General features: G+C 71.7%; 100 protein-coding genes, 2 tRNA genes and 9 pseudogenes. 45 read left to right on the forward strand and 66 right to left on the reverse strand.

All coding sequences use genetic code 11. From position 1 onward, the window contains the following. Window positions 1–151: 151 nt before the first annotated feature. The 4 genes and pseudogenes from ACWEQO_RS18305 to ACWEQO_RS18320 form a co-directional block, all read right to left on the reverse strand. Window positions 152–289, reverse strand: a pseudogene (locus ACWEQO_RS18305) (IS5/IS1182 family transposase); the annotation flags it as partial. A 61-nt stretch (window positions 290–350) separates the two neighbouring features. After that, the gene (locus ACWEQO_RS18310) at window positions 351–1,019 is read right to left on the reverse strand and encodes an HAD family hydrolase (RefSeq protein ID WP_452984224.1); all 669 of its coding nucleotides are present in this window, start codon (window positions 1,017–1,019) and stop codon (window positions 351–353) included. A 7-nt stretch (window positions 1,020–1,026) separates the two neighbouring features. Beyond that, entirely contained in the window at window positions 1,027–1,197 is a 171-nt protein-coding gene (locus ACWEQO_RS18315) for a hypothetical protein (protein ID WP_452984226.1), read from the reverse strand. A 246-nt stretch (window positions 1,198–1,443) separates the two neighbouring features. Then, on the reverse strand, window positions 1,444–2,880 hold the full coding sequence (locus tag ACWEQO_RS18320; protein WP_452984228.1) for an NAD(P)-binding domain-containing protein: 1,437 nt from the start codon (window positions 2,878–2,880) through the stop codon (window positions 1,444–1,446). Window positions 2,881–3,562: 682 nt separating this feature from the next. On the opposite strand from ACWEQO_RS18320, the pseudogene ACWEQO_RS18325 reads away from it, so the two are divergent. Further along, window positions 3,563–3,823, forward strand: a pseudogene (locus ACWEQO_RS18325) (ATP-binding protein); the annotation flags it as partial. Window positions 3,824–3,862: 39 nt separating this feature from the next. Here ACWEQO_RS18325 and ACWEQO_RS18330 read toward each other — a convergent pair. Further along, a complete protein-coding gene (locus tag ACWEQO_RS18330; protein ID WP_452984401.1) occupies window positions 3,863–4,372 on the reverse strand; it encodes a GNAT family N-acetyltransferase in 510 nt (169 codons plus the stop codon). Between the two features lie 663 nt (window positions 4,373–5,035). Next, window positions 5,036–6,469 carry an endo-1,4-beta-xylanase gene (locus ACWEQO_RS18335; protein ID WP_361454142.1) on the reverse strand — a complete coding sequence of 478 codons (1,434 nt, stop codon included), beginning with the start codon at window positions 6,467–6,469 and terminating at the stop codon, window positions 5,036–5,038. Between the two features lie 727 nt (window positions 6,470–7,196). On the opposite strand from ACWEQO_RS18335, the gene ACWEQO_RS18340 reads away from it, so the two are divergent. From ACWEQO_RS18340 to ACWEQO_RS18350, 3 genes are all read left to right on the forward strand, one after another. Then, window positions 7,197–8,663, forward strand: a complete 1,467-nt coding sequence (locus tag ACWEQO_RS18340) for a non-reducing end alpha-L-arabinofuranosidase family hydrolase (protein WP_452984230.1) — start codon at window positions 7,197–7,199, stop codon at window positions 8,661–8,663. Between the two features lie 368 nt (window positions 8,664–9,031). Continuing rightward, on the forward strand, window positions 9,032–9,997 hold the full coding sequence (locus tag ACWEQO_RS18345; protein WP_452984232.1) for a glycoside hydrolase family 6 protein: 966 nt from the start codon (window positions 9,032–9,034) through the stop codon (window positions 9,995–9,997). Between the two features lie 323 nt (window positions 9,998–10,320). Then, window positions 10,321–10,848 carry a hypothetical protein gene (locus ACWEQO_RS18350; protein WP_452984234.1) on the forward strand — a complete coding sequence of 176 codons (528 nt, stop codon included), beginning with the start codon at window positions 10,321–10,323 and terminating at the stop codon, window positions 10,846–10,848. A gap of 46 nt (window positions 10,849–10,894) precedes the next feature. On the opposite strand, the gene ACWEQO_RS18355 is transcribed toward ACWEQO_RS18350, so the two are convergent. Continuing rightward, the gene (locus ACWEQO_RS18355; RefSeq protein WP_452984236.1) at window positions 10,895–11,086 is read right to left on the reverse strand and encodes a DUF397 domain-containing protein; all 192 of its coding nucleotides are present in this window, start codon (window positions 11,084–11,086) and stop codon (window positions 10,895–10,897) included. Then, a complete protein-coding gene (locus tag ACWEQO_RS18360) occupies window positions 11,083–11,970 on the reverse strand; it encodes a helix-turn-helix domain-containing protein (RefSeq protein WP_452984238.1) in 888 nt (295 codons plus the stop codon). Before ACWEQO_RS18360 ends, ACWEQO_RS18355 begins: the two co-directional genes overlap by 4 nt. Window positions 11,971–12,291: 321 nt before the next feature. Here ACWEQO_RS18360 and ACWEQO_RS18365 point away from each other — a divergent pair, with 321 nt between their 5' ends. From ACWEQO_RS18365 to ACWEQO_RS18380, 4 genes and pseudogenes are all read left to right on the forward strand, one after another. Then, window positions 12,292–12,516 carry a DUF397 domain-containing protein gene (locus ACWEQO_RS18365; protein ID WP_452984240.1) on the forward strand — a complete coding sequence of 75 codons (225 nt, stop codon included), beginning with the start codon at window positions 12,292–12,294 and terminating at the stop codon, window positions 12,514–12,516. Window positions 12,517–12,591: 75 nt separating this feature from the next. After that, the gene (locus tag ACWEQO_RS18370; RefSeq protein WP_452984242.1) at window positions 12,592–13,059 is read left to right on the forward strand and encodes a hypothetical protein; all 468 of its coding nucleotides are present in this window, start codon (window positions 12,592–12,594) and stop codon (window positions 13,057–13,059) included. A gap of 101 nt (window positions 13,060–13,160) precedes the next feature. Further along, the gene (locus tag ACWEQO_RS18375; RefSeq protein WP_452984244.1) at window positions 13,161–13,595 is read left to right on the forward strand and encodes an ATP-binding protein; all 435 of its coding nucleotides are present in this window, start codon (window positions 13,161–13,163) and stop codon (window positions 13,593–13,595) included. Between the two features lie 12 nt (window positions 13,596–13,607). After that, window positions 13,608–14,319: pseudogene (locus ACWEQO_RS18380) on the forward strand (alpha-amylase); the annotation flags it as partial. Between the two features lie 307 nt (window positions 14,320–14,626). Here ACWEQO_RS18380 and ACWEQO_RS18385 read toward each other — a convergent pair. Next, window positions 14,627–14,938: pseudogene (locus ACWEQO_RS18385) on the reverse strand (TetR/AcrR family transcriptional regulator); the annotation flags it as partial. A 500-nt stretch (window positions 14,939–15,438) separates the two neighbouring features. On the opposite strand from ACWEQO_RS18385, the gene ACWEQO_RS18390 reads away from it, so the two are divergent. The 7 genes from ACWEQO_RS18390 (at window position 15,439) to ACWEQO_RS18420 (ending at window position 24,138) form a co-directional block, all read left to right on the forward strand. Then, window positions 15,439–16,803, forward strand: a complete 1,365-nt coding sequence (locus ACWEQO_RS18390) for an ABC transporter substrate-binding protein (RefSeq protein ID WP_452984246.1) — start codon at window positions 15,439–15,441, stop codon at window positions 16,801–16,803. Window positions 16,804–16,885: 82 nt separating this feature from the next. Next, window positions 16,886–17,833 carry a carbohydrate ABC transporter permease gene (locus ACWEQO_RS18395; RefSeq protein ID WP_452984248.1) on the forward strand — a complete coding sequence of 316 codons (948 nt, stop codon included), beginning with the start codon at window positions 16,886–16,888 and terminating at the stop codon, window positions 17,831–17,833. Further along, window positions 17,830–18,741: a carbohydrate ABC transporter permease gene (locus ACWEQO_RS18400; RefSeq protein ID WP_452984250.1), complete on the forward strand. Its 912-nt coding sequence runs from the start codon at window positions 17,830–17,832 to the stop codon at window positions 18,739–18,741. Before ACWEQO_RS18395 ends, ACWEQO_RS18400 begins: the two co-directional genes overlap by 4 nt. Then, window positions 18,738–20,777 (forward strand): beta-galactosidase, encoded by a 2,040-nt coding sequence (locus ACWEQO_RS18405; protein WP_452984252.1) that lies wholly within the window; start codon window positions 18,738–18,740, stop codon window positions 20,775–20,777. The genes ACWEQO_RS18400 and ACWEQO_RS18405 overlap by 4 nt, the downstream gene beginning before the upstream one ends. A gap of 31 nt (window positions 20,778–20,808) precedes the next feature. Then, window positions 20,809–21,627: a DeoR/GlpR family DNA-binding transcription regulator gene (locus ACWEQO_RS18410; protein WP_452984254.1), complete on the forward strand. Its 819-nt coding sequence runs from the start codon at window positions 20,809–20,811 to the stop codon at window positions 21,625–21,627. Then, window positions 21,624–23,795 (forward strand): alpha-galactosidase, encoded by a 2,172-nt coding sequence (locus ACWEQO_RS18415; protein WP_452984256.1) that lies wholly within the window; start codon window positions 21,624–21,626, stop codon window positions 23,793–23,795. Before ACWEQO_RS18410 ends, ACWEQO_RS18415 begins: the two co-directional genes overlap by 4 nt. A 112-nt stretch (window positions 23,796–23,907) precedes the next feature. Then, window positions 23,908–24,138, forward strand: coding sequence for a hypothetical protein (locus ACWEQO_RS18420; RefSeq protein ID WP_452984258.1), 231 nt, complete (start codon window positions 23,908–23,910; stop codon window positions 24,136–24,138). 42 nt (window positions 24,139–24,180) lie between these two features. On the opposite strand, the gene ACWEQO_RS18425 is transcribed toward ACWEQO_RS18420, so the two are convergent. From ACWEQO_RS18425 to ACWEQO_RS18440, 4 genes and pseudogenes are all read right to left on the reverse strand, one after another. Continuing rightward, window positions 24,181–24,450: an ATP-binding cassette domain-containing protein gene (locus tag ACWEQO_RS18425; protein ID WP_452984260.1), complete on the reverse strand. Its 270-nt coding sequence runs from the start codon at window positions 24,448–24,450 to the stop codon at window positions 24,181–24,183. Further along, window positions 24,447–25,088: a hypothetical protein gene (locus tag ACWEQO_RS18430; RefSeq protein WP_452984262.1), complete on the reverse strand. Its 642-nt coding sequence runs from the start codon at window positions 25,086–25,088 to the stop codon at window positions 24,447–24,449. The genes ACWEQO_RS18425 and ACWEQO_RS18430 overlap by 4 nt, the downstream gene beginning before the upstream one ends. 84 nt (window positions 25,089–25,172) lie before the next feature. Next, window positions 25,173–25,244: pseudogene (locus ACWEQO_RS18435) on the reverse strand (hypothetical protein); the annotation flags it as partial. Then, window positions 25,237–25,665, reverse strand: a complete 429-nt coding sequence (locus tag ACWEQO_RS18440; protein ID WP_452984264.1) for a helix-turn-helix transcriptional regulator — start codon at window positions 25,663–25,665, stop codon at window positions 25,237–25,239. The gene ACWEQO_RS18440 and the pseudogene ACWEQO_RS18435, both read right to left, overlap by 8 nt. Window positions 25,666–26,191: 526 nt before the next feature. On the opposite strand from ACWEQO_RS18440, the gene ACWEQO_RS18445 reads away from it, so the two are divergent. After that, window positions 26,192–28,018: a glycoside hydrolase family 3 protein gene (locus ACWEQO_RS18445; protein WP_452984266.1), complete on the forward strand. Its 1,827-nt coding sequence runs from the start codon at window positions 26,192–26,194 to the stop codon at window positions 28,016–28,018. A gap of 73 nt (window positions 28,019–28,091) precedes the next feature. Here ACWEQO_RS18445 and ACWEQO_RS18450 read toward each other — a convergent pair whose 3' ends face one another. The 9 genes and pseudogenes from ACWEQO_RS18450 to ACWEQO_RS18490 form a co-directional block, all read right to left on the reverse strand. Beyond that, window positions 28,092–28,961 carry a universal stress protein gene (locus ACWEQO_RS18450; protein WP_452984268.1) on the reverse strand — a complete coding sequence of 290 codons (870 nt, stop codon included), beginning with the start codon at window positions 28,959–28,961 and terminating at the stop codon, window positions 28,092–28,094. A 5-nt stretch (window positions 28,962–28,966) separates the two neighbouring features. Then, entirely contained in the window at window positions 28,967–29,989 is a 1,023-nt protein-coding gene (gene adhP, locus ACWEQO_RS18455; RefSeq protein WP_361454169.1) for an alcohol dehydrogenase AdhP, read from the reverse strand. 210 nt (window positions 29,990–30,199) lie between these two features. Further along, window positions 30,200–30,547: pseudogene (locus ACWEQO_RS18460) on the reverse strand (pyruvate formate-lyase-activating protein); the annotation flags it as partial. 214 nt (window positions 30,548–30,761) lie between these two features. Further along, complete coding sequence (locus ACWEQO_RS18465) at window positions 30,762–31,754, reverse strand: amidohydrolase family protein (protein WP_452984271.1); 993 nt, start codon at window positions 31,752–31,754, stop codon at window positions 30,762–30,764. Then, window positions 31,751–33,817, reverse strand: a complete 2,067-nt coding sequence (locus ACWEQO_RS18470) for an acetoacetate--CoA ligase (protein ID WP_452984273.1) — start codon at window positions 33,815–33,817, stop codon at window positions 31,751–31,753. The genes ACWEQO_RS18465 and ACWEQO_RS18470 overlap by 4 nt, the downstream gene beginning before the upstream one ends. Then, a complete protein-coding gene (locus ACWEQO_RS18475) occupies window positions 33,814–34,752 on the reverse strand; it encodes an FAD-dependent oxidoreductase (protein ID WP_452984275.1) in 939 nt (312 codons plus the stop codon). Before ACWEQO_RS18475 ends, ACWEQO_RS18470 begins: the two co-directional genes overlap by 4 nt. Window positions 34,753–34,769: 17 nt before the next feature. Further along, a complete protein-coding gene (locus ACWEQO_RS18480; protein WP_452984277.1) occupies window positions 34,770–35,570 on the reverse strand; it encodes a crotonase/enoyl-CoA hydratase family protein in 801 nt (266 codons plus the stop codon). A 43-nt stretch (window positions 35,571–35,613) separates the two neighbouring features. Further along, the gene (locus ACWEQO_RS18485; RefSeq protein WP_452984279.1) at window positions 35,614–36,582 is read right to left on the reverse strand and encodes an ABC transporter substrate-binding protein; all 969 of its coding nucleotides are present in this window, start codon (window positions 36,580–36,582) and stop codon (window positions 35,614–35,616) included. Between the two features lie 75 nt (window positions 36,583–36,657). Then, window positions 36,658–38,310 (reverse strand): acyl-CoA synthetase, encoded by a 1,653-nt coding sequence (locus tag ACWEQO_RS18490; RefSeq protein ID WP_452984281.1) that lies wholly within the window; start codon window positions 38,308–38,310, stop codon window positions 36,658–36,660. 180 nt (window positions 38,311–38,490) lie between these two features. Between ACWEQO_RS18490 and ACWEQO_RS18495 the strand changes: the two genes are divergently transcribed. After that, on the forward strand, window positions 38,491–38,949 hold the full coding sequence (locus tag ACWEQO_RS18495) for a MarR family winged helix-turn-helix transcriptional regulator (protein ID WP_452984283.1): 459 nt from the start codon (window positions 38,491–38,493) through the stop codon (window positions 38,947–38,949). Between the two features lie 225 nt (window positions 38,950–39,174). On the opposite strand, the pseudogene ACWEQO_RS18500 reads toward ACWEQO_RS18495, so the two are convergent. The 5 genes and pseudogenes from ACWEQO_RS18500 to ACWEQO_RS18520 form a co-directional block, all read right to left on the reverse strand. After that, window positions 39,175–39,929: pseudogene (locus ACWEQO_RS18500) on the reverse strand (IS256 family transposase); the annotation flags it as partial. A gap of 113 nt (window positions 39,930–40,042) precedes the next feature. After that, window positions 40,043–40,354: pseudogene (locus ACWEQO_RS18505) on the reverse strand (glycine radical domain-containing protein); the annotation flags it as partial. Window positions 40,355–40,513: 159 nt separating this feature from the next. Further along, window positions 40,514–40,981, reverse strand: a complete 468-nt coding sequence (locus ACWEQO_RS18510; RefSeq protein WP_452984285.1) for an SAM-dependent methyltransferase — start codon at window positions 40,979–40,981, stop codon at window positions 40,514–40,516. Window positions 40,982–41,068: 87 nt separating this feature from the next. Beyond that, on the reverse strand, window positions 41,069–42,058 hold the full coding sequence (locus tag ACWEQO_RS18515) for a ferric reductase-like transmembrane domain-containing protein (protein ID WP_452984287.1): 990 nt from the start codon (window positions 42,056–42,058) through the stop codon (window positions 41,069–41,071). A 231-nt stretch (window positions 42,059–42,289) separates the two neighbouring features. After that, the gene (locus ACWEQO_RS18520) at window positions 42,290–42,895 is read right to left on the reverse strand and encodes a class I SAM-dependent methyltransferase (RefSeq protein WP_361454199.1); all 606 of its coding nucleotides are present in this window, start codon (window positions 42,893–42,895) and stop codon (window positions 42,290–42,292) included. Window positions 42,896–43,016: 121 nt separating this feature from the next. Between ACWEQO_RS18520 and ACWEQO_RS18525 the strand changes: the two genes are divergently transcribed. Together ACWEQO_RS18525 and ACWEQO_RS18530 are read left to right on the forward strand one after the other, a co-directional pair. Next, entirely contained in the window at window positions 43,017–43,586 is a 570-nt protein-coding gene (locus ACWEQO_RS18525; RefSeq protein ID WP_361454202.1) for a DUF6328 family protein, read from the forward strand. Between the two features lie 33 nt (window positions 43,587–43,619). Further along, window positions 43,620–44,258 (forward strand): hypothetical protein, encoded by a 639-nt coding sequence (locus ACWEQO_RS18530; protein WP_361454205.1) that lies wholly within the window; start codon window positions 43,620–43,622, stop codon window positions 44,256–44,258. A gap of 54 nt (window positions 44,259–44,312) precedes the next feature. On the opposite strand, the gene ACWEQO_RS18535 is transcribed toward ACWEQO_RS18530, so the two are convergent. Then, complete coding sequence (locus ACWEQO_RS18535) at window positions 44,313–45,263, reverse strand: Rieske 2Fe-2S domain-containing protein (RefSeq protein ID WP_452984290.1); 951 nt, start codon at window positions 45,261–45,263, stop codon at window positions 44,313–44,315. A 199-nt stretch (window positions 45,264–45,462) separates the two neighbouring features. Here ACWEQO_RS18535 and ACWEQO_RS18540 point away from each other — a divergent pair, with 199 nt between their 5' ends. Both ACWEQO_RS18540 and ACWEQO_RS18545 read left to right on the forward strand, forming a co-directional pair. Beyond that, window positions 45,463–46,200 (forward strand): nitroreductase family protein, encoded by a 738-nt coding sequence (locus ACWEQO_RS18540; RefSeq protein WP_452984292.1) that lies wholly within the window; start codon window positions 45,463–45,465, stop codon window positions 46,198–46,200. A 268-nt stretch (window positions 46,201–46,468) separates the two neighbouring features. Then, entirely contained in the window at window positions 46,469–47,239 is a 771-nt protein-coding gene (locus tag ACWEQO_RS18545) for a ribonuclease BN (protein WP_361454447.1), read from the forward strand. 70 nt (window positions 47,240–47,309) lie between these two features. Here ACWEQO_RS18545 and ACWEQO_RS18550 read toward each other — a convergent pair whose 3' ends face one another. Continuing rightward, on the reverse strand, window positions 47,310–48,374 hold the full coding sequence (locus ACWEQO_RS18550; RefSeq protein ID WP_452984404.1) for an MGDG synthase family glycosyltransferase: 1,065 nt from the start codon (window positions 48,372–48,374) through the stop codon (window positions 47,310–47,312). 254 nt (window positions 48,375–48,628) lie between these two features. Between ACWEQO_RS18550 and ACWEQO_RS18555 the strand changes: the two genes are divergently transcribed. The 5 genes from ACWEQO_RS18555 to ACWEQO_RS18575 are packed head-to-tail and all read left to right on the forward strand — an operon-like array spanning window position 48,629 to window position 54,287. Further along, window positions 48,629–49,474 carry an SDR family NAD(P)-dependent oxidoreductase gene (locus tag ACWEQO_RS18555; RefSeq protein ID WP_361454214.1) on the forward strand — a complete coding sequence of 282 codons (846 nt, stop codon included), beginning with the start codon at window positions 48,629–48,631 and terminating at the stop codon, window positions 49,472–49,474. 13 nt (window positions 49,475–49,487) lie between these two features. Beyond that, the gene (locus ACWEQO_RS18560) at window positions 49,488–50,390 is read left to right on the forward strand and encodes a DMT family transporter (protein WP_452984295.1); all 903 of its coding nucleotides are present in this window, start codon (window positions 49,488–49,490) and stop codon (window positions 50,388–50,390) included. A 42-nt stretch (window positions 50,391–50,432) separates the two neighbouring features. Further along, complete coding sequence (locus tag ACWEQO_RS18565) at window positions 50,433–51,278, forward strand: polysaccharide deacetylase family protein (RefSeq protein ID WP_452984297.1); 846 nt, start codon at window positions 50,433–50,435, stop codon at window positions 51,276–51,278. Then, entirely contained in the window at window positions 51,278–52,909 is a 1,632-nt protein-coding gene (locus ACWEQO_RS18570; protein WP_452984406.1) for an SDR family oxidoreductase, read from the forward strand. The genes ACWEQO_RS18565 and ACWEQO_RS18570 overlap by 1 nt, the downstream gene beginning before the upstream one ends. Window positions 52,910–52,913: 4 nt before the next feature. Further along, a complete protein-coding gene (locus ACWEQO_RS18575) occupies window positions 52,914–54,287 on the forward strand; it encodes a cryptochrome/photolyase family protein (protein WP_452984299.1) in 1,374 nt (457 codons plus the stop codon). A 51-nt stretch (window positions 54,288–54,338) separates the two neighbouring features. On the opposite strand, the gene hypE is transcribed toward ACWEQO_RS18575, so the two are convergent. The 15 genes from hypE to ACWEQO_RS18650 all read right to left on the reverse strand — a co-directional run bounded on the left by hypE (window position 54,339) and on the right by ACWEQO_RS18650 (window position 69,266). Then, on the reverse strand, window positions 54,339–55,442 hold the full coding sequence (hypE, locus tag ACWEQO_RS18580) for a hydrogenase expression/formation protein HypE (RefSeq protein WP_452984301.1): 1,104 nt from the start codon (window positions 55,440–55,442) through the stop codon (window positions 54,339–54,341). Then, the gene (gene hypD, locus ACWEQO_RS18585; RefSeq protein WP_361454223.1) at window positions 55,435–56,574 is read right to left on the reverse strand and encodes a hydrogenase formation protein HypD; all 1,140 of its coding nucleotides are present in this window, start codon (window positions 56,572–56,574) and stop codon (window positions 55,435–55,437) included. The genes hypE and hypD overlap by 8 nt, the downstream gene beginning before the upstream one ends. Further along, complete coding sequence (locus tag ACWEQO_RS18590; RefSeq protein WP_361454226.1) at window positions 56,571–56,891, reverse strand: HypC/HybG/HupF family hydrogenase formation chaperone; 321 nt, start codon at window positions 56,889–56,891, stop codon at window positions 56,571–56,573. Before ACWEQO_RS18590 ends, hypD begins: the two co-directional genes overlap by 4 nt. Window positions 56,892–56,931: 40 nt before the next feature. Next, complete coding sequence (gene hypF / locus ACWEQO_RS18595; RefSeq protein WP_452984303.1) at window positions 56,932–59,346, reverse strand: carbamoyltransferase HypF; 2,415 nt, start codon at window positions 59,344–59,346, stop codon at window positions 56,932–56,934. Next, the gene (gene hypB, locus ACWEQO_RS18600) at window positions 59,343–60,038 is read right to left on the reverse strand and encodes a hydrogenase nickel incorporation protein HypB (RefSeq protein ID WP_361454232.1); all 696 of its coding nucleotides are present in this window, start codon (window positions 60,036–60,038) and stop codon (window positions 59,343–59,345) included. The genes hypF and hypB overlap by 4 nt, the downstream gene beginning before the upstream one ends. 41 nt (window positions 60,039–60,079) lie before the next feature. Continuing rightward, a complete protein-coding gene (locus ACWEQO_RS18605; protein ID WP_452984306.1) occupies window positions 60,080–60,493 on the reverse strand; it encodes a hydrogenase maturation nickel metallochaperone HypA/HybF in 414 nt (137 codons plus the stop codon). Between the two features lie 110 nt (window positions 60,494–60,603). Further along, window positions 60,604–60,729 carry a DUF6893 family small protein gene (locus ACWEQO_RS18610; RefSeq protein ID WP_452984308.1) on the reverse strand — a complete coding sequence of 42 codons (126 nt, stop codon included), beginning with the start codon at window positions 60,727–60,729 and terminating at the stop codon, window positions 60,604–60,606. A gap of 32 nt (window positions 60,730–60,761) precedes the next feature. Continuing rightward, complete coding sequence (locus tag ACWEQO_RS18615) at window positions 60,762–61,280, reverse strand: hydrogenase maturation protease (protein ID WP_452984310.1); 519 nt, start codon at window positions 61,278–61,280, stop codon at window positions 60,762–60,764. Next, complete coding sequence (locus ACWEQO_RS18620; protein WP_452984311.1) at window positions 61,277–62,686, reverse strand: hypothetical protein; 1,410 nt, start codon at window positions 62,684–62,686, stop codon at window positions 61,277–61,279. The genes ACWEQO_RS18615 and ACWEQO_RS18620 overlap by 4 nt, the downstream gene beginning before the upstream one ends. Beyond that, a complete protein-coding gene (locus ACWEQO_RS18625; protein ID WP_452984313.1) occupies window positions 62,683–63,339 on the reverse strand; it encodes a DUF6084 family protein in 657 nt (218 codons plus the stop codon). The genes ACWEQO_RS18620 and ACWEQO_RS18625 overlap by 4 nt, the downstream gene beginning before the upstream one ends. Beyond that, on the reverse strand, window positions 63,336–63,986 hold the full coding sequence (locus tag ACWEQO_RS18630) for a DUF5947 family protein (RefSeq protein ID WP_361454250.1): 651 nt from the start codon (window positions 63,984–63,986) through the stop codon (window positions 63,336–63,338). Before ACWEQO_RS18630 ends, ACWEQO_RS18625 begins: the two co-directional genes overlap by 4 nt. Continuing rightward, on the reverse strand, window positions 63,983–64,555 hold the full coding sequence (locus ACWEQO_RS18635) for a hypothetical protein (protein ID WP_452984315.1): 573 nt from the start codon (window positions 64,553–64,555) through the stop codon (window positions 63,983–63,985). The genes ACWEQO_RS18630 and ACWEQO_RS18635 overlap by 4 nt, the downstream gene beginning before the upstream one ends. After that, window positions 64,552–66,330 carry a nickel-dependent hydrogenase large subunit gene (locus tag ACWEQO_RS18640; protein ID WP_361454255.1) on the reverse strand — a complete coding sequence of 593 codons (1,779 nt, stop codon included), beginning with the start codon at window positions 66,328–66,330 and terminating at the stop codon, window positions 64,552–64,554. The genes ACWEQO_RS18635 and ACWEQO_RS18640 overlap by 4 nt, the downstream gene beginning before the upstream one ends. Window positions 66,331–66,406: 76 nt before the next feature. Beyond that, window positions 66,407–67,495 carry an NADH-quinone oxidoreductase subunit B family protein gene (locus ACWEQO_RS18645; RefSeq protein WP_361454259.1) on the reverse strand — a complete coding sequence of 363 codons (1,089 nt, stop codon included), beginning with the start codon at window positions 67,493–67,495 and terminating at the stop codon, window positions 66,407–66,409. A 55-nt stretch (window positions 67,496–67,550) separates the two neighbouring features. Next, complete coding sequence (locus tag ACWEQO_RS18650; RefSeq protein WP_452984318.1) at window positions 67,551–69,266, reverse strand: hydrogenase maturation protein; 1,716 nt, start codon at window positions 69,264–69,266, stop codon at window positions 67,551–67,553. 225 nt (window positions 69,267–69,491) lie between these two features. Here ACWEQO_RS18650 and ACWEQO_RS18655 point away from each other — a divergent pair, with 225 nt between their 5' ends. Further along, a complete protein-coding gene (locus tag ACWEQO_RS18655; RefSeq protein ID WP_361454265.1) occupies window positions 69,492–69,878 on the forward strand; it encodes a hypothetical protein in 387 nt (128 codons plus the stop codon). A 99-nt stretch (window positions 69,879–69,977) separates the two neighbouring features. Here the strand turns inward: ACWEQO_RS18655 and ACWEQO_RS18660 are convergent, their stop codons facing one another. From ACWEQO_RS18660 to ACWEQO_RS18700, 9 genes are all read right to left on the reverse strand, one after another. Further along, complete coding sequence (locus tag ACWEQO_RS18660) at window positions 69,978–70,865, reverse strand: oxygenase MpaB family protein (protein ID WP_452984320.1); 888 nt, start codon at window positions 70,863–70,865, stop codon at window positions 69,978–69,980. 353 nt (window positions 70,866–71,218) lie between these two features. Beyond that, a complete protein-coding gene (locus tag ACWEQO_RS18665; RefSeq protein WP_361454461.1) occupies window positions 71,219–72,781 on the reverse strand; it encodes an MDR family MFS transporter in 1,563 nt (520 codons plus the stop codon). A gap of 159 nt (window positions 72,782–72,940) precedes the next feature. Further along, window positions 72,941–73,633: a TetR family transcriptional regulator gene (locus ACWEQO_RS18670; protein WP_361454464.1), complete on the reverse strand. Its 693-nt coding sequence runs from the start codon at window positions 73,631–73,633 to the stop codon at window positions 72,941–72,943. Window positions 73,634–73,763: 130 nt separating this feature from the next. Further along, the gene (locus tag ACWEQO_RS18675) at window positions 73,764–75,191 is read right to left on the reverse strand and encodes a flotillin family protein (RefSeq protein WP_361454270.1); all 1,428 of its coding nucleotides are present in this window, start codon (window positions 75,189–75,191) and stop codon (window positions 73,764–73,766) included. 146 nt (window positions 75,192–75,337) lie between these two features. Continuing rightward, window positions 75,338–75,847: a hypothetical protein gene (locus tag ACWEQO_RS18680; protein WP_361454273.1), complete on the reverse strand. Its 510-nt coding sequence runs from the start codon at window positions 75,845–75,847 to the stop codon at window positions 75,338–75,340. Between the two features lie 256 nt (window positions 75,848–76,103). Next, window positions 76,104–76,748, reverse strand: a complete 645-nt coding sequence (locus ACWEQO_RS18685; RefSeq protein WP_361454276.1) for an Rv1733c family protein — start codon at window positions 76,746–76,748, stop codon at window positions 76,104–76,106. 70 nt (window positions 76,749–76,818) lie between these two features. Then, complete coding sequence (locus tag ACWEQO_RS18690; protein WP_361454279.1) at window positions 76,819–77,628, reverse strand: rod shape-determining protein; 810 nt, start codon at window positions 77,626–77,628, stop codon at window positions 76,819–76,821. A 22-nt stretch (window positions 77,629–77,650) separates the two neighbouring features. Further along, window positions 77,651–78,022: a TraR/DksA family transcriptional regulator gene (locus ACWEQO_RS18695; protein WP_361454282.1), complete on the reverse strand. Its 372-nt coding sequence runs from the start codon at window positions 78,020–78,022 to the stop codon at window positions 77,651–77,653. A gap of 78 nt (window positions 78,023–78,100) precedes the next feature. Further along, window positions 78,101–78,427: a TraR/DksA family transcriptional regulator gene (locus ACWEQO_RS18700; RefSeq protein WP_361454285.1), complete on the reverse strand. Its 327-nt coding sequence runs from the start codon at window positions 78,425–78,427 to the stop codon at window positions 78,101–78,103. Window positions 78,428–78,781: 354 nt separating this feature from the next. Here ACWEQO_RS18700 and ACWEQO_RS18705 point away from each other — a divergent pair, with 354 nt between their 5' ends. From ACWEQO_RS18705 to secD, 4 genes are all read left to right on the forward strand, one after another. Continuing rightward, a complete protein-coding gene (locus ACWEQO_RS18705; protein WP_452984324.1) occupies window positions 78,782–79,735 on the forward strand; it encodes a HAMP domain-containing sensor histidine kinase in 954 nt (317 codons plus the stop codon). Continuing rightward, window positions 79,732–80,400, forward strand: a complete 669-nt coding sequence (locus tag ACWEQO_RS18710) for a response regulator transcription factor (RefSeq protein WP_361454291.1) — start codon at window positions 79,732–79,734, stop codon at window positions 80,398–80,400. Before ACWEQO_RS18705 ends, ACWEQO_RS18710 begins: the two co-directional genes overlap by 4 nt. After that, the gene (locus ACWEQO_RS18715; RefSeq protein WP_452984326.1) at window positions 80,397–80,882 is read left to right on the forward strand and encodes a hypothetical protein; all 486 of its coding nucleotides are present in this window, start codon (window positions 80,397–80,399) and stop codon (window positions 80,880–80,882) included. The genes ACWEQO_RS18710 and ACWEQO_RS18715 overlap by 4 nt, the downstream gene beginning before the upstream one ends. 64 nt (window positions 80,883–80,946) lie before the next feature. Then, on the forward strand, window positions 80,947–83,280 hold the full coding sequence (secD, locus tag ACWEQO_RS18720; protein ID WP_452984328.1) for a protein translocase subunit SecD: 2,334 nt from the start codon (window positions 80,947–80,949) through the stop codon (window positions 83,278–83,280). Between the two features lie 104 nt (window positions 83,281–83,384). Here secD and ACWEQO_RS18725 read toward each other — a convergent pair whose 3' ends face one another. Beyond that, window positions 83,385–85,304: an ABC transporter ATP-binding protein gene (locus tag ACWEQO_RS18725; protein WP_361454299.1), complete on the reverse strand. Its 1,920-nt coding sequence runs from the start codon at window positions 85,302–85,304 to the stop codon at window positions 83,385–83,387. 311 nt (window positions 85,305–85,615) lie between these two features. Here ACWEQO_RS18725 and ACWEQO_RS18730 point away from each other — a divergent pair, with 311 nt between their 5' ends. From ACWEQO_RS18730 to metX, 4 genes are all read left to right on the forward strand, one after another. Next, entirely contained in the window at window positions 85,616–86,713 is a 1,098-nt protein-coding gene (locus ACWEQO_RS18730; RefSeq protein ID WP_452984330.1) for a mechanosensitive ion channel family protein, read from the forward strand. A gap of 158 nt (window positions 86,714–86,871) precedes the next feature. After that, on the forward strand, window positions 86,872–89,091 hold the full coding sequence (locus ACWEQO_RS18735; RefSeq protein WP_361454305.1) for an NADP-dependent isocitrate dehydrogenase: 2,220 nt from the start codon (window positions 86,872–86,874) through the stop codon (window positions 89,089–89,091). A gap of 355 nt (window positions 89,092–89,446) precedes the next feature. After that, complete coding sequence (locus ACWEQO_RS18740) at window positions 89,447–90,811, forward strand: bifunctional o-acetylhomoserine/o-acetylserine sulfhydrylase (protein ID WP_452984333.1); 1,365 nt, start codon at window positions 89,447–89,449, stop codon at window positions 90,809–90,811. Beyond that, a complete protein-coding gene (metX, locus tag ACWEQO_RS18745; protein ID WP_361454467.1) occupies window positions 90,808–91,959 on the forward strand; it encodes a homoserine O-acetyltransferase MetX in 1,152 nt (383 codons plus the stop codon). The genes ACWEQO_RS18740 and metX overlap by 4 nt, the downstream gene beginning before the upstream one ends. Before the next feature lie 222 nt (window positions 91,960–92,181). Here the strand turns inward: metX and ACWEQO_RS18750 are convergent. Further along, window positions 92,182–92,255 (reverse strand) — tRNA-Pro (locus ACWEQO_RS18750). A gap of 386 nt (window positions 92,256–92,641) precedes the next feature. On the opposite strand from ACWEQO_RS18750, the gene ACWEQO_RS18755 reads away from it, so the two are divergent. Then, complete coding sequence (locus ACWEQO_RS18755) at window positions 92,642–93,805, forward strand: Gfo/Idh/MocA family protein (protein ID WP_452984335.1); 1,164 nt, start codon at window positions 92,642–92,644, stop codon at window positions 93,803–93,805. Window positions 93,806–93,808: 3 nt separating this feature from the next. Here ACWEQO_RS18755 and ACWEQO_RS18760 read toward each other — a convergent pair whose 3' ends face one another. The 3 genes from ACWEQO_RS18760 to ACWEQO_RS18770 all read right to left on the reverse strand — a co-directional run bounded on the left by ACWEQO_RS18760 (window position 93,809) and on the right by ACWEQO_RS18770 (window position 95,537). After that, entirely contained in the window at window positions 93,809–94,183 is a 375-nt protein-coding gene (locus ACWEQO_RS18760; protein ID WP_452984337.1) for a hypothetical protein, read from the reverse strand. Then, window positions 94,168–94,422, reverse strand: a complete 255-nt coding sequence (locus ACWEQO_RS18765; RefSeq protein WP_452984339.1) for a TMEM175 family protein — start codon at window positions 94,420–94,422, stop codon at window positions 94,168–94,170. Before ACWEQO_RS18765 ends, ACWEQO_RS18760 begins: the two co-directional genes overlap by 16 nt. Window positions 94,423–94,505: 83 nt before the next feature. Next, window positions 94,506–95,537: a LacI family DNA-binding transcriptional regulator gene (locus ACWEQO_RS18770; protein WP_452984341.1), complete on the reverse strand. Its 1,032-nt coding sequence runs from the start codon at window positions 95,535–95,537 to the stop codon at window positions 94,506–94,508. 115 nt (window positions 95,538–95,652) lie between these two features. On the opposite strand from ACWEQO_RS18770, the gene ACWEQO_RS18775 reads away from it, so the two are divergent. The 3 genes from ACWEQO_RS18775 to ACWEQO_RS18785 all read left to right on the forward strand — a co-directional run bounded on the left by ACWEQO_RS18775 (window position 95,653) and on the right by ACWEQO_RS18785 (window position 98,767). After that, complete coding sequence (locus ACWEQO_RS18775) at window positions 95,653–96,840, forward strand: phytanoyl-CoA dioxygenase family protein (protein WP_361454320.1); 1,188 nt, start codon at window positions 95,653–95,655, stop codon at window positions 96,838–96,840. Window positions 96,841–96,869: 29 nt separating this feature from the next. Continuing rightward, a complete protein-coding gene (locus ACWEQO_RS18780) occupies window positions 96,870–97,646 on the forward strand; it encodes an SDR family oxidoreductase (protein ID WP_361454323.1) in 777 nt (258 codons plus the stop codon). Window positions 97,647–97,762: 116 nt separating this feature from the next. Further along, window positions 97,763–98,767: a Gfo/Idh/MocA family protein gene (locus ACWEQO_RS18785; RefSeq protein ID WP_452984344.1), complete on the forward strand. Its 1,005-nt coding sequence runs from the start codon at window positions 97,763–97,765 to the stop codon at window positions 98,765–98,767. 52 nt (window positions 98,768–98,819) lie between these two features. On the opposite strand, the gene ACWEQO_RS18790 is transcribed toward ACWEQO_RS18785, so the two are convergent. The 5 genes from ACWEQO_RS18790 to ACWEQO_RS18810 are packed head-to-tail and all read right to left on the reverse strand — an operon-like array spanning window position 98,820 to window position 103,812. Continuing rightward, complete coding sequence (locus ACWEQO_RS18790) at window positions 98,820–99,839, reverse strand: Gfo/Idh/MocA family protein (RefSeq protein ID WP_452984346.1); 1,020 nt, start codon at window positions 99,837–99,839, stop codon at window positions 98,820–98,822. A gap of 56 nt (window positions 99,840–99,895) precedes the next feature. After that, a complete protein-coding gene (locus tag ACWEQO_RS18795; protein WP_361454332.1) occupies window positions 99,896–100,798 on the reverse strand; it encodes a sugar phosphate isomerase/epimerase family protein in 903 nt (300 codons plus the stop codon). A 1-nt stretch (window position 100,799) separates the two neighbouring features. Continuing rightward, the gene (locus tag ACWEQO_RS18800; protein ID WP_452984348.1) at window positions 100,800–101,711 is read right to left on the reverse strand and encodes an ATP-binding cassette domain-containing protein; all 912 of its coding nucleotides are present in this window, start codon (window positions 101,709–101,711) and stop codon (window positions 100,800–100,802) included. 5 nt (window positions 101,712–101,716) lie between these two features. Then, entirely contained in the window at window positions 101,717–102,793 is a 1,077-nt protein-coding gene (locus tag ACWEQO_RS18805; RefSeq protein ID WP_452984350.1) for an ABC transporter permease, read from the reverse strand. Beyond that, entirely contained in the window at window positions 102,793–103,812 is a 1,020-nt protein-coding gene (locus ACWEQO_RS18810) for a sugar ABC transporter substrate-binding protein (RefSeq protein WP_361454341.1), read from the reverse strand. Before ACWEQO_RS18810 ends, ACWEQO_RS18805 begins: the two co-directional genes overlap by 1 nt. 312 nt (window positions 103,813–104,124) lie before the next feature. Between ACWEQO_RS18810 and ACWEQO_RS18815 the strand changes: the two are divergent. The 5 genes and pseudogenes from ACWEQO_RS18815 to ACWEQO_RS18835 form a co-directional block, all read left to right on the forward strand. Next, a pseudogene (locus ACWEQO_RS18815) lies at window positions 104,125–104,283 on the forward strand (5-dehydro-2-deoxygluconokinase); the annotation flags it as partial. A gap of 52 nt (window positions 104,284–104,335) precedes the next feature. Continuing rightward, window positions 104,336–105,211 (forward strand): Cgl0159 family (beta/alpha)8-fold protein, encoded by an 876-nt coding sequence (locus tag ACWEQO_RS18820; protein ID WP_452984352.1) that lies wholly within the window; start codon window positions 104,336–104,338, stop codon window positions 105,209–105,211. A gap of 52 nt (window positions 105,212–105,263) precedes the next feature. Next, complete coding sequence (gene iolB, locus ACWEQO_RS18825) at window positions 105,264–106,157, forward strand: 5-deoxy-glucuronate isomerase (RefSeq protein ID WP_452984354.1); 894 nt, start codon at window positions 105,264–105,266, stop codon at window positions 106,155–106,157. Beyond that, on the forward strand, window positions 106,154–108,025 hold the full coding sequence (iolD, locus tag ACWEQO_RS18830; protein ID WP_361454350.1) for a 3D-(3,5/4)-trihydroxycyclohexane-1,2-dione acylhydrolase (decyclizing): 1,872 nt from the start codon (window positions 106,154–106,156) through the stop codon (window positions 108,023–108,025). Before iolB ends, iolD begins: the two co-directional genes overlap by 4 nt. Before the next feature lie 52 nt (window positions 108,026–108,077). After that, window positions 108,078–108,863, forward strand: a complete 786-nt coding sequence (locus ACWEQO_RS18835) for a GntR family transcriptional regulator (protein ID WP_452984357.1) — start codon at window positions 108,078–108,080, stop codon at window positions 108,861–108,863. Here ACWEQO_RS18835 and ACWEQO_RS18840 read toward each other — a convergent pair. From ACWEQO_RS18840 to ACWEQO_RS18850, 3 genes are all read right to left on the reverse strand, one after another. Further along, entirely contained in the window at window positions 108,853–109,659 is an 807-nt protein-coding gene (locus tag ACWEQO_RS18840) for a DUF427 domain-containing protein (RefSeq protein WP_452984359.1), read from the reverse strand. The genes ACWEQO_RS18835 and ACWEQO_RS18840 overlap by 11 nt on opposite strands. Window positions 109,660–109,813: 154 nt before the next feature. Then, window positions 109,814–110,731: an alpha/beta hydrolase gene (locus tag ACWEQO_RS18845; protein WP_452984361.1), complete on the reverse strand. Its 918-nt coding sequence runs from the start codon at window positions 110,729–110,731 to the stop codon at window positions 109,814–109,816. Between the two features lie 1,035 nt (window positions 110,732–111,766). Then, window positions 111,767–111,840, reverse strand: a tRNA-Pro gene (locus ACWEQO_RS18850). A 99-nt stretch (window positions 111,841–111,939) separates the two neighbouring features. Here ACWEQO_RS18850 and ACWEQO_RS18855 point away from each other — a divergent pair. Further along, window positions 111,940–112,482: a DUF309 domain-containing protein gene (locus ACWEQO_RS18855; RefSeq protein WP_452984363.1), complete on the forward strand. Its 543-nt coding sequence runs from the start codon at window positions 111,940–111,942 to the stop codon at window positions 112,480–112,482. The last annotated feature ends 43 nt before the right edge of the window (window positions 112,483–112,525 follow it).

The raw sequence follows: 112,525 nt of genomic DNA on the forward strand, positions 1-112,525 counted from the left end.
ACGCGCTGGAACAGCTCCCACAACTCATCCGGCACCAGCCGCTCAACGATCCCTGCCATGCCCAGTAGCCTATCGAGCCAAATGAGATGACTTCTAAGCGCTGTCCTGTAAATGATCTGCCGCATGTTGGTTGACCAGCCTTGCTACCCGGTCATCCTGCGAGGGTGAGGTTGTGGAGGCGGGCGATGCCGAGCATGGCGTGATGAAGGCCCTCGCCTTTCAGGCGGCAGTCGCGGAGGATCTTCCGGGTCTTCATGCGGGCGAAGGCGTGCTCGACGCGGGCGCGGATGCCGTGATCACACCAGCCACACGAAGATCATCCCCATGATGCCCGGTGCCGGCGCACGGGCTCAGGCCGCGGCATTCCCGTGAGGGCCGGACGCAAAGGCCAGGATGTTCGGAACCGCCTCGCGCAGACTAGCGAAGTGGCGGTGCACGCCCTCCACCGCGACGGCGGCGTTCACCCCCCACACCGTCATCCCGGCGCCCCGTCCGGACCGCACTCCGGAGGGGGCGTCCTCGACCACCAGGCAGTCTCCCGGCTCGGCGCCGAGCTGCTCAGCGGCCAGCAGATACGGGACGGGAGAGGGCTTGCCCTCCTCGACAGCAGCCGCGTCCACGATCACATCCGGCACCGGCAAGCCCGTCCGCAGGAAACGGCCGCGCACCCGGTGCTCGTAGTTCGAGGTCACCAGCGCCCAGGACCCCGGCGGCAGACCGCACAGCAGCTCCGACGCGCCGTCGAAGGCCGCATAGACGCCGGATCGGACGTCCTCGTCCTCCAGTTCGTGCAGTGCGGCCAGGCACTCGCGCGGATCTCGGTCCGCGGCGACCTGGGCGAACGTCTCCATCGGCCGCGTCCGCAAAGCCACCTGGTAGACCTCGTCCGCATCCAGCCCGTACCGCTCCGCCCAGGTTCTCCAGACCCGGCGCTGGTTGCTCACCGCGTCGATCAACGTGCCGTCGACGTCGAACAGGACGTACTTCATGCGGCCCGACCGCGTGGGTTCACTGGTCACCCGTCGATCATGCCGGGCAGCGAACAGGCGATTGCGGGACAGCTCTCAGGGAGACGAAGACATCGTGGAGTTCGGTACGGCGTTCCCAGCGGACCGCGAGGCGCTTGAACCGGTGGAGCAGGGCGAGGGTCTGTTCCACGACATACCGGGAGCGGTCGTTGCGTTCCGCACGGATCACGGAGGCCAGGGTTCTTGAGCGGGCCGCTCCGACACCGAGGCGATCGCGGAAGGGTCTTCGCAGGGCTGCGGCTCGATCCCCACCCCTCACACACAAGCCATCCGGCGCGGCCCACGGCGCACTCCCCCTGCCCCCGGCAACCGACATCCCCCAGTTGCGCCCGCCCCATGGATACGGTTCAGGGGCCCGCAGTGAGAGCTGCTGGGCCCCTGAACCGTAGTGGGGTCCGTTTCCGACCTCGGTGAGTTACGCCGCTAGGCTGCGCTCGGCGTTCTGCGGGGTCCTGGCGGGGTCTTTGACGAGGTAGCGCTCGATCGAGTCGTCGAGTTCTTCGAGCCACGGTGTGTGGTGCTCGGCAGCCAGGGTGCCCGTCATGACCGAGCGGTAGGCGCGGTCGCGGTAGCCCATGATGTCGGCCTTCTTGTCGCGCTTCCACGCGAGGAAGATCTCGACGACCTGGTCGAGGTCGAACTCGGGGTAGTCCGTCTGCCGCAGCAGATCACGCACGTAGTCGGCCTGGAAGCGGACCTCTTCGGCGTCCGAGGAAAGCTTCTCGAAACGTTCCCGCCACTCGGCGATGGACGCGGCGCGTTCGGTCTCCGACGGCAGCTCGGCGCGGCCCAGGATGAGGTCGCGCACGTACCAGGCCTGCGCGTCGAACATGTTGAAGGTGAACCACTGGTCCTGCGCGCCGAGGTAGGCCAGACGCGGGTTGTCCTGCCACACGACACCGCGGTAAAGGCCGTCCGGGTACACGTTGTTCGGGGAGGTCAGCGCGAGCTCGTCGGGCAGGAACGGGTACTTGTGCAGGTAGCCGGTGCACAGGACGACGGCGTCGATGTGCTTCGAGGTGCCGTCGGCGAAGTGGACCGTGTTGCCCTCGATGCGCTTGATGACGGGGCGCTCCTCGAAGCCCTCGGGCCAGTCGTAGCCCATCGGCGCGGAACGATAGCTCGCCGTCACCGAGCGTGCGCCCATCTTGAACGCCTGGCTGCCGATGTCCTCGGCCGAGTAGCTGGAGCCGACGACGAGGACGTCCTGCCCCTTGAAGGCTTCCGCGCCACGGAAGTCGTGGGCGTGGGCGATGTACCCGGGGAAGGTCTCGATGCCAGGGAAATGCGGCACGTTGGGGAAAGCGAAGTGGCCGCTGGCGACGACCACATGGTCGAACTCCTCGGTCGTCGTTTCTCCGGTGGGGAGATTCTCGACCGTGAGCGTGAAGACCTCACGCTCGGCGTCGTATTCCGTCCAGCGCACGACGGTCTGGAAGCGGATGAAATCGCGCACGTTCGTCTTCTTCAGCCGGGCGGCGATGTAGTCCCACAGAACCGTACGCGGCGGGTATGAGGAGACGGCGCGGCCGAAGTGCTCGTCGAAGGTGTAATCAGCGAATTCCAGCGCTTCCTTCGGCGCATTCGACCACAGATTGCGGTACATGCTCGAGTGCACGGGCTCGCCGTACTCGTCGAGTCCGGTGCGCCAGGTGAAGTTCCACTGGCCACCCCAGTCGGTCTGTTTCTCGAAACAGACGATCTCGGGGATGTCTGCCCCCGCGCGCGCTGCGGTCTCAAAAGCCCGCAACTGAGCCATGCCCGAGGGGCCGGCACCGATAATCGCTACTCTTTTTCTGTTCGTCACGTATGTCCCTTTATTTTCGCCATACGACCCCGCCCCCACCTTCACGGGCAGGGCAGAGCCATCCGGTCGCCAGAGTTTGCACGTATCGACCGGTCCAGAGAGGCGGATTTCTTTCGACCGTAGCAGGATTGGCCCAGTTGCGCTAATTTGCTACCGCAATCAACAGCGTCAGCCCGCCGGAGGTGCGGGCCACGACAGCCGATCCGGCCGTGCGGCTACAGGTCGACGTCAAGCCCCACTCTCGGTGCGTGAACTGCAGCTTTGCCACCTCGCCGGGTGCGACGGGGCCGCCTGTCAGGCTGGCCGAAAAGGTCGTCGCCCTGCCTGCCTTCACCCTTTGAACTTCACGTCGGCAACGCGACGGAAAGGGTGGAGGGCGCCCTGGCGGAAATGTGCCCGACCGTACTTCCTTCCCGGTCTGCGCAATCTCATCCCTCCGAGGCGCAGAAGGAAGCGGATCCGTAATCTGGCTCTCCGCCTCGTCCGAGTGAAGGGGTGTCAGGGGCGCCTCAGGGCTCGGCCTGCCCGCCTCGGACGTCGCCTGCCGGAGGCGTGTGGTGACAAGGTCGATGAGGGTGTGGGTCGCCCGGCTGAGGGTGGTGTGGCGGCGGCGCACGACGGTGAAGTGGCCGTGGACTCTCGGCCGCAGTGTGCGGTGTGCCGTCTGCACGGCACGGGTGAGCTGCTGACGGGTGTGGTCCCGTTCGCCCCACGTGGCCTCGGAGAGGACCGGTATGGCGGCATGGAACTCGACCGGAGGGGCGCTGGGCCGCTGTTCCAGGTGCTGACCGAATGCGAAAAGAAGAACAGCGTCGTCATCGCCTCCAGTGAGTCCTTCAGCGGCTGGACGAAATCCTTCACCGCTCCCCCGCTCTCCGCGGCGATCGGCGACCGTCTCATCTTCGACGGCGCGATCATCCGGACCGGCACCGAGTCCTACCGACTCGCCCGCACCACGGCACAGGCGCAGCACACTGCGGTCGGCTGACCCCGCCGGAAATCGAACAGGGCCTTGAGGACGGTGCCGTCAGGTCAGATCCGTCATCGGGTCTATGGCCCAGTGGCTGGTCCTGAAAACCCGGCCTGCGAAGGTCACGTCGACCTCTGAGAGGAACCGGAAACCGACAGAACGGCAGATGCCGTTCGACGCCGCGTTGTCCGTTGCCGGAAAAGCATGCACGACTCCCCAGCGGTCTTGATCCCGGGCCTGCTCCAGGAGCACGCGGACCGCACGCTTGCCCATCCCCTGCCCCTGGAATTCAGGCAGAACCATCCAGCCGATCTCGGACATCGGTCCCTCACCGATGTCACGGAATCGGATGGTCACCGTCCCTGCCACCACGTCGGGGACAACCGGATCGGGAACGATCATCTTGACCCACGCAAGGTCGGCTGCTGCCTGCTGGGCATCCCGACGGACCGTGTCTGCGATCCCCTCACGCGGCAGAGGCCCACCGAGGCCGGCCATCATGACGGGATCGCACCGCATGCGGACATAGGCGTCGGTATCACCCGGCAGCACGTTGCGTAACTGCACTGGATTCTCCTTCGAGTTCACCGAGGATGCTCCCACGGCTCGCGAAGTCGATCACCAGCGGCTCGGAGCCTGTCTCACGTGGCGGGGTGTGCGAGCTTCTCGTCGGGTCAGGGCCGCCCCGAGCCCGGGGAAGGCCAGGAAATGGCTGCCCTTTCGCTCGTATCGGACGGTCGGGCTGCGGTAGCCGAAGAGCCGGGAGATCGACCGCTCGATCTTCCAGCGGTGCCGTCCGGGACGCTCGCCGGACTCGACGCCGATCCGGGCGATGCGCGGGACGATGCCCCGCTCGCGCAGCCAGGCCGGCCGATCGGCGGGGTGGTACGCCGTGTCGGCGCGGAGCCGGTCGATGCCGGCGCCCTCGGACCTGGTCCAGGAGCGCGGAGCACGCCGGGGCGGCGGTGCCGTGCGGGTGGACGACGTACGCGTTCCGCCCCGCCACGACCGCTGTGGCGGTCACCCGGTCAGCCCTTCTGCGGCTCAAGGGCGTTCTCACTGCGCCTCGCGGCACGCGTCGGACTCGAGAATCGTGGGGGCCGCCTTCCGGCACTTCCGCGGGGCCGGACCGTGGTGACGCCGGCCCACCGGACCGTGCCGAGCGCGGAGGGCGCCGCCACCACGGCGGCGACCCCCGCGCTCATCAGCGATCTCTTCGTGGCAGGCTCGTCAGGCGCGGGTCCAGCGCTGGTTGTTGCCGTTCGAGCAGGAGTAGAGCTGGATCAGGGTGCCGTTGGCGGTGCCGCTCCCGACGGCGTCGAGGCAGAGGCCGGACTGGACGCCGACGATGGATCCGTTGGAGTTGAGGCGCCACTTCTGGTTGTCGCCGCCCCAGCAGCTGTAGATCTGGACCTTGGCGCCGTTGCCGGTGCCGGCGGCGTCCAGGCACTTGTTGCCGTAGACCCTGAGCTCACCGGCGTCGGTGTACGTCCACTGCTGGTTGGTCCCGTTGTGGCAGTCCCACAACTGGACCTGGGTGCCGTCGGTGGTGCTGCTGCTGGGCACGTCCAGGCAGCGGCCGGAAGCGACACCCTTGATCGTTGCGCCGTCCGGGGGCGGCGGAGTGGTGGAGCCGCCGTTGAGCGCGTTGAGGACGGCGGTGTACGCGGGCTTCTTGCTGCCGTCGTTGTTGAACAGCAGCGGTGTGTGCTCCGATCGCCAGGAGTCGCTGTCGCGCACACCCCAGACGGTGATGCCGAGGCAGCGCGAGACGGCCAGGCAGTCGTTGACCACGTTGGTGTAGGTCGAGGCCGAGGCACCCTGGATGTCGAGTTCGGTGACGGCCACGTCGACGCCGAGGGCCGCGAAGTTCTGCAGGGTGGTGCGGAAGTTGCTGTTGTAGGGGCTGCCGCTGTTGAAGTGCGACTGGAAGCCGACGCAGTCGATCGGCACGCCGCGCTGCTTGAAGTCCCGCACCATGGCGTACATGGCCTGGGTCTTGGCCCAGGTCCAGTCCTCGACGTTGTAGTCGTTGTAGCAGAGCTTGGCGGACGGGTCGGCGGCGCGCGCGGTGCGGAAGGCGACCTCGATCCAGTCGTTGCCGGTGCGCTGCAGGTTGGAGTCGCGCCGGGCTCCCGAACTTCCGTCGGCGAAGGCCTCGTTCACGACGTCCCACTGCGTGATCTTGCCCTTGTAGTGGCTCATCACGCCGTTGATGTGGTCGATCATCGCCTGGCGCAGCGCGCCGCCGCTGAGGCTCTGCATCCAGCCGGGCTGCTGGGAGTGCCAGGCCAGGGTGTGGCCGCGCACCTGCTTGCCGTTCTGCACCGACCAGTTGTAGACGCGGTCGGCGGCGGTGAAGTTGAACTGGCCCCGCTGCGGTTGGGTGGCGTCGATCTTCATCTCGTTCTCGGCCGTCACCGAGTTGAACTCCCGGGCCGCGATCGTCGCGTACGTCGAGTCGCTCAGCCTGTTCGCGGCGATGGCGACACCGAAGTAGCGGCCGCTCTGCGCCGCCGCGGCGCCGAGCGTGCTCTCGGCGGCCTGAGCGGGCGGCGGCGCGACCAGCGTGGCGACCATACCGAGGACGCCGGCGGCCAGCGTCGGCAGCAGAACGCGGATCTTCCGCCGGGCGGCGGGTCTGGGAAGGGCATGAAAGCCCATGGCTGTGCCTCCAAGGTAGGAATGACGGGATCACCGGACGCCGTGGTCATGGGCCCCGGAAGGATCTCAACCGGCAGGGACGGGCCCGGCGGGCCGCCGAGTGACGTACGCCGGGCGGCAGCGGTCTTTCGACACAGGCACGGGGGTACTCCATCGCGGCTCAGCCGGGAGGCCGTCACACGGCGTCGCACACCTCTCCCCCTGTGCGGAGGGTCGGGATGCGTCGGTGTGAGCCTCACCGGACGAAAAACGGGGTGGCGCAGGTGCTTTGTGCGTGGATCTGCCGTGCGGCTGTGCGCGGCTCTGCAGTGGTACTGCCTGCCCGGGACCAGCGCGGTTCGAAATCTCGTTCTACGGTCGGTTTACCAGACAGGATGATTGAGCGATTGACGGTGGCTCGTCAACCCTCGCAACAGAAAAACTTTCCGCTTCCAATTCGAAACTTTCGAGACCACGCCAGAACGAGCATGCCCCTGGACCGGTGAGCCGTACCGCACACACCTGGGGATTTACGGTCGATGCAAGCGCTTGCCCCAACCGGATGGGGGAACTGTTTGCAGACAGATCGGCGACAGGCCTTGACCGGAGAGCCCCGCCTTCCTAACTTGTGGCGTCACAGAATCGGGATCACTTCGAAATTTTCGAACCCATTCCTGCCCGCTCCGGCGCGGCTGCCGCTCCGCGGTTCATCGGCGTCACCTCACCCCGCCCCCAAGGAGGCCCTCTGATGCGGTTTCGCCACCCGTCCCCGCTCCGCCCAAGACGCTTACTCGGTGTCCTGGCGCCCTTGCTGCTGGTGGCCGCCTTCCTCGGCGCCCAGCCCGCCCAGGCCGCGACCGTGGACCCCAACGCCTCGTACGTGCTGGTCAACCGCAACAGCGGCAAAGCCCTGGACGTCTACAACATGGCGACCGACGACGGCGCCCGCATCACCCAGTGGACCAGGAACAACCAGAACCAGCAGCAGTGGCAGTTCGTCGATTCCGGGGGCGGCTACTACCGCATCAAGTCCCGCCACTCGGGCAAGGTGCTGGACGTCCACAACTGGTCCACCGCGAACGGCGGCTCGATCGTCCAGTGGTCCGACCTGAACGGCACCAACCAGCAGTGGCGACTGGCCGACAGCTCGGACGGCTACGTGAGGCTCATCTCGCGCCACAGCGGCAAGGCCCTCGAAGTGCAAGGCGCCTCCACCGCCGACAACGCGAACATCGTCCAGTACGACGACTGGGGCGGCACCAACCAGCAGTGGCAGCTCGTCAAGGTCGGCGCCGACACCCCCGGCTCGTGCGATCTTCCGTCGAGCTACCGCTGGACATCGACGGGCGCGCTGGCGCAGCCCAAGCAGGGGTGGGTCTCGCTCAAGGACTTCACCGTCGCCCCCTACAACGGCAGGCAACTCGTCTACGCGACCACGCACGACACGGGGACGCGGTGGGGTTCGATGAACTTCGGCCTGTTCACCAACTGGTCGGAGATGGCCTCGGCCGGCCAGAACACGATGTCCAACTCCACCGTCGCACCCACGCTCTTCTACTTCGCGCCGAAGAACATCTGGGTGCTCGCCTACCAGTGGGGCGGGACCGCCTTCTCCTACCGGACGTCGAGCGACCCCACCAACCCGAACGGCTGGTCGTCCGAGCAGGTGCTCTTCTCCGGAAGCATCTCCGGCTCCGGAACGGGGCCCATCGACCAGGCACTCATCGGTGACGGCACGAACATGTACCTGTTCTTCGCCGGCGACAACGGCAAGATCTACCGGGCCAGCATGCCGATCGGGAACTTCCCGGGCAGCTTCGGCTCGACCTCGACGGTGGTCATGAGCGATACGACGAACAACCTGTTCGAAGCCCCGCAGGTCTACAAGCTGCAGGGCCAGAACCGCTACCTCATGATCGTCGAGGCGATCGGCTCGCAGGGCCGGTACTTCCGCTCCTTCACGGCCACCAGCCTGAACGGCTCGTGGACACCCCAGGCCGCGACCGAGAGCAATCCCTTCGCCGGCAAGGCCAACAGCGGCGCCACCTGGACCAACGACATCAGCCACGGCGAACTGCTCCGCACCAGCTCCGATCAGACCATGACCGTCGATCCCTGCAACCTGCAGTTGCTCTACCAGGGACGCAGCCCCAACTCCGGCGGCGACTACGGCCTCCTGCCCTACCGTCCGGGTCTGCTGACCCTGCAGCGCTGACGGCATGACACGGGTCCGGCCCCGGTAGGGAGCCGGCCTGGCGGGCTCGGCGGAAGGCCGAGCCCGCCACGCCGGCTCCGAGAAGATCTCCTCGTACCGGACCGGGGCGTTCTTCCTGAACTCGCGGTACGACGGCCTCACCACCCGGCCGCCGGTGCGCGCCCGGGCCCTGGTGACCGACATCGGCGAAAACGCCGGCCGTGCCCGTCGGCCAGGAACCTGCCCGGTCCCCGCTGGCGGGTGTGGGTGATGCCCGCTGAAGCGACCGTCGGCACAGGGGGACGTCGTACCACCGCACTTCCTCAGCGCGCCGCACGCTCGGGACGAGAGCGGGCGACGCATCCCCACCAGGAAACCGAGGTACCGTCATGCGCCGCAGAATCCGCGCCCTCACGGCAGCGCTCCTCGCCCTGCCGCTGGCGCTCGCCGTCGCACCGTCCGCCCACGCCGCCGACCCGACCACCATGACCAACGGCTTCTACGCGGACCCCGACTCCAGCGCCAAGCAGTGGGTCGCCGCCAACCCCGGCGACGGCCGGGCACCCGCGATCAACACCTCCATCGCCGGCACCCCGACGGCCCGCTGGTTCGGCTCGTGGAGCGGCACCATCGGCACTGCCACGGGTGCGTACGCGGGGGCGGCGGACCACGCGGACAAACTGCCCGTCCTCGTCGCCTACAACATCTACAACCGCGACTACTGCGGCGGGCACTCCGCGGGCGGAGCCGCTTCGCCCTCCGCCTACGCGAACTGGATCGCGCAGTTCGCCGGCGGGATAGCCAACCGCCCGGCCCTCGTGATCCTCGAACCGGACTCCCTCGGGGACTACGGCTGCATGACACCGGCTCAGATCGCGGAACGCCAGGGCATGCTCACCGGGGCCCTCGCCCAGTTCAACCGCCAGGCCCCCAACACCTGGGTCTACCTCGACGCCGGCAACCCCGCCTGGGCCGGCCCGGCGACCATGGCCCAGCGCCTTCACGAAGCCGGCCTCCGACAGGCCCACGGTTTCTCGCTCAACATCTCCAACTACCTCACCACCGCCGAGAACACCGCCTACGGCAACGCCGTCAACAGCGAACTGAACGCCCGCTACGGCTACACCAAGCCGTTCGTCGTGGACACCAGCCGCAACGGCAACGGCTCCAACGGCCAGTGGTGCAACCCCTCCGGCCGCCGCATCGGCACCCCCACCCGGCTGGGCGGAGGCGCCGAGATGCTCTTGTGGATCAAGGTTCCGGGCGAGTCCGACGGCAACTGCGGCGTCGGAGCCGGCTCCTCCGCCGGACAGTTCCTCCCCGAGGTCGCCTACAAGATGATCTACGGTTACTGATCCGGGGCGCCCGCGGCCCGGACCGTCCCGGCCCACACGCGGGACGCGCGGCGTCTCTCGCCGCAGCCGCAGGAAGCCCTGCGGCTGCGGGCGGTGGCCGTGTTGGTGGCGGGTCGGGACCGTGAGCCGGAGCCGGCGGGACGGCCTCCTCGGCAGCTTCCGGCCCTGCCGGTCCGCGCGGGCCGGATGCCGTCGCCCGAGGCCCCGCGAGGCGTCGCCCCGCCCCCCGGCCAGGACCCCCGCCACGACTGACCTACCCTGGGGTGGCCCCACCTGGTGGCCCCCCAGGGCGTGCCCCGTCGCTCGGCCAAGGAACAACGCACGTGGTACGTCGAAGCCAGAGCAGCAATCCCCGTTCGGTCGTCGTCCTGACCTCGGGTACGGACTGGGGCACCCGTGCCGCCGGGCAGCGGCGGAGCAGCGGGGCCGAGGCCCCGATACCCCGGCGGCAGCCCGCAAAGATCAAGGCCTTGCATCAGGCCCTCCACCTGGCCCTCGCGGCAATCGGCAAGAAAAACTGGCACGCGGCGCGTTATGCGCTCAGCCGGGCCCGCGCCCTCACCAACGCCCTCCCCACCGACGTGGCCGTTCGAGAACGCGAGCAGCTCTCGGAGCTCCGCAAGAAGTACGCGGCACGCAACACGCCGGCCGCGAAGAACGCCAAGCAGGCGAAGGCGACCCCGGCCAAGCGTGCGGGTGACAAGAAGCCCGACCCGAGGAAGTCCACGGCGAAAAGCGCCGCCCAGCAGCCGAAGCCCGCGCCTGTGCGCGACCTCGGTGACCGTTTCATCAACCGCGCGGCCCTCGGCTACGGCCCCACGGGCGAGACCGAGGGCTCCCGAACGCGGTGAGGGCGTGCCGTCCGCCGCTCCGGCGGACGGCACGCCCCCAAGTCGCTCAGCACTCCGACGCGAACCGCACGAACTGCCCCCAGCCTTCACGGCCGACGGCGAAGGCCGGGCGGGTCACGTCCTTGGAGTCCCGTACGTGGGCGGCCTGTTCGGCGATCGCGACCTCCACGCAGTCGTCTCCCTGGGTGCCGCTGTAGCTGGACTTGAACCAGGCGAGTTCCGACGTACCGCTGCTCATAGCTCTCCTCGCAGTCGCTCCAGCAGGTCCCGGGATTCCTTGGGATTGAGGGCCTGCGAGCGCAGTGTGTCATAGCGTCGACAGAGCAGACTCATCTCTTTCGCGTCGGAGATCAGCCGTCCGTTCTGCTGCCCCTCGGAGTACCCGAGCCGCCGCCCCTCCGGGGTTTCCAGGATTCGCATGGGCCCGTCCAAGCACCCGTGGAACTCCAACTCCACCGGCACCACTTGAAGCGTCACGTTGCGCGGCGCGGTCAGCTCAAGCACGTGGTCCAGCATGTTCGCCTGAACCTGCGCCCCACCCAACCCGCGCCGGAAAACCGACTCCTCCACGATGAAGCCGAACGGCACGGTCGGCCGCTCCCGCATCATCGCCTGCCGTTCCATTCGGGCCGCGACCTGTGCCTCCGTCTGCTCGTCGGTCAGCAACGGAATGCTGTTGTCGAACACCGCCCGCGCGTACGCCTCCGACTGCAACAGCCCCGGCACCAACCGGCACTCGTACGTGCACAGGCTCACTGCTTCCCGCTCCAGCCGAGCCCACCGCCGGAACCACGCCGCCAGCCCCGCCTCCCCCCGCGTCAAATGCCGCGCGGCCTTCCGCAGCGCACCCGTGTTGCCGAGGGCCTCCTCCGCCCGCTCCACGAACGCCTCGTCCGGCATCCGGCGCCCCAACTCCACCGACTCGACCGTGTGCTTGGAGTACTGGACCCGGGCGCCGAGGTCGACCCGGCTGAGTCCCGCGTGCTCGCGCAGTGCCTGGACGACGGCGCCGAACGTCCGCAGGCTGTCCGACGGATGCGGCTCCCGCTCCCACTCCCCCGCCGGAACCGCCCGCGCACCGGCGCTTCCGGCCGCCTCCCCCTCGACCCCGACCACGTCCATCCGCCGCCCCTTTCCTCTTCTCCGCACCGCACCGCGACGGCTCCTCACGCCGCCCCGCGTTCACCTCCAGCCTGACGGACAATCAGACGTACCGTCCACTCTTCGTGTCCGCACATTGACTCAGCGTACGGGGTGCCACACTCGTCCCCGCCCCGCCCGACCGCCACTCTGAGGTCACGGAGAGCCAGGAGAAACCGTCCGCGTCCACCGCTCACCTGCGGAAACACCCGGGCGACCACCTCCCCTCCCATGGACTCCCGCCCGCCACGGGCGGCGGCGGCCGGACCCGGCCGCGTTCGGACGAGCTGGAAGGTGCAAGTCATGCAGAACGGAACCGACCTGTACGCGCTCGACATCAGCGGGGCCTCGTTCACGAAGGCGTGCGGCAGCCCCTGCACCGAGGGGTGCGTGACGCTGGCCCAGATCGGCGAAGACGCCTGGGCCCCGGGCGACAGCAAGCGGCCGGACGCGCAACCGCTGCGGTTCACCACGCAGGAGCTGGACGCCGCCGGTATCGACCCGGCGCGCTTCGGCCTCGGCGTCTGATTCCCCCCACCTCCCGCCGGCCGGGCCGGGTCCCTCCCCGCGCCCGGCCGGCCCTTCTCGAAACGGGAACGGCTCGTGCACCACCACGCCTACCTCTGGACCGGCCCGAAGGCGCGCTTCGACGACGAGGCCCTACGGCGGCCCCCGCACCCCGAGCCGCCCCCGGCCGGAAGCAGGCCGGAACTGATCGAACGCTACCGCCAGGCGGCCGCGGAGTTCCGCACGGCGGACCTCCCGCCCCTGGAGACGGCGTACTGGCTCGTCAAGCCCCGCTCACTGGTCCGGGGCACGTGGGACGAGGCGAAGGAGGCGGCGGCCTGGCTCGGCGAGCGGCTGGCCGAGTACGCGCCCCGGTTCGCGGCGGAGGGCGACCGGGACACCGCGCGCCTGGCCCGGCTGGTGGACGCCGCCGCCGAACGCCTGCACTCGGGCGCCGACGTGTCGTACGGCTGCTACCTCGAACGCCCCTCGTACCTCTCCCTGGCCGTGGTGACGTGCTCCCCGAACCGCGCGGCCCCCGAACTGGCCTGCCCGTGCGCGTAGGGGACCCGGCACGCACCGACTCCCCTCCACCCCCGTACGCTCACTGCGCGTACGGGGCGCGGCACTCGCCCCCGCCCGCACCCGGCCGCCACGCTGACGCCATGAACCACGCAACACCTCGTGCGGGCACCCCCGTTCACACCTTCACGCAGCTGCTGTCGTCCACGCGGCGGGGCGCCCGGCTCCTCGCGGTGACCGAGCTGCACTCCCGGGGCGCTTCGCAGGAGCTCACGGAGCGGGCCGAACTCGTCGTCTCGGAGCTGGCCGCCAACGCCGTCCTGCACGGCCGCGTGCCCGGCCGCTGCTTCCGGCTCACGCTCGCCCTCGACCCGTCCGCCCGCCGCCTCCGCGTCGAGGTCAGCGACGCCCGCGGAAACCTCCACCCCCTCCCCGTGGACACCGCACCCGACGCGCTCCGCACCGGCGGACGCGGCCTGACCCTCGTCGCCGCCCTCTCCGACCACTGGGACTGCGTCCCCTACCCGCCCAGCGGCAAGACCGTCCGGGCGGTGCTGACGACACCGGTCGACGTATGACGGTGCCGGCCCGCGAAGAACTCCTTCGTCTTCGGCGAGGTCGCCGCCTTCGTCAACGACAAGTGGAACAGGGGATCGGTCAACCACTCGGCGCAGTTCTCCACCCGGAAGGAACGCAAGGAGTACACGGCCCCGACAAGAGCAACGAACGCTACGCCGGCGGCACCGACGCCTGGGCCGAGAACATGTCCCTGATGTGGACCTTCCGCGGCATCCCACCCCCTCCCACGGATCGGAGATCGAGTTCCGGAAGGGCAAGAGGATCGACTGCGGCCCCACCTGCCCCCTGGTGACGACGGGGCGCGCCTACTACGGCGACCACCTGGCCGGCTCCGTCACGGCCTCCGGCTTCGGCACGGTCGCGTCCGCCGGAGGCGAGGTCGCCACCACCCTGGACCAGCCGCTGGTGAAGCACCTGCAGCGGCTGAACCGGATCCGCCGGGCCGTGCCCGCCCTCCGGACGGGCCAGTACTCCACCGAGGGCATCTCGGGCGGCATGGCCTTCAAGCGCCGGTACACCGACGGCTTCGCGCTCGTCACCGTGTCCGGCTCCGCCACGTACACGGGCATCCCCGACGGCACCTACCGGGACGCCGTCACCGGCGACACCCGCACCGTCTCCGACGGCAGGCTCACCGTCGGGGCGCCCGGAAAGGGAAACCTCCGCGTCCACGTCCTCGACGGCCCCAGGAGGATCGGCGAGGCCGGCCCCTACCTGAAGTAGGGGGCGTCCCCTCCCCTCCCCTCCCCTCCGACGGTTCACCGGGCGGAGCCGCCCCACCCACCCGGCCGGAGGAATGGACGCGTCGCCGCGGAGGTGCCCACCGCGTTCCGGCGGGCACCCCGCCCCGGCTCGTCCCTCGGCACGACGGACGCGGGCACGGCCTTGACCGCGCGTCCCGCCCGACGCGGTCCCCACCGGGCTCACGGCCCGCACCGTGAACCCGGATCGCCCCGCAGCTCGTGCCGTCGGAATTCACCACGGCCGGATCAGCCCAGGTCACCTCACCCACCCGTGCGGTGAAGGACGTTCAGTGACCGTCCTCCGGTGCGTGGACCGTGCTGCCGAGCGGAGCAAGGCAGCGGCGCACCAGGACGAGCGTACGCTCCGTGACCGTGTCGAGCGGGGCACCGCCGTCGACGGCGGCGAGGGCCGTGTGCGGCATCCCGGCGATCAGATCCGCCGTGAGCGCGGGCTCGGGAGCGCCGAGCTGCCGGACGGCCGCGCGGAACGGTTCGACCTGTTCCAGATGGAGTTCCCTCAGCCGTTCCCGGCAGGCGGGAGGCAGACCGGCCCCCATGAGGGCGGCGGCGGGCCGGTGTGCGCCTTCGGCGCCGAGGCGCCCCTGGGGGACGGGCGCACCGCCGGAGCGGCTTTCGGTCTCGGTATGCACGAGCGCATCCGCCGCACCTGACGCGGAGCGACGACTCCCGGTCGGTGCCCCGCGCGTTCAGGGACGTACCGCTCCGCCGCCCCAAAGGCCCCGTTCAGTCGGCTGAGCGGGGCCTTTGGGGCGGGTGGCACGACGAGGGCCGCCCGCCCGCCCCTCCTTGCTCCCGGAGCCCCGGGCGGGGAGTCCGGCGACCGACGCGATTCACGCATGCACATTCACTGAATCGTTCCCTGACAGCGTTCGACAATCCCGTCCGGCGATCGGCAGAGCCAATCCCCACTGGTAGAGACCACTACCCTCCACCCCCCATCACGTCGATAACGTTTTATGTTTGGTTCCGTTACCTCCCGATGGACTGTGTTGACTTTACGAGTCGCTAACGGTCAATGTGTGCGCATCCCGACCGCTCCGAGACACGTAGCAGAGCGGCACGCACCTGAGGAGACGCCATGTCACTGCGGACTCAACGTCCCGTGCTCCGCCGGGCCTTGGTAGCCCTTGCCGCTCTCCCCCTGCTCGCCACGGCGGCGTGCGGCGGCTCCGGCACCGAGGACAGCGCTTCGGGCGGTCGGAGCACGTGCGAGAAGAGCGAGGGCAAGGTCAAGCTGACGTACTGGTCCTGGATCCCCGGCGTCGAGAAGGCGGTGGCCGAGTGGAACCGCCAGAACCCGGACATCCAGGTGTCCGTCAAGTCGACCCCGAACGGCAACGCCGGCACTTACCAGAACATGTCGAACGCGCTGAAGGCGGGCAACGCTCCCGACCTCGGCCAGATCGAGTACGACTCGCTGGCGAGTTTCCGCCTCCAGGAGGGCCTCACCGACATCGCCGCGTGCGCGGGCGTCAAGGAGGCCGAGGACGACTTCGTCAAGTGGACCTGGTCGCAGGTGACCTTCGGCGCCGGCGGCGAGGACGGTGTCTGGGCGGTGCCCCAGGACACGGGACCGATGGCCCTCTTCTACCGCAAGGACCTGTTCGAGAAGCACGACATATCCGTCCCGGAGACCTGGGAGGAGTACTACCGGGCGGCCAAGAAGCTGAAGGAGGCCGACCCGAAGGCGCACATGACGCACTTCTCGCAGACCGACCCGAACTGGTTCAGCGGCCTGCTGTGGCAGAAGGGCGCGAACATGTTCGCCCAGGACGGCGATGCGTGGAAGGTCGACGTCGACAGCCCGGCCGCCGGCGAGGTGGCGGACTACTGGCAGAAGATGATCGACGAGAAGCTGGTCGCGACCGATCTGCAGGGCTTCTCCCCGGCGCTCTACAAGGCGTGGAACGACGGCGAGGTGGCGACCTGGGTCAGCGCCGCCTGGGGTTACAGCACCATCCGCGACAACGCGAAGGCGACCTCCGGGAAGTGGGGCGTCGCGCCGATGCCGCAGTGGTCCGCGGGCGACGACAAGGCCGGCAACTGGGGCGGCTCGACGACGGCGGTCCTCGGCAAGAGCGAGCACCCCTACGAGGCCGCGAAGTTCGCGCTGTGGCTGAACACCGACCCGAAGGCACTGGAGATCCTCAACAGTGAGGGCGGTCTCTACCCCGCGGCCGTCAAGGGGCTCGACCTGGAGGCCCTGCAGCAGCCGGTCGACTTCTACGGCGGCCAGAAGATCTTCGACGTCTTCGCGGACGCCTCCAGGAACGTCAGCACGGACTGGACCTTCGGCCCGACCATGACGGACACCTACCGCTTCCTGGGCGACGGCATCGCGGGAGCGCTGGGCGGCGAGGGGACGCTCGAGGAAGCGCTCGCGCAGACGGACACCAAGACGACGGAGTCCCTGGAGAAGCAGTCCCTCGAGGTCGCCGAGTAAGTGCGACGGGGACCGGCGGCACGTCGGAGCACGCCCGCCGGTCCTCTCCCCCCGTCAAAGAAGCCTGGGAAGAGACCACGACATGACCGCCCACCGGGCAGCCGCGACAGCGGCGCCGCCAGCGAAGCCCACCGCAGTCCCCACTCCGCCGCGCCGCAGACGGAACTGGGCGCCCGCCTTCTTCCTCCTGCCGTTCTTCATACCGTTCATCCTGTTCACCCTGGTTCCGGTCGGCTACGCCTTCTACCAGAGCCTGCTGAAGACCGAACGGACCGGTGGCACCTTCGGCCGCAAGACGACCGTGTTCGCCGGCTTCGAGCAGTACGAGGAAGTACTGGGCGACAGCGAGTTCCTCGCCGGCGTCGGCCGGGTGGTGCTCTTCGGCCTGGTGCAGATCCCGGTGATGCTGCTGCTGGCACTGGTGCTCGCGCTGCTGCTGGATTCCACGGTGGCCCGCCTCAAGCGCTTCTTCCGCATCGCCTACTTCGTGCCGTACGGCATCCCCGGCGTGATCGCCGCGCTCATGTGGGCCTTCCTCTACGACCCGCGGCTTTCGCCCGTCGTGGAACTGCTCGAGAGGGCCGGGTCCGCGCCGGACTTCCTCGGCTCGTCGATGATGCTCTGGTCCATCGGCAACATCGTGACCTGGACCTACACCGGGTACAACATGCTGATCATCTACGCCGCGCTGCAGGCCGTGCCGGGTGACATCTACGAGGCGGCGCGCATGGACGGGGCGAGCGAGGCGGCGATCGCCTGGCGCATCAAGATCCCCATCCTGCGCCCGGCCCTCATCCTGACCGGCGTCTTCTCGATCATCGGGACCCTGCAGCTGTTCACCGAACCGCAGGTACTGCGTTCCATATCCACCAGCGTCACCAGCACCTACACCCCGAACCTCGCGGCCTACTCGCTCGCCTCGTCGGACAACTACAGCGAGGCCGCCGCCATGTCGGTGACGCTGGCCCTGGCCACGTTCGTCCTGTCGTTCGGATTCCTCAAGTTCACGGGTCGAAAGGCTGAATCATGAGCCTCCTCACCGACACCGCCGGCGCCCACGCGCCCGCGCCGGCCTCCTCGAAGGCCCCGCGCGGCCCGCGGGAGAGCCGCCTCTCGGTGGCCGTCGCCACCGGTTTCCTGGCCGTGATCGCCCTCTACATGCTGCTTCCGGTGTTCTGGCTGGTCGTCTCGGCCACCAAGAGCCAGGGCGACCTGGTCGACTCGTTCGGCCTGTGGTTCTCCGACTTCCACCTGATCGACAACCTGCGGGCGCTGTTCGCCAAGCAGGACGGGGTCTTCCTGCCCTGGCTGCTCAACAGCCTCCTCTACGCGGGGGCAGGTGCGGCCGTCGGGACGCTGCTGTCCGCGATGGCCGGTTACGCCCTGGCCAAGTACCGTTTCCGGGGAAGGGAGTTCCTGTTCTCCGTCGTGCTCGGCGGAGTACTGGTCCCGGCCACTGCGCTCGCGCTGCCGCTGTTCCTGCTCTTCGCCGAGGTGGGCGCCACCAACACCTTCTGGGCGGTCTTCCTGCCGAGCATCGTCAGCCCGTTCGGCGTCTACCTCTCGCGCATCTTCGCGGCCGCCTCCGTGCCCGACGAGCTCCTGGAGGCCGCCCGCATCGACGGGTCCGGGGAGCTGCGGACCTTCTTCACCATGGCGCTGAGGCTGATGTCGCCCGCCATGGTGACGATCTTCCTGTTCCAGTTCGTGGTCGTCTGGAACAACTTCCTGCTGCCGCTGGTGATGCTCCAGGACGACCGCCTCTACCCGGTCACCCTGGGCCTGTTCACCTGGCAGTCCCAGGTCAGCCGCGACCCGTCGCTGCAGATCCTCAGCCTCACCGGGTCGCTCGTCTCGGTCGTCCCGATCGTCATCACCTTCCTGGTCCTCCAGCGCTACTGGAAGGCCGGTCTTGCCGCGGGAGCTGTGAAATCGTGAACAACGCCCTCGAGTACCTGTCCGACCGGCTCGGCGGCATCGCCTACGGCGGCGACTACAACCCCGAGCAGTGGCCGCGCGACGTGTGGGACGAGGACGTCCGCCTCATGCGTGAGGCCGGCGTCAACCTCGTCACCGTCGGCGTCTTCTCCTGGGCGTTCCTGGAACCCCGCCCGGGAACGTACGAGTTCGGCCTGCTCGACGAGATCATGGACCTGCTGCACGCAAACGGCATCGCCGTCGACCTGGCGACGGCCACGGCGTCCCCACCGCCGTGGTTCTCACTGCGCCACCCCGAGGCGCTGCCAGTGACCGCCGACGGCGTCCGGCTGATCCACGGCTCGCGGCAGACGTTCTGCCCGAGCAGCCCGGCGTACGCCGAGGCGGCCGGCCGCCTCACCGAACGGATCGTGGAGCGGTACCGCGACCACCCCGCGCTCGCGCTGTGGCACCTGCACAACGAGTGGGGCAACCACAACGCGCACTGCTTCTGCGACATCAGCGCCGGTGCCTTCCGGGACTGGCTCCGGCAGCGGTACGGCGATCTCGACGGTCTCAACGAGGCGTGGGGGACGGCGTTCTGGAGCCAGCGGTACGGCGACTGGGCGGAGGTCATGCCGCCGCGTGCCACCGCGGCCGTGCCGAACCCGACCCAGCGGCTCGACCACTGGCGGTTCTCCTCGGACGCGCTGCTGGCGCTGCACCGGCGCGAGGCGGAGATCGTGCGCCGGCTCTCCCCCGGTGTGCCGCTGACCACCAACCTCCTGGTCACGCTCGAGAAGAAGGTCGACGGATTCTCCCTCGCCGGGGAGTGCGACTTCGTGTCCGTGGACCAGTACCTCACGGCCGCGGACCCCGAGGCGCACATCGGGCTGTCACTCGACGCCGACCTCGCGCGCGGCATGGGCGGCGGCGCTCCGTGGCTGCTGATGGAGCACTCCACCTCCGCGGTGAACTGGCAGCCCCGCAACGTCGCGAAGACACCGGGGCAGATGCGGCGCAACAGCCTCGCGCACGTGGCGCGCGGCGCCGACGGCGTCCTGTACTTCCAGTGGCGCCAGTCGAAGGCCGGTGCCGAGAAGTGGCACTCCGCGATGCTCCCGCACGGCGGCACGGACACCAGGACCTGGCGCGAGGTCACCGCTCTCGGCCGGGACCTGGAGGCCCTGGCGGAGGTCCGCGGCAGCCGCGTGGTGTCGGACGTGGCGCTCCTGTTCGACTGGAACGCCTGGTGGGCCCTGGAGATGGACGCCACCCCCTCGCAGGACGTGCGCTACCTCGACCTGGTCCGCGCCTGGTACGAGGCGCTGTGGTCGCTGGGCGTCACCTGCGACCTGGTGCACCCCGGGAGCGATCTGAGCGGTCACCGGCTGGTCCTCGTCCCCAGCCTCTGCCTGACCAGCGACGCGGACGCCGCGGCGCTGAACGGGTTCGTCGCGGAGGGCGGACACGCGGCCGTCGGTTTCTTCAGCGGTGTGGTGGACGAGCACGACCACGTCCGCCTCGGCGGCCATCCGGGGGCGTACCGGGACATGCTCGGCATCCGGGTGGACGAGTTCTTCCCGCTCCGGGAGGCGGAGACGGTCCGGCTCTCCGACGGTTCACGGGCCACGGTCTGGACCGAGCTCGTCGAACCCCGAGGAGCCGAGACGGTCCTGTCGTTCGCGGCGGATCCGTCGTGCGGCGGCCCGGTCCCGGGGCACCCGGCGGTCACGCGTCACGGCCACGGTGACGGCGTGTCCTGGTACGTGGCGACGCGCCCGGACGCGGACGCCCTGCGCACGCTGCTGGCCCGGGTGTGCCGGGAGGCCGGGGTCACCGCCGCGGCCGAGGTCCCGGACGGGGTCGAGGCGGTCCGCAGGCGCGGACCGGACGCCGCGTACCTGTTTCTGATCAACCACTCCCCGCGCGACCTGTCCGTCCCGGCGACGGGCACCGATCTGCTGAGCGGCGCCACCGCCGACGGCGAGATCGTCGTCCGCGCGGGCGACGTCGCGGTGATCCGGGAACACGGCTCCCCGTCGGCGGGCGGGTGAGGGAGTGCTCGCCAGGCAACGGCAGGAGGACATGGCCCGGCTCCTCCGGCAGCACGGCGCGATACGGGTGAGCGCGCTGACCGAGCGGTTCGACGTGTCCCACATGACGATCCGGCGCGGCCTGGAGGCGCTCGCGCGCCGCGGCCGGCTCGACGGGGTGCACGGCGGCGCGGTCACAGGGAGGCACGGCGGCACCGCGGAACCGGCGTTCGCGGAGAAGCGGTCCCGGCAGGTCCCGGCCAAGGAGGCCGTCGCGGCCGCGGCCGCCCGGCTCGTCGCTCCGGGCTCGGCGATCGGCCTGACCGCGGGGACCACCACGTGGACGCTCGCCCGGCGCCTCCTGGACGTCCCGGACATCACGGTGGTCACCAACAGTGTGCAGGGGGCACAGGTCCTGCAGCCCCACCGGCGGCGGGGGCAGACGGTGGTGCTCACCGGTGGTGTGCGCACCTCTTCCGACGCGCCGGCGGGGCCGGTCGCGGTCACCGTGCTGAGAACGCTCCACGTCGACGTGCTGTTCATGGGGGTTCACGGCATGGACGCGCGGACCGGCATCACCACGTCGAATCCGGAGGAGGCGGAGACGAACCGGGTGATGTGCCGCTCGGCGCGACGGACCGTGGTACTGGCCGACCACACCAAGTGGAACGCGACCGGCCCGGCGAGGATCGCCCCGTTGGGGGCCGCCGACCTGCTCATCACCGACTCGGGCATCGACAGGCACTGCCGTGACGTGCTGGAACACGGCGTCGGTGAACTGACCGTGGTCGAGCCGTTCCGGACTTCACCGCGGGCGGCCTCCCCACGTCCCCCTGTTCCTCCCCGACCGATCGAAGGGGCACGCACGTGACCACCGACCGTTCTTCGCACCTGCTCCATTTCCGTTCGGGGGGCACGAGCCTGGTCCTCGACTGCTCGGGACCCCGCCTCCCGCGGGTGCTGCACTGGGGAGCCGATCTCGGAGACCTGGGAGACGACGCACCGGGCGACGGGGGCGACCTCGCCGCCCTCGCCACGGCGAGCGTCGCCGAGCTGGGCACCAGCGTTCCCGACGTCCCGGTGCCCGTGAGCGTGCTGCCCGAGCAGTCGGCAGGATGGCTGGGCACCCCGGGGCTGTCCGGCCACCGCGAGGGCGCCGACTTCTCCTGCGCCTTCACCGTGCGGGAACTGCGGTTCCCGGGCCCCCGCTCGCTGACGGTGGAGGCCACGGACGAACAGGCCGGGCTCGGTCTGCGGTGGGAGCTGGAACTGACCCCCTCCGGTCTCGTCCGCCAGCGTGCGCGCCTCACCAACCAAGGTGAGGGCCCCTACACGCTGGAGGCGCTGCAACTCGCCCTGCCGGTCCCGGCCCACGCCGCCGAAGTGCTCGACCTGACCGGTCGCCACCTGCGGGAACGGTCCCCGCAACGGCACGAGTTCACCCTCGGCACGCACCTGCGGGAGAACCGGCGCGGACGCACCGGTGTCGACGCCACCCTCCTGCACGCGGTGGGTGAGCGGGGCTTCGGCTTCCGCGGTGGTGAGGTGTGGGCCCTGCACGTCGCGTGGAGCGGCAACCACCGCACCCTCGCCGAACGGACGAACTCCGGGGTCTCACTCCTCGGCGGTGGCGAGCTGCTGCTGCCGGGCGAGATGCGACTGGGGCCCGGTGCCGCGTACACGACCCCGTGGCTGCTGGCCTCGTACGGCCGGGGTCTGGACGACATGGCGGCGCGCTTCCACACGTACCTGCGGCAGCGTCCCCACCATCCGGCCGCTCCGCGGCCCGTCACGCTCAACACTTGGGAGGCGGTCTACTTCCGGCAGGACCTCGCCACCCTCACCGCCCTGGCGGACGCGGCGGCGGAGGTCGGAGCCGAGCGGTTCGTCCTGGACGACGGGTGGTTCCGCGGGCGCCGCGACGACCGGGCCGGCCTGGGCGACTGGTACGTGGACCCCGAGATCTGGCCGGAAGGGCTGCATCCGCTCGTCGAACACGTCCGTTCCCGCGGTCTGCAGTTCGGTCTCTGGGTCGAGCCGGAGATGGTCAACCCCGACTCGGACCTGGCCCGGGCCCACCCGGAGTGGATCCTGTCCGCGGCCGGGCGCATGCCGCCGGAGGCCCGGCACCAGCAGGTGCTCGACCTGGGCCGGCCAGAGGCGTACGCGTACGTGCTCGACCGTCTGGACGCCCTGGTCGGCGAGTACGCCGTCGACTACCTCAAGTGGGACCACAACCGCGACCTCGTGGACGCGGGCAGCGGCCCGTACGGCGTGGGTGGGGTGCACGCGCAGACCACCGCGGTGTACGCGCTGATGGACGAGCTGCGCCGACGCCGTCCCGGGTTGGAGATCGAGTCCTGCTCGTCGGGCGGCGCCCGGGTGGACCTGGGCATCCTCGAGCGCAGCGACCGGGTGTGGACGAGCGACTGCATCGACGCCCTGGAACGACAGCAGATCCAGCTCTGGACGGGCCTGTTGCTGCCCCCCGAGCTGATGGGTGCGCACGTGGGCGCTCCCCGTGCGCACACCACGGGCCGCACGCACGGTCTCGACTTCCGCGCCGGTACCGCGTTCTTCGGCCACCTGGGCATCGAGTGGGACCTGACCCTGGCGACGCCCGAGGAGCGCCGTCGGCTCGCCGAGTGGATCGCGGCCCACAAGCGGCTCCGACCGCTGCTGCACGGTGGAACCGTGGTCCACGGCGACTCCCATGATCCCGCGGTGCTCGTGCACGGCGTCGTGGCTCCGGACCTGTCCCGTGCCGTGTACGCGGTGGTGCAGAAAGCCACGAGCGTGCAGATGCCGACGGGCCGCGTGCGCCTGCCCGGTCTGGCGGAGAACGCGCGCTACGCCGTGACCCCGCTGCCACCGGGGGACGCGCCCCGGGGTCCGGTCACCAGCCCGCTTCCCTGGTGGAATCCGGAGGGCGTCGAACTGCCGGGCCGCGTCCTGTCCGTGCTCGGCGTCCAGGCGCCGACCCTTCATCCGGAAAGTCTCGTGCTGATCGAGGTACGGCGGATCGCAGACCGGGCATGAGGCGCCCGTGCGGGAGCGGCGAGGGCCTGGACGCCTCGTCGCCGCTCCCGCACAGACCGCATCGGCCGACGGGCCGACCCGTCGACGAGGCACACCCTGGCCGTCCGAGCCCTTGAGCGGTTCGAGTGTCGTCCGGGGCGGGGCCGAGCTGGGCGATGGCGACGTCGACGTGCGGCTCCTGAGTGCGGTGGCGGCGTGCCCCGGCTTCGGCGAGGTCGGTGAAACCCGCCGCGTGGGAACGGGCTACCGGGTGCCGGCCGACGTCCCGTCCGCCGAGCTGCAAGGCGAAGAAGTCGCCGAGGCCCGCCACGTCACGCAGGGCGGCGGTGACGGACGCTGCTGAGGAACGGGCGTCGTACACGGTTCCTGCCCTCCCTCCGTACCGTCAGGAGGCGGCCGTACGCCGTTGCGGCGGCGTGACGGCGTACAGGTCGAGAATGCCCGACCGGGGTGCGACGCCCGGTCCACCGAGGCGTACCGCATCGGCCGGGGGGCGCAGGGCCCGGTAGAAGCACCGCAACAGGGTCGACTTACTGCTGCCGGAGGGCCCGGCGAGCCCCACCACCTGGGCGCTGCCCGTCCGCAACGAGATCCCCTCCACCACCCTCATGCCGGAGATCTCCACGGTCACCGCGTCGATGTCGACCTGCGTCACACGCCTACGAAGGTGTAGGTACGGCGGTGCATGAGCAGGACGAAGCACGGCACGCCGATCGCCGCCGTCGGTTCCGCGTGGATGTGAGTGGGGGTCCGTACCGTCGAGAACCGTCTCCACCGGGTGTACGGCAAGCTCAGCGTCGTCTCGCGGACTGGCCCTGCGGGAGCACGTCGACGCGCCGGCGGGGAGTCTTCAGCCGGTGCGGGAGTAGAGCGCGGCGAGAGCTGCAGCGGCACGGGAGATCTCCTGGACGGCCTCGGGGGGCCGAGCACCTCGACGTCCGTGCCTAACTGCAGCAGTTGGCAGACCGCGGCCGGTACCGGGTACTCCAGCTCGACCGTCAGCCATGTCTCATCGGCCGCGGTGCCGTCACAGCCGTCATCGTCCCCTCCGTCCCCTCCGTCCGCCGTGCGTACCGGCTCTCCCGTCGGCCCGCCCCGGGCCGTCGGCTCCCCACCGGACGTCAGTTCCTCCGCGTCCACCCGGCCCTCCCCGGTCGCCCTGAGGAAGTACGGACGGGTGATCCGGCGGAGCATGTCCAGGCGATGTCGGCGTACCCGGGCCCGGACGACGACCCCTCCACCGCGGGATTCGACCTCCTGGCGCAGTTCCTCCCAGACCTCGACGAGTTCCACACCGTTACGGTGGCGCACCGGCTCCGTGGTGACGGCGACACCGCGAAGCCGGTCGGCGCGGAAGAGCCGGGGGCGCCCCGCCCGGTCGGCGACGAGGTACCGCGTGTCGGCCTTGGGGACGAGGCCGTACGGATCGACGGAGTAGAAGTCACGGATCGACGGAGTAGACGTCGGCGGTGGCGCGGCCGCTGTGCCGGTAGGCGATCCGCAGCCGCCGGTCGGTGAGGACGACGTGGTGCAGTTCGTCCAGCCCGGTCCGGTCGCGCTGCTCGCCGAGCCAGCCGTCGGGGTCGATCAGCAGTCGCCGGCTCGTCAGCTCGGCGGCCGATCGGTGGGGCGCGGGCAGCGCGGCCGTCATCTTGCGCAGCGCCGAGCCCAGCGCCCGGTCCAGCCCCAGCGCGGAGTGCGCGCTCTGCCCCACGAGGACGAACAGGGCCCGCGCCTCGTCCCGGGTCAGGACCGTCATGTCCGTACGGAACCCGGGCAGCAACCGGACACCCCCGTACCGCCCGCGCTCGGCGTAGACCGGGATCCCGGCCGCCGACAGGGCCTCGACGTCCCGGTAGACGGTGCGCACCGAGACTGAAGTTCCCCCGCCGAGCTGGACAGCCTGACATCGGGACGGAAGGTCCCGGAGAAAGCAGTCCCAGGCAGTGGGCAGGAGAAGCAACACGCGCAAGCGGCACACAGCCGAGTACAACCGCACCCGTCTGCGCAAGCACCCGCCGTCCGCGATCGGAGGGCGTACAACGATCCGCATGTCCGGTCAGCTGTCCCCACGTGTTCCAGGGGCCACACCGGCTCGTTGCCGACCTTCGTGACGTGCCGCCGGGCGGGTCGCGCCCGCCGTGGGCCGACGGACCGGAGTCGAGCGGCTTCGAGACACCGCTGGGTCTCGATTTCGGGCATCTCGCAGATTTTCAGGCATCAGTCCGGCTCAGGGCGCCCACACGCATGGCGGGAGAGTCCTCATTCCGTCTGGACCCATTTTGTCTAGACCTCTTGCCCCGCCCATGATCTGCGGGCTACGTTTCCCGCTGTTCGGAGTCCTTCACGTTTCCCTCAATTCCCTTGGTGGGCAAGGCTGGAAGGAGCATGTCCGCATGCAGGACCGGAGTCTGGCCAGACGGACCGTCCTCGCCTCCGCGACCGTGGTCGCCGCGGGCGCGACGGGCGTCGTGGGCGTGACGGCCACCCCCGCGGTCGCGCACCGGCACGACGGCCGCCTCAAGAAGATCGTCTCCAGGATGAGCATCGAGGCGAAGATCGGCCAGCTGTTCGTGCCGTACTTCTACGGTGCGTCGGCGACTTCTCCCAGCCAGTTCGACCAGGACCGCAACCTCAGGGAACTCGGCGTCCGCACCGTTGCCGAGCTGATCGCCAAGTACCACGTCGGCGGTGTCATCCTTTTCTCCGGCTGGACGAACAACATCCAGGACCCCCGCCAGATCGCGGACTTGACGAACGGTGTGCAGCGGGCCTCGCTCGCCCTGCCCACCCCCGTCCCGTCCCTGATCTCCATCGACCAGGAACACGGGGTCAACGTCCGCATCGGCAGCGGCGCCACCCAGCTGCCGGGCGCGATGGCGCTCGGCGCGGGCCGCTCGCTCTCTGACGCGCGCACCGCCGGACGGATATCGGGCACCGAACTCGCCGCCCTGGGCATCCATCAGAACTTCGCCCCGGTCGCCGACGTCAACGTCAATCCGGCCAACCCCATCATCAACGTCCGCTCCTTCGGCGCCGACGCCCGCGAGGTCGGCCGCATGGTGGCGGCCCAGGTGACGGGATATCAGCAAGCCGGCGTCGTGGCCTGCGCCAAGCACTTCCCGGGCCACGGGGACACCGGGCAGGACAGCCACACCGAACTGCCCGTGATCACCCACACCCGTGAGGAGTGGGAGCGCATCGACGCCCCGCCCTTCAGAGCCGCGATCGCCGCCGGCGTCGACTCGATCATGACCGCACACCTCCAGGTCCCCGCGCTCGACCCCAGCAACGAGCCAGCCACCCTGTCGCCCACGATCCTCCAGGGCGTGCTGCGCGAGGAACTGGGCTTCGACGGCGTGATCGTCACCGACGCCCTCAACATGCGGGGCGTGCGCACCAAGTACGGCGACGACCGCGTGCCCGTCCTCGCCCTGAAGGCCGGCGCCGACCAGCTGCTGTTCCCGCCGGACATCGACGTCGCCTACCACGGCGTCCTGGCCGCCGTCCGCAGCGGAGAGATCACCGAGGAGCGGCTCGACGAGTCGGTCCTGCGCATCCTGCGGATCAAGGACAAGGTCGGCCTGCTCAGCGGCAGCCCCTACGTCTCCCCGAAGGAGGTCGACCGGGTCGTCGGCGCCCGCGGGCACCGGCTCGCCGCCGCCCGGATCGCCGAGCGCACCACCACCCTGCTGGTCAACGAGGATCAGGCGCTCCCGCTGCGCCGCGGGCAGAGGAAGCTGCTCGTGGTCGGCGCCAGTCCGGCCTTCCCGACCGACGACACCCGCACCACGGTTCCCGAACTGGCCAGGGCCTTCGAGGAACTGGGCTACCGCACCACCCACCTCGCCACCGGCCGGGCGCCCGACGCGGCGAAGCTCGACGAAGCCGTGGCCGCCGCGCGGGGACGGGACGCGGTGGTGGTCACCACCGACAACGTCGACGCCACCAGCGCCCAGCGCACCCTGGTCTCCCGGCTGCTCGCGACGGGCGTCCCCGTCGTCCACCTCGCGGTGCGCAACCCCTACGACATCGCCCACCTCGGCGGCGTCCCGGCCTCACTGGTCTCCTACTGCTGGACCGAGGTCGAACTGCGCGCCGCCGCACGGGTGATCGCCGGCCGGGTCGATCCGCGCGGCAGGCTGCCCGTGCCCATCCAGCGGGCCGACGATCCGGCCGAGGTCCTCTTCCGCTCCGGGCACGGCCTGTCGTACGCCGACTGACGTCCGCGTCCTCGCACGGCCTTCCGCCCCGGCGCCCCCTGAAGGGGAGCGCCGGGGCGGTCCGGCCCCCGCCTCACGCCTCGTCGGGTACGACCACGACCGGGCAGCCGGAGTGGTGCAGGACGGTGTGGGCGACCCGTCCGAGGCGGGTACCGAGACGGCCGGGGCGACGTCGGCCGACGACCAGGAGGCCGGCCTCCTGCGAGGCGGCGAGGAGCACCCTGCGGGCAAGGCCCTCCACGGTGCGCCGGCGCAGTTCCACGTCCGCCGGGGCGTCGAAGAGGGCGGCCTCCAGTTCCTTGGCGGCCCGTTCCTCGTACGGACGCTCGGGCTCCCCTGTGAGCAGGGGGTGGCTGATCGACTCGTGCGCGGGGCACCGCCAGGTTCGTACCGCCTCCAACGGGACGGCGCGCCGCCGCGCCTCCTCGTAGGCGAAGCGCAGCGCCGCCGTCGGCGCGTCGGCCACACCGACGACGATCCGGTCGTGACGCCCGCCGCCGGCCCGGTTGTCGTGGTTGCCTCGGATCACGACGACCGGGCAGTGGGCGTGGGTGGCCGCGGCCAGGCCGACGGAGCCCAGCAACGCGCCGGCGAGTCCGCTGCGCCCACGGGTACCGACGACCAGGGCGGAGGCGTCGCGGCTCTCGCGCACCAGGACGTACTCGGGCTCCTCGGGCACGGCCGCGGTGGTGACGGACAGGTCGGCGTGGCGGCGCCGGACGCGCCGGACGGCGGCAGCGAGGATGTCCTCGGGAGCCACCTGCCCGGAGGACTCGCCGAGTTCCGGCGCGAGCGCGGTGCCCTCGTACCGCTCCCACAGGGAGGCGAACACCACGCGCAGGGACACGTCGCGCAGGGCGGCCTCGTCGGCCGCCCAGTCGACGGCCCGCAGGCTGGAGTCGGACCCGTCGACTCCGACGACCAGGGGCGGGTTCGGGGGCATCGTTCTCAGCCTTCCGCGCCGAGGTCGAAGACGATGCGGGCCTTGACCTGACCGCGCAGGACCTCGTCGATGGATTCGTTGACGGAGGTGAGCGGGCGGGTCTCCTGGATGACCTTGGTCCGGCCGGCCGCGTGCAGTCGGAAGACCTCGGCGAGGTCCTGGCGGGTGCCGACGATGGAGCCGATCACCGAGGTGCCGTTGAGCACGGTGTCGAAGATGGGGACCTGGATGGTGCCGTGGGCGGGCAGGGCGACCATGACGAGCTTTCCGCCGCGTCGCAGGCCGGAGTTGACGGCCTCGAAGGCGGCGGGGTTCACGGCGAGGGCAAGGGCGGCATGGGCGCCTCCGTGCCGCTTCAGCTCCGCGCCGACGTCCTGGGTGCGGGCGTCGATGAGGATGTCCGCGCCCAGTTCCCGGGCGAGTTCGAGCTTGTCGTCGGTGATGTCGATGGCGGCGACGGTGGCGCCGGCGATCTTCGCGTACTGCACCGCCAGATGGCCGAGTCCACCCACGCCGGAGATGGCCACGAGCTGGGCGGGCCGGACGTCGGCGACCTTCAGGGCCTTGTACGTGGTGACGCCCGCGCAGGTCAGCGGGGCGGCGTCGACGGCGCTGACGCCCTCGGGCACCGACTGGGCGAAGTCGGCCCGGGCCAGCATCTTCTCGGCGTAGCCGCCGTCGCAGCCGTAGCCGGTGTTGACCTGGCTCTCGCAGAGCGTTTCCCAGCCGGACAGGCAGTGCTCGCACCGCCCGCACGCACTGCCGAGCCACGGCACGGCGACCCGTTGGCCGACGGCGAGGTGGGTGACGCCTTCGCCGAGTTTCTCGACGATGCCGACGCCTTCGTGGCCGGGCACGAACGGCGGGGTGGGCTTGACGGGCCAGTCGCCGTGCGCGGCGTGGATGTCGGTGTGGCACAGCCCGGACGCCTCGACGCGGACACGGACCTGCCCGGGGCCGGGCTCGGGGTCGGGGCGCTCCTCGATGACCAGGGGTTTGCCGAATTCCCGTACGACTGCTGCCTTCATGCTGTCCTCGTTTCTCTTCCGGGGTGAGCGCGTCAGTCGTGTGCGACGACGGAGAGGAGGGTGGCGTCGCGGGAGCCGCGGATCCCTGCGGTGATCGTGCGAGCCATGGTGGCCTCCTGTATCGGGGGTCTGACTTCAGCCTCTCGTCCGGCACGTTCCCGGGGCAGGGGCCGCTGGTCCCCGGCGGGGACCGACCGGCCCCGTGCACATTCAGTGGGCAGGCAGACCGCGTTCCCGGAACTGCCCGCGGACCCGGTCCACCAGCGCCGCGTCGGGGGCCGGCGTGTCCCGCAGGCGGAAGGGAACGCCCGACGCGTCGTACTGGTGGGCGCCGAGCTTGTGGAACGGCAGGACGTCGACCCGCTCGGCACTGCCGAGGCCCGCGAGGAAGTCGGCCGGTCCGTCGATCGCCTCGGGGGCGTCGGTCCGGCCGGGCACCAGCACGTACCTGATCCACAGGTGTTGGCCCAGCCGGTCGAGACGGGTGGCGAAGTCGAGGGTGGGGGCGAGTTCACCGCAGGCCAGCTTCCGGTACGTCGTGGTGTCGAAGGACTTGACGCCGTCCGCATTGGTCCGCGGCAAGACCCACACCCAAGCCCTCCTCCGCCTCGCCCGCCACCGCATCAGCGTCCTGTTCGCCATGCTTCGCGACGGCACCTTCTACGAACCCAGAACCCCACGCCTCGCTTGACGAAAGACATAGAGGCCCCCCGGCCCTGCGGCGTCGGGCCGGGGGGCCGCTCGCGCGACTCGATCGTGGTGGCGGTCGTCATCAGGACACCACCTGGTTGACGATGTCGAGCTTCTGTTCGGTCGGCTTCTCCTCAGCGGCCGGCGTGGCCGGCGTCTCGATGCTGTCCTCGTTGCTGCCCGCCCGGTCCAGGCCGAGGACGCGAATGGCGTTCTCCCGCAGGATGAGCGGCTCGGCCTCCGGCTTGACGTCGAGCGTCTCGAAGTCCGCCAGCCACCGCTCCGGCGTGATGAGGGGGTAGTCGGTGCCGAACAGCGTTTTGTGGCGCAGCATCCCGGAGGCGGCCCGGACGAGCTCCGTGGGGAAGTACTTCGGCGACCAGCCCGACAGCTCGAGATAGATGTTGGCCTTGTGCGTGGCCATCGAGATCGCCTCGGCCTGCCACGGCACCGACGGGTGCGCGAGGATCACCGTCAGTCCGGGGAAGTCGGCGGCGACGTCGTCGAGCAGGAGCGGGTTGGAGTAGCGCAGCTTGATGCCCCGACCGCCGGGCAGGCCGGCACCGATGCCGTTCTGGCCCGTGTGGAACAGGGCTGGGACGCCGAGCTCCTCGAGGGCCTGCCACAGCGGGTAGTGGGCCGAGTCGTCCGGGCTGAAGCCCTGCAGGCTCGGGTGGAACTTGAAGCCGGCGACACCGTGCTCCTCGACGAGGCGACGCGCCTGCGTGACGGCGTCGGCGCCCCGGCACGGGTCGACCGAGCCGAAGGGGATCAGGACGTCGGCGTGCCTGGCGGCCTCCGCCGCGATCCACTCGCTCGAGATCGGCGGGTGCCCCAGGGCCGTGCCCGCGTCGACGGTGAAGACGACGGCGGCCATGCCGAGGCCTCGGTAGGTCTCCGCGATCTGGTCGATTGTCGGGGTCCGGCCGTGGTCGCCCTTGAAGTAGGCGGTGGAGGCGTTGATCAGCTCCTCGTCCATGGAGAGGTGGCCGTGGTCGTCGACCTCGATGTGGACGTGCAGGTCGATGGCGCGGAGGGCGGGCAGGTCGAGGCCCGCGCCGGTGAAGCGGGTCATGGAGTGTTCCTTGCTGCTGCGAGGTCGACGAAGGCATCGAGGGAGTGTGGGTCGGCAAGCGCGTCGCGGGAGGCGACCTCGTCGATCGGGTGGCCCTGCAGGATCCGCTTGACGGGCAGCTCGAGCTTCTTGCCGGTGCGGTTGCGTGGCACGGCCGCCACCTCGGTGATCGTGTCGGGCACGTGCCGCGGCGAGAGCTGGTGTCGCAGCGCGCCGACGATCCTCGCGCGCAGCTGCGCGTCGAGCTGCCGCCCGGGCTCGGTCTGGACGAACAGCACGAGGTCGCCGTTGCCGCCGGCCTGCTCGAGGTGGACGACGAGCGAGTCCTGGACGCCGGGGAGCTCCTCGACGACGCGGTAGAACTCGGCGGTGCCGAGGCGCACTCCGCCACGGTTCAGCGTCGCGTCCGACCGGCCGGCGACGTGGCAGTGCCCCTCGGGCGAGAAGACGATCCAGTCGCCGTGCCGCCACACGCCGGGGTAGCGGTCGAAGTAGGCCGCCCGCAGGCGGGATCCGTCGGCGTCGCCCCAGAAGCCGATCGGCATCGAGGGCATCGGCGCGGTGATGACGAGCTCGCCGAGCTCGCCGACGACCTCGTGGCCGGCCCCGTCGAAGGCGCGGGCCGCGACGCCGAGCGCGGCACCGGAGATCTCGCCGGCCCACACCGGCAGGAGTGGGTCGCCCTGGACGATGCCCGAGCACACGTCGGTGCCACCCGAGCCGATGTTGAGCACGACCCCGGGCAGCTGGTCGTAGATCCACGCATAGCCCTCGGGTGGCAGTGGGGCCCCCGCCGAGGCGAACTGCCGGATCCGGAGGCGGTGGTCGCGTGCCGGGCGCAGGCCGGCCTTGCGGCTCGCCATGATGAAGCCCGGCGCGGCACCCATGACGGTCGCGCCGGTCTCCTCGGCGAGCCGCCACTGCCGGTCGAGGTCGGGGTGCACCGGGTTGCCGTCGATGCACACGATCGACGAGCCGACGAGCAGGCCGCTGACGAGCGCGTTCCACATCATCCACGCAGTCGTCGAGTACCAGAGGAAGGTGTCGCCCGGGCCGAGATCCCACGACAGGGCATGGCACTTGAGGTGCTCGAGGAGGATGCCACCATGTCCGTGGACGATGGCCTTGGGCAGCCCCGTCGTCCCCGAGGAGAAGAGGACGACGAGCGGGTGGTCGAAGGGAACCTGCTCGAAGGTGAGCGGCTCGGGCTCGACTGCAGCGAGGGCCTCCGGCCATGACCGCATGCCGCTCACGTCGCCTTGGGCGCCAGTGCTCCCGTGGGTGCCCGTCGCGCGGTAGCTGCCGTACTCGACGTCGAAGACGACCGTCAGGGTGGGCAGGCCCGCGACGAGTTCCGCCACGTCGGCGCTCTTGTCGACGGGCTTGTCGCCGTAGGTGTAGCCGCCCGCGACGAGGAGGACGGTCGGCTCGATCTGGCCGAACCGGTCGATGACGGACCGGGCGCCGAACTCGGTCGCGCACGAGGCCCAGGTCGCGCCCAGCGAGGCCGTGGCGAGGAAGGCGGCGACCGTCTCGGGCAGGTTGGGCAGGTGAGCGACGACGCGGGAGCCGGGGCCGACGCCCTGCCGGCGCAGCACCGTGCGGGCCCGGGCGACCTGGTCGCGCAGCTCACCGAGCGTCAGGGTAGCCGGCTCCCGGGTCTGGGAGTACGCGTGGATCGCGACCCGGTCGTCGTCGGTGTGCCGGAAGACCTGTTCGGCGTAGTTGAGCCGAGCGCCGGGGAACCACTCGGCACCCGGCATCCGGGCCGAGGCGAGCACCCGCTCCGGCGGGACGGATGCGAGCACGTCGAAGTGGTCCCAGATGCTGCCCCAGAAGCCCTCGAGATCGGTGACCGACCACTCCCACAGCTGTCGGCGGTCGAAGCGCAGGCCCCGCTCGCGGGCGAGCCAGTCGAGGTAGTGGGCGAGGCGCGAGGAGGTGAGCTGCTCCTCGCCGGGGGTGAAGAGCAGGTCGCCGTGCGCGAGGCCGTGCTCGGTCGCCGGTTCGGTCGTCTGCTCGGTGGGCTGCTCCGCCGTCTGTTCAGTGCTCTGTTCGATCATGGCAGGCCCGCCTCCTCCTTGGCCCGGATCAGGCCTCTCAGCGCCGCATCGCGCCGCGCGCGCAGCCCGTTCTCGTCCTGCCCGGTCGTGTCCATCTCCTCGGTCATGCCCGCCACGATCGCCGCACAGAGGTCGGGGGTCAGGCTCGGGTCTCCGAGGTCCTTCCACCACTCGGCGGTCGGTGGCCCGAGGTGCTCGAGGATGTGCGCGATGCCGCCCGCACCACCGGACAGGTGCTGAGTGGCGAACGGTCCGAGCAGCGCCCAGCGCAGCCCCGGCCCCCAGGCGATCGCGGTGTCGATGTCGGCGACGCTGACGACTCCGCGGCCGACGAGGTCGTACGCCTCTCGCCACAGCGCCGCCTGGAGCCGGTTCACGACGTGGCCCGGCAGCTCGGTCCGCAGCGTGATGCACTTCTTGCCGACCCCGGTGAAGAACGCGTCGGCCGCGCGGAGTGCGCTCTGCGCCGTGGTCGGCGCCCCGACAAGCTCGACGAGCGGCACGAGGTGTGGCGGGTTGAACGGGTGCGCGACGAGGACGCGCTCGGGGTGGCGGCCGGCCGCTCCTGCGAACGAGCTGGGCGGCAGGCCCGAGCTGGAGCTCGTCAGGAGCACGTCCGCCCCGGTCAGCGAGTCGAGCCGGCCGAAGAGGTCGCGCTTGACATCGAGTACCTCGGGACCGGCCTCGATGACGAGGTCGGCAGCCGGCGCATAGGTCTCGGCCTCGGTCGTCGTCGTGAGGTGGTCGAGCGTGTCGGCCGGGCCGTCGCCCTCCTCGATGAAGGCCGCCGCCAGGGTGCGCGCCCGCTCGAGCGCCGGCCGGTCCGGGTCGACGAGGACGACGTCGAGGCCGTGCCGCAGCAGGTGGGCGGCCCAGCTCGTCCCGATGGCGCCTGCACCGACGACGAGGACGGTCCGAACGTCGCGGCATGCCACCGGGCTCGCTCCCGCGGTCACGCCCGGGCCCCCGCCGTGTCACGGTCGAGGAAGGCGCGCATCCGCGACTTCGCCTCATCGCTGCCGGAGGCGATGCCGGCCATGAGCGACTCGATGAGGTAGCCCTCGTGCGGGTTCGCCTCCGCGGTGCGCGGCAGCACGTGGAGGATCCCGTAGTTCGTGATCGGGCTGTTGGCCGCGGCGCGATGGGCCAGCTCCAGTGCGGTCGGCAGGCCGTTCCCGTCCTCGACGACGTACTGGGACAGGCCGATCTGCTCCCCCTCGACGGCGTCGTAGCGGCGGCCCGTGAGCATCATGTCCGTCATCCGCGCAGCTCCGATGAGCCGGGGCAGTCGCACCGACGCGCCACCTCCGACGAACAGCCCGCGCTGCCCCTCCGGCAGCGCGTAGAACGTCGAAGGTTCGGCCACCCGCACGTGGGTCGCGGACGCCAGCTCGAGGCCACCGCCGATCACCGCACCCTTGAGTACGCTGAAGATCGGGACGGGCGAGGCGATGAGCGCATCGAGTGCCCCGTGCCACATCCGCGAGTGCAGTACTCCCTCGAACACGTTCGACTCGTCCATCGTGTTGAGGTCGAGTCCGGCACAGAAGTGCCGGCCCTCGGCGGCGAGGACGACCGCGCGCACCCCCTCGGGCACGGCGCGGAAGTAGGCGCCGAGTCCGAGGACCGTTTCGTCGTCAAGGGCGTTGCGCTTGTCCGGGCGGGCGAGCTCGAGGATGTCGACCGGGCCGTCGCTCCGGCGTCGCACGGTCTGTGGCAGCGCCGACGGCTGCGTCGTGGCCGGTTCGGTCATTGTCACTCCTGGATGTCGTGGCAGGTTCCGTCGGCTGCACCGCTCAGGGCTTCGGAACGGACTGCAGCAGGCCGACGACGTCGGCGTCCTTGGTGATGACGCCGTACTCCTTCATCAGGCCACCCATCGCGGCCAGCTCGTCCTTGCGCACGGGGCCGCCCACGTCCTCGAGGACGACCGCCTTCGACAGGGCAGGGTCGATCTTGAGGGCCGACGCCGCCTTGGCGCGGACCTCGTCCGGGTGCGCCTGCGCGTAGTCCATGGTCGCGTTGATCGCCTTGGCCATGGCCGAGACGAGCTCCGGCTTCGACTTCACGAGCGTGCCGCTCGCGAAGTAGACCATCGTCGGGTGGCCCTTGACCGAGGCGACGCCCGGGTAGGTCACCACGGGGTTGTCGGCCTTGCGGATGATCGTCATGAACGGCTCGGGAGTCCACACCGCGTCGACCTGGCCGCTCTTGAGAGCCGCCTCCATGTTCGGGTACGGCAGCTCGACGAACGAGACGGCCTTCGGGTCGCCCCCGTCCTTCTTCACCGCGTCCATGATGAGCAGGTCGCCCATGGACTTCAGGGTGTTGACGGCGACCTTCTTGCCCACGAGGTCCTTGGCGGTCTTGATACCGCTGTCCGGCCTCGTGAGGACGGCGTGGACACCCTTGTCGGTGTCGTAGGTGTAGGACGAGACGACGCGGACGTCGAGACCCTTGTCCCGCGCCTGGAGCAGGGAGATCGGGTTGCCCGTGGCGAACTGCATCTGCCCGGACATGACCGCGGGCACGAGCGCCGCACCACCCTGGCCGGTCTCGAGCTTGACGTCCAGTCTCTCCTTGGCGAAGAAGCCCTTGTCCATGCCCAGCATGATCGCCGCGGTGGGCAGGATCGGCAGGGTGCCGACGGTCACCTCGGTCGTCCCGCCGCCACCGGCGGTCCCCTTGGCCGGCTCCGAGGAGCCACAGGCACTCATGGCGAGGGCGCTCGCGAGCACCAGCGCCGTGAAGGTCACCTTCTTCATGTGTATGTCTCCTTGGCTTGCCGGCACTCGTACGCACGGCTATGGGTGTCGCTGCCGCACGGCTTCGGGCAGCGTTCAGGGACGGGCCGGCCCTGGCCCCTGTCGGTTGTCGGCGGCGAACTGCTCCCGCAGGCGGAACTTCTGGATCTTGCCGGTCACATTGCGGGGGATCGCCGCGACGATCACGACCTCGCGGGGGAGCTTGTAGCCGGCGAGGCGCTCGCGCAACTGCTCGCGCAACTCCGCCCCGTCGAGCTCGACGCCGGCCGCGGGCTCGACGTAGGCCACCCCGGATTCGCCCCAACGGCTGTCCGGCACGCCGATGACGGCACAGTCACGGACGCCCTCGAGCTGGAGCAGGCTGTTCTCCACCTCTGCGGGATAGACGTTCTCCCCGCCCGAGATGTACATGTCCTTGACCCGGTCCTTGACGAAGAGGTAGCCCTCCTCGTCGCTGATCCCGACGTCGCCGCTGTGGTACCAACCGCCGGCGAGGGCCTCCGCGGTCGCCTCGGGAAGGTTCCAGTAGCCGGTCATGACGTTCGGCCCGGCGATGAGGATCTCGCCGGCCTTGCCGGGAGGCGCCGGTCCGTCGAACCCGACGACGACGCTGTCGGTGAAGAAGTGGGGCCGGCCGACCGAGCCGGACTTGTGCACGTTGTCGCGCGGCTCGAGCATCCTCGTCCCGGGGGCCGTCTCGGTCATGCCGAAGCCCTGCATCAGCGGGATCCCCTTGGCCGTCCACGTCGCGATCGTCCGGTCCGGCAGGGGCGACCCACCGACCATGAGGGCCCGTAACGAGGACAGGTCCGCCTCGGCGAAGCGGGGCTGCTGACTGATGGCGTCGAGCATGGCCGGGACGAAGAACGCCGAGGTGACCTGCCGCTCCTCGAGCGTGCGCAGCACCGTCGGGGCATCGAAGCCACGCTGGATGAGGAGCCGCCCGCCGAGCGTGAAGGTCGGCAGCGTCATCATGTTGAGCCCGGCGATGTGGAAGAGCGGGGCGCAGACGAGGTGGTGCTCGTCCTGCCGGAGGTCCTGGCCGATGAGCGCGTTGACGTTCTGGTAGAAGAGCGCCCGGTGCGAGAGCATCGCGCCCTTCGGGCGGCCGGTCGTCCCTGACGTGTACATGATAAGCGCTGTGGCCTCGAGCGGCACCGCTGCGGATTCCCATAAGGGGGACCCGGTGGCGAGGAAGTCCTCGTAGGCGGGTCCATCCGCCCCGGTGGCAGGCTCGTCGACGTGGATCCAGCTCTCGACGGCGCCGGCAGCACGGATCAGATGGCCCCCGACGTTGGCTACCTGCGCCTCGCCATAGACGCACAGCCGCGCGCCGCTGTCCGCGAGGATGTAGGCCACCTCCGGCCCGGACAGGCGTGGGTTGACGAGAACCGCTGCCGCGCCGACCATGCCGCACGCGAAGAACACCTCGAGGAGGGCCGGATGGTTGAACCCGATGTAGGCGACCCGGTCCTCCGGCTCGATGCCTGCGGCGCGAAGGGCGTTGGCAAGGCGGTTGGTCCGCGCGTGGACCTCGAGGTAGGTGCGCTCCGCACCCTCGAACTCCCACGCGACGGCATCCGGGCGGACCCGAGCTCGCCGAGCCGGCCACGAGCCGATACCGAGGTTGTCGATGCGGCTGGCCGCGAGGTCGAAGGGCGTGGGCGACGGCGGGGTCACCGGATCGGCGGCAGCGGCGGCAGCGGCGGCAGCGGCGGCGCTTCCCATCTTCGGTCCTCCTCAACACGCTGGGATGGTGTCCGACCGGGCGAGAAGCATGACAACAGGTATCGTTCAAAAAATCAACGGTTTGCTCATGGTGTGATTACTGTGTCCGCGTCCCGAACACTCTGCGAGGAGGCCACCGTGCCAAGAACCGCCGTGCGCAGCTCCACGGGAGCGCCACCGATGCCTTCCGATCGCGCGTCAGACAGCGGATCAGAATCCGAGTCGGCGCTCGACTCCAACCTCGTCTTCCTCCTCATCCGCGCCGGCGCCCTCGGCGCCGCGAACGACACCCGGGTCCTCGCACAGCACGGTCTCAAGGTGCGCCAGTACGCGGTCCTGACGACCGCCTGCACGCGGCCGCGGACCCAGAAGGAGCTGTCCGACTTCCTCATGCTCAACCCGAGCCAGATCGTGACGCTCGTCGACACCTTGGAGGACCTCGGGCTCGTCGAGCGAGAGGCCGCGGTCGGCGACCGCCGCGCCAAGCTCGTCGTCGCGACAACACGCGGCCGGAAGCTCTTCGACGTGGTCCGGGTCGACGTCGGCGACGCCCACGACCGCCTGCTGGGCCACCTGTCACCCGCCCAACGCGAGGAGTTCCTGACGGTGCTGCGCAGGCTGGCCCTCCCGGACAGCTGACTCCCTTCACCTCCGAGTCGCGCCTCCGCGGCGCGCCACATCCCGCTGCGGCAGTCCGGATCGGCGTCGATCACGCCCTCGTTCCCGGCTGCGGGGAGGCCGGCTCCCCATGCCACAGAGGTGCTGCCAAGCTGCTGCTGCGGCAGGCGAGTCGAGGTGTACTGGCGGTGCGTTCGGCCGGGCCGGGGTGTGTCGATTCAACGCCTGATCTTGGTTGTTGAGTGGTCAGTTGTTGCTCGGGGTCAGGCGGCCCTCGAAGGCGATCTGGAAGGCGTTCAGGGGTGCCTTCCAGCGCATGGTCCACCGCTTGCGGCCCTTCCCCGTCGGGTCCGGGCTCATCAGCGCCATGTAGACGTACTTGAGGGCGGCGGCCTCGTCGGGGAAATGCCCGCGGGCCCGGACGGCCTTGCGCATCCGCGCGTTCACGGACTCGATCGCGTTCGTCGAGCAGATCACCTTGCGGATCTCGACGTCGAAGGAGAGGAAGGGCACGAACTCGGCCCAGGCGTCCGACCACAGCTTCACGATCGCCGGGTACTTCTTGCCCCACGTCTCCTGGAACTCCAGGAACCGCTCCATGGCCGCGTCCTCACTGGGGGCGGTGTGGACGGGCTTGAGGGCCTTGGCGATCTTGTCCCGGTCCTGGCGGGCCGCGTAGCGGAAGCTGTTGCGCAGGAGGTGGACCACGCAGGTCTGGACGATGGTGCGGGGCCAGCCGGTCTCGACCGCCTCGGGCAGGCCTTGAGCCCGTCGCAGACGAGCATGAGGACGTCCTCGCAGCCGCGGTTCTTCAGCTCGGTGAACACGTGCGGCCAGTGCTTGGTGCCCTCGCCGCCGGTGAGGGTCACTCTCCCGGCGGCGGTGGTGATGAAGGCCCGGTACTTCTCGATCCCGGCCATCACCTCGTCGACGGTGGCCGGTTTCCCGTCCCGCATGTGCCAGGTGTCCGGGTCGGCACAGTACAGGCAGCGCAGGGGACAGCCGCTGACGAAGAGGACGAACCGGGTCCCGGGACCGTCCACACCGATGGACAGGTCCCAGGAGTGGATCCGGCCGGTGACCGCGCCGTTCGCAGTGCCGTGCGCGGTGCCGTTCACAGCGTTCCGTGGAAGGTGCGGCTGATCACGTCGAGCTGCTGTTCCCGGGTCAGGCGGACGAAGTCGACGGCGTCCCCGGAGACCCGGACCGTCAGCTCCGGGTACTTCTCCGGGTGCTCCATGGCGTCCTCCAGGGTCATCCGGTCCAGGACGTTGACGTTCATGCGGAAGCCGCCGGAGACCGTGTACGCGTCCAGGATGCCGACCAGGGGACCGGCGCGTTCCCCGGGGACGTGCCCCAGCCCCTCCGGGGTGATCGTGGTGGCCAGGGAGATGCCGTCCCGCGTCGCCTCGTACGGCAGCTTGACCGGTCGTGCCGATCCGGAGCCGATCGCCGGGCTCGGTCCGGGCAGCCCGGCGTGGTTCGTGGACGGGGACGGAGGACGCGGGGCCGGGAAGCAGCTGGAGACCGGCTGCCGCGGCAGTCTCCTTGCTCCGGGGAATTCCGGGGGCGACCCAAGCCCTGCTCACGGCTGGAAGTACTCCGCCATCAGGCGGCTGACCCATTCCGGCTGCTCGATGTTCACCGGGCGGAACTCCGCCATGGCCGGCTTCAGGTCGATGACCGGGGTGCCCGAGACCGCGTCGAGGCCCACCACCGTCAGTTCACGGCCGTGGACGGACTCGACGGCGCAGCACGTCGAACCGATGCGGTTCGGTCTGCGGGGGCCGCGGCCGGCGAAGACGCCGACGGGCGGGAGGTCGGAGCGTCCGCGGTAGGGGCGGGGCTCGCGGTGGTCGTCGAGTTCCGGGAACCGGTCGAGGACGAAGAGGACTTCCACGTGGGAGAAGCCCTCCAGGCCCTGGAGACACGCCTCGCCGAAACGCTCGTCGACGGTGATCGTGCTGCGGACGGTACCCCAGTTGTCCGTGTGCTGGACGTCCGTCCGGTCGTTCCGGACCGTACCTATCGGTGTGATCTCGAAGCTCGGCATGGCCGGAGACTATCCCCGCCGCGCCCACGCCGGCGTTCCGATGCGGTGGGACTCGGAAGCACGAAGTCCTGGGGCAGGGCCGGGCGGTCATTCCGTTGCGGGGGCGTGCGGGCTGCTCGCCGGTGGATCGGTCGGGCGGTCCCGTCCGCCGTCGTGGCCGGACGCCACCACCGCGAGGAGACCGATCACGACGGCCGCGGCGGCGGCCCGGCCCGCGGCCCGCAGGACCCAGCCCGGCAGGGAGCCGCCCCCGCGCCGGCCCGGCGAGCCCAGCCGCTCGGCCCGTCGGGCCGGTTTCAGCAGTCGGAGCAACAGCAGGGCGGCGACCGGCAGTTGCAGCAGCCACAGCACCGTGCGCGGCCACTCCCCGTACCAGACGTTGGTGCCGTACAGCAGGGTGTGCCACACGCTCAGCACGTACACGACGATCACGAAGCGGTGCAGCCGACGCCAGGCGTTCGCGCCGATGCGGTGCCGGACGTAGAACAGCAGCCCCAGGGGGATCGCCAGGTACAGGGCGCCCTGGCCGAGCGGGATGGCGACCCGGCCGGTCCCGGAGTCGTACCAGCCGGGCACGAAGGCGTCCGCGAAGCCGACCCACAGCCGTCTGGCCCACCCCACCTGGGCTTCGTAGCGCACGAGTTCGGCCGAGAACATCAGCGCGTGCGCGAACATCAGCGCCATCGTGGTCAGACTGGTGGTGCGGTGCCAGCGCTCCAGAACCTGCCGGGAGATGGGCAGCCGGGCCGGGCGCGGCCCCGACAGCAGCAGCCCGAGCATGACCGTGCCCCACGCCCACAGCAGTCCCGACCAGCCGAACGCCTGGCTGAGCAGGTACATCCAGTACGTACGCGGGTCGTCCATGAACGGCATGACCGCGACCGTCGCCGACTCGCCCGACTCCATGCGCACCCAGAAGAACACGAACACGGCCGCCGTGAGCACGACCGCCGCACTCGCGTCGACCAGCGCGGCCCGCAGGTCGGCCCGCAGGGTGACGCGGTCCGCGGGGGGCCGCCGGTCGGGGGTGGGCGGCGTGGTCGTCCCGTCGGCCTCGGGCGTGGTCTTTGGCGGCATCCTGTGGGCTCCCCCGGCGCGGGCCACCGTCGAACGGTGCGCAGGTGTCGTGGAGGAACAAGTGTGGCCGCTGTGCAGCGGATCGCCGAGGCGACATCCGGCCAGAGCGGTCACCGTGGCTTCGAAGGGCGCGTTGGCGGCCGTTGCGCGGCTCGGCAGTGCGTGGTATGCGGAGTGGTGCGCGACCGACGGCGCCGGGGTGCGCGGGCCGCGGACCGCACTCCCCCGTCCTCAGCGGCGGTGGACGCTCACGGCATAGCCGCCGCTCTCGTAGGGGGCGGCGTCCCAGGTGGCGAAGCGGTCGACGAGGGTGAGGCCGGCCGCGGCGCAGTGGTCGTCGTACTCGGGCAGCGTGATGCCGGGCGGCACGGGCAGGTGGGCCTCGTCCAGGCCGAAGCCGGCGACCAGCAGACCGCCCGGACGCAGGGCCGCGGCCAGGCGCTGGACCACCGTGGCCTCGGTGCCGGCGGCGAGCAGCGGGAAGATGTTGCCCGCGGCGACCACGAGGTCGAAGTCCGCAGCGATGCCGAGCAGGTCCGGCTCGAACCCGGCCAGATCGGCCTGGAACCAGGGCAGTCCCGGCGCCTGCTGCTGCGCCACTGCCAGCATCGACGCGTCGAGGTCCACCCCGACGCAGTCGTACCCGAGCTCCGCGAGCCGGATCATGACCCGTCCGGTACCGCACCCGGCGTCCAGCACCCGCGCTCCGGCGGGCACGAGCGCCGCGCAGAACCGCGCCTCACCGTGCACGTCCTTCCCGCTGCGGGCCAGGGCCGCGAACCGTGCGGCGTAGTCCTCTCCGGAGGTCTCCCCGGTCAATTCCCTCCAACGGCTCATGCGGGCCACCATAGACCGCCCGTGTGCCGCTCGGGGAAGCGGCCGGGCCCGCGGCGCCGGAGACCGTCGCATGGAAGGGCTCGGACGGGGCAACCGGTCTGCCTGGGCCGGGGAGGATGCCATGACGATGACGGAGCAGCCGGTCGAGCCGGCGGAAGAGAACACCGCCTGCTGTGCGCACCACGGCGGCCGTGGTCCGAAGTCCGCTGCCGAGGCGCCGGAAACCGCACGTGAACGGGTCAACCGCCGCTGGAACGAGATCCTGCAGGAGACCCGGGTCACCCAGACGGGCGTGCAGATCCTCTTCGGATTCCTGCTCAGTGTGGCCTTCACCCCGCTGTTCCGGGAGTTGGAGACGTTCGACCGCGTCGTCTACGTCATCACCGTGGTGCTCGGCGCGGCGGCCACGGGATCGCTCATAGCCCCCGTCTCCATCCACCGCTTCCTGTCCGGTCAGCGCATGAAGGACGAGGTGGTGGAGGCCGCCGGCCGTTTGATGATGTGCGGCATGGTCCTGCTCGCGCTGACCATCGGCTGCACGCTCCTGCTGATCCTCCGCGTCGTGGTTCCCGGCGTCCTCGCCGAGGTACTCGCCGGCGGGGTCATGCTGTGGTTCGGTCTCTGCTGGTACGTGCTGCCGTTGCGCCTCCGGCGCCGCGCCGCTCGCCGTTCCGGAGCCGACGCCGGGTAGCCCGCCCGAGGAGGAGCGGATGAGGAGGAGCGGATGAACCGGATGCCCGGCGGGGCCGCACGGCGCCCGCGGCTGCGCTTCGACGGCTGGATCGCCGGTACGGGCACCTCCTCGGGCACCCGGATCGTGCTCGGGCACTGGCGGCGTTCACCGTTCGGGGCGTTCAGCGACGTGATGCTGGAACGGGCCGACGGGGAGCGGCTGCTGCTGGCCCCCACACGGGAGACGGCCGACTTCATCAGCGGCACCTACGTCTTCGACACGGTGCGTGTGGTTCCGGTCGACGTGCGGGTCGCGGACGGCACCTGGACCGTTGCCGCGGGGCCGCTCGACCTGCGCTTCACCACCGGCCGGAGAAGGCTTTTGGGCCTCGTCCTGCGGGCCGTTCCCGGTGTGCTCGCCCGCCGTCCGGCGTGGAGCGCGCTGACGGACCGGCCCGCCCGCCTGTTGTTCCCCGGTGTGCGGACCCGGGGCAGCGCCGGTGGAGGGCGCCGCGAGTGGTACGGCGCCCGGGACCTGCTGCCGATCCGTACGGTGTCGGCCGCCTTCGGGAGCACCGACCTCGGGGCGATGGCACCGGTCGAACCGCCCGTGCGCTTCGGGTTCGGTTCGACGCCGTCGGCCCCCGCCCTCACCCGGGTCACGACGACGGTGGCCCTCGCTCCGGGGTGAGGCGCCCGGCACGGACGGCGTGGTGTCCGGGCGCACCGTCGGGCGGAGCGGCTGTCAGCCGGCGTACCCGCTGGCCAGGCCCGCTCCGCTCCCGCTCCACTCGCCGTTCGTCTCCCGGCCGGCCCGGCGCAGACGCACCTCGACGTGTCCCTCGACGATCCGGGTGTCGAAGGCGGGCTGCGGTGCGGTGGCCGGACCATGGACGTTCCAGCCGTCCGAGAGGCGGAAGACGCTGCCGTGCCACGGGCACCGGACACATCCGTCGGCGACCGTGCCCTCGGACAGCGGACCGGCGAGGTGGCTGCACCGCTCGGCCAGTGCGTGGATCACCTCGCCGGATTCCCGGACCACCAGGACCGGCACGTCGTCCACGACGCGCCGCACGGGCTGCCCGGCCGGGAACTCGGCCACGGCGCCGATCCGGTGCCAGCCCGCCCGGACGACGTGCGGAACCTCTTCCGCGTGGTTGGCCCCGGACGCCTGGCGGTAGGCCAGGTGGCCGCCCAGCATGCCGCCGAGCCCCACCGCCGTCAGCCCCAGGAAGCCGTAGGCCCGGCCGGCGCCCGTACGCCCCTGGAGGCGGCAGGTGAGCGAGGTCGCGTACAGGCCCACGGCCGCCCAGTTCGCCATGGCGTGCACCAGCCCCACCCGTGCCTGCTCGCGGTGCAGTTCCGCCCAGTCGACGGTGCCCGCCAGCGCGGCGGGCGCGGCCGTGGCCAGGCCGACACCGACGAGCAGTCCCGCCTCGCGGGAGCGGCCGGGCAGGGTGTCCAGTACCGCCGCGGACAGCCAGCTCCCGACCGGCACCTGCACCATCAGCGGATGGAGCGGGTGCCCCAGCCACCTGCCGTGCAGCACGTCCCGCCCGCGCCCCAACGGCAGGGAGCGGACCGCCGAGCGAAGGGTGCCGATCGCCGGATCCGCCCAGGGCGCCCGTTCCAGACGCTCCAGGAGCCGCAGAACCCGGTTCTGCCCCGTCCGGCGGTGGCGTGGCGTTGTAGTCATGGGTGCCGAGTCCCCACCCGCGCACCGGGCAAACGTGGGCAGCTCCCGGCGCCCGAGATCGCCTCCGGCCGTTTCCCGGCCGGATCGGTGACGAAGCCTCAAGAGACGGTGGATTCCGGGCAGATGAATCCTCCCGGTACGACGAGGCAGACGTGACCGGGTGGTCCGGGCGGGGCGTGCCGTCCCTACACTCACGATCATGACCTCTGAAACCACCCTCGCCGGGGCACCGTCCGGTGACACCGCCGAACCCGCCCTCTTCGCGACCATGTCCACCATGCGGGCCATGCGGCGCCTGCGGCCCGACCCGGTGCCCGACGAGCTCCTGGACCGGCTGATACAGGCGGCCGTGTGGGGCCCCAGCGGCGGCAACATGCAGCGCTACGAGTACGTCGTCGTCACCGACCCCGCGGTCATGGCCGACCTCGCCCCGCTGTGGAAGCGGTGCGTGGACGCCTACCTGGCCACGACCGGCAAGTACGCCCCCGCCGGCATGGACGAGGCCGCGTACGGACGCATGGTCGCCGCCATCGAGTACCAGCGCGACCACTTCGCCGAGACCCCGGCACTGATCATCCCCTGCTACCGGTTCCCGGAGCCGAGGATCGAGGAGGAGGGCATGCGGCGCTACGCCGAGGAGCTCGGCGCCGAGGGGACGGCCCGGATGGGGCGGATCCAGGAGCGTTTCGCCGCCCTCGCGGAGGGCTCCTGCGTCTACCCGGGCGTGCAGAACCTGCTGCTCGCCGCGCGGGGCCTGGGCCTGGCCGCCAACATCACCATCTGGCACCTGATGCTGGAGGACGAGTGGAAGGCGGCCCTGGGCATTCCCGACGACATGAACACCTTCGCGGCCGTCCCGGTGGGGTGGCCGCGCGGCAGGTTCGGTCCGGTGAGCCGCCGGCCGGTCGAAGAGGTCGTGCACCGCAACCACTGGTAGGCCTCGGACGCCGGGACCTCACCGGGCCTCACCGGCCCGGTGGCCCAGGACGCCCGCGCACCGTCCGCTCCGGCCCCCCGGGGCGGACGGTGCCGCGGCGTCGCCGCTCGCCCGCGGTCCCGTCCACCCTGACGGCCGCATCCAGGTTTGCCCCGCCCGCCGTCAGGTGACACAGGCGCGTGTACGCGAGCCGACGAAGGAGCGCACCGTGAGGCGTCACCTGGGCACACTCCGGCACGGATGGGAGTGGCTGGGCGCCCACCTCCTGATGCGGCGCGGCCGTGATCTGGAGCTGATGCACCGGGCCCTCGGGTTCGCCACGCTGGCGCTGGTCACGCTGGCGCCCCTGCTCATCGTGGTCGCCGCCGCCGATCCGCTCGCGCGGGGCGGCTTCGCGGCCTGGCTCGCGGACGGCATGGGTCTGTCCGGCCGGTCCGCACACCTGCTCGCGGAGATCATCAGCCCGCCGCGCGAGGTGATCGGCACCACCAGCGTGTGGGGCGGGCTGGCACTCGCCGTGTTCGGTGTCCCGCTGGGCGGGAGCATCCAGAACGGCTACGAGCGGATCTGGACCCTGCCTCCCGGGCCGTGGCACCGGATCTGGCGGCAGGCCACCTGGCTGTGCGTCCTGACCGCGTTCCTCTACCAGGAGGTGCTGACCCGCCACTCCTTGCACGGGCCTGAGCGGATCGTCCTCTCGCTGGTGACCGGCGTCCTGTTCTTCTGGTGGGGGCAGCGCTTCCTGCTGGGCGGCCAGGTCCGCTGGTGGCACCTGCTGCCGGGGGCGATCGCCACCATGACGGGCCTGATCGGTCTGCGGGGCTTCTCCTACTTCGTCTTCACACCGCTGATCGTCGACAACGCGATCAGCTACGGCACGGTCGGTGTGGTCCTCATCGTCGAGTCGTGGCTCATCGGCGTGGGATTCGTGATCTTCGGCGGCGCCCTGTTCGGCCGCTGGCTCCTCGACCACCACGGGCACCGGTTCACCGACGACCTGCCGGTGGCGGCCGGGACGGAACCGGCCGGTGACGACTGACGCGCACGGTACGTCGTACGGGGCGTCCCCGGGCGGCGCGGCGGCGCCTCCTCCCGGCCGTTCCGGCGGATCACACGGGGGACGTGCCGGCGAGTGCGGTCACCCGTTCCAGTACGTCCCCCCGGAAGAGCTCCCGCCCGCGGGCGGTCCGGCGATCCCGGTGGGCGCCGTCCGCCGACAACCGCCGCAGGGCGTGCAGCAAGGCGCCGGCGTCGGGAGCGAGCTCCGAGACGCCGAGCGCCGCCATCCGCCGCACCCCCTCCCTCCCGTGCCCGGGCAGCGGGCGGTAGCCCACCACGGGCACCCCGGAGGCGAGGGCCTGTACGGCGGTCTGGCCGGCGGCGTTGTCGACCAGGACGCGGACCGCACGCAGCAGGCCGGGCATGTCGGTGACCCAGTCCGGTACGAGAGTGCCCGGAACCCCGGCCAGGCGGGCCCGCAGGCGTTCGTTCCGGCCGCACAGCACGACCGGGAGGAAACCGGCGGCGGTGAGCAGCCGGGCCGTCCCGTCCAGCGCCGAAGCCGCGCCCCAGGCTCCGGCGGACAGCACGACGGGCGGGCGTCCGGGGGCGTACCGCTCGAAGCACAGTCGCCATGTCCCGGCCCCGGCGGCCGACGCGAGGAAGCCGGGCGCCACCACCGGTCCCACCGTCTCGGCGGGCACCCCGGTGCTCCGGCCCACCTCCCGCGCGGCCTCGTCGGTGAGGCAGAGGTACAGGTCGTTGCCGGGGTGCAGCCACTGCCGGTGGACGGCGAAATCGGTCACGAAGACGGCGCTCGGGGGCCGCAGGCGCCCCTGGGCCCTGAGGTGACCGGTCAGCTGTGCGGCCAGGTGGAAGACCGGGACCACCACGTCGGCGCCCGTCCGCTCCACGAGGTCCGTCAGACGGCCGCCCGCCAGCCGGGCGAGGGGGACGCCACTGGGGCGGCGGCTCGGCCCGGGGCGGAACAGCGCGCGGTACAGGCCCTCGTACGCCCAGGGGAAGTGCCGTACCGACGACCGGTAGAAGAGGCGCACCGCGGCACCCAGGCCGTGCGGGAGCAACCGCAGCAGGTCCACGACCTGCGCGTCATGGCCCTGCTCCCGGGCACGGCGGGCGAGTTCGCCGGCCACCGTGTCGTGGCCGGCTCCCATGCCCGCGCTGACGATCAGCAGTCGCTGCCCGCCGTCCGCCGACACGCACCGGCGGGACACCCGGGCCACCGAGGACGGTGAGGACGGTGAGTGCACGGGGTGCCGGGTCTCCTTGCGCCGGGCCGGTGAAACATGCTTCCCCGCGTTTCGGCGGCCGGGCCCGGGATACTTCTCGGGGTGTCCCCGCCGAACGCCGGGAGCGGTCGCAGGCGGCGGTTTCTCGGGCGTTTTCCCTCGCAGCCAAGGTGCAGCCCATGTCTCACGCTTCTCGTGCCGGCACAGCCGACGTGTTGTTCTCCCGGACGTCCGTCGCCCCGGCCGACGCGGTGTCGGGGGTCCCGGCCGGCGGAGCCGGGCGTCCGGGTGCGGCGCTGGTGACCGGCGCCTCCTCGGGCATCGGCGCCGCCGTGGCCCGGACGCTCTCCGCGAAGGGGTGGCGTCTCGTCCTCAACGGGCGGGACGCGGCACGCCTCCACCGGGTCGCGGAACGGGCCCCGGCCTCGGTCTTCCCGGCGGATCTGGCCCGGCCCGGCGCCGAACGGCAGCTGACCCGGTTCGCCCTGGAGCACACCGGTCGAGTGGATCTTCTGGTGGCCGGCGCCGGTATCGGGTGGGCCGGGGACTTCCGCGCCATGCCCCCGTCCGCCCTCGAGGAGGTCGTCGAGGTGGACCTCCTGGCCACGTTGCGCCTGGTCCGTGAGCTGGTGCCGCACATGGTGGAGGCGGGCTCCGGGCGTGTGGTGCTGATCGGGTCCGTCGCGGGGATGGTGGGCGTGCGGGGGGAGGCCGTGTACTCGGCGGCCAAGGCGGCGCTGGCCGTCTTCGCCGAGGCCCTGCGGTACGAACTGCGCGGCAGCGGCGTCGCGGTCAGCTTGGTGGTGCCGGGGGTGGTGGACACCCCGTTCTTCGAGCGGCGCGGCGCCCTCTACCGGCGGTCGTGGCCCAGGCCGGTGCCGCCCGAGCGGGTCGCCGACGCCGTGTGGAGCGCGGTCTCCCGGAGGCGGGACGAGGTCTACGTCCCCGGCTGGCTGCGGCTGCCCGTCCGGGTGCGCGGCGCGGCGCCGGCCCTGTACCGGCGGCTCGCCACCGCGTTCGGCTGAACGGCGGCACGGCGTGCTGGTCGTCATCCTGGCCCTGCTGGCGGCGCTGTCCAACGCCTCGTCCTCGGTGCTGCAGCGGCGGGCCGCGGCGGAGGAACCGGAGGGCGGCTCGGGGCTGCGCCAGGCCGCCCGCTGGCTCGGGCGTGTGCTGCTGCGGCCCCACTGGGTGGCGGGCGCCGGGCTGCTCGCGCTGTCCACCGTTCTGCAGGCGGCGGCTCTGGGCATGGGCAGCCTCGCACTGGTCCAGCCGCTCATGGCCACCGAGCTGCTGTTCACCCTGGTCGTCGGCAGCATGGTCTTCCACCGTCGTCCGGACCGCGGTATCTGGCTGGCGTTCGCCGCCCTGGCCCTCGGGCTGGCGATGTTCCTGACCTCGGCCGATCCGATCGTCGGCCGGTCCACGGCCTCCGCGGGGCTGTGGACGATGGCCGCGGGGGCGGCGCTGGGTGCCGTGACGGCGCTGGTGGTGACGGCCCGTGCGGTGCGGGGCGCACCGCGCGCGGCGCTGCTGGGGCTGGCGTCCGCGATCTCGTTCGCCCTGACCGCGGCACTGCTCAAGGAGATGACCGGCAGGTTCCCGGACGGGCTGGGCGCCCTGCTGGCGTCGTGGCCCCCGTACGCCACCGCCGTCGCCGGAGCCGTCGCCTTTCTGCTGCTCCAGAGCGCGTTCCGGGCCGGGACGCTGGCGGCGTCCCAGCCCGCCCTGACCCTTGGTGACGCGCTGACGAGCGTGGTGCTGGGGTGGGCGCTGTTCGGGGAGCAGATCACGCTCGGTGTGCGGGTGGTGCCCGCGGTGGTCGGCGTGCTGCTCATGGGGGTGGGCGCCGCCGGGCTGGCCCGCGCCCCGCTGGTCTCCGGCAGCTGGGACACCGCGGCGCGGCGCCCGGGTGCCGACCCGGTCCGGCCGGTGCCGTAGGAGTCCCGAGCCCCCGAAACACACGGCGAGGAGGCCCAGCCGATGTCCATGTTTCCCGGTCGTTCCCCCGGTCGTTCCCCCGGCCGCTCTCCCGCCCGGCGTGCGGCGGCCGTGCTGGCTCCGCCCGCCGCCGTCGCCGCGGCGCACATCGCCCCGGCGGCCACCTGGCTGCCCGTGGTGCGTCGTCGTCTCCCCCGTCTCGCCGGTGCCGGGCACTCCGGCCACATCGCGCTGACCTTCGACGACGGGCCCGATCCCGAGTCCACCCCGTGCTTCCTCGACGCGCTGGAGGAGATCGGGGTCCGGGCGACCTTCTTCGTCCTGGGCGACGGCGTCGTACGGCACCCCTCCGTGGTGCGTGAGACCGTCCGCCGCGGGCACGAACTGGCCGTGCACGGCTGGAACCACGACCGTCCCTGGCGGCCGGCCCCGGCGGACGACGTGCGTGCCCTGCTGCGGGCGGTCGGCGCGATCCGGGATCTGACGGGCCGGTGCCCCCGCTGGTACCGCCCGCCCTACGGCATCCTCACCTCCGGACGCTGGGCCGCCGCCCGTACGGCGGGCCTGCGGCCGGTGCTGTGGACCGCCTGGGGCAGGGACTGGACGGCTGGGGCCACCCCGGCGTCGGTGCGCTCGGCCGTCGCGGCCGGTCTGCGCGGCGGCGGCACCGTCCTCCTGCACGACACGGACAGGATGGCGGCCCCCGCCTGCTGGCGGGCCGCGCTCGGCGCCCTGCCCGGCATCGTGGACGGCTGCCGCGCTGCGGGCCTGGTGGTCGGCCCGCTCGCCGAACACGGGGTGCCCCCGCCGCGACGGGCGCGGGCGCGCCGTTGCGGCCATGATCGGCCACAAGGGGAGGACCACGACGAGCACAGGGAGGAACCATGATGGACACGGACGGACGGCAAGGACGGCAAGGACGGCAGGAAACAGAACGGTTGCACTGTCTGGTCACCGGGGCCTCCGGGTACATCGGCGGGCGTCTGGTACCCGAACTGCTGAAGGCCGGCCATCGCGTCCGTTGCCTGGCCCGTTCCCCGGACAAGCTCCGCGACCATCCCTGGGCGGGGGAGGTCGAGACGGTGCGGGGCGACGTCACGGACGCGGACTCGGTCGCCGCGGCCATGCACGGGATCGACGTCGCGTACTACCTGGTGCACGCCCTCGCGGGCGGTTCCGGCTTCGAGGAGACCGACCGTCGTGCGGCCCGTGTCTTCGCCGAGCAGGCGCACGCCGCCGGCGTGCGCCGGATCGTCTACCTGGGCGGGCTCACCCCGCCGGACGTGCCCGAGGGGTCGCTCTCCCCGCACCTGCGGTCCCGGGCCGAGGTCGGGCGCATCTTCCTCGACGCCCCGGTGCCCGCCACCGTGCTGCAGGCGGCGGTCGTCATCGGCTCCGGGTCGGCCTCCTTCGAGATGCTGCGCTATCTGACCGAGCGGCTGCCGGTCATGGTGACCCCCCGTTGGGTGAACACCAGGACTCAGCCCATCGGGGTACGGGACGTCCTGCGCTACCTCGTCGGCTCGGCCACCATGCCGGCCGACGTCGACCGGGCGTTCGACATCGGCGGACCGGACGTCCTCACGTACCAGGACATGATGCGCCGGTACGCCACCGTCGGCGGGCTGCGGCGGCGGCTCATCGTGCCGGTGCCGGTCCTCACCCCGAGGCTGTCCAGTCTGTGGATCGGCCTGGTCACCCCGGTGCCCGCCGCCATCGCCCGGCCGCTGACGGAGTCGCTGCGGCACGAGGTGGTCTGCCGGGAGCACGACATCGCCCGGTACGTGCCCGACGCCCCGGGCCGGCCGCTGCCGTTCGACGAGGCGCTGGCGCTGGCCCTGCGGCGGGTGCGGGAGGCGCAGGTGGCCACCCGCTGGTCGTCGGCGGCCGTGCCGGGGGCCCCGAGCGATCCGCTGCCCACCGACCCGGACTGGGCCGGCGGCAGCCTCTACCAGGACGAACGGCAGCTGCCGGTCGACGCGTCGCGCGAGGCGCTGTGGAAGGTGATCGAGGGCATCGGCGGCGACAACGGCTGGTACTCCTTCCCGCTCGCCTGGGCGGTCAGGGGCTGGCTGGACCGGTTCGTCGGCGGGGTCGGGCTGCGGCGCGGACGGCGTGACGCCGAGCACCTGCGGGCCGGGGACTCCCTGGACTTCTGGCGGGTGGAGGAGATCGAGCCCGGACGGCTGCTGCGGCTGCGGGCGGAGATGCGGCTGCCGGGCCTGGCGTGGCTGGAGATGTACGCCGAGACGGACGTCGAGGGCCGCACCCGCTACCGGCAGCGCGCACTGTTCCACCCACGTGGTCTGCCGGGCCACGCCTACTGGTGGTCCGTGGCCCCCTTCCACGCCGCCGTTTTCGGCGGAATGGCCCGTAACATCACCCAGGCAGCGGTCAAGGGCATGCGCACGCGCGGGGCTGGGCCCTCGCCGGTCTCGCCGACCGCGTCCGGCACTCCGCCGCGGGGCGCAGCATCCGGGAACGGCACCCACAGCACCGCCTCACGACACCAGGAGTGACGCCATGACCGTCGCGGTCGTCCTGTTCACCTCGGACCTGCGTCTGCACGACCACCCCCCGCTGCGCGCCGCCCTCGCGGCGGCGGACGAGGTGGTGCCGCTGTTCGTGCGCGACCCGGGGGTCCACGCGGCCGGCTTCGACGCACCCAACCGCAGCGCCTTCCTCGCCGACTGCCTGGCCGACCTGGACGCCTCACTGCGCCGGCGCGGCGGCCGGCTGGTGGTGCGTACGGGGCCGGTGGCGCGGGAGGTCCGCGCGCTCGCCGTGGAGTGCCGGGCCTCCGAGGTGCACATGGCCGCGGGGGTCACCGGATACGCCCAGCGCCGGGAGGAGCGGCTGCGCGAGGAACTCGGCGACCACGGTGTGGCGCTGCGCGTGCACGACGGCGTGCTCACCGCCGTGGCGGCGGGAGCGGTGACTCCGGCCGGATCCGACCACTACGCCGTGTTCACGCCCTACTTCCGCCGCTGGTCGCAGGAGCAGCTGCGGGACACCTGTCCGGCGCCGCGCGCCGTGCGCGTCCCGGATGCGGTGCGCGGTGAGCCGCTGCCCTCCCGCGACGGGCTGTCCGGCCTCTCCCCCGGGCTGCCGTCCGGCGGGGAGGGCCGGGGGCGCGAGCGGTTCTCCCGGTGGGTCCGCGAGAACCTGTCCGGGTACGAGGACCACCACGACGACCTGGCGGGCGACGCGACCTCGCGGTTGTCGCCGTACCTGCACTTCGGGGCCCTCTCGCCGGTGGAGCTCGTCCGGCGGGCCCGCGCGCACGGCGGGTCCGGGGCGGACGCGTTCGTGCGCCAGTTGTGCTGGCGCGACTTCCACCACCAGGTGCTGGCGGTGCGACCGGCGGCCTCCACCCTGGACTACCGCACCCGGCACGACCGGTGGCGCACCGAGGAGGAGGCGGCCGAGGACATCGCCGCGTGGCGGGAGGGCCGTACCGGGTACCCGGTCGTCGACGCGGCGATGCGCCAACTGCGCCACGAGGGCTGGATGCACAACCGGGCGCGCCTGCTGGCAGCCCATTTCCTGGCCAAGACCCTGTATGTGGACTGGCGGATCGGCGCCCGGCACTTCCTCGACCTGCTCGTGGACGGCGACATCGTCAACAACCAGCTCAACTGGCAGTGGGCCGCCGGAACCGGCACCGACACCCGCCCCCACCGCGTGCTCAACCCGGTCGCGCAGGGCAGACGCCTCGACCCGCGGGGGGCGTACGTGCACCGCTGGGTGCCGGAACTGCGGGACGTGGCGGGCGGGCGCGTCCACGAACCGTGGCGGCTGCCCGAGCGGGAGCGCGCACGCCTGGACTACCCCGGGCCGCTGATCGACCTCGCGGACGGCCTGGCGCGGTTCAAGCACGCACGCGGCCGGGACTGAGGGCACGACCGCCCCGCGGCCCCGCGGTCCCGGGGCCGCGGCCGGCGGTGCTCAGCAGATCCGCGGCAGCTGCTCGCCGAGGGGCAGGTCCACCACCCTGGTGCCGCCCAGCGCGGTGCGGGCGACGACCATGCCGGGGTGCGCGTCGGTCACCTCGCCGATCACCGCGGCCTCGGCGCCCAGCGGATGGGCGCGCATGGCGGCCAGGACCGCGTCCGCGTGGGCGGGCGGCACGAACGCCACGAGCTTCCCCTCGTTGGCCACGTACATCGGGTCCAGCCCCAGGACCGCGCACGCGTTGGTCACCGCGTCGGGGACGGGAACGGCGCGTTCCCGCACCACGATCCCGGTGCGGGAGGCGGCGGCGATCTCGTTGAGGGAGGCGGCCAGTCCGCCGCGGGTGGGGTCCCGCAGGGCGTGCAGGTCGGGCGTGACGGCGAGCATCGCCTCGACGAGGCCGCCGAGCGGGGCGCAGTCGCTCAGGATCTCCACCCCGAACTCCAGCCCCTCGCGCACGCTCATGATCGCCACCCCGTGGACGCCGATCGCCCCGCTGACGAGGACGACGTCCCCCGGGACCACCCGCTCCGGCCGCAGGTCCACGCCCGAGGGGATCAGCCCGATGCCGGAGGTGTTGATGTAGACGCCGTCACCGTGGCCGGCCTCGACGACCTTGGTGTCGCCGGTGACGACCTCCACCCCCGCGGCCCGGGCGGCGGCGCCCATCGCCGCGGCGACCCGTCCGACGACGTCCGTGCCGGTGCCCTCCTCCAGGATGAAGCCGCAGGACAGGTAGGCCGGGCGGGCCCCGCTCATGGCGAGGTCGTTGACGGTGCCGTTGACCGCGAGGTCCCCGATGCTGCCGCCGGGGAAGAACAGCGGGCGCACCACGAAGGAGTCGGTGGAGAAGGCCAGCCTGGCCCCGCCGAGTTCCAGGGCGGCGGAATCGGTCAGCGCCGCCGGTGCCAGGCCGCCGAAGGCGGGTGTGAAGAGCTGCTCGACGAGTTCGGCGGAGAGCGCTCCGCCGCCGCCGTGGCCCATGACGATCCGCGGCTGGTCGCGCAGCGGTGCGGGGCAGGTCCAGTTGAGCATGTCCGGGCGGGTCTGCTCGACCTGCCGGACGGCGTCGGGGACGGTGCCGGTGGTGTCAGACAACGGGGCTGCCCTCCAGGGACGCGGCCGGCCTCGCCGGGGTGTCCAGCTCGAGCCGCCGGTAGAGGTAGTACGCGGCGCAGGCGCCCTCGCTGGAGACCATGGTGGCACCGAGCGGGGAGCGCGGGGTGCAGGTGGTTCCGAACGCCTCGCACTCGTGCGGTTTGATCAGCCCCTGCAGCACCTCGCCGCTGCGGCAGGCCGCCGGTTCGCGGGTGGTGATGCCGTCGACGGCGAAGCGGTGCTCGGCGTCGTAGTCGCGGTAGCGCGGGGAGAGCCGCCAGCCGCTGTCGGGGATGACGCCGATGCCGCGCCAGGCGCGGTCGGTGACCTCGAAGACGTCGTCGAGCATGGCCCGGGCCGCCGGGTTGCCCTCCGGGCGCACGGCGCGCGGGTAGGCGTTGTCGACGGTGTGCTCGCCGCGTTCCAGCTGGCGGACGGTGCGACGGACGCCTTCCAGGATGTCGAGCGGTTCGAAGCCGGTGACGACGATGGGCACGCGGAAGCGCTCGGCGAGTCCCGGGTACTCGTCCATCCCCATGACGCTGCACACGTGGCCGGCGGCGAGGAACGCCTGCACCCGGCAGTCCGGCGACTGCATGATCGCCTCGATCGCCGGCGGCACCCGTACGTGCGAGACCAGCAGGCTGAAGTTGCGGATGCCGAGCTTGCGCGCCTGGTACACCGTCATCGCGTTGGGCGGAGCGGTCGTCTCGAAGCCGATGCCGAAGAAGACGACCTGCCGGTCCGGGTTCTGCTGGGCGATGCGCAGCGCGTCGAGCGGGGAGTAGACGACCCTGACGTCACCTCCGGTGCCGCGCACCTGGAACAGGTCGCGTCCGGTGCCGGGCACGCGGAGCATGTCGCCGAAGGAGCAGAAGACGACATCGGGTCGGGAGGCGATCTCCAGTGCCTTGTCGATCACCTCCAGCGGGGTGACGCAGACGGGGCAGCCGGGGCCGTGGATCAGCTCGACCTCCTCGGGGAGGAGCTGGTCGATGCCGTGCCGGATGATGGTGTGGGTCTGGCCGCCGCAGACCTCCATCAGCGCCCACGGGCGGGTGACGGTGGCCCGGATGTCGTCCAGCAGCCGTTCGGCGAGGGCGGGGTCCTGGAACTCCTCGATGTACTTCACTGCTGTGCCTCCGGGGCGGTGGTGTGGTGCGGGGGCTGCTGCGCGGCGCCCTGGGCCGCTGCCTGTTCCCAGGGGTCGCCGAACTCCTCCTGGAGCATGCCGAGGTTCTCGAACAGCTCCAGGGTTCTGCGGGCCGATTCCTCGTCGAGCCGCTGGAGCGCGAACCCGACGTGGACGATGGCGTACTCACCGACCTTCAGGTCCGGCAGGTACTCCAGGCACACGTCCTTGACGACTCCTCCGAAGTCGACCGTGGCCATCCGGGTTCCGTCCCGGTCCTCGACGTCCAGCACTCTGCCGGGTACCGCAAGACACATGCGTTCTCTCCTCACTGTCGCGGGTTCGGGTCCGGCTCCGTCACCCGGTGGCGGCGGCTCCGGTACGGGCGGCCACCATGAGCTGGCCCACGGCGAGCCCTCCGTCGCCCGGTGGGATGCGCCGGTGGCGCAGCACGGTGAAGCCGTCGGCGCGCAGTCGCGTCGCGCACGCCGACGAGAGCAGCACGTTGGCGAACACCCCGCCGGTCAGGGCCACCGTCTCCAGGCCGAGTTCGCCGCGGGCCCGGCGGCACACCTCGTGCACGAGCCCGGCCACGGCGTGGTGGAAGCGTGCCGCGACGAGGGAGCGTCCGACGCCGCTCCGCACGTCGTCGACGACCGCGGCGAGCAGGGGCGCGGGATCCGCGGTGAGGGGGGTGCCGTCCCCGCCGGTGAGCCGGAAGGTGTAGCGGGCGTCGTCCGTGGAGGCGTCGGCCGTGGAGGCGTCGGCCGCGCAGGCGTCGGCCGTCACCGCGGCGGCCTCGAGTTCGACGGCGGCCTGCGCCTCGTACCCCGCGTGGTGGCACACTCCGGCGAGGGAGGAGACGGCGTCGAAGAGGCGGCCCATGCTCGAGGTGGGCGGGCAGTTCAGCCCGCGCGTCAACTGCTGTTCGAGAAGGCGGAGTTCGTCGGGCGGACAGGCGGCCTCGCACGGCAGGTCCCCGTCCCACGGGATGCCCGCGGCGCGCAGATGGGCCAGGGCCATCCGGTACGGGCGCCGGACGGCGGCGTCCCCGCCGGGCAGCGGCACGTAGGCGAGATGCGCGAAGCGGGAGAAGCCGGTGTAGTCCGCCGCCAGGAACTCGCCGCCCCACACGGCCCGGTCGTCCCCGTGACCGGTGCCGTCGAAGGCGACCCCGAGGACGGGGTGACCGCCGTCGAGGCCGTGCTCGGCCATGGCGGACGCGACGTGGGCGTGGTGGTGCTGGACGCGCAGGACGGGCCGCCCGGCGGCGTGCCGTTCGGCCCAGCGGCCGGAGCGGTAGGCGGGGTGGCGGTCGGCGACCAGACGTGCGGGCCGGACCCCGGTGATCTCCTCCAGTTGCCGTTCGGCACGGGCGAAGGCCTGCTGGGTGGCGAGGTCGTCCATGTCCCCGATGTGCGCCGACAGCCAGGCCCTGCGGTCCTCGCCGAGGCAGAAGGCGTTCTTGAGGTCGCCCCCGACGGCGAGCGCCGGGGTCACGGGGAGGGGCAGGGTGATCGGCAGCGGGGCGTGGCCGCGGGAGCGGCGCAGGGTCAGCGGCTCGCCGTCGCAGATCCGCATCACCGAGTCGTCGCACGGCACGTGGATCGGCCGGTCGTGCAGCAGCCAGGCGTCCGCCAGGCCGGACAGTCTCTCCAGTGCCTCCGCGTCGTCGGTGACGATGGGTTCGCCGGCGAGGTTCCCGCTGGTCATGACCAGCAGTCGCGCCTGCGGGGAGCCGTGGTCGTCGCCGGCTTCGAGCAGCAGGTGGTGCACGGGTGTGTACGGGAGCATGACGCCGAGGTCGGGGCTGCCGGGGGCGACCTCCCGGGCGGGCCACGGGCGGCCGGGGTCCTGGGCGCCGGTGCGGCGGCGCCGCATCAGGACGATGGGCCGCTCCTTGGCGGTGAGCAGGTCGCGCTCCGCCGGTCCGGCGTGGACCAGGTGGGCGACGTCGGCGACGTCCCGGGCCATCAGGGCGAACGGTTTGTCCCCGCGGGCCTTGCGACGGCGCAGTTCGGCCACGGCCCGGGGGTCGGTCGCGTCGCAGGCCAGGTGGTAGCCGCCCAGGCCCTTCACCGCGAGGATCGCTCCGGCCGCGAGCAGGTCGCGCGCGGCGCGGATCGGGTCGGCCGGTTCGGGGCCGCCGTCCTTCCCCGGGGCCGTGGTCAGCCGTAGCCGCGGCCCGCAGGCGGGGCAGGCCACGGGCTGCGCGTGGAAGCGGCGGTCGGCCGGGTCGGCGTATTCCCGGGCGCAGTCGGCGCACAGCGGGAAGCCGGCCATGGTGGTGTGCTCGCGGTCGTAGGGGAGGCCGGTGACGATGGTGAACCGCGGCCCGCAGTGCGTGCAGGTGATGAACGGGTGCCGGTGGCGCCGGTCCGCCGGGTCGGCGAGTTCGGCGAGGCAGTCGTCGCAGGTCGCGGTGTCGGGTGAGACGAGCGTGCGGGCGGGGCCGCCGGCGCGGGAGGGGACGATGGCGAACCCGCCGGTGCCGGTGGCGGGCACCTCGGTGGCGTCGACCGATTCGACGAGCGCCAGCGGCGGGGCGTCGGGGGCGATGCGCGCGCAGAACCGGTCCACGGACGAGGGGTCGCCCTCGATCTCGACGACGACGCCGTCCGCGGTGTTGGTCACCTGGCCGGAGAGCCCGAGTTCGGTGGCCAGGGCGTACAGGTACGGCCGGAAGCCGACGCCCTGCACCACGCCCCGCACGACGACCCGGCTGCGCCGCGGGGCCGCCGCGCGGTCGGCCACGGGCTGGGGAGCGGTCACCCCTGCACCCGGGCCATCACCGGGGCGTGGGGCGCGGTGCCCTGTGCCGCCGCGAGCGCCCGGTCGAGCAGCGTGCCCACGCCCGCTCCGGTGCGCACGGAGGTGAGGACCACCTCCACACCGGGGTTGACCTGCTGGACGTTGGCGCGGAAGGCCGCCTCGTCGAATTCGGCGGGGGCGGCCAGGTCGGTCTTGGTGACGATCACGAGCTGCGCGAGGCCGAAGGCCGTCGGGTACTTGAGCGGCTTGTCCTCCCCCTCGGTCACGGAGGCGAGCACGACCCGCAGCGATTCGCCGAGGTCGTACGAGGCCGGGCAGACCAGGTTGCCCACGTTCTCCACGAACAGCAGCCGGGTGTGCTCGGGGAGCCAGTCGTGGAGGTGCCCGGCGAGCATGTCCGCCTCCAGGTGGCACAGCCCGTCGGTGAGGACCTGCTTGACGGGGGCGCCGGAGCGGGCGAGGCGTTCGGCGTCGTTCTCGGTCGCCAGGTCCGCGGTGAGCGCGGCGACGGTGACCTGGCGTTCCCCGGCCAGCAGCAGTTCGCGTTCCAGCAGGGCGGTCTTGCCGCTGCCGGGGCTGGAGAGCAGGTTGACGACCGTGGTGCCGCGGGCGGCCAGCTCGGCGCGGAGCAGCCGGGCGACGGTCGTGTTCTTGGCGAGGACCGCCTGTTGGAGATCGACGACTTTGCACATGGTTCGGCTCACCTCGAAGACGGGTTACCTCGAAGACGGGTTCACGTTGCGTCGGCCGGTCTCGGCATGGCCGGCGCGGACTGCCGTTCGGGGGCGGGCTGTCGTTCCCGGGCGGCCCACCGCACCTCGCTGATGCGCAGTTCGCGGCCGGAGAGCAGTTCGGCCGCGGCCTGTCCGCAGCCGGGGCACAGCAGGCAAGGAGGCATGCCGACCTCCCACGCGTCGTCGCACCCGGTGCAGCGTGCCGTACCGGGGACGGTCCGGGTGGTCAGTTCCGCGCCTTCCAGGACGGTGCCGGCGCAGGCCAGTTCGAAGCAGAAGGCGAGCGCGTCCGGTACGACGCCGGCCAGTTCGCCCACCTCGAGGGCCACGCACGCGACGCCCGTGGCCCCGGCGGGCCGGGCCGCCCGTTCCACCTGGTCGACGACGGCCAGCGCGATGGACATCTCGTGCATCGGTCTCCGTCCTCCGCCCGTGGCTGTCTGTCCGGCGCCCATTACAGACCCACGCCCCCGGGCCGGCCGACCGGCGCGCCGGGATCACACGCCTGCGTGGGCCGTTCGGTTCACATCCTGCGGATCCGCAGGTAGCGCCGGACGTCGGGGAGGACTCCCCTGACGAGGACGGCGAGGGCGGTGGCGGCGGTGGCGGCAGTGACGACGGCGGCTCCGCCGACGAGGGCCTTCTTCACGGGGTGCTCCTTGTTCCTTCTGCGGCGGCGTGTCATACGGCGGCCTCCTGCCGGACGAGGTCGGTCACCATCCGCACCGCCTCCGGTACGGCGGCGGCGACCTGGGGGCTGAGTTCGAGGGTCTCGTCGAGGCAGGCGGGTTCGCAGCCGACGACGAGGGTGCGGCGCGGGGGTGTGGCGCCGGTCCCGGCGCACAGGGTGGCGAGCAGGGCGAGGACCGCGTCGGGCGACATGCGGTGCCCGTCGAGCGGGACGTCCGCCGCAGGCGGGGTGCCGTCGCCGTCCGGTGCCCCGGCGTCGATCAGGTACAGCGTTCCGGGTTCGCCTCCGCGCGCGGTCGCGTCGACGATGACGAGCGTGTCGTAGCCGTCGAGGAGCTGGTAGGCGAGGTGCACGCCACGGATGCCGATGTCGGCCACCTCGACACCGTCCGGCAGGTCCTCCCGGGCGAGCCGGCGCGCGGTCTCGACGCCGAAGCCGTCGTCCCCGAGGAAGATGTTGCCGACCCCGGCGACGAGGGTGCGGGCGCCGTGCGGTGCGGTGGGGGTCACACGTCCTCCAGGGCTTCGACCTCGTCTGGCTGGAAGTAGAGGAACCGGCCCTGTTCGCGGCGGATGTCGGCGCCGGGGTCGTCCTCCACGGTCACGGCGATGTGCACGCCTCCGTCGACGTCGTGCAGGACGGCCTCGACCAGTGCGTTGCGACCGCTCAGGAACAGGTCCTGCGCGTCGGTGTGCCGCAGCCGGGGCCGCAGGACGACGCGGCAGCCCGCGCGTACCTCCCTGCCGTCGACGGTGACGTGGTCGCGGTCGGGGTCGACCGAGGTGTCGCCGCCCGGGTCCCACCAGGGGCTCTCGGGGCGGAACACGCCCTGCGGGCCGTCCCCCGCCGCGTCCGGCGGGCCGGTGACCTCCCGCAGGCTCCGCACCGCTCCGTGCAGCCGTTCGAGGACCTCCGGCGGCATGGTGTCCACCAGTTCGATCACGGCCTCGGCACGGGCGTCCGTTCCTCTGGCCTCGCGTTTCTCCTCGTCGGTGAGGGCGATGGTGCGCAGCGCGAGGATCTCGTCGATCTCGGTGGAGTCGTAGAGCGCGCCGGGGCTCTCGGGGGCGATGGCGGGGTGGTCCTCGAGGATGATCGGCGAGGACAGGACGAGGTCGGCGCGGCCCGGTTCGCCGGCGAGCACGGGCCAGGTGTGCAGGTTCCGGCAGGCCGCGACGGCGCCCTTCGCCCACTCGGGCGGGTCGGTCATGGAGAGGAACGCCCCGGCGTCCAGGTGCAGGAGTACGTGGCTGGCGACCAGTGAGTACGGCAGTGCCGCGTCGCGGTCGCCGGTGTCCCCGGGCAGCCAGGGGCTGGTGTTCTCGACGACCACGCGCAGGCGCTGCGTGCGGTACGGGCCGTCGAGTTCGGCGGTGGAGAGGCGGACGACGCCGTTGATCTCCTCGCGGCGGTGGACCATGCGCCCGACGAGCCGACCGTCGGCGTCCGTGACGGGCGCGGTCTCCTCGGCGGCGGCCCGGGTGAACGGTACGGTCACCCCGTCGCCGGTCAACTCGGCCACCGGCAGGGCGATCTCCACCTTCTCCTCCCGGCCCTCGTCCCAGGGGACCAGGACCCGGTCGTCGAGGTGCAGTTCGCGCACCGTCTCGTACGTCCCGTCGGCGTGTGCCTGCTGGACGGTGCGCCGTCGGGTGTGCAGGAGGCGGACCTCGACGGCGAGGGTGGCTCCGCTCCTCGGTTCCATCAGGCATTCGGTCTGCTGGACGGCGTGTTCCCCGGCCGCCGTGCACCAGGCGGGCGGTACGAGCACGCCGAACTGCCAGCGCAGCCTGTTCTTGGCGGCCGACGCCCGGTACGGGTAGAGCACGTACCCCTCGAAGAGGACGGCGTCCGCGACCTGGCGGGCGACGGCGAGACGGGCCTCGGTGCCGGGGGTGAACGCGGTGGTGGTCATGGTGTCCTCTCCCCCGCCGCGTCGAGCAGCGTCTCGACGGTCGCCTGCCACGACGGCAGCGCGTGGCGCGACCGGTAGGCGAGCAGCGCGTCCATGGCGTCCTGCGGCAACCTGATCCAGCCGCAGCCCGGGAAGTGCTGCTCGATCATCTCCCGCCAGGTCTTCACCGGCAGGCGGAAGGTGGTCTCCCTGTCCCAGGGGACGGGCTCCACGTGGAAGCCGCCGGCTCCGGTGAACGCGGTGCCGGAGAACAGCATCAGCAGCGGCACCTCCCCCTCGGTCAGGGCCCGGAGGTACCGCGACGCCGCGATGTCCGTGTCGTACGTGCAGGGCACAACCAGGTCGGTCTCGATCTCGCCGGTGAATCCGGGGACCATCACCGAGACCTGCGCGAACTGCACGGGGTGGAGGCTGCTGCCCCACCGGGAGCGTTCGCCGAAGAGGTCGCTCAGGGCCGCGGCCTCGGTGTCGTCGTAGCCGCGGCGGGCGGGTTCGATGCGGATCTGGCAGCGCAGCGCGAGCGCGTGGACGCGGGTGGCTCCGGAGGTGGTGATCCGCAGCCGGAACACCAGGGTGGGGCCTGCCGCGTAGGCGTCGGCGCGTACTCCGGTGCAGCTGAAGGTGAACCCCGAGGAGCCCGAAAAATCGATCATGGCCTGCTCCCCTGAAGGGTGCGGGCCCGGTCGCGGACGTGGGTGAAGAAGGCCTCGAGGTCGGCCCGGGCCTCCGCTCCTCCGTCGAAGCCCTGCCAGCGCAGGCGCATCCGGCCCACCAGTTCGTAGCAGAGGTCGATCGGCACCAGGTAGCACTCGGTGCGACCGTCGTGCCGGCGCAGCAGCAGGGCCTCCACGTCGGGTTCGAGCAGTGCGGCGAGGCGGCTCCCGGCGAGGACGGACTGCCAGGAGGTGGGCTCCAGTTCGCTCTCGGTGGCTCCGGCCGGGCTCGGGTAGAGCGCGACCAGCCGGTCGAGGGCGGAGTTGCGGAAGAAGAAGGCGACGCCGACCGGGATGCGCAGCCGGTCCCAGGCGTTGTCGTCGAGCCGGTGGTCGGGGTCGCTCAGGCAGCGGTCGGGGACCGCGCGGAAGCGGCTTTTCGAACCGCCGGAGCGGTCGAGCAACTGCGCGCAGGGACCGCACGCGCAGGCCAGCGCGCGTTGTTCGGTGTCGACGAGGTGTGGGTGGCGTTCCTCGGCGAGGGGCGCTCCGCACAGTTCGCACTGTTCCTCGCGGGGCGGTCGGGGGGCGGTGAAGCGGCTCAGGCCGCGGCGGTCGGCGGTGCGCCGCGGTCCGTGCGCGCTCACGGCGCGGTGGCCGGCGGCCGGTGGCGACCGCCCGTGCCGGGGCTCGGCGGTGCGGTGCCGATCTGGAGCAGCACCGGTTCGCGGGAGGCGTCGGCGGGTTCCAGCTCGACGGTGGTCACCTCGGGGGCGAAGCAGGCGAGCGAGTCGGTGGCCGCCTGCCGGACGCTCTCCTGGGTGCTGGGGCAGCCGCAGCCCGTGTCGGCGGTGGTCCTGAGGCGCAGTACGCCGGCCGCCGGGTCGAAGCCCGCGTTCTCGACGGCGTGCGGGAGGCCGCCGAGGGCGCGGGCGATGCGGGTGTGCACGTCCTCGGGGTGCAGACCGTGCAGCACGAGCAGGCTCGCGACGAGTTCGTCGCCGAGCAGCGGGTCCAGCGGGTCGCCGGGCTTCCCCGCGCCCAGGAGTTCCACGGCGCGGGCGAGCCCTGCGCCGTAGAACTCCATGAGGACCCGCACCAGTTCCTCGGCGGTCCGGCTCGCCTGGGGGTCTCCGGCGCCGGCGAGCCGGTCGAGGATCTCCTCGACCCGCCGGCCGGCCTGCTCCGCGGTGGTGGCGGCGCTCGTCGGGCTCATCCGGCGAGTCCGCTCAGCCCGGTGGGCACGTGCATCGACTTCACGGTCTTCCCCTCGCCCACGTACATGTGGACGCCGCAGGGCAGACAGGGGTCGAAGCTGCGCACGGCGCGCATGATGTCGATGCCCTTGAAGTTCTCGGGCGGGTTCTCCTCGAAGATCGGCGTGTTCTGCACCGCGTCCTCGTAGGGGCCGGGGGTGCCGTAGGTGTCGCGGGTCGAGGCGTTCCACGGGGTCGGCGGATACGGGTGGTAGTTGGCGATCTTGCCGTCCCTGATGACCATGTGGTGCGAGAGGACGCCGCGGACCGCCTCGGTGAACCCGACGCCGATCGCCTCGTCCGGCACCTCGAACTTCTCCCACGTCTGAGTGCGCCCGGCGCGGACCTCTTCGAGGCCCTTCTCGGCGCAGTGCAGGGCGACCGCGGCCGAGTACGCCTGGAAGTACGTGCGGGCCCGGTTGCGTTCCAGCGCGTTGCTCCACTGCGGGATCTTCCACTCGAAGGTGGTCTCCGGCTTGGTCAGTGTGCGCGGCAGGTTGATCACGACGCTGTGGCCGGTGGCCTTGACGTACCCGATGTCGACGAGACCGGACAGCGCGGTGGACCACAGCCGGGCGAGGGGGCCGCCGCCGGTGTCGAGGGCGAGGTGGTCCTTGCCGTCGAACCAGCGCGGGGACATGACCCAGCTGTACTTGCCGTCGAAGTCCCGTTTCTGCGGAGCCGGGATGGTGTGCTGGTTCCACGGGTGCCGCGGGTCGACGGGGTTGCCGAGCGGGTCGTTCGTCACGAACTGCTCCTGGCCCTCCCAGTCCTCGTAGTACGAGCTGCCCAGCAGGATGCGCATGCCGAGGTTGATCTCGGTGAGGTCGCTGGTGACGAGCTTGCCGTCGACGATGATGCCGGGGGTGACGAACATCCGCCGGCCCCAGTCGGTCATGTTGGCGTAGGTGAAGTCGCAGTACTCGGGGTCGTTGAGCGCCCCCCAGCAGCCCAGCAGCACCCGGCGGCGGCCCACTTCCTCGTATCCCGGCAGGGCCTCGTAGAAGAAGTCGAACAGGTCGTCGTGGAGCGGGACGACCCGTTTCATGAACTCCACGTACCGCATGAGGCGGCTCAGGTAGTCGGTGAACAGCTGCACGCTGGCGACGGTGCCGACGCCGCCGGGGTACAGGGTGGAGGGGTGCACGTGGCGGCCCTCCATCAGGCAGAACATCTCCCGGGTGTAGCGGCTGACCTGCAGCGCCTCGCGGTAGAACTCGCCTTCGAGGGGGTTGAGGGAGCGCATGATGTCGGCGATGGTGCGGTACCCGTGGTCGGCCGCGTGCGGGGCCTCGGTGCGCTCGGCGAGTTCGAGGACGCCGGGGTTGGTCTCGCGGACCATCTTCTCGCAGTAGTCGACCCCCACCAGGTTCTCCTGGAAGATGTTGTGGTCGAACATGTACTCGGCGGACTCGCCGAGGTTGATGATCCACTCCCCGAGGTGCGGAGGCTTCACGCCGTACGCCATGTTCTGCGCGTACACCGAGCAGGTGGCGTGGTTGTCACCGCAGATGCCGCAGATCCTGCTGGTGATGAAGTGCGCGTCGCGCGGGTCCTTTCCGCGCATGAAGACGCTGTAGCCGCGGAAGACCGACGAGGTGCTGTAGCACTCCGCGACCCGCTTCTGCTTGAAGTCGATCTTCGTGTGGATGCCGAGACTGCCCACGATCCGGGTGATCGGGTCCCAGGCCATCTCCACCAGGCCGGTTTTGTCACCGGGCGTCGTCGTTGCCATGGTGCGTGCGGTGCCCTTCGTCAGCTGTTCGCGCGGGGGGTGGGTTCGGTGTGCGGTGCTGTCACCGGTCGTGCCGTCACCACGGCGGCCGGTAGCCGGTGGTGATCTTGTCTCCCGTGTGGCGCCACCTCGGCTCCTTGTCCACGGTCCGCGCCGTGATCGTGCGGAGCTTGCGGACGACGGCGCCGTACGCGCCGCTCCCGGTGCTGGAGACCTTGGCGCCGGGGGGCTCGTCCATGAACGGCATGAACTTGTCGGGGAAGCCCGGCATGGTGCACGCGATGCAGATGCCGCCCACGTTCGGGCAGCCGCCGATGCCGTTCATCCAGCCGCGCTTGGTCACGTTGCACTTGACGACGGGTCCCCAGCAGCCGAGTTTCACCGAGCACTTGGGCGAGTCGTAGCTGGTGGCGAACTGCCCCTGCTCGTAGTAGCCGCCCCGGTCGCAGCCCTCGTGCACGGTGGCACCGAACAGCCAGGTCGGCCGGAGCTTGTCGTCGAGCGGGATCATCGGCGCCGAACCGGCGGCCTGGTAGAGCAGGTACGTCAGCGTCTCGGCGAAGTTGTCGGGCTGGATCGGACAGCCGGGCACGCACACGATGGGGATGCCCGCCTTCGACTTCCAGTCCCATCCGAGGTAGTCGGGCACGCCCATCGCGCCGGTGGGATTGCCCGCCATGGCGTGGATTCCCCCGTAGGTGGCGCACGTGCCGATGGCGACGACGGCCAGGGCCTTGGGCGCCAGCCGGTCGATCCATTCGCTGGTGGTGATGGGCTGCCCGGTCTCGGGGTTGTCACCGAAGCCGCACCAGTACCCCTCCTGCTTGATGGCCTCGTTGGGGACCGAGCCCTCGACGACCAGGACGAAGGGGTCGATCTCGCCGCGTTCGCCCTTGAAGAACCATTCGATGAACGTGTCGGCTCCGCCGACCGGACCGCATTCGAAGTCGATCAGCGGCCAGTGCACCGCGATCTTCGGCAGGCCCGGCAGCCCTTGGAGCGCGATCTCCTCGATGCTCGGCTGCATGGCCGCGGTCAGGGCGACGGAATCGCCGTCGCAGCTCAGCCCGGCATTGATCCAGAGGATGTGGATCGGCTTCTCCTCGGAGCCGGACGTGCCCGTCGCGCCGGGCTCCTCGACCGTGGTCGGCGATGCTGCGTTCATGGGGAACGCCTCCTGGAGGGTGCGGCAAGACCCGCGCTCGGATCTTCGTTCTCTGCTAACAGTCGGCCCGTCCGGCGAGGGCCGCATCCGGACCGCCTCCGTCGGTGGCCGCGGGTTCCTTGCGCACGAAGGCCCGGCGCAGAGCGTGGTAGGGGGCCGCCGGGTCGTCGAAGATGCTCCGCATGCGGGCGAGTTCCTGCTCCCGGTGACGGGCGAGGGGTGAGGTGGCCTCCCGATGCTCGGCTTCCGCCTTCTTGGCCGCGAGACGCGTCCGAACGGAGGGAAGAGCCGGAAGATGTGCGGCCGTTCGGGTGACGTCGTCGGTGAAGCCGTCCGGGCCGCAGTGCAGGACCCGGTCGACGAGCCCCATGCCGAGCGCCGCGGAGGCGGTCAGCGGCGCGGCCTCAGTGGTGAGCCGTTCCGCCGTGGCGGCGCCCACCCGGCGGGGCAGGGTGTACGTCCAGTACTCGGAGCCGTACAGGCCCATGAGCCGGTAGTGCGGGTTGAGCACCGAACCGGAGCGGCACCAGACCTCGTCCGCGGCCAGGGCGAGCATGACCCCGCCGGCGGCCGCGTTGCCCCCGATGGCGCTGACGACGAACCGGTCGGTGGTGGTGAGGACGGCCTCGACGAGGTCGTCCATGGCGTTGATGTTGGACCAGGACTCGGCTGCCGGGTCGGCCGCCGCCTCGATGACGTTCAGGTGGATGCCATTGGAGAAGAAGTCCCGGCCGCCGCCCAGTACGAGGACGTCGGTGGGGCGGGCGCAGGCTGCCCGGTAGGCGTCCAGCAGGCGGCGGCAGTGGTCGGTGCCCATGGCGCCGCCCGGGAAGGAGAAGGTCAGGAAGCCGACCTGCCCCTCCTCCCGGTAGCGGATGTCCTGCCAGGTCCGGGTTCCGGGAGGTGGCTGCGGTGCCGGGGGGACTTCGGGCAGGGCGGGCAGGCAGCCGTCGAGGGCGAGGGTTGCGGGCAGTTTGCAGGCCCGGGGACGTCCCGGGCCGGTGCGGGCCCTCAGCTCCGGGATCCAGACCGCACCGTCCGCCGTGGCCCGGCAGATCGCGCCGGTGCGGGTCGCCAGGAGCTCCCCCGGGCGGCCGCGGAGCCGGTCCTCCGCATGGCCGCCGTGCAGGAACCATTCACGGCCGAGAAGTTCGTCGCGCACGCCCGGCTGGGAGCTCGCGGCGCGCAGCTTGCGCAGGACGGTGTCGGTGGAGTCCGTCTCCCAGGAGATGCCCCGGTCCCGCTGCCGTAGCGGCGGCCGGGTCCTGGCACCCGGCAGGCGGGGGAAGTCGTCCTGCGGCCGGGGCACGTACGTGCCGGAGGCGAACCGGTCGACCGCGAGCAGGACGGCTTCCAGCGCCGCGTCGGACACCTCGCCCCGGTACAGGTCGCTCTTCGCCACCTCCGGCACGGTGAAGTTCGTCGTCGCCCACACGGGGCCGGCGTCCATCTCGGCCACGGCCTCCAGCACGGTGACGCCCCACTCTCCGACGCCCTCCTGGACAGCCCAGTCGAGTGAGGACGGCCCGCGGTCCCCCACGGGCCCGGGGTGGACGATCAAGCAGGTCCGCGCCGCCCAGACGTCGGGCGGCACGGCGGCCTTCAGCATGGGGGCCACGACCAGGTCGGGATCGTGCCGGTGCACGGCACGGCGCACGTCCTCGCCGTGCGGTGTGACCTCCACGGCGAGGATGTGGCGGCGTTCCGACAGCTCGGCGTGGACACGCTGCGTCAGGCTGTTGTACGCGCTGGCGACGAGCAGAATACGCATGGCGGCTCTCCCTCGAAGGCTCGGCCACCGTCGTACTGCGGCCGTCCGGGGATCGTCGGTCCCTTGCGCTCTCTCGTGGTGGCATGACCCCCGGGCATCGCTCGCACGGATGACACTTCGGCTCCACCTGGCCGGGAGGCGAACTCGCTGCCAGTGGGGACAATGAAGGTGTTATCGGGCACTCGGCAGGGTGGCCGACACGACAACCGACAGGCAGGTCGGCACATGTCCAGAAAAGAGAAGCCGTCGCAGCCTTCGCACGGCGAGGGCCCGAGTCGCCACAAGGGCACCGAGCAGCACGGCTGGGCCCCCGACGTCGATGAGACGCGCCAGCAGGACAACCCGAGCGCCCGGCGCTCCTTCCACCCGGACGAGCACGCCCCGCCCGCCGGCAAGGGGCGCAGGAAGTCCAAGCAGGAACGTGGATCCGTCCCCGGGGACACGGTCGAGAGCGGCACGAAGAGCGGCGAGGAGTACGGCGACGCCGCGGAGAAAGGGATGCGCGACACCGGGCACCGGGGCCGCTCCCGGCGCCCGAGCGGCACCAGGGACGACTCCGCTTTCACCGGCGTCGACCCGGGCAAGGACAAGGACCAGCGCCGCCCCGGCTGACGCCGGGCGTGTGGTGTGCGCCCCGCGCCGGATCCGCATCACCAGGGGCGGCCGGAAACGGTCACCGGCTGTTCGGGCCGCGTCGTACCGGAACCGGGGTCACCTCCGGGCGACGCGGCGGGCCGCCCGGGCCGTGGGCAGGTAGCGCAGGCGCTCGGGCAGGAGCGGGACCACCGTGCGGACGACGGCGCCCAGGCGGCGCAGTCTCCGTTCGTCCCGTGCCGTCCAGGCCAGGCCCAGGCGGTCACGGACGGCGGGCGGGAGCAGGCCGGTCGTGACGAAGACGTGCAGCCGCGCCAGGGGCGGGCGGAGCACCGGCCAGAGCCGGCGCAGGAGCGCGCCCGCGCCGTCCGGCGGCGGGACCGGCCGCCGCGGGTCGAGCAGTTCCGCCGCGACGGCCGTCCTCTCCAGTTCCTCGCGCACCATCGTGTCGAAGTACGGCCAGAACTCCTCCGGGGTGCGCGGCATGTCGCGCTGCTTGATGCCGAGGACGGCCCCGAGGGCGAGGAGTTCGTCGTAGAGGCGGCGTGCGTCCGGCTCGTCGAACGGGCGGGACAGGTACTGTGCGGCCCTCAGGAAGACGGGGTAGGCGGTGGCGTGCACCCAGGCGTAGTAGGCGGGGGTGAGTGCGTGGTAGGCGCGGCCGCGGGTGTCGGTGCCGCTGATGGTCCTGTGCAGCGCGCGGAGCCTGCGGCCCTCCTCGAGAGCGTGTTCGCCGCCGTAGACCCACAGTTGCAGGGAGTGCAGTGAGCGCTCGGCCCGGCCCCAGGGGTCGGTGCGGAACACGGAGTGGTCGTCGACGCCCGCGCCGACCGCCGGGTGGGCCACCTGGAGCACCAGGGCGGCCGGCAGGGAGAGCAGGATCCGGACGTCACCGGTGATGTCCCAGAGGAGGGAGCCCGGTGCGAACGGGACGGGCTCGGGGCGGGGGCCGGGGCCGGGTGCGGGGGCCTCGCCCCGGCCGGTGCGCGCATGCTCGCCGGCCATGTCACCACGCTCCGTCGGGCCGTCGTGCTCGTCCCCCGCACCCTGTCCGCGGGGCCGTGGACATCGTCCTTCGCCCGGGGGCGATCACCGCCTTCTTCGCGGTGTCCGACACCGCGTCCGAGGTGCACGCCGGGGAGATCACCGCGGACGACGTGTCCTGTCTCCCATCCTCCATCGGCTCCGGCCGCGCCGCCAGGCCGGCCCTGCCGACCGCCGTCGAGGACGGCGCGGAGGAAATCCTTCCCGGTGCCGGCGGGTCCGCCGAGGGCGCGCACCGACGAGTGCGGAGGCCTTCCGGGCGTTTCGCCCGGAGGGCCTCCGCGTTCCCACCACCCCCACGGGGCGCGTGCGCCTCAGCCGACGCCGGCCCGCGCTGCCGCCGCACCGGCGGAGTCCTCGGACTCCGCGGCGAGCCGCTCCATTCCGCTGGTCTCCTTCAGCGGCTTCTCCCTGATGAACAGCACGGCGATCACGGCGAGGGCCGCGACGGGCGTGGCCACGAGGAAGAGTTCCGCGGTGGCGACCCCGTAGGCGCGCTCCACGATCTCCCGCATCGGCCCGGGCAGCGTCGTCATGTCGGGCACTCCGCCCCCGCCGGACTCGTCCGCACCGGCCGGGACGCCCGCTTCCGTCAGGCTCCTGGTCATCTCGCCGGCGACCCGGTTGGCGAGGATCGCCCCGAGCACACTAGTGCCGATGGTGCCGCCCATGCTCCGGAAGAAGGACAACACCGAGGTGGCGGCGCCCAGTTCGGTCGCGGGAACGTCGTTCTGGGCGGCCAGCACCAGGTTCTGCATCAGCATGCCGACGCCGATTCCCATGATCGCCATGTAGGTGCCGAGCAGACCGAAGTGGGTGTCGACGTCGATGGTGGAGAGCAGTCCCAGGCCCGCCGTCATGGTGAGGGAGCCCGCGACCAGGTACACCTTCCACCGGCCGGTCCTGGTGATGATCTGCCCGGCGACGGTCGAGGAGACCAGCAGGCCCAGGATCATCGGCAGGCTCATCAGGCCCGCGATCGTCGGGGACTTGCCCAGGGAGATCTGGAAGTACTGCGAGAGGAAGACGGTGCCACCGAACATGGCCACACCGACGAGGAGGCTCGCGACGGTGGTGAGCGTCACGGTGCGGTTGCGGAAGATGCCCAGGGGGATGACCGGTTCCGGCACGCGCGCCTCGACGACGACCGCGGCGATCAGCAGCACCACTCCCCCGCCGACCAGTGCGGCGGTCTGCCACGAGACCCAGTCGAACTCGGTCCCCGCGAGCGTGACCCAGATGAGCAGGGCGCAGACACCCGCGACGATCAGGAAGGCGCCCAGGAAGTCGATCTTCGCCTCGCGGCGGACGGTGGGCAGCTTCAGGGTGCGCTGCAGCAGCACGATGGCGAGCAGCGCGAACGGCACCCCGATGAAGAAGCACCAGCGCCAGCCGAGCCAGGAGGTGTCCACCAGGACGCCTCCGATGAGCGGTCCGGCCACGGTGCCGACCGCGAAGACGGCACCGAAGATGCCCGCGTACTTGCCGAGCCGGCGCGGCGGGATGATGGCCGCCATCACGACCTGTGCCAGAGCCGTGAGACCGCCCGCGCCGATGCCCTGCACCACGCGGCTGAAGATCAGCAGTCCCACTTCCTGCGAGAAGCCCGCGAGCAGCGAGCCCACGATGAAGAGGGCCAGGGAGAGCTGGAGCAGCAGCTTCTGGTTGAACAGGTCCGACAGCTTGCCCCACAGGGGCACCGTCGCCGTCATCGCCAGCAGTTCGGCGGTGATGACCCAGGTGTAGGAGGACTGGGTGGCCTCCAGGTCGGCGATGATGCGCGGGAGCGCGTTGGCGACCACGGTGCCGGCCAGGATGGCGACGAACATGCCCGCCATCAGCCCCGACATGGCCTGGAGTATCTGCCGGTTGGTCATGGCGGTGGGTGACGCCTCCACGGGCGCCGGTGTTGATTTCACTTCGGTTCTTTTCGGTTCTTTCGCAGCAGTCAGGAGTGTGATGGGAGGGAGGAGCGAGAGGGACGGATCACGCGTGCCGGGGCCGAGGCGCAGCCGTTCCGCGGGAGGCGGAGGGGGTCAGGCCCCTTCGACCGGTCCCGGGAGTCCGGTGGCCACGTGGTCGAACACCGATCGGAAGACCTCCTCGAAGGAGGTCTCGTCCTGTCGCACGCACCAGTGCTCCACGGCCACGCGGACGGCCGTGGTGCCGACGGCGGCCAGCAGCCTCGGATAGAGCCCCAGGGTCCGCCTGCGCAGTTGGCCCTCGGGCGACCCGAGAGGGGGACGGTCCCCCGTGAACAGCGGCGATCCGGCGCCGATGCGCTCCGCGAGCGTCTCGGCCAGCAGGAACTCGTCCTCGACGTGGGCGCCGAGACTCCGCGCCAGCAAGTGCGGCGATCTGCGCAGCACCTCGGAGTGCAGGCGCCACAGCTCGTGCTGTTGTTCCACTTCCCCCAGCTCCGCGGCCAGCGCGTCCCGCAGCACCGCCAGCGGGGGTGTGCCGGCGGGCGCGGCGAGCACCGCCTGCCGGACCCGCGCGCCCGACTCCGCGCCCACCATCAGGAACGCCTCGTCACGGGAGTCGAAGTAGTTGAAGAACGTGCGGGGCGAGACGCCGACCGCCTCGCTGATCGCGTCGACGGTGACGTTCTCCGCACCGTGCTCGGCCGCCAGCCGCACCGCGGCCGCCACCAGGGCGGCACGGGTCGCCCGCTTCTTGCGCCCCCGAAGTCCGCCGTCCGCCGGGTCTCTGTCACTCACGTCGTGCAGGATACGCAAATATGCAGAGCCTGCAAAAATATGGAACGCCTCGACCGGTCACAACCGGCCACCCCACCGGCGGACGCGGCGGAGCCCGGCCGCCGGTGGGGTGGCCGGGCTCCGCTGTCGGGCCGGGGCGTCAGTCGGTGATGTCGACCTTGCCGCCTGCGGGGTCCGCGGGGGCCGGTACCGTCGGCGTGCCGCGCCGGGCGATCCCCTGGAGGAGTTCGCCGAGGTCGACGCCGGTGGTGGAACTGAGGAGTTCCATGCCCTGCGCGACGTTGTCGGCGACGGTGCGCGGGAGCTGCCCGGCGCCGTCCGTGGAGATGACCGTCAGCTTGTCCACGGCGGCCAGCGGCTCGGCGGCCTTGCCGACCACCTGCGGCAGCACCTCGACCAGCATCTGGAGCACGGCCGCGTCGCCGTAGCGTCCGAAGGCGTCGGCCTTCTTGTGCATGGCCTCGGCCTCCGCCGCACCCTTCGCGGAGATCGCGGCGGCTTCGGCGTCACCCTCGATGCGCACGGCGTCGGCGAGCGCCGCGCGGTGGGCCTTCTCGCCCTCACCGGTGAGCCTGGCCCGCTCGGCGGCCGCCTCGGCCTCCTTGACCGCGGCGATCCGGCGGGCCTCGGCCTCCTGCTCGGCCTGGTAGCGGGCGGCGTCGGCGGGCTTGCGGACCCTGGTGTCGAGTTCACGGTCGGTCAGCGCGGCCTGCCGGGTGGCGACCTTCTCCTGCTCCTGCAGGACCTCCTGCTGCCGGGCGGCCTCGGCGAGCGGGCCGGCGGCGTTGGCGCGGGCGGCGGCCTCGTCCGTCTCGGCCTTGATCTCGGCCTGCTTCAGCGCGAAGGTGCGCTGGGCGATCGCGATCTCCTCCTCCGCCTTGAGGCGGGCCTGCTCGGAGGCGCGCCGGGCGACGGCCTCGGCGATGTCGGCCTCCTGCTTGGCGCGGGCCGCCTCGGGACGGCCGAGATCCTCGAGGTAGGAGCCCTCGGTGGTGATGTCCTGGATCTGGAAGGCGTCCAGCACGAGGCCCTGCCCGGAGAGGCTGGCCTCGGCCTCCTCCGCGACCTGTCCGGCGAAGGCGGCACGGTCACGGATGATGTCCTCGACGGACATGCGCCCGACGATGGAGCGCAGCGCGCCGGACAGCACCTCCTGGGTGAAGCCGACGATGCCGTCCTGCTGGTCGAGGAAGCGCTGGGCCGCGGCGCGGATCGAGTCCTCCGTGCCTCCGACCTTGACGATGGCGACGCCCTCCAGGTTCGCCTTCACTCCGCGCAGCGTGACCGCGCCCCGGACGGCGACCGGGATGTGCCGGCTGGAGAGTTCGAGGGTGAACTTCTGCTGGACGAACGGGACGACGAAGACACCGCCGCCGACCACGACCTTCTGGCCGCTGTTGTCGGTGAAGATCCGGCCGGTCTCGGGGTCGGTGGACTTCTTGCCGCGCCGGCCGGTGACGATGAACGCCTCGCTGGGGCCGGCGACCTTGTAGCGGGTGACCACCACCAGGCCCAGCAGGACCAGGAGTACGACGACTCCCACCACGGCGATCAGTACAGGACTCATGGGTGTGGAATCCCCTCAGCCTTCCCCGGGGGACGGCTATGTGGTTCGGACAGGACGGAAACGCGGGTACTGCGGGAGGTGCCGGCGTCACGGCGGACCTCGACGGGTGGTGTGCCGTACTGCGGGGACGTGCCGGTCGGCACCGCTCAGCGCTCGACCGGGCGGACCGACACCGAGGTCGCGGAGAGTGCCGACTCCACCCAGACCTCGGCGCCCCGTGCGACGGGCACGGCGCTCTTCGCGGACAGCTTCAGCGGCTGCCCGGCGAGATACACCAGCACCTCGCCGTAGCCCTCGGCCGGGATGGCGGTCACCACCGAGCCGGAGCTGCCGACGAGGTCGCCGCCCCGCGGGGTGGCGGCGGTCTGATCCCGCATCAGGGCCCGGCTGAACTTCCAGGTCAGCCACCCCGCGGCGACACCCGCCAGCGTGCCGACCACGGTCGCACCGGTGACCCCGAGGTCCGTCGTGCCGAGGACGATCGCGCCGCCGAAACCGAGCATGGAGACGAAACCGGCGATCACCGGCAGCGACAGCAGCCCGTCGAACACGCCGTCCAGCACACCGCCGAAGACGCCTTCCAGGAGCCCGTCGAAGATCAGTGAGAACAGCAGCAGAAGCAGCCCCGCGACGCCGAGACCCACAAACCACTCCATCCGGGCCTCACTTTCGCCGACCGGCCCCCCGTATGCGGATGCTCTCACACGCCCGTACTCGAACACATTGCCAGGGCTCGGCAATCTTTACGCTTCCTTCATGCCGCCTTCCACCGGAGCCGGCCGTTCCGCTCCCGCTCGGGCCGCGGTACGGGTCACGTGGCGCACGGCGGAGGTGCCCCCGCCGCCACCGGCGTCCTCCCGGGAGCCTCCCCGCGGAACCGCAAGGGCCAAGGCCTTGCCCGCCTCCGGCAGTTCATCCGGGTGCCGTCCAGCGGGGGGAGGTCTCGGCCCAGGCCCTGTCCCAGTCGGCGAGGTTCCGGCGCCGTACGACGAGACGGGTCACACCGTGGGCACCGGCGCCGGCCAGGACGACGCCGGTGCCGGAGAGCAGGGCCCAGCCCGTGCTCCGGCTGCGGATCTCCGCACGCGTCAGCGGCGGCCCGGTGGCCTCGCCGTCGGCGGTCACCCAGATGCGGACCGGGCTGCCCGCCGGCAGGCCCGGCCGCACCTCGGCCCGGGTGGTGCCGGTCCGCCCCTCGCGGGTGGTGAAGCGGACCTCGACCGGGTGGCGGGCCCGCTTCTCCTGCTCCGCTCCCGGCTCCGGACGGCGCGGGGCGTCCTCGGTGAGGGTCCCGGTCGTCTCGTACCGGGTCAGGTTCTGGCGGCGAGCCGTGTCCTCGTAGTGGCGGTGGGCGAGGTGTGAGACGGCGACGGTGGCCACGGGCGCCACCGCCAGGACGGCGAGCAGGACGCCGAGGCCGATCCAGGCCCGGAGTTCGTCGGTGCGGCGGCGCAGGGGGTTGCGCCGACGGCGCCACGGTGGCCGCCGTAAAGGACGGCCGGGCGGCCCGGGAGGGGGGTCCGGGGGCAGGTGCGCGGGAGGAACGGTGCCCGCCACGTCGTGACTCCTTCGGGTGTCGGGGCGCGGACGAAGGGCAGTGCGGGTGAAGGGCAGTGCGGACGACGGGTCAGCCGGACCCGGTGGCCGGGGGATGGTGGTGCGCCGCGGCGAGCAGGCCGGCGGCGCCCCGGACCGCGGCGGTGTGCGGCGACGGCACGGGCTGGACCGGGCAGCCGAGCCTGCCGGGCAGGCCGTGGGTGATCTCCGGGCGCAGGGCGCCCCCGCCGGACAGGAGGATGCCTCGGCGCAGGGCGGTGCGGGTGGTGGCGCTGCGGTCCTGCCGCAGCATCGCCGTCACCATGTCGACCACCGCGTCGGTGAGGTCCCCGGGCGGGGTGCCGTAGGCGCTCAGGTCACCGACGCCCAGCGCGGTGCGCCGGGCGTCGGTGACGGCTCCCTCGGCGAGCAGCACCACCTCGGTGAGGTGCGCACCGAGGTCCACCACCAGGAGCGGGCTGGAGTGGTCGGCGCCCGCGGCGAGGGCAACCGCCCGCGCGCCCGGGACAGTGTGGACAGCGCGCGGGCGGAGGATTTCGACGGCCGTGCGGGCCGCTTCCCGGAAGGCGGCCCCGTCCAGGACCGGCGTCGTGACGACGACCAGGGGGCGGCCGAAGCGGGGCAGCCGGTGGCCGAGCAGCCGGTCGAGCATCCGGGCGGTGCCGGAGGCGTCGACGATGGCGCCCCGCTGGATGGGGTGGATGGCGCCGCTGCCCGGGAAGGTCACCGTGGGGACGTCGAGGACCATGCCCCGTCCGGCGATCCACGCGCGCGTGCGGGAGCTGCCCAGGTCGAGCGCGATGCCGGAGCACCGGCGGCACCGCGGCCAGGGGCTGTGCCGCACCGCCGACGTCCTGTACGGACGCCTGACCACGGTCATCGTCCGGTCCCTCGGCCCGTACTCATCGCGCGGCCTCCCTCACCTGCTGGCAGCGGGCGCAGTAGCGGGCCTGGGGGACTATCAGCAGCCGGTCCCGTTCGACCGGGCCGCGGCACAGGTGGCAGCGGCCGTAGTCGCCGGTGTCCATCCGGGCGAGCGCCGCCTCGACGTCGGCGAGCACCATCCTGGCGGACGCGGCGAGCCGGACGTGCACCTCCAGCCGGCCGACGCCCTCCTCCCGGAGCGGTTCGCCGGGACCCGACCCGGCGTCGGCTGCGAACTGCCGCAGCTGCTCCTGGCGGAACAGCAGCTGCTCGCGCAGGTTCGCACGCAGCGCCGCGAGGTCCTCGGACGTGAGGACCTCGTCGTGCTCGTCGACGGTCTGGTGGGTCACCACTTCATCCCCTTGGGCAGAGCGGGAGAGCAGAGCAGGGAGAGCAGAGCGTGAAGGGGAGTCCGTACGGGGTACGGGTCAGGCGGCGCGGCTCTGGCAGGTGACGCAGTACGGGGTGTGCGGAAGGATCTCGAGGCGCTCCGCCGGGACGGGCTTGGAGCAACCCAGGCAGGTGCCGTAGCTTCCGTCGTCGACGCGGGCGAACGCCGCCTCGATCTCCGTGAGGGTGCGCTTGATGCCGTCCTTCTGGTTCGACATCAGGTGGTCGTCGGGATTCCCTCCCGTTTCGTCCAGGGCCTTGAGCTGGGCCAACCGCGTGGTGCGCGCGTGTTCGAGGCGCTGACGGATCTCGTCGGCGGCGGTGTGGGCGGAACGCGGTTCGGTACGCGGCAGGTCGATCGACATGAAAGGTCTCCTCTGCTGACAGACGGGTGATCTCCCACCATCTCCCTCCCCGCTCCCGGCGCCCATCGGGCGCGGGACCCATTTCCCTCCGTCCGAGGACCCATTCCGTTCGGGTGGGCCCTCGGACGGGGGAAAGTGGGGTGCGGGGCCCATCGACGGGAGGGGCCGACGCGTACACTCTGTCCGCTGTTTCGCCGTTCTCCGTTCCCGTTCCCCGTGCTCGTCCTCCGGTTCCCGTGGGCCGCCGGGGGACGGCGTGGGACGAGAGGCACGCCCCTCGGGGGCCGCTGCCGCACCGGTCACCGTGGTACCCGACAGTAGAGGCAGACGAGAAAGAGGAAGGCGTGACCCCCCGTGTCCCTGTACTGGCGGATCTTCGGGCTCAACGCGGTGGTGCTGGGCGCGGCGACCGCGCTGTTGCTGTGGGCCCCGGTGACCGTGTCCGTTCCGGTGCTGCTGACCGAGGCCGTGATCCTGGTGGGCGGCCTGGCCGTGATGCTCGTCGCCAACGCGGCCATGCTGCGGATCGGGCTCGCCCCGCTGGACCGGGTGACCCGGCTGATGACCACCGTCGACCTGCTCCGGCCCGGCCAGCGGCTTCCGGTGCGCGGCGGCGACGAGATCTCCGAGCTGGTCAGCGCCTTCAACGCCATGCTGGAGCGGCTGGAGAAGGAGCGCGCCGCGAGCAGCGCCCGCGCCCTGCTCGCGCAGGAGGCCGAGCGGCGCCGGATCGCCGTCGAGCTGCACGACGAGGTCGGGCAGAGCATGACCGCGATCCTGCTGGCCCTGAAGCAGGCCGCCGACGAGGCGCCCGATCCGCTCCGCGGCGAGCTGCGCCAGGTGCAGGAGATCACCCGGGAGAGCCTGGACGAGGTCCGCAGGCTGGTGCGCCGGCTGCGGCCGGGGGTGCTGGACGACCTCGGGCTGGTCAGCGCGGTCACCTCGCTCGCCACCGAGTTCGCCACCCACACCGGGCTGCGGGTGAAGCGCAGCTTCGACCCCGATCTGCCCGCCCTCGACAACGGCACCGAACTCGTGATCTACCGTGTGGCACAGGAGAGTCTGACCAACGCCGCCCGGCACGCCGGGGCACGGAACGTCAAAGTGAGCCTGTACCGGGAGGACGACCACGTGGTCCTCGAGGTGAGCGACGACGGCCGTGGCATCGGCGCCGCCCTCGAGGGCGCCGGAATTCGCGGTATGCGTGAACGGGCCCTGCTCATCGGGGCCACACTGGACATCACTCCCGTCACCCGGACCGGCACCCGGATCCGGCTGGCCGTGCCCGCCGTCAGGAAGCAGTCATGACCCACCAGGCCCCACCGACCACGATCCGGATCCTGCTCGCCGACGACCACGCCCTGGTACGCCGCGGCGTCCGGCTGATCCTCGACCGGGAACCGGACCTGGAGGTCGTCGCCGAGGCCGGTGACGGCGCGGAGGCGATCTCGATGGCCCGCGCCCAGGAGGTCGACCTGGCCGTCCTGGACATCGCCATGCCCAGGATGACCGGTCTGCAGGCCGCCCGCGAGCTGTCCGCGCTCAAGCCGGGATTGCGTATCCTCATGCTGACGATGCACGACAACGAGCAGTATCTGTTCCAGGCGCTCAAGGCCGGGGCCAGCGGATACGTCCTGAAATCGGTCGCCGACCGCGACCTGGTCGCGGCCTGCCGGGCCGCGATGCGGGACGAGCCGTTCCTCTATCCGGGGGCGGTCACCGCGCTGATCCGCAACTATCTCGACCGGGTCCAGCACGGTGAGGATGCCTCCGAACAGGTGCTGACACCGCGCGAGGAGGAAGTGCTGAAGCTCGTGGCCGAGGGGCACTCCTCGAAGGAGATCGCCGAGCTGCTCTTCATCAGTGTCAAGACGGTGCAGCGGCACCGCGAGAACCTGCTGAGCAAGCTGGGGATGCGGGACCGTCTGGATCTGACCCGGTACGCGATCCGTGCGGGGCTCGTCGAGCCTTGAGCCATGCCCTGCCGGGACCTGCCGCCCGCCTTCCCCTGCGCGCCGCCGCGGTCCTCACCGCGCTGGCCTCCGTGCTGCTGACCTTCGGGTTCGGCATCCCGGACGGCCCGCGGCCCGCTCTCGAGGCGCCGTCGCACGTCGTCGGCGCCCCCGCGGCCTTCGGTCGCTCCGTCCCGGATCCGGCGGCGCCCGGCGGGCCGGACCGGTCCGCGCCGGATCCGGGCGCGTCTCCCGGGACCCACTCGTCCAACGTGGGTCCGCACACCGACCACTGCACCACCCGCACCGCGCCCTTCCGGCCGCAGCGCGACGCCGGGGAGCGTACGGTGCCGGCCGGTCGTCTGCTGTTCACTCCCGAGCACACCCCCCGGGTGCCGCCCCGGCCGGCCCGGCCCGCCCCGGCGGCCGGACACGCGCCGCCCGCCGCCGCGCACATGCCCGCGGACCTCGGCCGGGCGCCTCCCCTGCCGTCCAGCGCCTGAGAGCCCTGTCCCCCACCTCTCCGCCGTGCCGTAGTCGGCCACGGCGTGCCTGCTGGAGTCATACGTGAAAAGTTCCGCCCGCTTCCGGGCGTTGTTCGCGCTCGTCGTGATCGCCCTGTCCGTGTACATCGCCGCCACGGTCCCCGTCCGTCTGGGCCTCGACCTGCGCGGCGGCACCCAGATCGTGCTGGAGACCCGCTCCACCGAGACCATCAAGGCCGACGGCGAGGCGACCGAGCGGACCCTCGAGGTCCTGCGCGGCCGTATCGACGCGCTCGGTGTCGCCGAGCCCACCATCGTCCGCTCCGGTGACAACCGGATCATCGTCGAGCTGCCCGGTGTGCAGGACCCGCGGAAGGCCGCCGACGTGCTGGGCCGTACCGCTCAGCTCTCCGTCCACTCGGTGCTCGGCCCCGCCCCCGAGTCCGACAAGTCCCTGCCGAAGGGGGAACGCGTCCTGGCCGACGAGGCCGGTGAGCGGCTCCACCTGGCCCCCGCCGCGCTCTCCGGTCAGGACGTGAAGGACGCCGAGGCCACCTTCGACCAGCAGAGCGGTGCCGGCTGGCTCGTCACCGTGGACTTCGCGGACGACAAGGGCTGGGCCAAGCTGACCGGCCAGGCGGCCTGCAACCCCGACGGCGACCCCAAGCGCCGGGTCGCGATCGTGCTGGACAACAAGATCATCTCGTCGCCGCAGGTCAGCCCGTCCGTGGCCTGCGGGGCCGGCATCACCGGCGGGTCCACCCAGATCACCGGTTCCTTCACCAGTGACGAGTCCAAGGAACTCGCCCTGCTCATCAGCGGCGGCGCCCTCCCGGTGCCGGTCGAGACGGTCGAGCAGCGGACCGTGGGCCCGACGCTGGGCGCCGAGGCCATCGAGTCGAGCGCCTGGGCCGCGGCCCTGGGCACCGCCCTCACCGCGATCTTCATCATCGTCGTCTACCGGCTGATGGGTTTCTTGGCCATCGTGGCCCTGGCCTGCTACGGCGTGATCTCCTACGCCGCCCTCGCGGGCCTCGGCGCGACCCTGACCCTGCCGGGTCTGGCCGGTTTCGTCCTGGCGATCGGTATGGCCGTCGACGCCAACGTGCTGGTCTTCGAACGAGCACGCGAGGAGTACGGCAAACGCAACCGGCCCAGCAGCCGCTCGGCCCTGACCGCCGGCTTCAAGGGCGCCTTCAGCGCGATCGCCGACTCCAACATCACCACGCTCATCGCGGCGGGGCTGCTGTTCCTGCTCGCCTCCGGTCCGGTGAAGGGCTTCGGCGTCACCCTGGCCATCGGTGTCCTCGCCTCCATGATCAGCGCACTGGTGATCACGCGGGTGCTGGCCGAGTTCGCGGTGGAGCGCCGCTGGGTGCACCGCCGTCCCAAGTTCACCGGTCTGGCCTCCATCGGGCGGGTCCGCGAGTACCTCACCCGCCGGAACCCGCAGCTGATGCGCAGCCCGCGCCGCTGGCTGGCGGTCTCCCTGGTCGTGCTGATCGTCACCGGCGCCGGCATCGTGGTGCGCGGGCTGAACTTCGGTGTCGAGTTCACCGGCGGCCGGCTGATCGAGTACTCGACCACCAAGACCGTCGATCCGGACCAGGCCCGCGCGGCCCTGGCCGACGCCGGCTTCCCGCAGGCCGTCGTGCAGTCCTCCGGGGACAACGAGCTGACGGTGCGCACCGATGAGCTGAGCAACGCCGAGGCGGTCAAGGTCGCCGAGACCGTCGACAAGGTCGGCGGCGGGGCGGAGAAGGTCCGGGACGAGCTGATCGGCCCGAGCCTCGGCGACGAACTGCGCCGCAACGCGTTGATCGCGCTCGGCCTGGCCCTCGGCGCCCAGCTCCTGTACCTCGCCTTCCGGTTCCGCTGGATGTTCGGTACGGCGGCGGTCAGCACCCTGGCCCACGACGTGGTGATCCTCACCGGCATCTTCGCGTGGCTGGGCAAGCCGATCGACGGGGTCTTCCTGGCCGCACTGCTCACCGTGGTCGGTTACTCGGTGAACGACTCCGTCGTGGTCTTCGACCGCGTCCGGGAACTGTGGCAGAAGAATCCCAAGGCGCCCCTGGCAGATTCCACCAACCTGGCGGTCCTGCAGACGGTGCCCCGTACGGTGAACACCGGTATCGGTGTGATCTTCATCCTGGCCTCGCTGGCTCTGCTGGGCGGTGAATCGCTCACCGACTTCGCGCTCGCCCTGCTGATCGGCATGCTGGTGGGCACGTACTCGTCGGTGCTGACCGCATCGCCGCTCGCCATCGAGCTCGACGCGTACGCGAGCCACGGCAGCGGCGGCGGCCGTGGTCGCGGGCGCGGCCGGGCCCGTGCCCGGAGCGGTTCCGGGCGCGGGAAGTCCGACACCGAGGAGAGCTCGAACCTGGCGAAGGCCACCAGCCAGGGAACCTGACGCCGGGCGGCTCCCCCGCGGGGGGCCGCCGTGCGCACGTGAGCGCCGCCGCCGACCCCGGCACCGGGGTCGGCGGCGGCGCTGTGTGACAGGTCGGGCGGGGCCTACACCGCCGCGGGTGCGCCGCGGTCGCGCTCCCCCCGGTCGCGACCGGGGTCGACCGGCCGGGGAGCGAACCGCGCGTGGTGCAGTGCGGCGTAGCGGCCGCCGGCCTCCAGCAGTTCCTCGTGCGTGCCCCGTTCCACGATCCGGCCGGCCTCGACGACCAGGATCCGGTCCGCGGTCCGGACGGTGGACAGCCGGTGGGCGATGACGATGGCCGTCCTGCCCTCCAGCGCCTCCGCGAGCGCCTCCTGGACGGCCGCCTCGGAGGTGTTGTCCAGGTGGGCGGTGGCCTCGTCGAGGAGGACGACCCGCTGCCGGGCCAGCAGCAGCCGGGCGATCGTCATCCGCTGGCGTTCCCCGCCGGAGAACCGGTAGCCGCGTTCTCCGACCACCGTGTCCAGGCCGTCGGGCAGGGACCGTACGAGGCCGTCCAGGCGGGCGCGGCGCAGCGCGTCCCAGAGTTCGGGCTCGCCCGCCCCGGGCCGGGCCAGGAGCAGGTTCGCGCGGACCGTGTCGTGGAAGAGGTGGCCGTCCTGGGTGACCATGCCGAGGGTGTCGCGCAGCGACCGCGCGGTGAGGTCCCGGACGTCGACGCCTCCCACGCGCACCGCGCCCGAGTCGACGTCGTACAGGCGCGGCAGCAGCTGCGCGATGGTCGACTTGCCGGCGCCGGAGGAGCCGACGAGGGCCACGGTCTGCCCGGGTTCGACGCGGAAGGAGATGCCGTGCAGGACCTCGGTGCCCCCGTTCGGGTCCAGGGCGGCGACCTCCTCCAGGGAGGCGAGTGAGACCTTGTCGGCGGACGGGTAGCCGAAGCGGACGTCGTCGAACTCGACGGACACCGGCCCGTCGGGAACGTCGCGGGCGTCCGGCTTCTCCTCGATGAGCGGCCGCAGATCCAGCACCTCGAAGACCCGTTCGAAGCTGACCAGGGCACTCATCACCTCCACCCGCGCCCCCGCGAGCGAGGTCAGCGGCGCGTACAGGCGGGTGAGCAGCAGCGCCAGCGACACGACCGCGCCGGGCTCCAGGGCGCCGCGCAGCGCGAGGTGGCCGCCCACTCCGTAGACGAGGGCCAGGGCGAGGGCGGAGACCAGGGTCAGCGCGGTGATGAACACGGTCTGGGCGGTGGCCGTCCGTACGCCGATGTCCCGCACCCGGCGGGCGCGCTCCGCGAACTCCTCCGACTCCTCCTCGGGACGGCCGAAGAGCTTGACCAGGGTGGCTCCGGGCGCGGAGAAGCGCTCGGTCATCCGGGTACCCATGGCCGCGTTCAGGGCGGCGGCCTCGCGCTGCATGCGGGCCATGCGGCGGCCCATGCGCCGGGCGGGGACCACGAACACCGGCAGCAGGACCAGCGCGAGCAGGGTGATCCGCCAGGACAGGGTGAGCATCACGGCCAGGGCGAACACCAGCGTCACCACGTTGCCGACCACGGTGGACAGGGTGGTGCTGAAGGCCCGCTGGGCGCCGATCACGTCGTTGTTGAGACGGGAGACGAGCGCGCCCGTACGGGTGCGGGTGAAGAACGCGACCGGCATCCGCTGCACGTGGTCGAACACGGCGGTCCGCAGATCGAGGATGAGTTCCTCCCCGAGGGAGGCCGACAGTCTGCGGCCGAGAATGCCGAGCGCCGCCTCCGTCACCGCGATCAGCGCGATGAGCAGGGCCGTCCGGACGACCGTGGCCGAGTCGCCGCCGGTCACGATGGTGTCGACGACCCGCCCGGCCAGCACGGGGGTGGCGACGGCGAGCAGCGCGGTCGCCGATCCGAGCAGGACGAAGAGGGTCAGTCGGCGGCGGTGCGGACGGGCGAACCCTCCGATCCGGCGCAGTGTGTCCCGTGCGAAGGGGCGGCGCTCCTCCTCGGCTGTCATGACGCTGCGCAACTGGGTCCAGGCCGTTGTCTCCATGCTCATGCAGGAGAACCTAGAACCTCAACCTTCATCGAGGTCAAGGCGCATCACCGGAACGGCTTCCCCGCCCGTGAGCCGCCGCCCTCGAGCAGCACGCCCGGCAGCCGGCTGCCGGGCGTGCTGCTCCGCGCGGTGCGAACTCCCCCTGCCGATACGGCAAGATGAGCGACTGTGCCGACCGCGGGCCGGGCCGATCCGGCACGGCGCACCCTCCGGTCCGCACCCTCCCGGGCATCCCCGAATTCGAGCAGGTGACGAGACGTGACACGACATCACATACGGTCGACGACCAGGGCGTTCGCCGGAGGTGAACGGTGACGCGCGCGCTCACGCTGGACGACCTGCTGTACGCGGGCATCGCGATCGCCGCGGGCCTGCTGGCGGCGTTCCTGCTGCGGATGCTGCTGCGCTGGCTCGGCCGGCACGCCGAACGCACCAGCTGGCGCGGGGACGACGTCCTCGTGGACGCCCTGCGCATGATCGCGCCGTGGGCGGCGGTCGCGGGCGGCGCGGCCTTCGCGGCGGCGGCGCTGCCACTGACCCGGACCGTGCATCACAACGTCAACCAGGCGCTGACGGTCCTGGTCATCGTCGCGGCGACCGTGTCGGCGGCCCGGGTGGTGGCCGGTCTGGTGCAAACGGTGACCCAGTCCCGTTCCGGTGTCGCCGGATCGGCCACCATCTTCACGAACATCACCCGGATCCTGGTCCTGGCGATCGGGTTCATGGTGGTGCTCCAGACGCTCGGCATCCCCATCGCCCCGATGATCACCGCCCTCGGCGTCGGCGGCCTGGCGGTCGCGCTGGCCCTTCAGGACACGCTCGCCAACCTGTTCGCGGGCATCCACATCCTCGCCTCCAAGACCGTCCAGCCCGGTGACTACATCCGGCTGAGCAGCGGCGAGGAGGGGTACGTCGAGGACATCAACTGGCGTCAGACGACCGTGCGCGCGCTCTCCAACAACCTGGTGGTCATCCCCAACGGGCAGCTCGCGAAGACGAACATGACCAACTTCATGCGCCCCGAGCAGGAGCTGACCATCCTGGTGCAGGCCGGGGTCTCCTACGACAGTGACCTGGAGCAGGTGGAGCGGGTGACCATAGAGGTGGTCGCCGAGGTGATGACGGAGATCACCGGCGCGATCCCGGAGCACGAGCCGGCGGTGCGGTTCCACACCTTCGGCGACTCCCGGATCGGGTTCACCGTGATCCTGGGCGTCGGCGAGTTCAGCGACCAGTACCGGATCAAGCACGAGTTCATCAAGCGTCTGCACCGGCGCTACCGCGAGGAGGGCATCCGCATCCCCTCGCCCGCGCGGACGGTGGCGCTGCAGCAGGGCACGGTGGTGTTCCCGCAGCAGCGCGACGCCGAGCCCGAGCCGAGCGACATGACGCTGACCCGGCCGATCTGACCGGCCCCGGCGGACCCCGGCGGACCCCGGCCGACGACGCGCGGCCGGGGATGGGGAGGGCAGGCCGGCGCATATGGGTTCGAGCCCCTGTCGAGCCCGGGCCGTGAACGGGATATCTTGATGTCGAGCAATGTTGCAGACGTGGAGCGGAGCACCCGGTGACTGACTCGACCATCATCTATACGCACACTGACGAGGCCCCGGCCCTGGCGACGTATTCCTTCCTGCCGGTGGTCCGGGCGTACGCCTCGCAGGCCGGTGTCACCGTGGAGACGCGTGACATCTCGCTGGCCGGACGCATCATCGCCGTGTTCCCGGAGTACCTCACCGAGGACCAGCGCATCCCGGACGCCCTCGCCGAGCTCGGTGAGCTGGCCAAGACGCCCGCGGCCAACATCATCAAGCTGCCGAACATCTCGGCGTCGATCCCGCAGCTCAAGGCCGCGATCGCCGAGCTGCAGGGCCAGGGCTACGCGCTGCCGGACTACCCGGACGACCCGCAGTCCGACGAGGAGCGCGAGATCCGCGCCCGTTACGACAAGATCAAGGGTTCCGCCGTGAACCCGGTCCTGCGCGAGGGCAACTCCGACCGGCGTGCCCCCGCCTCGGTCAAGAACTACGCCAAGACCCACCCGCACCGCATGGGCGCCTGGACCGCCGAGTCCAAGACCAACGTGGCGACCATGGACGAGAACGACTTCCGCTCCACCGAGAAGTCCGCGGTGATCGCCGCGGACGGTGCGCTGCGCATCGAGCTGGTCGGCGACGACGGCACCACCACGGTGCTGCGCGAGTCCGTACCCGTCCTGAAGGACGAGGTCGTCGACGCCTCCGTGATGCGGGTCGCCGCGCTGCGCGAGTTCCTGACCGCTCAGGTCGCCCGCGCCAAGCAGGAGGGTGTGCTGTTCTCCGTGCACCTGAAGGCCACGATGATGAAGGTCTCCGACCCGATCGTCTTCGGCCACGTGGTGCGCGCCTTCTTCCCGAAGACGTTCGCGCGGTACGGCGAGCAGCTCGCCGCGGCAGGCCTCACCCCGAACGACGGCCTGGGCGGCATCTACAAGGGCCTCGAGGGCCTGGCCGAGGGCGCCGAGATCAAGGCGTCCTTCGACGCCGAGCTCGCCGAGGGCCCGGAGCTGGCGATGGTCGACTCCGACAAGGGCATCACCAACCTGCACGTCCCCTCGGACGTCATCGTGGACGCCTCCATGCCGGCCATGATCCGCACCTCCGGCCACATGTGGGGCCCCGACGGCCAGGAGGCCGACACCCTGGCCGTCCTGCCGGACTCCAGCTACTCCGGCGTCTACCAGGCCGTGATCGAGGACTGCCGCGCCAACGGCGCCTTCGACCCGTCCACGATGGGCTCGGTCCCGAACGTGGGTCTGATGGCGCAGAAGGCCGAGGAGTACGGCAGCCACGACAAGACCTTCGAGATCCCGGTCACCGGCACCGTCCGCCTGGTCGACCAGGCCGGCGAGGTCGTCCTGGAGCAGACCGTCTCCGCCGGTGACATCTTCCGCGCCTGCCAGACCAAGGACGCGCCGATCCGCGACTGGGTCAAGCTCGCCGTCACCCGCGCCCGCGCCACCGGCGCCCCGGCCGTCTTCTGGCTGGACGAGACCCGCGCCCACGACGCCAACCTGATCGCCAAGGTCGAGCAGTACCTCACGGAGCACGACACCGAGGGCCTGGACATCCGCGTCCTGAACCCGGTGGAGGCCACCAAGCTGTCGGTGGAGCGCATCCGCCGCGGCGAGGACACCATCTCGGTCACCGGCAACGTGCTGCGCGACTACCTGACCGACCTGTTCCCGATCCTGGAGCTGGGCACCAGCGCCAAGATGCTGTCGGTCGTCCCGCTGATGGCGGGCGGCGGCCTGTTCGAGACGGGTGCGGGCGGCTCCGCGCCCAAGCACGTGCAGCAGCTGGTCAAGGAGAACTACCTGCGCTGGGACTCCCTCGGTGAGTTCTTCGCCCTGGTCCCGTCCCTGGAGCAGTTCGCGGCGACCACGGGCAACACCAGGGCCAAGGTCCTCGCCGACGCCCTCGATCGGGCCACGGCGACCTTCCTCAACGAGGACAAGTCCCCGAGCCGTCGTCTCGGCGGCATCGACAACCGCGGCAGCCACTTCTACCTGTCCCTGTACTGGGCGCAGGAGCTGGCCGGGCAGAGCGAGGACGCGGACCTGGCGAAGGCCTTCGCCCCGCTCGCCGAGACGCTCGCCGCCAACGAGCAGAAGATCGTCGACGAGCTGATCGCCGTCCAGGGCGAGCCGGCCGAGATCGGCGGCTACTACCAGCCCGACCCGGCCAAGGCCGCCGCCGTCATGCGTCCGTCCGCCACCTGGAACGAGGCCCTGGCCTCCCTCCGCTGACGGATCCGGACAAGGCTCCACGGCTCCGCCCCGGTCGGCACGACGCCCGGCCGGGGCGGAGCCGTGTCCGTCGCCGGCCGGGCGGGACGGCCGGCGGGGCCGCGGCCCGGGTGCGGCGCGTTCATGAATACAGTGTGAAGAGATCGACCACCTACTGAGACGCCGTCTCATTTCTCGTCGGCCTGGCCGTAGGCTGGCGTCGGTGACACGCTGCCACCGAGCACACACGTGTCACCACCACGGCGTGTCGCGCGAGAAACCGGCATCCACGTCGGCACGTGGTCCTCTCCGCCGCCCTGGTCCCCAGGGCCGTCCGGCACGCTCCCGCACCCGCACCGCGCACGAGGAGCACATCATGAGCCAGCCCACCGAACCCGGCGCCACCACCGCCGACACGCCCGAGGGGACGTCCACCGGTCCCGACACGTCGGCCTGGTCGTTCGAGACCAAGCAGGTCCATGCCGGTGCCGAACCCGATCCCACGACCGGGGCCCGGGCCACGCCGATCTACCAGACCACCTCGTTCGTGTTCCGGAACACCCAGCACGCCGCCGACGTCTTCTCGCTGGCGGAGCCGGGGAACATCTACACCCGCATCCACAACCCCACCCAGGACGTCCTCGAGCAGCGCGTCGCCGCCCTGGAGGGCGGAGCGGCGGCGGTGGCCCTGTCCTCGGGGCAGGCAGCGCAGACGCTGGCCCTCCTGACGCTCGCCGGGACCGGCGACCACATCGTCTCGGCCACCTCGCTGTACGGCGGGACGTACAACCTGTTCCGGCACACCCTGCCGAAGTTCGGCATCGAGGTGTCCTTCGTCGACGACCCCGACGACGCCGAGGCCTGGCGCGCGGCCATCCGCCCCAACACCAAGGCGCTCTACGCCGAAACACTGGGCAACCCGCGGAACAACGTGCTCGACGTGCGGGCGGTCGCGGACGTGGCCCACGACGCGGGCGTGCCGCTGGTCGTGGACAACACGATCGCCACGCCCTACCTGCTGCGTCCGCTCGAGCACGGCGCGGACATCGTGGTGCACTCGGCGACGAAGTTCCTCGGCGGGCACGGCACCACGATCGGCGGCGTGGTCGTGGACGGCGGGACCTTCGACTTCGGCGCACACGCCGAGCGGTTCCCGGACTTCTCCGAGCCCGACCCCAGCTACCACGGCCTGCGGTACTGGCCGGCGCTCGGCCCCGGCGCATTCGCGATCAAGCTCCGCGTCCAGTTGCTGCGCGACCTCGGACCGGCGATCGCCCCGCACTCCGCGTTCCTGCTGCTGCAGGGCGTGGAGACGCTGAGCCTGCGCATGGAGCGGCAGACGGCCAACGCGCTGGCGCTGGCGGAGTGGCTGGAGCAGCGCGACGAGGTCGCGGTGGTGCACTACCCGAGCCTGCCGTCCAACCGCTGGTACGAGGCGGCGCGGAAGTACCTCCCCCGCGGTGCCGGCGCGGTGTTCTCCTTCGAGCTGAAGGGCGGTGTCGAGGCGGGCAAGCGGTTCGTGGACGGTGTGGAACTGTTCAGCCACCTCGCCAACATCGGTGATGTGCGCAGCCTGATCATCCACCCCGCGTCCACCACCCACAGCCAGCTGAACGAGGAGCAGCTCGTGGCGACCGGAACCGCGCCGGGTCTGGTGCGGCTGTCGGTCGGCATCGAGAACCTCGCCGACCTCAGGGCCGACCTGGAGTCCGGTTTCCGCGCGGCCAAGGGCGCCTCCTGAACCCCTTCACGGCCTCCGGAACACCGGTCCCCCTCCCGCCGGTCACCGGGGCCTGGCAGGAGGGGGACCCGCCCGGGCGGCGTCAGTGGCACGCCCCGGGCACGCCGCTGCCGCTGGAGGCGGGCGGTGAACTCCCCGGCGTGCAGCTGGCGTTCGAGACCTGGGGGCGGCTCGCGCCGGACGGTTCCAACGCCGTGCTGGTGCTGCACGCGCTCACCGGTGACAGCCACGCGGCCGGGCCGGCCGGCCCCGGTCATCCCACGGCCGGCTGGTGGGACGGGCTGATCGGGCCCGGGCTGGCCCTCGACACCGACCGCTGGTTCGTCGTCGCCCCGAACGTGCTGGGCGGCTGCCAGGGCAGCACCGGGCCGGCCTCGCCGCGCCCCGGCGAACGACGCCGGTGGGGCGGTGCCTTCCCGTACCTGACCCAGCGGGACCAGGTCGCCGCCGAGGCCCGGCTGGCGGACGCGCTCGGTGTGCAGGCGTGGGCGCTGGTGGTCGGCGGTTCGATGGGCGGGATGCGTGCCGTGGAATGGGCGGTGACGCATCCCGAGCGCACGGGGGCGCTGCTGCTGCTCGCCACCACGGCGGCCGCGAGCGGTGAGCAGATCGCCTGGTCCACCCTCCAGTTGCAGGCCGTTCGCAGTGATCCGCACTGGCAGGGCGGCGACTACCACGACACCGGCCGGGGGCCGCACTCCGGGCTGGGGATCGCCCGGCGCATCGCCCACGTCACCTACCGCAGCGAGCCGGAGCTGTCGGCCCGGTTCGGCCGGGCGCCCCAGGCGACGGAGGACCCGTGGCGCGGCGGCCGGTACCAGGTCGAGTCGTACCTCGACCACCACGCGGCCAAGCTGGTCCGGAGGTTCGACGCGGGCAGCTACGTGGTGCTGACGGAGGCGATGAACGGCCACGACGTGGGACGCGGCAGGGGCGGTGTCCGTGCGGCCCTGCGCCGGGTGACCGCGCCCGCGCTGGTGGCCGGGGTCGACTCGGACCGTCTCTACCCGCTGTCCCAGCAGGCCGAGCTGGCCGCGCACCTTCCCGGTGCCGACCGGCTCAGAGTGGTGGAGTCGCCCTACGGACACGACGGTTTCCTCCTCGAGACGGAACAGGTCGGCGCGCTGATCCGCGAGTTGCTGGGCTGACCCCCGCTCCCGTCGCGACGCGTCGTCGGTGGTGTGCGGCACCTTGATCACGCCGTGCACCACCGACGGCCCTCCTGGAGCAGCCCGGCAACCGACCCCCGCAGTACTGCGGTTGGTCGTGCACGGCCTCGAGCGGCCCCACCGCAGCCCCTGCCGGATCTCCCTGCTCCTGCAACGAGGAAGGTCCCCACGGGCTTTCGCCCGTGAGGACCTTCTGCTCTGTCGGGACGACAGGATTTGAACCTGCGACCCCTTGACCCCCAGTCAAGTGCGCTACCAAGCTGCGCCACGTCCCGTTGCGTTCCGCGCGGCGAACCGCGTGATCTCGCAGGTCAACCTTACCTCATGCGGGGTGCGGTCCGTCGCCCGACGGTGTGCCGTGGGTGCGGGTCGCGCAACCCGACGCGGCTGCCGGCCGGTTCGCAGGCCTGACGGAAGAACGTCTGCCGGACGGTGTGCTCGTGCGGTCCCGTCTCGACGAACACACCGGTGCCGGTGGTGAGATCGGCACGAGGAAGTCGACGTGGTCGAGCCGCCGCGCCCCACGCCCCGGCCGGTCTCGGCCTGCGACTCCTTGACACCCTCACCCGAACACGCTCAAGGTTTGTCTGGACAAGCAGGGACGGACGTTGAACGGATGACGGAACGGTCCGGTGACGGAACGGTCCAGGAAAGGGCTCTCATGGTGGATACGCTCGGTGTCGCCGTCGTCGGGTTCGGCTGGATGGGGCGGGTGCACACCCAGGCGTACGCGCGCGTGCCGCACCACTATCCGCAGCTCGCCCTGCGCCCTGAGCTGATCACGGTCGCCGAGGAGGTGCCGGGCCGGGCCGAGGAGGCCGCCGCGCAGTTCGGGTTCGCCGGCACCACCCGCGACTGGCGCGAGGTGGCCGCCGACCCGCGGGTCCGGGCGGTCAGCATCACGGCCCCGAACTTCCTGCACCGCGAGATCGGCGTCGCGATGGCGGAGGCCGGGAAGCACATCTGGATCGAGAAGCCCGTCGGTCTCACCGCCGAGGACGCCCGTGCGGTGGCCGACGCCGCCGCCAAGGCCGGTGTCCACAGCGCGGTCGGGTTCAACTACCGCAACGCGCCCGCCGTCGAGGCGGCCCGCGCGCTGATCGCCTCCGGTGACATCGGCACCGTCACCCATGCCCGCATCCGTCTGTTCAGCGACTACGCCGCCCACCCCGAGTCCGCTCTGACCTGGCGCTACGAGCGGGAGCGCGGCGGCAGCGGGGTCCTCGGCGACCTGGCCTCGCACGGCGTCGACCTGGCCCGCTTCCTGCTCGGTGACATCTCCTCGCTGACCGCCGACACGGCGATCTTCCTGCCGGAGCGGGCCCGCCCGGCCGGTGCCACGGCCGGCCACTCCCGCGCCGCCGGCGGCGCACTCGGCCCGGTGGAGAACGAGGACTACGTGAACTGCCTGCTGCGCTTCGCCTCCGGCGCGCGCGGGGTGCTGGAGGCCTGCCGGGTCTCGGTCGGCGAGCAGAACAACTACGGCTTCGAGGTGCACGGCACCGAGGGCGCCGTGTTCTGGGACTTCCGCCGGATGAACGAACTCGGCGTCAGCCGCGGCACCGCGTACCAGGACCAGCCGGTGAGCACGGTCTACGTCGGTCCGGGCGACGGTGAGTTCGGCGCGTTCCAGCCGGGCGCGGCGAACGCCATGGGCTACGACGACCTCAAGGTCGTCGAGGCGTACCGGTTCCTGCGCTCTGTCGCCGAGGGCGTCCCGTACGGCGCCACCCTCGCCGACGCCGTGCACAGCGCGAACGTGCTGGACGCGATGGCCCGGTCGGCCGAGCGGGGGGCGTGGGTGACGGTGGAAGCGGCCTCGTGAGCGTCAGCCGGAGGCCGCCTCCTGCCTGCGGCCCAGCCAGATCTTGACCGGGATCAGCACCAGCCACCACCACATGGCGGCGGGCCCGATGAGCAGGGCCAGCGGGATGGTCACGAGGAACACCGCCACCGTCACGCCCAGGTCGACGGCGGAGAGCCTCTCGTCGCGCACGGGGGCCGCGTCGCCGCGCAGCCAGGGGCGTCGGGCGAGGAGGGCGGTCAGCGCGAGGTGGACGCCGCCGAGTGAGGCGACCGCCGCCGCGTAGATGACGACGGAGGCCCGTTCCTCGCCGTACTCCGAGATCAGCGCGGTGGGGAACGGCAGCAGTGCCGCGAGGCCCAGACCGAGCACGGTCAGCGAGATCACCTGTCCGTCCACCTGCCGGACGGTGCGGAACAGCGTGCGGTGGTCGCGCCAGAACCCGGCCAGCACGTACAGGCTGATCCCATGGCGCCCAGGTTGGGCAGCAGCCCGCGCAGCGCCTCGCGGTACTCCCCGGAACTCAGTCCCTGCGGCACGGAGAAGTCGAGGACGAGCAGGGTGATGGCGATGGCGAACACGCCGTCGGCGAGCGTCACCAGCCGTTCGGGACCGCCTTCCGGGGCCGGGATCCTCATGCCCGCGACGGTAGGCGGCCCCGGCCCGCCGGGCCGGGGTACACGCCCGGCCCGGCGCCCGTTCACCACGCGCCGTCACTCCGTCACACCACGGCCTGCGGGGGCATGTTGTACGGCGTGACCACCTGGATCGGGGACGGCAGGGTGGGGCCCGCGGGCGGCAGGGCGCCGTGCGCGCGCATCACGAGGTGGCAGGCCTCGCGCAGGTCCTGGCGCAGGTCGTGGTGGAGCACCGCGGACAGGCGGTGCTCGCGCAGCAGCCGGGTGTTGTCGTGGTCGAGGTCGTGTGCGACGAACACGGCGCACTCCCGTCCGGCGTCCTCGAAGGCGCGCAGGGTCGCGATGTTGCCGCCGCCGATCGAGTAGACCGCGCGGATGTCCGGGTCGTGGTCCAGGGCGGCCCGGACGAGGTCGTACTGGGTGACGTCCAGGCCCTGGCCCTCGGCGATCTCGACGAGGGCGCGTCCGGGGTGCCGGGCGCGCATGGCGGCCCGGAAGCCCATCTCGCGTTCCTCCTCGTTGCGGAAGAACCCGCTGCTGAGGCTGGTGAGCACATGGCCGGGCCGGTCTCCCAGCCACTGGCCCACGAGGTAGGCGGCGGTGGCGCCCGCGGCCCGGTTGTCGCTGCCGACACAGCCGACCCGGGCACTCGTCGGCAGGTCGGTCACCAGGGTCACCACCGGGATGCCCGCCGCGGCGAGCCGGCCGACGGCGGCGGTGATCTCGGGGACGTCCGGCGCCTTGAGGATCACGCCCTGCGAGCCGCGCCGGGCGATCCGGTCGAGGACGGCGGTCAGCTCCTCGGCGGGGCCGGTCTCGCGGAAGTGGAAGCGGGAGCGGACCACCGCCGGGTGCAGTGCGGGCAGTTCGGCCTCCAAAGCGGCGCGCACGGCGGTGGAGAACCGCTCGGGCGACTGCATCACGATGTCCACCATGAACGTGCGGCCGACCAGCCGGACCTGGGTGCGCTGCCGGTCCAGGTCGGCGATCGCGCGGCGCACCTCCTGCGCGGTGCTCTCCCGCACCCCGCCGCGGCCGTTGAGGACCCGGTCGACCGTGGCCTCGCTCAGCCCTGCCTGACGTGCGATCTCCCTGATCGGGAAGGGGTGGCCCATGCGTCGGCTCCTGAGACTTCTGAGGGGTTTTTGATGGCCTGCTGATGGTTGTTCGAAGGCTTTGTAATGACAAGAATGACAGAGCCGAGTCCCCCCGTGACCCGAAGGGACGAACATGTCCTTCTCCCCCGCTTCCACCCCGGCCCGGCCGTCCGCGGAGCAGCGGCCCTGGCTGTCCGAGCAGGACTGCGACCTGGACGCCTTCCGTGCCCTGGTCGAGCAGACCACGGAAGGCGCCGACTACCCGCACGCCTCGGCCGTGGAGCAGAACGTGCTGCTCTACGACGCCGACCGGCTCGCCCTCGCGGACCGCCGCGACGCGCAGGCCGAGCTGGTGCGCGCCCTCGCCGAGGGCCCCGGCATCGTGGTCGTCCGGGGCGCCTTCCCCGACCCGGCGGTCGTGGACCGGGCCACCGCCGTGTTCGACGCCCTGATCGCCGAGCAGCGCGCCACGGGCGCCACCGCCGGCGACCACTTCGCCAAGCCGGGCGCCAACGACCGGGTGTGGAACGCCCTGGAGAAGACCGCCCTCCACGACCCGCGGGCCTTCGCGGACTACTACGCCAACGACGTGATCGCCCTGGTCTCCTCGGCCTGGCTCGGCCCCGGCTACCAGGTCACCTCCCAGATCAACGTGGTCAACCCGGGCGGCGCCGCCCAGACCGTGCACCGTGACTACCACCTGGGCTTCCTGTCCAACGAGGTCGCCGCCGCCTACCCGGCGCACGTGCACCGGCTCTCCCCCGTGCTCACCCTCCAGGGCGCGGTCGCGCACTGCGACATGCCCGTCGAGTCCGGTCCCACGCTGTATCTGCCGCACTCGCAGAAGTACGGGTCCGGCTACCTCGCCTGGCGGCTCCCCGAGTTCCGGGCGTACTTCGAGGAGCACCACGTGCAGCTGCCGCTCGCCAAGGGCGACGCGGTCTTCTTCAACCCGGCGCTGTTCCACGCGGCCGGCGCCAACCGTTCGGCGGACATCCGGCGCATGGCCAACCTGCTCCAGGTCTCCTCCGCGTTCGGCCGGGCCATGGAGACGGTGGACCGCGAGGCCGTGACCGGAGCCGTCTACCCGGCGCTGCTCAGAGCCCGGGCGGAGGGCGCCGGCGAGCAGTGGCAGGAGAACGTGATCGCGGCGAGCGCCGAGGGCTACCCCTTCCCCACCAACCTCGACAACGACCCGCCGGTAGACGGTCTGGCCCCGCCCTCGCAGGCCGACCTCGTGCGGCGGGCGCTGCGCGAGGAGTGGACCGCGCGGACCCTGCGGGACGCGCTGCGGACCGCCGCCGAACGGCGCGACAGCTGAAAAAGGACCCGGACCCCAGGAGCACAGTCATGGGACTTCTCGACGACAAGGTCGTCCTCGTCAACGGCGGCAGCCAGGGCGTCGGCGCCGCCGTCGCGCGGGCCGCCGTCCGCGAGGGGGCGGCCGTGGCCGTCACCGGGCGCCGCCCCGAGCCCGGTGAGGCCCTGGCGGCGGAGCTGACGGCCGCGGGCGGCAGGGCGATGTTCGTCCGCGCCGACCTGGCGGACGCCGAGCAGGCGAAGGGGTCCGTCGCCCAGGTGGTGCGGGCCCACGGCCGGGTCGACTGCCTGGTGAACTCGGCGGGGCTGACCGCGCGCGGCACGCTGCTGGACACCACGCCGGAGCTGTTCGACCAGCACATCGCGATCAACCTCAAGGCGCCGTTCTTCGCCATGCAGGCCGCCGTGGCGGACATGGTGCGGCGCGAGGCTCCCGGCACGGTCGTCAACATCATCACCTCGTCGGCGCACGGCGGGCAGCCGTTCCTGGCGCCCTATGTCGCCGCCAAGGCCGGGCTCATGGGCCTGACGAGGAACGCCGCGCACGCCCACCGGTGGGACCGGGTCCGGATCAACGGCCTGAACATCGGCTGGACCGCGACCGAGGGCGAGGACGCCACCCAGCGCACCTTCCACGCCGCCGGCGACGACTGGCGCGAACGGGCCGCCGCCCGGCTGCCGATGGGCCGGCTGGGCCGGCCGGACGAGATCGCCGACTTCGTGGTCCTCCTGCTGTCCGACCGCTCCGGCGTGGTCACCGGCTCCGTGATCGACTGGGACCAGAACGTCCTCGGCGGCCTCGACTGACCTCCCCCGCCCCGCCGTAGCCCGCTCGTACGCTCCCCCGTACTCCCGCATCTCCGTCTCCCCGCACCCCCGTACCCCCGCACCCCCGCATCCCCGCTTCCAAGGAGCACCACCCCATGCGCATCGGAATCCTCGGCCTCGGCCGCATCGGCGCCTTCCACGCCGAGACCCTCTCCGGGCTCGACGCCGTCGAGTCGCTCGTCGTCTCCGACCCCTTCGCGGACGCCGCGAAGGCCGCCGCCGACCGGTTCGACGCCGAGGTCGCCGACTCCCCCGAGGCCGTGCTCGCGGCCGGGGTGGACGGCGTGGTGGTCGCCGCGGCGACCGACGCCCACCCGGGGCTGATCCTCGCCTGTGTCGAGGCGGGCGTCCCCGTGTTCTGCGAGAAGCCCGTGGCCGGCACGATGGCCGAGGGCGTACGGGTGCTGAAGGCGGTCGAGGGCCGGGACGTGCCGATCCAGATCGGCTACAACCGCCGTTTCGATGCCGCCTTCGTCGCTGCGCGGGCCGCCGTGCACAGCGGTGAACTCGGCCCGCTGCACACCGTGCGCTCCACCACGCTGGACCCGGCGCCGCCGCCGGCCGCGTACATCGCCGCGTCCGGGGGCATCTTCCGCGACTGCTCCGTGCACGACTTCGACATCATCCGCTGGGTGACCGGCCGTGAGGTGACCGAGGTGTACGCGGTGGGCGGCAACCGGGGTGCCGACTACATCGAGGAGGCGGGCGACGCCGACACCACCGGCGCGCTCCTCACCCTGGACGACGGCACCATCGCGGTCGTCTCCAACAGCCGCCACAACGCCCGGGGTTACGACGTCCGCATGGAACTCCACGGCTTCCAGGACTCCATCGCGGTCGGCCTGGAGGACAAGCTGCCGCTGCGGTCGGTGGAACCGGGCACGACGTTCCCCGCCGGCCCCCCGCACGACTTCTTCATGGACCGCTTCGCCGCGGCCTACCGGGCCGAACTGACCGCGTTCACCGAGGTCGTGGCCGGGTCCCGCCCCTCCCCGTGCACGATCGAGGACGCGCTGGAGGCGGGCTGGATCGCGGAGGCGTGCACCCTCTCGCTGCACGAGCACCGGCCCGTCACCCTCGAGGAGGTGCGTCGGGCATGAGCGTGGGGGCCGTCCTCGCGAAGGACGGCCCCCACCCACGTGTCACGTCGTCTCACCGGTACAGCGGGGGCTTCTCCGCCAGTTCGACGGCGACCCGGCCGCCTTCCTCCAGGGACCGGACACCGGCCTCGCAGACGGCGGCCGCCGCGTAGCCGTCCCAGGTGCTGGGGCCGGTGACCTCGCCCCGGCGGGTGGTGTCCACCCAGGCCTGGACCTCGTCGTCGTAGGCCTGGGCGAAGCGTTCGGCCCAGTCCTGGGCGATGGTGCCGCCCCAGCGGCCGGCCATGTGGGTGACCAGGTCGTGGCCGTCGCCGATGCGGGCGGTGCCGCGTTCGCAGACCGCCTCGGCCTGGACCTGGTAGCCGAAGCCGCAGTTGACGAAGATCTCGACGTCGCTGAGCGCGCCGCCGTCGGTCTCCAGGACGACGAACTGCGGGTCGCGCAGTCCGTCCGGGGCGCCGGCGGAGGGGGTGGGGCGCAGCACCGTGACCGCGGTGATCTCGTGGCCCAGCAGCCAGCGGGTGGCGTCCACTTCGTGCGCCACGGAATCGCTGATCAGCATGGAGCTGGTGAAGAACGGCGGGCTGGCCACGTTGCGGTGCCGGTTGTGCAGCATCAGCGGGCGGCCCAGCTGCCCGCTCTCCAGCAGGGCCTTGAGGCGGACGTACTCGGCGTCGTAGCGGCGCATGAAGCCGACCTGGACGCGGCGGTGGCCGAGTGCCTGTTCGGCTTCCACGACGCGCAGCGCGGAGGCCGCGTCGGGGGTGAGCGGCTTCTCGCACAGGACGGGCAGGTCGTGCTCGAACGCGGTGAGCAGGGCCGCCTCGTGGGCCGGCCCCGGGGAGGCGATGAGGACGGCGTCGACGTCGGCCGCCGCCATCGCGGCGGCCGGGTCGGTGTGGACGGTGCAGCCGTCGACGCCGGCGGCCACCGCCTGGGCCCGTTCCGCGTCGGTGTCGACGACGGCGGTGACCCGCGCGCCGCTGATGACCCGGTCGATCCGGCGCACGTGGTCCGCGCCCATGCGGCCCGTGCCGATGACGGCGATTCCCAGGGGTTCCTGCCGGTTCATGTCGTCGTCTCCCCTTTCCGGGTGGTCGGGTTTCCGGGTGGCCGGGCTCCTGGCCGTCAGGCGCCGCAGGAGCGGAGGAACTTGCGGGTGCGGACCGCGATCGGCAGCGGCTTGTCCGGTTCGCAGGGGTACATGTCCTGCTCGACGATCGCGAACAGGTCCACGCCCAGCTTCTGGGCGGCCGTGAGGACCGGGCCCAGCTCCGGTACACCGGCGGGCGGTTCGCACATCACGCCGCGCTGCACGGCGGGGCCGAACGGGATCTCGTTCGCGACCACGTCGGCGAGGATCTCCGGGTCGACCTGCTTGAGGTGCAGATAGCCGATGCGTTCGCCGTAGGTCTCGATCAGCTTGACGCTGTCGCCGCCGCAGTAGGCGTAGTGGCCGGTGTCGAGGCAGAGGTTGACCAGGGAGGAGTCGGTGGAGTCGAGGAAGCGCTCGACGTGTTCCTCGGTGTCGATGTGGGTGTCGGCGTGCGGGTGGACCACGATGTCGAGACCGTAGGTGTCCCGCACCTGGCGTGCGAGGCGTTCCATGCCCCGGGTGAGGTGGCCCCACTGCTCGGTGGTGAGCTCCGGGGCCTCCAGGATCTCGGCGGTCTTGTCGTCGCGCCAGAAGGACGGGATGACGACGAGGTGCTCGGCGCCCATGGCCTGGGTGAGGGAGGCGACCCGGCCGACCTGCTCCCAGGTGGACTCCCACTCGGAGGGGCCGCGGTGCAGTCCGCAGAAGATGGTGCCGGCGGAGACCTGGAGGTCCCGCTTCTTCACCTCGTCGGTGAGGCGGGCGGGGTCGGTGGGGAGGTAGCCGTAGGGGCCGAGTTCGATCCAGGAGTAGCCGGCCTCGGCGACCTCGTCGAGGAAGCGCTGCCAGGGCACCTGCTGCGGGTCGTCGGGGAACCAGACGCCCCAGGAGTCGGGGGCGGAGCCCACCCGGATGCGGTCGAGCGCGACTGCCATGTCAGGTCTTTCCTTCCGGGGATGCCGCTGCGGGGGTCTGGAGGTCCTCCGCCTCGGGGAGTTCCTCCACGTCGACGCCGCGCACCTGCGCCAGCTCGTGCTTGAGGGCGGCGAGTTCGGTGCCGCCGGCCATGTGGTGGGTGAGTTCCTCGAGGGTGACGTCGCTGCGGGCGGCGGAGAGTTCCACGGTGCCCAGGCGCAGGACGCTGAAGTGGTCGCCGACCATGTAGGCGTGGTGCGGGTTGTGGGTGATGAAGATGACGCCGAGGCCGCGGTCGCGGGCGGCGGCGATGTACTTCAGCACCACGCCGGACTGTTTGACGCCGAGCGCGGCGGTGGGCTCGTCGAGGATGAGGACGCGGGCGCCGAAGTAGACGGCGCGGGCGATGGCCACGCACTGGCGCTGGCCGCCGGAGAGGGTGCCGATGGGCTGCTCGAGGTCGTCCAGGACGATGCCCATGTTGCGCAGTTCCTCGTCCGCGGTCCTCTTCATCCGGTCGATGTCGAGGCGGCGCAGGGGCCAGGGGCCCCTGGTCATCTCGGAGCCGAGGAAGAAGTTGCGCCACACCGGCATCAGCGGGACGACGGCGAGGTCCTGGTAGACGGTGGCGATGCCCTGGTCGAGGGCCTCGCGCGGGGTGGAGAACCGTACCGGGGCGCCGTCGACGAGGAACTCGCCCTCGGTGTGCTGGTGCAGCCCGGAGATGATCTTGATGAGGGTGGACTTGCCGGCGCCGTTGTCCCCGAGGACGCAGGTCACCTTGCCGGGGTGGACGCTCAGGTCGACCCCGTGCAGGGCGCGGATGTTTCCGTAGGACTTGCCGGCGCCGCGGAGTTCGACCAGGGGGCGCTCCCCGTCCGGGGCGGTGTCCTTGAGGACGGCACCGTGGGTGCCGGTCGTGTCGTCGGTCATCGCTGTCACCTCCGGGTCGCCGTGCGCTGGACCCACAGATTGATGAGGACGGCGCCGAGGAGCATGACGCCGAGGAAGGCCTTGAACCAGTCGGGGTTCCAGCCGGCGTAGACGATGCCCTGCTGCACCATGCCGAACATGAAGGCGCCGAAGACCGGGCCGATCGCGGAGCCGTAGCCGCCGGTCATCAGGCAGCCGCCGATCACCGCGGCGGCGATGTAGATGAGCTCCTGGCCCACGCCCTCGCCGGACTGCACGGTGTTGAAGGAGAAGAGCTGGTGCATGCCGACGAACCAGGCGCCGAAGCCGACCAGCATGTACAGGGAGATCTTGGTGAAGTTCACCGGTACGCCGACGGCGCGGGCGCTCTCCTTGTTGCCGCCGACCGCGAAGATCCAGTTGCCGTACTTGGTGCGGAGCAGCACCCAGGCGGCGAGGACGGCGAAGACCAGCCACCACACGATGGTGATCTTCACCTGGACGCCGCCCAGCTCGAAGCTGGAGGCGAAGAGGGCCTTGGCCTGGTCGAAGCCGTCCATGTCGCTGATGTCGTCGGTCGCGACGTTCCCGGTGACCGTCTTGGTCACGGCCAGGTTGATGCCCTGGAGGATCAGGAAGGTGCCGAGGGTGACCAGGAAGCTGGGCAGGCCCGTCTTCATCAGGAACCAGCCGTTGAACATGCCGACGGCGAGGGACACCGCGAGGGCGGCGATGACGCCCACCCACACGTTCATGGACAGCTGGTAGGCGAGCATGCTCGCGGTGAGCGCCGAGGTGACCACGGCGACGCCGGCCGAGAGGTCGACCTCGCCGCCGATCATCAGCAGCGCCACCGGCAGGGCCATGATGCCGATGGTCGAGGACTGGTACAGGATGTTCGCCATCGAGCTGCTGTCCCGCATCGGCGGGGCGGCGATCAGGAAGAACACCAGAACGACCACGACGCCGAGGAAGACGCCGACCTCGGGCCTGGTCAGCAGCCTGCGGAGCGGTGTGCGCGGCGCGGTGCGGCCGTCGTTCGCCTTCGGGCCGGAGGCTGGCGGTGGGGTCACCGCCGGCTCAGCCTGTCGGGTCATGCTCATCACCGAGTGCCCTTCGCGGCGTACTCGGCGACCGCGTCGACGTTGGACTTGTCGACGAACGCAGGGCCGGTCAGCACCGGCTGCTCACCGCCGCCGCTGTAGTTGCCGTTGTTCTCGTAGAGCCACAGACCGTCGATGGCGAGGTAGCCCTGGAGGTAGGGCTGCTGGTCCACGGCGAACTCGATGTCGCCGGCCTGGATCGCCTTGGTCAGGTCCTTGTTGAGGTCGAAGGTGGCGACCTTCGCCTTGCTGCCGGCGTCGCCCACCGACTGCACCGCGGTCGGCGCGAAGGGGGCGCCGAGGGTGGCGACGTAGTCGATGGCGGAGTCCTGCTTGAGCTTGGCGGTGATCGTCGACTTCACCGACGGCATGTCGACGCCGTTGACGTTGAGGATCTGGGTCTTGCCCTCGAAGGTCTTCTTCAGGCCGTCGCAGCGCTGGGTCAGGCCGACGTTGCCCTGCTCGTGGATGACGCAGACGGTGTTCTTCGCACCCACCTCGTTCAGCTTCTTGCCGAAGGCCTCACCCGCGACGGACTCGTCCTGGCCGAAGAACTCGAGCAGGCCGAGGTCCTTCCAGTCGCTCAGGCCGGAGTTGATGCCGACGACGGGTATGCCGGCCTGCGTCGCCTTGTCGATGACGCTCTTGAGCGCGTCCGGCTTGGCGAGGGTGACGGCGATGCCGTCGACCTTCTGGTCGATCGCGTTCTGCACCAGGTTGGCCTGGTTGCCCGCGTTCGGGTCGAAGGAGTAGACGAGCTTGACGTTGTCCTTGGCGGCGGCGGCCTCGGCGCCCTTGCGGACGATGTCCCAGAAGGTGTCACCGGGAGCCTGGTGCGTGACGAGGGCCACCGTCATGCGGGGCGTGCTCGCCTTGCCGTCCGAGGAGGCGTCCGCGCCTTCCTCGGACTTCTTGCCACCGGAACCACTGGAGCAGCCGGCAAGGGTCAGGGCAGCCGCCGCGGCCACCGCGACGAACGGCGCGATTCTGCGGGGGCGGTTGTGAGAAGAGCGGTCCATCTTAGCCTGCACCTCACTGTGCTACGCGGGAAAAGGGCGGGTTCCGAGGATCCTCCCCGGAGCCTCGGACGTCCGGTCTGTCGTGCGAAACGGCTGTCGTGTTGGGACGGGATCAAAGCCCTTGCCGCGCACTCTGTCAATACTTTGTTAAGACATCATTTCACTAGCTAGTCCGAATGTAAGTACAAACTATTGACAGCGTTGCCCTCCGCGACCTACACCTGAGAGGCGGCAGGTCCCTGGCTTCCACGTCCCCACCGTCGCAGGGCGCCAGGGGACCCGCATCCCCTGCAGTTCGAGGAGCTTCGCTCGATGACTGACTCAGACGCACCACAGTATTTCGACCTGATCACCTCGGGTCGCATCGGGGTCGACCTTTACCCGTTGGAGACCGACGTTCCGCCTGCGAAGGTCGAAACATTCGGAAAGTTCCCCGGTGGTCCGGCCGCGAACGTCGCGGTGGCCGCCGCCGTGCCACCGGGCGACGCGCGCCTGCCGAGCCTGTCCTGAACGGAGTCCTCTCGTGAACCTCAGCATCTGTGACCTCACCGCGGTCCGGGCCCGGCATCCGGAGGCCGTCGCCGAGGCGGCGGCCCGCCGGGCGCGCCGCCCGCTGATCGGCGACAGCGGGCGGCTGATGATCGTGGCCGCCGACCATCCCGCGCGGGGCGCGCTCGGCATCGGCGACCGGCGGCTGGCCATGGCCGACCGCGCCGATCTGCTGGAACGCCTCTGCGTCGCGCTGTCCCGGCCCGGCGTCGACGGGGTGCTGGCCACCGCCGACGTCCTGGAGGACCTGCTGCTGCTCGGCGCGCTGGAGAACAAGGTCGTCATGGGGTCGATGAACCGCGGCGGGCTGGCCGGCTCGGCCTTCGAGATGGACGACCGCTTCACCGGCCACCGCCCCGAGGACATCGAGCGGTTCGGCTTCGACGCGGGCAAGCTGCTGGTCCGCATCGACTACGACGACCCGGGCTCCCTGACCACCCTGGAGTCCACCGCCCGCGCGATCGACGCCATGGCCGAACGCCGGCTCCCGGTGTTCGTGGAGCCGTTCATCTCGCGCCGGGTCGACGGCAGGGTCCGCAACGACCTGTCGGCCGAAGCCGTCATCCGGTCCATCGCCATCGCCTCCGGCCTCGGCGGCACCTCCGCCTACACCTGGCTGAAACTGCCCGTCACCGAGAACGCCGACGACATGGCGGAGGTCCTGCGCGGCTCCACCCTGCCCGTCGTCCTGCTCGGCGGCGAGGTCGGCGACCAGGAGGCCGCGTACGAGCGGTGGGGCAAGGCGCTGCGGCTGCCCTCCGTGCAGGGCATGGTCGTCGGCCGCTCGCTGCTCTACCCGGCGAGCGGCACCGTGGAGTCGGCGGTGGACACCGCCGTCGGCCTGTTGTGAGAAGCCCGTCGAGAGACTCGTCGAGAAGCCCGTTCCGAGACGGAGGCATGCCATGAGGTACCACCTTCCCGCGGGCAAGGCGCACGCCGGCCCCTACGTCGTCGACGTGACCCCCGAGACCGCCGGCTGGGGGTACTCCAGCCTGCGCGTGCTGGAACTGCCGCCCGACGGCAGCCACACCTTCGACACCGGCGACAGCGAGTGGATCGTGCTGCCGCTGAGCGGCGGCTGCACGGTCGTCGCGGACGACGACTTCGGCCACGACACCTTCGAACTCACCGGCCGCACCGGCGTGTTCGACGGCGTCACCGACTTCGCCTATGTGCCGCGCGACGCCCGCGCGAGCGTGACCTCCGCCGCCGGCGGCCGGTTCGCGCTCACCGGCGCCCGCTGCACCCGCCGCCTGCCCGCCCGCTACGGGCCGGCCTCGGACGTCCCCGTGGAGCTGCGCGGCACCGGGAACTGCTCCCGGCAGGTCAACAACTTCGGCGCGGCGGGCACGTTCGAGTGCGACAAGCTGATCGCGGTGGAGGTGCTCACCCCGGGCGGCAACTGGTCGTCCTTCCCGCCGCACAAGCACGACGAGCACCGGCCGGGCGAGGAGTCCGTGCTGGAGGAGATCTACTACTTCGAGTTCGCCGGCCACGACGGCGTCCCCGGCCTCGGCTACCAGCGGGTCTCCCCCTCCGGTCCGGGCCGGGAGACGGACGTGCTCGCCGAGGTGCGCGACGGCGACGTCGTCCTCATCCCGGACGGCTGGCACGGGCCGTCCATGGCGGTGCCCGGCCACCACATGTACTACCTCAACGTCATGGCCGGCCCGGAGACCGAACGGGCCTGGCTGATCTGCGACCATCCCGACCACGCCTGGATCCGCGACACCTGGCCGGACCGGCCGGTCGACCCCCGTCTCCCCCTCTACACCGCCCCGGAGAGGTCCGCATGAGCGCCGCCACCCGCCGACTGACCACCGCCCAGGCCCTGGTGCGGTTCCTGTCCGCCCAGTACACCGAGCGGGACGGTGTGCGCCGCCGGCTGATCGCGGGCACCTGGGGCATCTTCGGCCACGGCAACGTGGCGGGCGTCGGGCAGGCACTCGTCGAGTACTCCGACGTCATGCCGTACCACCAGGGCCGCAACGAGCAGTCGATGGTGCACGCGGCCGTCGCCCACGCCCGCCAGCTCAACCGGCTCTCGGCGCAGGCCGTGACCACCTCGATCGGCCCCGGCGCCACCAACCTGGTCACCGGCGCCGCCCTCGCCACGATCAACCGGCTGCCGGTGCTGCTGCTGCCCGGCGACTACTTCGCCTCGCACGCCGCCGACCCGCTGCTCCAGCAACTGGAGCACCCGGTCGAGGCCGACGTCTCCGTCAACGACACCCTGCGCCCCGTCTCCCGCTACTTCGACCGGATCACCCGCCCCGAGGCGCTGATCGCCTCCGCGCTGAACGCGATGCGGGTGCTCGCCGACCCGGCCGAGACCGGCGCGGTCACCCTCGCACTGCCGCAGGACGTCCAGGCCGAGGCGTACGACTGGCCCGAGGAGTTCTTCGCCGACCGCGTCTGGCCCGTACGGCGTCCGGCGCCCGACCCGGCCGAGCTGGCGGCGGCCGTGGCAGCCGTACGGGCCGCCCGGCGCCCGCTGATCGTCGCCGGCGGCGGCATCCACCACAGCGAGGCCGAGGAGGCGCTCAAGGCCCTCGTCGACGCCACCGGCATCCCGGTCGCCTCCACCCAGGCCGGCAAGGGCTCCCTGCGCCACGACCACCCGGCCGACCTCGGCGGCATCGGCCACACCGGCACCGCGGTGAGCGACGACCTCGCCCGCGCCGCCGACCTGGTGATCGGCGTCGGCACCCGCTACACCGATTTCACCACCGCCTCCGGCACCCTCTTCCGCCACCCGGACGTCCGCTTCCTCAACCTCAACATCACCGGCTTCGACGCCCACAAGCTGGCGGCGCGCACCCTGGTCTGCGACGCCCGCACCGGACTCGAGCAGCTCGCCGGCGCGCTGGCCGGACACCGCGTGGACGCGGCGTACGAGGCCGAGTACCGCGCCGGCAAGGAGCGCTGGGAGCAGGTCGTCGAGACCGCCTACCGCGCCGACGACGAGAACGCCGTGCCGACCCAGACCCAGGTGCTCGGCGCGCTCGACGCGGTCGTGGGCGACACGGACGTGGTGATCAACGCGGCCGGTTCGCTCCCCGGCGACCTGCACAAGCTGTGGCGTGCGCGCAGCCCGCGCCAGTACCACCTGGAGTACGGCTACTCCTGCATGGGCTACGAGATCCCGGCCGCCCTCGGCGTCCAGCAGGCCGCGCCCGGCACCCCGGTCTGGGCGCTGGTGGGCGACGGCACGTACCTGATGATGCCGACGGAGATCGTCACAGCCGTCCAGGAGCGGCTGCCCGTCAAGATGGTCCTGATCCAGAACCACGGCTACGCCTCCATCGGCGGCCTGTCCGAGGAGACCGGCGGCGAACGCTTCGGCACCGCCTACCGCCACCGGGCCGAGGACGGCACCTTCACCGGCGCCCCGCTGCCCGTCGACCTCGCCGCGAACGCGGCCAGCCTGGGCATGGACGTGCTGCGCGCCAAGACGGTGCGGGAGCTGCGGGACGCCCTGGCGCGGGCCCGTGCCGCCGACCGGCCGACGTGCGTGTACGTCGAGACGGACCCGGCCCCCACCGCTCCCCCGGCCGAGGCCTGGTGGGACGTGCCGGTGGCCGAGGTCGCCTCCCGGGAGACCGCCGTGCGGGCCCGCGAACGGTACGAGGCCCGGGTCGCCGAACGCCGCCGCCACCTCTGACCGGTTCCCGAACCGACCGTCCCCGACCGCGCCCTCGACAGGGAGGCACCCCATGGCGAAGTCCGGTGACCGGCCCCGTGCCGTGACCGAACCCGCGCTCAGCACACTGGACTTCGCCCTGGACCGGGGCAGTCCGGTACCGCTGTACCACCAGCTCGCCCAGCAGTTGGAGGCGGCGATCGAACGCGGTGTCCTCGCCCCGGGCGACCTCCTGGGCAACGAGGTCGACCTCTCCCTGCGCCTCGGCCTGTCCCGCCCCACCGTCCGCCAGGCCATCCAGTCCCTCGTCGACAAGGGACTGCTGGTCCGGCGGCGCGGGGTGGGCACCCAGGTGGTGCACAGCCGGGTCAGGCGGCCACTGGAACTGAGCAGCCTCTACGACGACCTGGAGGCGGCGGGGCAGAGCCCGACCACACGGGTCGTACGCCACGAGACGGTCCCGGCGCCCGCCGGGGCGGCCGCCGCGCTCGGCCTGGCAGAAGGCAGTGAGGTCGTCCTGCTGGAACGCCTGCGCCGCACCCACGGCCAGCCGGTCGCCCTGCTGTGCAACTACCTCCCGTGCGACCTGCTCGACCTGGACGACGCCCGCCTGGAGTCGACCGGCCTGTACCGCATGATGCGCTCGGCCGGCATCACCCTGCACAGCGCCCGCCAGACCGTCGGCGCCCGCTCTGCCACGGCCTCGGAGGCATCCCGTCTGGACGAGAAGGTGGGCGCCGCCCTGCTCACCATGGAGCGCACGGCCTACGACGACACGGGCCGCACGGTGGAGTACGCCACCCACATCTACCGCGCCTCCCGCTACTCCTTCGACTTCCAGCTCCTGGTCAGGTCCTGAGGCCCGCGCTGAAGGGCGTGACCGGGCGCGGGAGGCGCTCACCGTCCACGGTGAGGTCGACCGCCTCGTTGAAGAAGGCCAGCCGCCCCCTGATCGCGGCCACGGCGGGCAGCGGATCGGTGTAGCTCCACACGATGTCCGGCGGTACGGCGCCCCCGCCGCGCCAGGACCAGTACCGGTCGGCCGTGCCCTTGTACGGGCAGTCGGTGCTGTGCTCCGTGGCCTCGAAGAGGTCCAGGCGGACGTCCTGGCGCGGCAGGTAGTAGCGGGTCGGCAGGGAGGTCTCGAACAGCAGGACCGGGGACCGGCTGTCGGCGACGACCGTGCCGTCGATCCCGACCCGGACGTGGCGGCTGCTCGGCACGGCGTCCACCCGGGTGTGCGGGTCGCGGGGATGGACGAAGATCTCCTCGTCCTCCTCGTACCAGTGGTCGAGTCCCGTGTCGGTGCGCCGGAACCACTCGAAGGCGAGGTGGTCGGCCAGGTCCTCCGCGGGGAACGTCCAGGCCGCGTTCGGGCGCACCCCGTCGCCGGTCTCGAGGTCGTGGAAGACCGTCGAGCCGGTGTGCCTGCCCATGGGCGGGTCCTGTGCGGGGCGGAGGAGCTCCGTGCGCACCTCCGCACGGGGGAAGGCGTACTGCGGGACGGGCAGCCGGGGCTCCCAGACGAGGAGCGGGTGGCGGCTGTCGACGACGGTGACACCACCCGCGGTACCGCGCACCCAGCGCTCACTGGGCTCCCACAGCAGGCCTTCGGGGGTCGCGCGGATGGTACGGGCGGCGGGGTGGGTGGTCATGACCGGCACTCCCTCCGGATGTCCGGTTGTCCCTTCCACGGTCCCACCGCCACACCCGGACCTCTCAGCACGCCCCGTCCGGCCGAGCCCGCTGCCCCGCCGTCAGGTTCTCCTCCCGCTGGGACCGGGATCCTTCGAGGATCGCGGTCAGTCCCTACAACTGCATGATCCGGTCGCGCAACCAGGAGTCGATGCCGCTGAGTGCCGTCCTGGCCATTGCCGTGGGGTGGCCCGTGAAGCCGTGGGGTGCGTCGGGGTAGACCCGGAGCTCGACGTCATTGCCGGCCGCTGACAACCGTCCTGCCAGCGCCAGGTTGTCTTCCAGCAGAACATCGGCGCTTCCGACGACCAGCAGCGTCGGAGGAAGCCCGCCGAGAACACCGTAGACGGGAGAGATGTCGGGAACAGTGCGGTCTTCCACATGACCGGCGTACGCCTGGATGAAGTACTCGTCCGCGATGCGGCGGCCGGCCGGGGTTCGTGCGCTCAGGTCGTAGGTCCCGAACTGGAGTGCCGCGCCGGTGAACCGGCCGACGGCTCCTCTGTCTCTCAGCCGGAGCAGGGTCGCCAAGGCGAGTGTGGCTCCCGCGGAGCTCCCGCCGATCGCAAGTCGGGACGTGCCGAAGCGGGCCTCGGCTTCTTCGGTGAGCCAGAGTGCCGCCGCTTCGCAGTCGTCGGGTGCCGCCGGCCAGGGATGCTCAGGGGCCAGCCGGTAGTCGACGCTGACAACGGCGAGGTGCAGGGCGTCTGCGAGCTCGCGGTTGCGTTCGTCCCCTCGCGCTGCGGAGTCCATGAAGAAGCCGCCGCCGTGTATGTCCAAGTAGACGCCCCGCGGCGGACTGTCGACGGGAGTGAAGATCCTGACGGGGACACCCGCTTCCGCGGCTTCGACAGTCTCTTCGACGGCAGGCGGATCGGCGGCACGAGGAGCGGACCTCTTCGCTCGCGCCTCCTTGAGCTCCTCCAGCGTGCTGGGGCCACGACCTGCCACCCTCGACTTGTAGAAGTCACGAGCTTCCTCGACCTGCTCCGCGGGCACGTCGGCGAACAGTGCGCCCAGCGCGAATCGCATGCACCCTCCTCATCACTCGGACCCCACCTCCACGCTGTCGCCGACCTACGACGCGAGTCCCCCCGCCGCGATGTAGCCGGAAGTCGGCCCACAGGGCTCGCGGCATCCGACATCCCGCTTGACGGGACGTCATCCCGAGCCGGGCTTCCCGCTTGCCCACAGCCGCACCCGCATCGACCCCGCCCAGGCGTGAAAGGTCGCTGTTTATTCTCCTTCGTTCCTACTCAAGGCCTTGAGCACGTGATCTAGCTCATTCGGCATCACGACAATGAGAACAGCGCCTTCGGAGGAGGTGCACTCAACGATCCTGGACCTGCCGTTGATCTTGATTGCTTCGCGCCGTGAAGGTGAACGCAGGCTGACCTGTCGCAACCCTGCCGGAAGCGATACTGCCGCACCGGCCCTGGTACGAGGCTCCCAAGCCATCGTGGAAGGGCCTATCACCATGCGCCCTCGAAGCCACCGTCCCTCAAGCGAGGGACGCCGGAGCAGACAGGGAACCTTGATCACATGCCCCTGAGCGGCACTTTCTGCACGTTGTTTCACCTTCCGGCGGAGCAGCCACACCGTCGACCCGGCTACTGCCGGCAAAACAACCAGTTCGATCACTGAAGCAGTCAAGCAGCATCCCACCCAGATACCCAGCTGCTCAACAGGCTTTCTCCATCAGAGGATTCGCCTTCGGCCGATCACCAGAACCCGCGAGAGACCACTGGAAACGGGCCGGTACCGGCCATCCGAACGGGGGGCCGCTGTCGACCGGCACCCTCCATGTCTCAGGGCCGTGGCCTGGGTGAGTGCGCGGCCCGCACTTTGCTCGAGCGAGCGCCGAGCGAGGACCACTGGGGAGTCCGTGCACGCCTTCCCCGCAACGAGCAGCAGGGCCTCGAACGGCATCTGCCGAACCGTTCAACCGGTCTCGATGAGCAATGCCTGCGCGGAAGCGTGTGACGACTGCCCTCGAAACGATCAAGGGCCCCTCCCCACCGAAGTGGAGAAAGGCCCTGACCTGGGCTCGACGCCCGTCCTGCACCGTCGGGACGACAGGATTTGAACCTGCGACCCCTTGACCCCCAGTCAAGTGCGCTACCAAGCTGCGCCACGTCCCGGTGCGCTCACGTGCGGTGAAGCGCGTGATCACGCAGACAGCACTTTACCGCACACCGCGCCCCGCGCCGAAGCGAGGTCGGAGAGGGGACAATCGGCGTATGGACAGCACGGACAGGACCTCCCCGGACCGGACGACCGTCACGCGGGACCGGGACGGTGAGGGGCGGGCGCGCAACGCCCGGCCGCGGGACGGGCTGGGGCGGCCGCTGCCGTACGGCGCGGAGGGGGTGCCCCGGCAGCCCGAGGGGGTCGTCCGGCCGCCGGAGGCCAGCGTCGACGAGGCGCAGCGGCTGCTGGACGAGGGGATGCCGTTCCACGCGCACGAGGTGTTCGAGGACGCCTGGAAGTCGGGGCCCGAGGAGGAGCGGGAGCTGTGGCGGGGGCTGGCCCAGCTCGCCGTGGGGCTCACCCACGCGGCGCGCGGGAACCTCACCGGTGGGGTCCGGCTGCTGCGGCGCGGGGCGGGCGCGGCGGAGGAGTGGGCCGCGGGTGCCGGGTCCGCGCGTCCGCACGGGATCGACCTCGACGCTGTCGTCGCCTGGGCCCGGGAGCTGGCGGCGGAGGTGGAGCGGGGGGACGGCGTTCCCGTGGACGCGGGGGCGCGGGCGCCACGGCTGCGGGGCACGTCCCGGCGAGGATAGTTCCGGACGCGGTGCGCGGGGTGTCGGTGGCGTGCGGCAGACT

Source organism: Streptomyces sp. NPDC004051, assembly GCF_053604275.1.

What these genes read in the sequence shown, in the direction of transcription:
- iolB (WP_452984354.1), top strand. Translation starts at nt 105,264, where the DNA reads ATGAGGTACCACCTTCCCGCGGGCAAGGCGCACGCCGGCCCCTACGTC.
- ACWEQO_RS18835 (WP_452984357.1), top strand. Translation starts at nt 108,078, where the DNA reads ATGGCGAAGTCCGGTGACCGGCCCCGTGCCGTGACCGAACCCGCGCTC.
- ACWEQO_RS18340 (WP_452984230.1), top strand. Translation starts at nt 7,197, where the DNA reads ATGCGGTTTCGCCACCCGTCCCCGCTCCGCCCAAGACGCTTACTCGGT.
- ACWEQO_RS18515 (WP_452984287.1), bottom strand. Translation starts at nt 42,058, where the DNA reads ATGCCGCCAAAGACCACGCCCGAGGCCGACGGGACGACCACGCCGCCC.
- hypB (WP_361454232.1), bottom strand. Translation starts at nt 60,038, where the DNA reads ATGTGCAAAGTCGTCGATCTCCAACAGGCGGTCCTCGCCAAGAACACG.
- ACWEQO_RS18395 (WP_452984248.1), top strand. Translation starts at nt 16,886, where the DNA reads ATGACCGCCCACCGGGCAGCCGCGACAGCGGCGCCGCCAGCGAAGCCC.
- ACWEQO_RS18520 (WP_361454199.1), bottom strand. Translation starts at nt 42,895, where the DNA reads ATGAGCCGTTGGAGGGAATTGACCGGGGAGACCTCCGGAGAGGACTAC.
- ACWEQO_RS18485 (WP_452984279.1), bottom strand. Translation starts at nt 36,582, where the DNA reads ATGAAGAAGGTGACCTTCACGGCGCTGGTGCTCGCGAGCGCCCTCGCC.
- ACWEQO_RS18740 (WP_452984333.1), top strand. Translation starts at nt 89,447, where the DNA reads ATGAGCCAGCCCACCGAACCCGGCGCCACCACCGCCGACACGCCCGAG.
- ACWEQO_RS18650 (WP_452984318.1), bottom strand. Translation starts at nt 69,266, where the DNA reads ATGCGTATTCTGCTCGTCGCCAGCGCGTACAACAGCCTGACGCAGCGT.
- ACWEQO_RS18840 (WP_452984359.1), bottom strand. Translation starts at nt 109,659, where the DNA reads ATGACCACCCACCCCGCCGCCCGTACCATCCGCGCGACCCCCGAAGGC.
- ACWEQO_RS18590 (WP_361454226.1), bottom strand. Translation starts at nt 56,891, where the DNA reads ATGTGTCTTGCGGTACCCGGCAGAGTGCTGGACGTCGAGGACCGGGAC.
- ACWEQO_RS18490 (WP_452984281.1), bottom strand. Translation starts at nt 38,310, where the DNA reads ATGGGAAGCGCCGCCGCTGCCGCCGCTGCCGCCGCTGCCGCCGATCCG.
- ACWEQO_RS18775 (WP_361454320.1), top strand. Translation starts at nt 95,653, where the DNA reads ATGTCCTTCTCCCCCGCTTCCACCCCGGCCCGGCCGTCCGCGGAGCAG.
- ACWEQO_RS18410 (WP_452984254.1), top strand. Translation starts at nt 20,809, where the DNA reads ATGGCCCGGCTCCTCCGGCAGCACGGCGCGATACGGGTGAGCGCGCTG.
- ACWEQO_RS18800 (WP_452984348.1), bottom strand. Translation starts at nt 101,711, where the DNA reads ATGACCGACGACACGACCGGCACCCACGGTGCCGTCCTCAAGGACACC.
- ACWEQO_RS18805 (WP_452984350.1), bottom strand. Translation starts at nt 102,793, where the DNA reads ATGAGCATGACCCGACAGGCTGAGCCGGCGGTGACCCCACCGCCAGCC.
- ACWEQO_RS18510 (WP_452984285.1), bottom strand. Translation starts at nt 40,981, where the DNA reads ATGCCGAGCTTCGAGATCACACCGATAGGTACGGTCCGGAACGACCGG.
- ACWEQO_RS18540 (WP_452984292.1), top strand. Translation starts at nt 45,463, where the DNA reads ATGACCTCTGAAACCACCCTCGCCGGGGCACCGTCCGGTGACACCGCC.
- ACWEQO_RS18390 (WP_452984246.1), top strand. Translation starts at nt 15,439, where the DNA reads ATGTCACTGCGGACTCAACGTCCCGTGCTCCGCCGGGCCTTGGTAGCC.
- ACWEQO_RS18345 (WP_452984232.1), top strand. Translation starts at nt 9,032, where the DNA reads ATGCGCCGCAGAATCCGCGCCCTCACGGCAGCGCTCCTCGCCCTGCCG.
- ACWEQO_RS18400 (WP_452984250.1), top strand. Translation starts at nt 17,830, where the DNA reads ATGAGCCTCCTCACCGACACCGCCGGCGCCCACGCGCCCGCGCCGGCC.
- ACWEQO_RS18795 (WP_361454332.1), bottom strand. Translation starts at nt 100,798, where the DNA reads ATGGCAGTCGCGCTCGACCGCATCCGGGTGGGCTCCGCCCCCGACTCC.
- ACWEQO_RS18530 (WP_361454205.1), top strand. Translation starts at nt 43,620, where the DNA reads ATGAACCGGATGCCCGGCGGGGCCGCACGGCGCCCGCGGCTGCGCTTC.
- ACWEQO_RS18550 (WP_452984404.1), bottom strand. Translation starts at nt 48,374, where the DNA reads ATGGGAGCCGGCCACGACACGGTGGCCGGCGAACTCGCCCGCCGTGCC.
- ACWEQO_RS18845 (WP_452984361.1), bottom strand. Translation starts at nt 110,731, where the DNA reads ATGCGATTCGCGCTGGGCGCACTGTTCGCCGACGTGCCCGCGGAGCAG.
- ACWEQO_RS18725 (WP_361454299.1), bottom strand. Translation starts at nt 85,304, where the DNA reads ATGAGCATGGAGACAACGGCCTGGACCCAGTTGCGCAGCGTCATGACA.
- ACWEQO_RS18770 (WP_452984341.1), bottom strand. Translation starts at nt 95,537, where the DNA reads ATGGGCCACCCCTTCCCGATCAGGGAGATCGCACGTCAGGCAGGGCTG.
- ACWEQO_RS18365 (WP_452984240.1), top strand. Translation starts at nt 12,292, where the DNA reads ATGCAGAACGGAACCGACCTGTACGCGCTCGACATCAGCGGGGCCTCG.
- ACWEQO_RS18755 (WP_452984335.1), top strand. Translation starts at nt 92,642, where the DNA reads ATGGTGGATACGCTCGGTGTCGCCGTCGTCGGGTTCGGCTGGATGGGG.
- ACWEQO_RS18545 (WP_361454447.1), top strand. Translation starts at nt 46,469, where the DNA reads ATGCGGCGCGGCCGTGATCTGGAGCTGATGCACCGGGCCCTCGGGTTC.
- ACWEQO_RS18700 (WP_361454285.1), bottom strand. Translation starts at nt 78,427, where the DNA reads ATGTCGATCGACCTGCCGCGTACCGAACCGCGTTCCGCCCACACCGCC.
- ACWEQO_RS18620 (WP_452984311.1), bottom strand. Translation starts at nt 62,686, where the DNA reads ATGACCACCACCGCGTTCACCCCCGGCACCGAGGCCCGTCTCGCCGTC.
- ACWEQO_RS18495 (WP_452984283.1), top strand. Translation starts at nt 38,491, where the DNA reads ATGCCTTCCGATCGCGCGTCAGACAGCGGATCAGAATCCGAGTCGGCG.
- ACWEQO_RS18355 (WP_452984236.1), bottom strand. Translation starts at nt 11,086, where the DNA reads ATGAGCAGCGGTACGTCGGAACTCGCCTGGTTCAAGTCCAGCTACAGC.
- ACWEQO_RS18605 (WP_452984306.1), bottom strand. Translation starts at nt 60,493, where the DNA reads ATGCACGAGATGTCCATCGCGCTGGCCGTCGTCGACCAGGTGGAACGG.
- adhP (WP_361454169.1), bottom strand. Translation starts at nt 29,989, where the DNA reads ATGAAGGCAGCAGTCGTACGGGAATTCGGCAAACCCCTGGTCATCGAG.
- ACWEQO_RS18555 (WP_361454214.1), top strand. Translation starts at nt 48,629, where the DNA reads ATGTCTCACGCTTCTCGTGCCGGCACAGCCGACGTGTTGTTCTCCCGG.
- ACWEQO_RS18765 (WP_452984339.1), bottom strand. Translation starts at nt 94,422, where the DNA reads ATGAGGATCCCGGCCCCGGAAGGCGGTCCCGAACGGCTGGTGACGCTC.
- ACWEQO_RS18785 (WP_452984344.1), top strand. Translation starts at nt 97,763, where the DNA reads ATGCGCATCGGAATCCTCGGCCTCGGCCGCATCGGCGCCTTCCACGCC.
- ACWEQO_RS18710 (WP_361454291.1), top strand. Translation starts at nt 79,732, where the DNA reads ATGACCCACCAGGCCCCACCGACCACGATCCGGATCCTGCTCGCCGAC.
- ACWEQO_RS18335 (WP_361454142.1), bottom strand. Translation starts at nt 6,469, where the DNA reads ATGGGCTTTCATGCCCTTCCCAGACCCGCCGCCCGGCGGAAGATCCGC.
- ACWEQO_RS18445 (WP_452984266.1), top strand. Translation starts at nt 26,192, where the DNA reads ATGCAGGACCGGAGTCTGGCCAGACGGACCGTCCTCGCCTCCGCGACC.
- ACWEQO_RS18570 (WP_452984406.1), top strand. Translation starts at nt 51,278, where the DNA reads ATGGACACGGACGGACGGCAAGGACGGCAAGGACGGCAGGAAACAGAA.
- ACWEQO_RS18655 (WP_361454265.1), top strand. Translation starts at nt 69,492, where the DNA reads ATGTCCAGAAAAGAGAAGCCGTCGCAGCCTTCGCACGGCGAGGGCCCG.
- ACWEQO_RS18480 (WP_452984277.1), bottom strand. Translation starts at nt 35,570, where the DNA reads ATGACCGAACCGGCCACGACGCAGCCGTCGGCGCTGCCACAGACCGTG.
- ACWEQO_RS18635 (WP_452984315.1), bottom strand. Translation starts at nt 64,555, where the DNA reads ATGAGCCCGACGAGCGCCGCCACCACCGCGGAGCAGGCCGGCCGGCGG.
- ACWEQO_RS18665 (WP_361454461.1), bottom strand. Translation starts at nt 72,781, where the DNA reads ATGACCAACCGGCAGATACTCCAGGCCATGTCGGGGCTGATGGCGGGC.
- ACWEQO_RS18565 (WP_452984297.1), top strand. Translation starts at nt 50,433, where the DNA reads ATGTCCATGTTTCCCGGTCGTTCCCCCGGTCGTTCCCCCGGCCGCTCT.
- ACWEQO_RS18465 (WP_452984271.1), bottom strand. Translation starts at nt 31,754, where the DNA reads ATGACCCGCTTCACCGGCGCGGGCCTCGACCTGCCCGCCCTCCGCGCC.
- ACWEQO_RS18535 (WP_452984290.1), bottom strand. Translation starts at nt 45,263, where the DNA reads ATGACTACAACGCCACGCCACCGCCGGACGGGGCAGAACCGGGTTCTG.
- ACWEQO_RS18660 (WP_452984320.1), bottom strand. Translation starts at nt 70,865, where the DNA reads ATGGCCGGCGAGCATGCGCGCACCGGCCGGGGCGAGGCCCCCGCACCC.
- ACWEQO_RS18780 (WP_361454323.1), top strand. Translation starts at nt 96,870, where the DNA reads ATGGGACTTCTCGACGACAAGGTCGTCCTCGTCAACGGCGGCAGCCAG.
- ACWEQO_RS18675 (WP_361454270.1), bottom strand. Translation starts at nt 75,191, where the DNA reads ATGAGTCCTGTACTGATCGCCGTGGTGGGAGTCGTCGTACTCCTGGTC.
- ACWEQO_RS18450 (WP_452984268.1), bottom strand. Translation starts at nt 28,961, where the DNA reads ATGCCCCCGAACCCGCCCCTGGTCGTCGGAGTCGACGGGTCCGACTCC.
- ACWEQO_RS18525 (WP_361454202.1), top strand. Translation starts at nt 43,017, where the DNA reads ATGACGATGACGGAGCAGCCGGTCGAGCCGGCGGAAGAGAACACCGCC.
- ACWEQO_RS18625 (WP_452984313.1), bottom strand. Translation starts at nt 63,339, where the DNA reads ATGATCGATTTTTCGGGCTCCTCGGGGTTCACCTTCAGCTGCACCGGA.
- iolD (WP_361454350.1), top strand. Translation starts at nt 106,154, where the DNA reads ATGAGCGCCGCCACCCGCCGACTGACCACCGCCCAGGCCCTGGTGCGG.
- ACWEQO_RS18645 (WP_361454259.1), bottom strand. Translation starts at nt 67,495, where the DNA reads ATGAACGCAGCATCGCCGACCACGGTCGAGGAGCCCGGCGCGACGGGC.
- ACWEQO_RS18360 (WP_452984238.1), bottom strand. Translation starts at nt 11,970, where the DNA reads ATGGACGTGGTCGGGGTCGAGGGGGAGGCGGCCGGAAGCGCCGGTGCG.
- ACWEQO_RS18470 (WP_452984273.1), bottom strand. Translation starts at nt 33,817, where the DNA reads ATGATCGAACAGAGCACTGAACAGACGGCGGAGCAGCCCACCGAGCAG.
- ACWEQO_RS18690 (WP_361454279.1), bottom strand. Translation starts at nt 77,628, where the DNA reads ATGACCGTGGTCAGGCGTCCGTACAGGACGTCGGCGGTGCGGCACAGC.
- ACWEQO_RS18810 (WP_361454341.1), bottom strand. Translation starts at nt 103,812, where the DNA reads ATGGACCGCTCTTCTCACAACCGCCCCCGCAGAATCGCGCCGTTCGTC.
- ACWEQO_RS18680 (WP_361454273.1), bottom strand. Translation starts at nt 75,847, where the DNA reads ATGGAGTGGTTTGTGGGTCTCGGCGTCGCGGGGCTGCTTCTGCTGCTG.
- ACWEQO_RS18640 (WP_361454255.1), bottom strand. Translation starts at nt 66,330, where the DNA reads ATGGCAACGACGACGCCCGGTGACAAAACCGGCCTGGTGGAGATGGCC.
- ACWEQO_RS18575 (WP_452984299.1), top strand. Translation starts at nt 52,914, where the DNA reads ATGACCGTCGCGGTCGTCCTGTTCACCTCGGACCTGCGTCTGCACGAC.
- ACWEQO_RS18790 (WP_452984346.1), bottom strand. Translation starts at nt 99,839, where the DNA reads ATGAACCGGCAGGAACCCCTGGGAATCGCCGTCATCGGCACGGGCCGC.
- ACWEQO_RS18375 (WP_452984244.1), top strand. Translation starts at nt 13,161, where the DNA reads ATGAACCACGCAACACCTCGTGCGGGCACCCCCGTTCACACCTTCACG.
- ACWEQO_RS18855 (WP_452984363.1), top strand. Translation starts at nt 111,940, where the DNA reads ATGGACAGCACGGACAGGACCTCCCCGGACCGGACGACCGTCACGCGG.